The sequence below is a fragment of the Arthrobacter sp. ISL-95 genome (assembly GCF_018613695.1).
In the GTDB taxonomy this organism is placed as follows: Bacteria; Actinomycetota; Actinomycetes; order Actinomycetales; family Micrococcaceae; genus Arthrobacter.
Genome location: NZ_JAGGPR010000008.1, coordinates 57672 through 149844, shown reverse-complemented (window position 1 = coordinate 149844; position 92173 = coordinate 57672). Strand labels below are relative to the sequence as shown.

The window sequence follows — 92173 nt, the reverse complement described above, 5'->3', positions numbered from 1 at the left end:
GGGATGTGAGAGATGGTTCGGTTCAAGGGGGTGGGATGTGAGAGACGGTTCGGCTCAAGAGCGTGGGATGTGAGAGATGGTCAGGTGTCGCGGGTCAGGATCCACGTGTTGGTGCCGTCCTGGCGCTCGAAAGTCATTGTGGTCACCAGGGCCTCGATGAGTGCCAACCCGCGCCCGGACTCCGCGTCCGAATCCGGCATTGAAGCCTGCATGTCGTTGGCGAACGGTTCACGGGCGTTGAACGCACTGACCCGCGCAATCAAGCGGGTGGGACGGACGCTGATGTCGACGGCGATCTCCACGGGCTTTTCCGCCACAGGAAGCGCATGCTGCACGATGTTGGCGGCAGCCTCGATCACGGCCGTAGCGAAGGTCATCCGGTCCATGTCCGGCACGAAGGAGGCGTCGTCCCATAGGGCGTCCAGCTCGTTGTGGATGGCTTGGATGGCTTCCTCGTTGGACGGCCCATGAAAGCCACGGCGGGCGATGACCTCAGTCATCGCCGAAGGCCGCTTCGGCGGTGGGGTACGCCGTGAGTACCCTGTCCATGTTGGTCAGTTCCAGAACCATCTTGACCTGTGGCTGAACGCCGGCGATCCGGAGATCACCGCCTGCCTGACGTGCGGCTTTGAGGCAGCCGATGAGTGCGCCGAGTCCGGAGGAATCCATGAAGTCGGTTTCTGACAGGTTCACCACAACCCGGCTGGAGCCACCGGCTACAACCTCATTCACTACTTCGCGCAGTTTGGGCGCGGCCACCATGTTCAGCCGGCCCACGCTCTTCACCTCCGCGTAGGAGTCGTTGACCTCATAGCTAAACTGCATCTGCATTCCTCTCCTCGGGGCGCTCCGGCCCAACAACTTCAGGCACGAAACCCTTGTACAAAACTGCCTTGACCAGAACGCTCAGGACTACGAGGTCGAACGCAACCCATGCCACGTTCACCAGTGTGCCCAAGGGCTCGGACATTCCGGCAAGAAGCCGGGTGAGACCAACCACCAGCGCAATGGCAAGCAGCACCGCCACAATGATCTGGGGACGGATCAGGCTCCAACTGGGCCCACCGCTCTGACGGGCCTTGGGGGTGACCGCGAACCCGAGGGGACGTCCGAACCAAACGTTCCGTGCCGCCGTCGTGCACGCCTTGATCCAGGTGGGAAACAGCGCGAGGCTGTACTGCTGCCCGCGCCAGGTGGGTATGCCGTGCCCGGCCACCAGGAAGAGCAGTTGGTTCACCACCATGAACGGGATGAAACGGATGAAGAAGTCGACGCTGATGCTGTTCACCGGGAGGATGCCGAGCGTCAGGTAGATGATGGGCGCGGCGAAATAGATCACGGCAGCGAAGCCGCTGAGGTAGGTCCACATGGTGGAGAAGTACATGAGCCGCTGGCCCCACGTGAGGCTTCGTTGGACCAGCGGGTTCTCGCGGAGGAGGACCTGCATGGTGCCTTGGGCCCAGCGGAGGCGCTGGGTCAGCATGGTTTTGACGTCCTCCGGGGCCAGCCCGTAGGCGAGGATTTCGTGGTGATACACGCTCTTCCAACCCAGCCCGTGCAGGCGCATGGCGGTGGCCATGTCCTCCGTGACGGAGATGGTGGCCAGCGGCATGATCGGCTGGGCTTCGTCGGTGCGTTCCACTGAGATGGCGTCCAGGACCGCATGGACCGACTCGAGCGCGCCCAAGGGGGACCAGTCACGTCCGGACATACGGTCGACGGCGTCACTCGCCACAGTGGTGACACCGGACTCGCCGACGTGGGCGAGTTCCATGGCGGCGATCTCGTCGAGGTCGGATTGGAGTGCTGAGAAGTCGGCGGCCACAAGGGTGCGCACGGCGTCGTCCACCTTGCGGCGCACCCGGTACGTGATTTCGCTGAGGGATGCTCCGGTTTCGAGCTCCTTCTGGGCGGATTCCGTAGCGGCCTCCACCTCGTTGAGCATCTGCTCCACCAGCGGGTTCTCCGCCTCGGGTGACCGCCGGGCCTTCTTGATGGCGGTACGGGAGGCAGCCAGGGCTCGCCGGACACTCTTCTCGGTGGCTTTGACGTAGCCCACCAGGCCCAGCTGCATGAGGGCTTCCCGGCGGAGGATCGCGTTGGATCCGCAGAAGAACGCCGCGTTCCAGCCGTCCTTACCCTGCTGGATGGGGCCGTAGAACAGGGGAGCCTGGCTGCCGAGGGGATCGTCGGCAGGGACGTTGATGAAGTACTGCGGGGTTTGGACCAACGCCACTTTGTCGTCGTTGAAGTAGCCAAGCGTCTTGTCCAGGATGTCCGGCTCGGGGATCTGATCGGCGTCGAGAATCAACAGGTACTCGCCTGAGGTGACCATGAGCGCGTTGTTCAAGTTGCCGGCCTTGGCGTGCCGTGGCATGTCCGGAGTCCAGCCCGCGCCGCGCTTCACGTAGCCGATCGCGTTCGACTCGGCGAGTTCGCGCATCTCCGGGCGATCGCCGTCGTCGAGGATCCAGGTACTGTGCGGCCAGCGGATGTCCTTGGCGGCCAATGCCGTAGTCATTACCAGGTCAAAGGGCTCGTTGTAGGTGGTGATGAAAACGTCCACGGTGGCATCGGCCGGGGGTGGGGGCGGCGGTTTCCGGAATTTGATATTCCACACGGTCAGCCCGAAAAGCATCACGTCGATGAGGCTGTAGGTTTCGGCAATCACCAAGGGAACGGCAATCCACCACGCATCCCAGTTCAGCGAGGCCATCCAGCGCCACGCCACATAGTTGACGCCCAAAATGACCGTGAGAAGAACGATCAGCCGAGTCCAGAAACGCGTCACAAATCCCCCCCTTTTGCTGTTTACAGTCCTGCGTTTGGTTTTCGGCGTACGACGACGGCGGTCACGTCATCTTCAGCGGTTGACGCCGGTGCCAACTCGAGCAAGGCTGCACAGACATCGTCCGACGACGCGCCGTTACGCGCCGCTTTCTCGACGTTGCGTTGGAACTCTTCCAAGGAATTATGGGCGTCCAGCACGCCGTCGCTGACGATCACCAGGGAATCGCCGGGCTCCAGCTTCAGCTCGGAAGCAGGCCACTGTTGCTCGTCCAGGATCCCAACGGGCGGGCCCGCAGAAACCAGCCTTCGCGCCACCCCCTCAGCAGGAACATGCAGCGCAAGCCCATGACCGGCGTCGATATAGCTGAGCCTTCCGGACGGAGCATCCAGCCGCGCGTGGAACATGGTGACGAAAGAGCCGGACTGGTCCAGGTCCGAGGTGATAGTGGCGCTGGCTGAGCCGAAAGCGGCGTCGATTTCAGGGGTGTCCGCAACTGAACGCATCACGGCGCGAACCGTTGCTGCGATGAGTGCAGCGCCCATTCCCTTGCCCATGGCATCGGCGAAGGTCAGGTGCATGCCGTCGCGGGTCTGGTACCAGTCGTAGAAGTCCCCGCCCACGCTGCGCGATGGACGGAAGGCTCCAGCGACGTCGTACCCGTTGAGGCGGACCGTTTCGCGCGGCAGGAGGCTCTGCTGCACCACTGCTGCGCGGGCGAGTTCATCGGTCTGGCCGGTGTCCTCGGCGGGCGCGGCAGGTGTGCGGGCGCGGCGGAAAAGGGCGCGGATGCGGGCCTGGAGTTCCTTGGGGCTGAACGGCTTGTTGATGTAGTCGTCCGCGCCGGTGTCCAGGCCAGTCAGCCTGTCGATCTCATCGGCCCGGGCGGTGAGCATCAGGATGTACGCGTCCGAGAATTCTCGGACGCGGCGGCAGACTTCCATGCCATCGATGTCCGGAAGGTTGATGTCCAGCGTCACCAATTCGGCGTTGGTTCTACGGACAGCTTCGACGCCGGAGAGACCGTCAGGCGCTTCCGTCACCACAAAGTCGAGCTGCTCGAGGACGAGAACGAGGAGGCCGCGGATGTCAGCGTCATCTTCGACGACGACGGCGTGGCGTACGGGCGGGGAAGAGACCATGGCTCCATTAACTATTGCTGCTGGGTATTTGTCACGTTTAGTCACGACACATGAAACGCCCGCTCACTTTTAGGGAGCGGGCGTTACACGATTTGTTCAGTTATATGAGAGAGGGATTCGCTCAGGCACGTGTGATGTGAGAGAGGGATTCGCTCAAGCACGTGTGATGTGGAAGAGCGTTCGGCTCAAGCACGCGGGAAGTGCGAGAGGGTTAGACGCCCAGCTCTTCCTTGAGCGCCTGGACGTGGCCCTGCGCGGAAACCTGGTACTGGGTGAGCTTCACGGTGCCTTCGCCGTCGAGGACCACGGTGGAGCGAACCAGGCCTTCGACGATTTCGCCGTCAACCAGCTTCTCGCCCCAGGCGCCGTAAGCCAGGGCTACAGAGTGGTTTTCGTCGGAGAGCAGCGGGAAGGTCAGGGCGAATTCACCGGTGAACTTGGCGAGGGCCTCCGGGCCGTCCGGGGAGATCCCGATGACGTCGTAGCCCTTGCCCTGCAGGCTGGCGAGGTTGTCGCGGAAGTCGCAAGCCTCGGTGGTGCAGCCGGGGGTGGCTGCCTTCGGGTAGAAGTACACAATAACGTTGCGTCCGCGGTAATCGGACAGCGAGACCTTGGTGCCGTCGGCGTCGAGAAGCGCGAAATCAGGTGCTTGCGTTCCGACGAGGAGTTTCTGGGTCATGGCGATCCTTTACGTTTCACCGGCAAACAGCCGGCCTTCATTTCAAACAACAGCGGTCATACAAATTGCGGGGGCGTTGATCTTTTACAACAGCGAACTTAGATGCTGTATTCCGCAGGTCCTCGCACTGTGGCATAGGGCCCTGGCACGAACTGGTAGCCGCCACCACGGACGGTGGCGACGGTGTGTCGGGCGGAGCCTAGCTTCCGCCGCACCCTTCCAACATAAACGTCGATCGAACGAAATGCCGCGCCGGGGAGGTCAAATGACTCCAGGAAACGTTGCAATTCTTCACGACTGATGGCCCGTGAGCAGTTCACCACGAGGTAGCGCAGCAGCTTGTATTCCATGCCAGTAAAGGAAACCGGCTCACCGTCCAGCAGCACTACTTCAGCGGCGAGGTCCACCGCAAGTTGGCTGCGGCGGCTCGCCAACGTTACGGGCTCGACGGCGGTGCTATCGCCGGCTTCGGCGCTGTCGCCGCCGTCGGAACGGGCCGCTGAACGGGCCTCCGCGAGGGCATCGGCGAGCGTTAAAGTCACGCTCCTTGTGCCTGTCTGCGACGCGTTGGTACCGGCGTCGGCGGCTTCCTGCGGAGTGCCGCCCCAGGAAGTGTCGCCGACGCCGGAGTGTTCTGCCCCGGTGGCGGGCCAGATGCGGACTTCCGCCTCCGGGGCAAGTTTCATGGCGCGGGCCAGCACAAGGCGTGCTGCCCGCTCCCAGATTTCAGGATCGATCTCGTCGCCCTCGGCCGGGTTGACCCAGAGCGCTAGCCCGTGTGCGGCCATACCTCGCGCGCTCAGGCCAGGCCGCCGCGCGGAGGACCCGTGTGCTGCGGGTCCTCGCGACGGTGGCGGCCCGTAGGCATTGACTGCCATGACGGTTGACCTAAACGTTGCCGCGGCGGAGCAGCTTGCCGCCGGGGTTCTGGCCGTCGATGGGGGTGCCGCGCAGGTAGGTTTTGCGGACGACGCCGGCCAGGGGACGGCCGTCGTATGGGGTGATCGGGTTCTTGTGCTTGAGCTTGCTGACGTCCACAACGAAGGCTTCGTCGGCGGCGAAGATGGAGAAGTCGGCGTCGTAGCCAAGGGCGAGCTGGCCTTTGTTGTGCAGGCGGGCCAGGGCCGCGGGCTTCTCAGCCATCCAGGAGACCACCTGTTCCAGCGGGATGCCGCGGTGGCGGGCTTCGGTCCAGATCAGGGACAGGCCCAGTTGGAGCGAGGAAACGCCGCCCCAAGCTACTGCGAAGTCGCCGTTTTCCAAGTCCTTGAGGTCCAGTGTGGAGGGGGAGTGGTCCGAGACGATGCAGTCGATGGTGCCGTCCTGCAGGCCCTTCCAGAGGAGCTCACGGTTGGAGGCTTCGCGGATGGGCGGGCAGCACTTGTACGCCGTGGCGCCGTCGGGGATTTCTTCGGCCATGAGCGTCAGGTAGTGCGGGCACGTCTCAACGGTGAGGTGGACGCCGTCGCGCTTTGCTGAGGCGATCATCGGCAGCGCGTCGGAGGAGGAGAGGTGCAGGATGTGGGCGCGGGCGCCTGTCCAGCGGGCACGTTCGATGACCTCGGCGATTGCCTTGTTCTCGGCACCGCGGGGGCGGGATGCGAGGAAGGTCTCGTAGTGGTCGCCGCCGGGGTGCGGGGCACGGTCAATAGCGTGGGAGTCTTCGGCGTGCACGATCATGAGGGAGTCGAAGGACTTGAGTTCCTTCATGTCCTCTTCCATCTCGTCCGCGTCCAGGTGCGGGAACTCGTCCACGCCGGAGTGCAGGAGGAAGCACTTGAAGCCGAATACGCCTTCGTCGTGCAGCGGGCGGAGGTCGCTCTTGTTGCCCGGGATGGCACCGCCCCAGAATCCGACGTCCACGAACGCCTGGTCCTTGGCGACTACGCGCTTCTGTTCCAGGCCGTCCACGGTGGTGGTGGGCGGGATGGAGTTCAGCGGCATGTCGATGATGGTGGTCACGCCACCGGCAGCTGCGGCGCGGGTGGCGGAGGCGAAGCCTTCCCACTCGGTGCGGCCGGGCTCGTTGACGTGGACGTGGGTGTCCACCAGGCCGGGGATGAGGGTTTCGTCGTCTGCGAGTTCAATGACCTCGTTGCCCGTGAGGCCGTTGCCCAAGGGTTCGATTGCGACGATGATGCCGTCGCGGATGCCAACTTCGCGTGCTGCGATGCCGGCGGTGGTCAGGATGCGCTGGCCCCGGATAACGAGGTCATAGGCGCCGATTGCTTCAGACATTGAGGTACTCCTTGTTTTCGGTCCGTTCTGCCAGGTACACGCCTATGTGCCTACCTAATTGTTCAAGCAACGGACCTGCTTCAGCGATACATTTTTGGACATCTTTTTCCAGATCGGTCAGTGCATGGACCGTATGGAAGCCGGCATCCGTGAGTTGTTCACGGCTCAGGGTACTCCGGCCGCACACTGCGATCACGGGAACCCCGTTCCTTTGTGCTGCGCGGGAGACGCCCATAGGAGTCTTGCCGAGCAGGCTTTGTTCGTCCAAGCTGCCTTCTCCGGTGATCACCAGATCGGCGCCCTTCAGCCGTTCTTCCAGCTCAGTGAATTCAAGCACGACGTCGATACCCGGCCGCCGCTCTGCCTTCAGGGCCGCGATGGCAATGTAGCCAACGCCGCCTGCTGCTCCAGCGCCTTCTGCCTTGGCGGCGTACTTGGCGTGCTGGCCGGTTGTTGCTGCGAGCACGTCCACGAAGTGGCTCAGTGCCGCATCGAGCGAGGTGACGTCGTCCGGCGTCGCGCCCTTTTGCGGACCGAAGATGGCTGGGGCTCCGCTAGCCCCCAAAAGGGGATTGTCGACGTCGGACGCCAACACGAACTCCGTAGCTTCGACGCGGACGTCGAAGTTAGAGAAGTCGATGCTGTTCAGCTGTGCCAAGGCGGCACCGCCGCCGGGGAGCTCGTTGCCGTTCTCATCCAAGAAGACGGCGCCGAGGCCCTGGAGGACTCCTGCGCCGGCGTCGGTGTTGGCGCTGCCGCCCACACCCAGGATGATCTTGCGGCAGCCGAGGTCCAGCGCGGCACGGATGAGTTCGCCCGTTCCGATGCTGGTTGCGGTTTTTGCCGTCTCTGACGTGGGGCCGTCGGGGAGGAGGGCGAGACCGGAAGCTGCCGCCATTTCGATGACAGCTTCCTGGTCCCGCACCGCGAAGTCGGCCTTCACTGGCTCGCCGAGCGGGCCGGTGACGGTGGTGGTCCGGCGGGTGAAGCCGGAGCCGATGGCGGCGTCGATAGTTCCTTCGCCGCCGTCGGCCACCGGAATGCGTGTTGCCTCAAAGCCCTTGGAACCGAACCCCGCCTGCAGGCCTGTTGCCAGGTGCTTGGCGACGTCGGGCGCGGACAGCGAGCCCTTGAATTTGTCCGGGGCGATGACAACACGCATTCCGGTGCCTCCCTTCTTTTACTGTTACTTACGCTTTGGTCAGGATCGCGGTCGGAGCGTCCGCGACGGTTTCTGCCAACTCTTCGAACTCGTTCACGCCGTTGATCTCAACGCCCATGGAGATGTTGGTGATCTTTTCCAGGATCACTTCAACCACCACGGGAACCTTGAACTCGCCCATCAGTGCCTTGGCCTTGTCGAAAGCGGCAGGCAGATCGTTCGGGTCCTCAACGCGGATGGCCTTGACGCCCAAGCCCTCGGCAACCTTGATGTGGTCAACGCCGTAGCCGTTGGTCTCCGGGCTGTTGATGTTCTCGAACGCCAGGGAAACGTTCTGTTCCATGTTGAAGCCGCGCTGTGACTGACGGATCAGGCCCAAGTAGCTGTTGTTCACCACAACGTGGATGTACGGCAGGTTGAACTGTGCGCCAACGGCCAGTTCCTCGATCATGAACTGGAAGTCGTAGTCACCGGACAGGGCAACAACGGTGGCGTCCGGGGTTCCCCTCACTACACCGAGAGCGGCCGGAGCGGTCCAACCCAGCGGGCCGGCCTGGCCTGCGTTGATCCACTTGCGGGCACCGAACACGTGCAGCATCTGTGCGCCGGCGATCTGCGAGAGACCAATGGTGGACACGTAGGTGGTGTCGCGGCCGAAGGCCTTGTTCATCTCCTGGTACACGCGCTGCGGCTTGATGGGCACGTTGTCGAAGTTGGTCTTGCGGTGCAGGGAGCCCTTGCGCTCCTGGCACTCGGCAACCCAGCCCGAGTAGTCCGGCAGGGTCTTTGCAGCCTGGCGTTCGCGAGCCAGCTCCAACAGACCGTCCAGCGCCGCACCGGCGTCGGACGCAATGCCCAAGTCTGGCGAGAAAACGCGACCGATCTGCGTCGGCTCGATGTCGATGTGGACGAACTTACGTCCGGCCGTGTAGGTGTCCAGGCCGCCGGTGTGGCGGTTGGCCCAACGGTTGCCGATACCGATCACGAAGTCGCTCTGCAGGAACGTCTCGTTGCCGTAGCGGTGCGAGGTCTGCAGGCCAACCATGCCGGCCATCAGCTGGTGGTCGTCCGGGATGGTGCCCCAGCCCATCAGCGTGGGGATCACGGGAACGTTCAGGATCTCGGCCAGCTCAACCAGCTGAGCCGAAGCGCCGGCGTTGATGATGCCGCCACCGGCAACGATCAGCGGGTGCTGGGCCGAGGTCAGCATGTCCAGAGCCTTTTCCAGCTGCTTGCGGGAAGCCTTGGGCTTCTCCACCGGCAGGGGCTCGTAGGTGTCGATGTCGAATTCGATCTCGGTCATCTGCACGTCGATGGGCAGGTCCAGCAGGACCGGGCCCGGACGACCCGAACGCATCAACTGGAACGCCTTCTGGAAAGCGCCGGGAACCTGGCCCGGCTCCAGGATGGTCATGGCCATCTTGGTAACCGGCTTGGCGATGGACTCGATGTCCACAGCCTGGAAGTCTTCCTTGTGCAGCTTGGCAACGGGTGCCTGGCCGGTGATGCAGAGCATGGGGATCGAGTCAGCCCATGCAGCGTACAGGCCGGTGATCATGTCCGTGCCAGCGGGGCCCGACGTGCCGACGCAGATGCCAATGTTGCCATCAGCTGCGCGGCTGTAACCGTCAGCCATGTGGCTGGCGCCTTCAACATGGCGGGCCAGCGTGTGGCGGATGCCGCCGTGGGCACGCATTGCTGAGTAGAAGGGGTTGATCGCTGCGCCGGGCAGACCGAAAGCTTCGGTTGCGCCTTCCTTTTCCAGGATGGCTACGGCCGCATCAACGGTGCGCATCTTTGCCATGGTGTACTCCTTGTTTTTTGCCCTTTCGGGCGAAGTCTGTGGTGTTTTTGGGTGTGGTGAGGGAGCCGCCGTCGTATAAGTACGACGGCGGGTTCCCTGCTTTTTGTTGCTTTGCCGGCTTTTGCCGGGGTGCTTACTTCCGGCCGCTGAGCTGGAGGACCTGCTTGAAGAGGCCCGAGTGGTCGAGGCCGCCGTCGCCCTGGTTGACGGTTGCGGCGACGAGCTGGGCGACGACTGCGCCGAGCGGGACAGCGACGTTGGCTTCGCGGGCTGCGGAGGTGACGATGCCGAGGTCCTTGTGGTGGAGGGCCAGTCGGAAGCCGGGGTCGAAGTTGCGGTCGAGCATCTTCTGACCCTTCTGCTCGAGGACCTTAGAGCCGGCCAAGCCGCCGCCGAGGACCTTCAGTGCTGCGTCGGTGTCTACGCCGTAGGCCTCAAGGAAGGCGATGGCCTCGCCGAGGACCTGGATGTTGACGGCCACAATCAGCTGGTTGGCTGCCTTGACGGTCTGGCCGGAGCCGGACGGGCCGACGTGGACGATGGTTTTGCCCACTGCGTTGAGGACGTCCTGTGCTGCGTCGAAGTCTGCCTTTTCGCCGCCGACCATGATGGACAGGACGGCGTCGATGGCGCCCTGCTCACCACCGGATACGGGAGCGTCGAGCGGGCGGATGCCGGCCGCTACTGCGTCCTCCGAGAGGCGCTTGGCGACGTCCGGGCGGATGCTGGATGCGTCGATCCACAAGGTGCCCTTCTTCGCGTTGGCGAAGACGCCGTCCTTGCCGCTGACGACACCCTCAACATCGGGGGAGTCCGGGACCATGGTGATGACGACGTCGGCGTCCTTGACAGCGTCCGCGATGCTCGTGGCACCCTGGCCGCCCTCGGAGACGAGCTTGTCGATCTTGTCCTGGCTGCGGTTGAAACCGGTGACCGTGTGGCCGGCCTTGACGAGGTTGATGGCCATGGGGAGGCCCATGATTCCGAGGCCGATGACTGCAACGTTGCTCATTGTGGTTCTCTTTCTGAAAGTCTGTTTTAGCTCAGGTGTGCTGTTTGGTGAGTCAGCCGCTGTGGCGGGTGCCGCCGTCGTAATTAGTTGGCGTTGGCGGGCTGGCGGATGGCCCAGCTGAAGGCCGATTCCTGCGGTTCCTTGTACTCAAGGCCGATGTAGCCGTCGTAGCCGAGTTCGCGGCTGCGGGCGATCCATTCACCGAGGGGGAGGGTGCCGGTTCCGGGAGCGCCGCGGCCGGGGTTGTCGGCGATCTGGATGTGGCCGAAGTCCTTGGCGTGGTTCTCGATGACGGATTCGACGTCGTCGCCGTTGACTGCCAGGTGGTAGAAGTCGGCAAGGAGCTTGATGTTCTGTGCGCCGGATTCGGCCTTGACGCGGGCGATGACCTTGAGTGCGTCTTCGGCGGTGAGGAGCGGGTACTTGGGTGCGCCGCTGACCGGTTCGAGGAGGACGGTGCCGCCAATGCGGGCCACGCCTTCCGCCGCTGCGGCGAGGTTCTTGACGGCGAGTTCGTCCTGCTCTTCAGGGGTGAACTCGTCCTGACGGTTGCCGTAGAGGGCGTTGAAGGCCTTGCAGCCCAGGCGCTCACCGATGCCGGCTACGACGTCGATGTTGTCCTTGAACTCGGAGCAACGTCCCTTCCAGGAAACCAGGCCGCGATCGCCGCCGGGCATGTGGCCAGCGTTGAAGTTCAGGCCTGTGAGCTGAACGCCGGCGTCCGTGATGGCTGTTTCAAACTCGTTGATTTGTGCGTCCGTGGGGACGGAGGTGTCGAAGGGCCACCAGAACTCGACGGCGTCAAAACCGGCTGCCTTCGCGGCGGCGGGGCGCTCGAGCAGGGGCAGCTCCGTCAAGAGGATGGAGCAGTTCACTGTGTACGTCATCGTAGGTCCTTCCGAGGAGGGGCTTTGATCTATCTTCCGTGCTTGGCTGCTGCCTTGGTGCTTGGCACTAGTTTCCGCTCTGTGGAATTTAGATTCTGCTTTATGAAAAGTTTAGGGAAGGAGGGGGTGGGAGTCAAGGGGGTGACGAGACTCATGAATAGTGCTTGCGAAACGGGGTGCATGCCTCATTTGAGAAACGCTCGCTAAATCACGGACCGCTACGGGCACGGCGGTGACGATGAGGGATGGACCTGTCGTTGGGTAACTCGTAGGGAAATCACGAGGAAGTACGCAGCCGATTACGCGAGGTCGTCGAAGAACGCCAAGGGGTTGGTTCTGGACGAACTCGTGGTGAACTCGACACCAAAAGGCTGGCACCGGCTGTGAAGGTGCAGTTGATGCAGGTCTCCGGGGGCACGATTGATCGGCTGCTCAAACCCACCAAAGACGCAGGCAAACCCAGAGGGCTCTCCGCGACGAAGGCCGGGCCGCTGCTGGGTAATTCGATCACGGTCCGTAAGGCCGGAGACGAGCACGAACAGGTCCCCGGCTTCGTCGAGGCGGACCTGGTCGTCCATTGCGGTCCCACCCTGGCCGGGGAATTCGCGCGAACCCTGACCGCTACGGACGTGTTCACGGGCTGGACCGAGAACGTCGCGGTCCGAAACGGGGCACACGGCTGGGTACTCGCGGCCATGGATGAGGGCGTGGTGCGACTGCCGTTTCCTTTGGTGGGGCTCGACACCGACAACGGCGGGGATTTCATCAACTACGCCATGATCGAGTGGGCCGGGAAGAAGGAGATCTACTTCACCCGTGCACGGCCCTATAAGTCCAACGACAACGACCACGTCGAGCAGAAAAACGGTGACGTCGTGCGCCGGCATGCCTTCCACTACCGGTACGACACAGCAGCCGAACTGAAGCTCCTCAACGCCCTCTACGCCTTGGTCCGGGTCCGTCTCAACCTCTTCACCGCGACCACCAAAGCCATCGGCTGGCGCTCAAACAAACACGGCAAAAAGACCCGGATCTATGACAAACCATGGACCCCCTACCTCCGCGTCATCGGCTCCGGAATTCTCACCGAGGTCAAAGCGACCGAACTCGCCGACCTCATGGAGACCACCAGCCCGGCCGAACTCAGCCGCAGCATCACCCGAATCCAAACCCAGCTCATCGCCCTTGCAGCCGCGAAAACACAAGCCCTGGAAGCCTCAATCGCGCGAGCAGAAATAACTGAGGCACGCACTACACTCACGCGAGCATGCTTGACATGAGTCATCACGGGGGGGGTATGGAAGCGGGGGCGGGACGTCAGCCTGGAAAGAGATGGGGCCTCGCGGTGAGCCGATATAAAGGCTCAGCTCAAGTCTTTTCCACAGGTTGGGTAATAGTCAACCCCACACGTAGACGAGGGGTCCACGCTGATAGGCTCAACAGCATGAGTGATGTTGCACCTGACGGGATCGACGTTGATTTGCCGCAAACCGATGTGAGCACAGTCAGATTCCCACAGATCGAGAAGATCGAAGCAACCGAAGTTTTGGGTGAATATGACTACTCGTTCGAATTCAGGGGAGCCGAAGACGACGCGATATCTGAGCGCGTTCGAGTCATCTACGCTCAGAACGGAAGCGGGAAGACAAATCTGCTTCGTGCTATTTATCATATACTGACGCCAGAAGTCGACAGCTTGCAGTCACTTATCGATATCCCGATGAAGTCGCTTCAGGTCACATTTCGATCTGGCGTTTGCATCCGCATGGATCGGTCTGATTGGCGCGATGGGTCATTTGGCCTGGAAGTCACAGTCCCTCCGGAAGGATACGAGGGAATGGCAAAGCCGTGCAGGCTGGCCGTGGATCCCGGTGACTTCGGCTCTAGAATGTACAAGCGCGTCCTGGCAAAGAGGGCCGACTACGAAGACTATCTCAATAACCTGCAGCTCGTGCAGAGTCACACCATTTTTGTGGGGGACGACCGCTCGGTGCAATCCGCTGTGCCAATATTTGAGCAACAAGAGTCCTTTGTAAAGTCATTTAGAGAGTATGACCGAATCGCTACGCGCTCTGCGGTAATCGCCAGTGCCCACACCTTAGAAGTGCAAGAATCACTCAAACGAATCGAAGAGATCTTCAGTCGAATGGCATTTGCGAATATCTCGATGGATGCAGGTCAAGGGGGTGGGGCCTATGCAGAGATCACGCGCCACGTTCTTCAAGGTAAGAAGCAAGGGCCGTTAGCGGCGGAAGCAAGGGCTCAACTTCTAAGGAAAATTAATCACATTCTCTTGCGGGGACTGAGCTTTGAAAAGTATGGCTTGATTAATCTGAAACAGGTGAAGCGTATTCGCCTAGAGATTAATGATACGCGGTCGAATAATACCAAACTGAAGAGTCTTCATGCGGTCATTGATCCTTACCTTACAAATCTAGTTGATCAAATGGATGCTCTTGAAAAGACGAAAGGTGTCATTGATACCTTTGTAACATCTGTTAACAGCTTTCTCGACAGAAAAAGCATGTCATTCCAAACATTATCAGGAATTACACTGAGGAATAAGAAGAATGAGATTCTTAGTCCTGAAAAGCTTTCCAGTGGTGAGAAGCATCTACTCTTGTTGTTGAGTAATGCGGTTATTGCAAGTAGAATCGGCTGCTTATTCATCATTGATGAACCTGAGTTGTCATTGGGAATTGAATGGCAGAGAAAGCTTATAGGAGAGTTGCTCAGGTGTTCAGCTGGGAGTTCGGTGCAATTTCTAATTGCATCGCACTCCGTGCAGATTATGACGGACATAAATGAGGTCGTTAGTCCCCGTGCCATCTACTAGCAGCAACAGCGGAAAACCGAGGCTGGAGGTGTCAGAGCTTGCAAGGGAGGTGACACTCACTCGCAGTAAATACCTCATTGTCGAGGGCCACTCGGATCGACGCTTCTACAGCGAATGGATTCGCACGGTCGATGTTCGCTGGGAGGAATCCTACCAAGAACCCTACATCTTGGCTGTCAGTGACATTGACGTCCCAGACGATGTCCTATTGTCGCGGAAGGTAGCAGTTGGACACCGCAGCCGTGTTCTTCATCTCTCCGAAACGCTGAGTGACTTTCCCGAGCGCGTTCGTTGCGTTGCAGATCTCGATTGCGGCGAGTACCGCGAGCAGTTTGCTTCCAGAGTCCTTCTATGGACAGATTTCCCTGCACTTGAGAGCTACGGGTTCAACCCCAGCGTTCTCGACGTTCTTAATCGCAACATCTTGTCCGACAAGCTCCCACCGGGAACAGCGTTGGTTGAGATGTTGAAAGACGCGTTCGCCGATCTTTACCTGGTTCGAATGCAGAACCCACATATGACAAGCCCATCCGTCAACAAGGGCGTGCTCAAAGCTGGCCCAGACTATGCAGGATACGACGTTAGAAAAGCGGTGTCTCCTGACGTTGCCACAAGAGTAGATGACTACACACCGCCTACATACTCGGATCCTCGTGAAGTCGTCTACGGCCATGATTTGGCCCTACTGCTGCTGAGTGTTTATGGAAACCTAATAAGAAATCAGTGTGGAATCCGGGATGAGAAAGCTTTAGAAAACTGCATACGGGCGGCGATTCTTATAGAAGGTTCATATGTTCGGCTCCCATTGTTCAAGAGCCTAGCTGCTTGGATTCTGACGAATGGCAAACTTTAGATCTTATGACTAGAATTCCGGTCATGCCCCTTGAATTCCAGTTAATTCACCGATCAGCAGTTGCGGTGAGCCAGAAACTTATGGCATAAAGTTTACGGGTCGTCCCAAGCTGCACATGTGAAAACAAGCAAGTTATTCCATTCATGATTCGCTGGTCTATGTTGCCTGTAGGTCGCGATTTAAGCTTAGGCTCGCCCGGACTCAAACTTCTTTCTCGAACGCAGCTACTAGTTTCGGGTCCTGAAAAACTGCAACTTTTTGGAACTCGGATTTGTTCCAAGAGCCAACGATGGAACCGATCACGACGATGCCTGAAGCTTCTTCCGGCTCCAGCGGGTAGCTCTGGGTGTTCGCAAACCGACGAATTACAGCCAGGATATCGTTGTTGATGAGAGCATCCAGTAGATCTTGAACGGTCATAATCCCGCATCTGACTAGGATTTTCGCAAACTTGAAGCCGTCCTCAATGGGTAGGGGCAGGCCATCAGGTCCCAATGCCTTCATCTCAGGACGTCTTACCCTAAGAGCGGCCAATACCTGAATTGTGCTCAGTGAATCGTCCAAGTCTTGCCCTGACAGATACCTTACTGACTTGTCAAGAACTAGTTGGACAGTCGCGGTCTCTATCCCGGAGAACTCACGATCAACGAGTTCAAGCGTACCGGCTAAAGCATCAAAGCGTCGTGCTAAGCCGGGGGGAATTCCCTCGCCAACTTTATATCGTAATGAGTGCTCGATCTCAGCCCATGCATGCGCAATGACGCTTCGAACTTGAATTTCTACAAAAGTCTTTCTTAGTATTGTCGACACTGGTTCTAGGCCCGAGGATGAAGCCTTTATAACAAGGTGATTGCTCCTATAACCAACTTGACGCAGAATCAACTTAGACGTCTTGTCAGAGGATCGGCCCTCATCGACGCTAAATCTACTACGAATCTTCTTGGCAACCTCACCTACGGAGTGGTCAAACAGCGTGATGATTCGAACACCAATAAGATCATCAAATTGTTGACCAGGGCGCCCGTAACCTCTGCGTTCGACCTTTTCGGCAACTGAATCGGGTTCCTTTGCCCGAGCTTCAATAAGATGAATATTTAGGGCCGATCCCCGCAGTGCATCTTCGATCTGCGACTTGACTTCCGCTGCGGCCAGTTCGTAGTCGCTGAAGTTCGTCCGGTAGGCGGCAAGCCAGCGCTCGGAAAGCTTGCCCATATCACCCTCTATTTAGTATGACGTGCTTAAGCTCGTCGATTCTGGCACGTCGAGGCCTAATATTGTCTGTTTGCCGACTCTGCGCAACGAAGTACCGCGACGCACGAGGTGTTCGCTCATCTTCGGAAGCGGCTAGCTCTTCGTTGAAATCCGAAATGCGCTGACCAAGAATTGCCGTGGGAGGTAACTGTTCCTCTTCTGATTGCAGTTCGTTCATGGCGCCAATCAAGGCATATATATTGGCAGGGCGGCGAAGAAGTGATTTTTTAAGATCGGGGAGAGCTGCTTGGATCTCATTGAGGACCGAGGCCAGCTGCGTCTCTAGTTCCGGACCTTGAGGGAAATCATGACGGAACGAGTCGTAGTAGAGGTCCACGGACTCTTTCTTATCTTGTGGGCCTTCGCTCAGAAGAATAAGAAGTTCAGCAACAAGCTCATCGTTTTTCATCCGATTGGCCGCTTGCCGCGTCACAATGCCGTTGTCGGTCCAGAAAGGCCATTTACCTATGGACTCAACTAATCGTTTGAATGCTCCGTCTTCAGTCGCATGTCGAAGCTCCTGCGGATTGAGTGCTACGACGTATCGATTCATTCGCTTGAACATATCGCGGATATGGCTTGAGCTATATCCCACTAGCTCCTGAATTACAAAGTCATAGGAAAGAATTTGCAAACGATGTTCGTCATCAAGGTTCTTCCACCGCTTGCGATACCACGGACTGCTAGGGTCGGATTCCGTGAGCGCAAATCTATTTTCGAGATATTGAAAAACAGCATTAAGGCGTTGTTGCCCATCCACTACGGTGTACTCAACACGCCTCGTCTGTGCACTGATCCCTTTTTGGAAATATAGGACTGGAATGGGATTGTCCGTCAGGATTGTGTCAATTAGAAAAGACTTGGCCGGTCGCGGCCAGATGGCATTGCGCTGGAACTCGGCACTTATCTGCAACTGACCGTCATCGTATAACTGCTTTAGTAGACCGATGTCCTTGGTAGTTGTGGCAAATCGTCCGCTCATGCAATCCTCACTTGACCATTGTTGCTGTCTTTGTAAAATTCTATAACCCAGGACCATGTAGATCTGTGTTCCAGCGGGGCTCAATGTTGATGATAACCGATAGAAGGTATATGCCCGAGTTGCGGGCTCAGTTTTTCGGCTCTTAGGGTCTGTCAGGTTCAAGGCAGCTGCTTTTCGGTCTAACGGTGTTGGATGGTCTAAGGCGTGGAGGGCGGAGTGGCAGCTCGGCTGGCCGTGAGGGGAAGGTGCATCCGATCCGGGCGCAACGCGCCAAGGACAGGCGAAAACACTTACTGCTATTCGAACCCCAGACTGGGCAGGTGTGGCGTATCAACCCATCGTCGAGGTCGCCGTCGCAAATTCTCAATCGCCGTCTGTGCCAGCATCGTGCGTTGTTTTTATTCTTCAGGTGTTTGGGACGCGGATATACAGGGCTCCGCAACAAGATATCCGACTTGTCGCTGGCGGAACTGGTATTGACCACAGCACCTCGATTGCTTCAGTCTCCTCGACTCCTCTGCCATTTGCCCGCGGTCCAGGATTCGGCCCTTGTGCAGCAGTGGCAAGGAGCCGGCATCGAGCGCTTTGCACACTGCTGCGGCGATCGTGGAACAACGTCATCTAAGTGCTAGTTCACGTGAGTAGCCGCGAGCTGTCTCCCTTACTCACCGATTCCCTTGCGTCATCAGTACTGCCTTTGACTAGCCAGCTATGCTGAGGAACGCCGGTGGGCACGGTAGGGACGTGGCGGCAAGGACCATCGTCACTGCTCGCGGAAGGACAAACGAATGGCTCGGCCAACAGTGCAGGACGTCGCCAGAACGGCGGGTGTTTCCGTGGGCACTGTGTCGCGCGTCTTGAACGGGAGCCCGGCTGTCAGCGAGGCGGCCAAGGAGAAAGTCAACGCCGCCATCCGTCAACTCAGCTACCGCCCTCTTGCTTCGGCGCGGGACCTTCGCCGGGACAGGACAATGCGCGTCCTCGCTCTGGCCAAGAACCTGGACTCTCTGGTGATCAGTGAAGTCTTTCGAGGAGTCGGCGACGCTGCCGCAGACTCGGGCTACGTCAGCCTGATTGCAGCGACCGACGGAGACTTGGACCGCGAGCAGCAGCTCGTGGACATGCTGCGGAACGGCTCCGTGGACGGTCTGGTGATCTTTTCGCCAACGATGCCCGACGACGACGTCAACACAGTCGCGGAGCAAATGAGTGTGGTCCAGGTCTGCGAAATTGTCGACGCCGAGGCTGCATTTGGAGTGTCCATCGATGACCACCAGGCGGCCTACGACATCACCAACCACCTGATCAACACCGGCGCCAAGAAGCTGGCCATGCTCGCCCACAGGGGTGCCCGCTCGGGCCGGTTGCGAGAAGAAGGCTTCCGCCAGGCACTGACGGAGTCGGGCTTGGAACAAGACCAGATCCTCTTGGGGGAGGGAAACTTCGGCTTCCACTCGGGTCGTACCCTCGCTAAGAAGCTCCTCAAAGCAAAAGACCTTCCAGACGCAGTATTCTGCGGGACCGACATCGTCGCAGCCGGGTGCGTCCGGGAACTCACCGACGCGGGCCTAAAGGTCCCCGAAGACATCGCCGTAGCGGGCTTCGATGACTCGGCGCAGGCGGAAATGTGCGTGCCGGAACTGACCACCGTGCGGCAGCCGGCCTACGAAATGGGCCGAGTCGCCTTCGCGGAGCTCCTTGAACGGATGACAGTTCCGGGCGAACACCGCCGCGGCCGGACCTTCCTCCCGCACGAACTCGTCATCCGGGACTCCACCAAATAAAGAGGGTTGACAGCCCTTAGCGGTCCCTGTCACACTACTTTGGAATCGATTCCACGGCCGCAAGGCCGATTCTTTACAGCACATTTGGAATCGATTCCACGGATCACAAGCACCAACGGCAAAGAAGCCACCCTCAGAACGCGGGACAGCACAAACGCGCGCTGAACTCCACCCGCCCACAGACCCCAAAGGAGCCACTTGTGGACTTGAATCGACCTGCTCTCCCGCTCCAGGACAAAGCCACAACACGAAAAGCCCTTGCCGCGACAGCTATAGCCGCAGCCCTCCTGCTCAGCGCGTGCGGCGGGGGAGCAGCACCCCAAGGTGCCGAGCAAGCGGCAGCTGCCGATCCGTCGTCGGGCGCTAACGCCAGCGGTGCCGTGAACATCTGCGGCGTCAAGGACGCGAGCGGCATCTATAAGGGCACGGCGGAGGCGTTCACGAAGGCGAACGGCAAGGTCACGGCCAAGTACACGGAGATCGGCGCCACCACCGATGAAGCCCGCACGCAGATTGTGCAGCGGCTCGAGGGCAAGTCCACGGAGTGCGACCTTTTCGTCACGGACGTCATCTGGACCTCCGAGTTCGCCTCCCAAGGCTGGCTGCTCGATCAGACCAAGCTGGTGGAAGCCAACAAGGACCGGCTCATTCCCTCCACTGTGGAAACCACCAAGTACCAGGACAAGTACTGGGCCTCGCCGTTCTTCACCAACGCCGGATTGATCTACTACCAGAAGGACAAGGTAGCCAAGCCCGAGACCTGGCAGCAGCTTTACGCGGAAGCAGCCAAGGCTCCCGGCAACGGATACGTCTACCAGGGCAAGCAGTACGAGGGCCTCACGGTGAACTTCCTCGAAATGCTCTACAGCGCAGGCGGCGAAGTGCTCAACGAACAGGGCGACGTCACAATCGACTCCAAGGAAACCCGCGACGTCCTCAACTTCATGAGCGACGGCCTCAAGAACGACTCAGCCGACCGCGCCGTCCTCACCTACAACGAAGACCCCGCCCGCCTCGCCTACGAGTCCGGCGACTTCGGATACCAGCGCAACTGGCCACACGTGTACCGCCTGCTCAACGCGACACCGCTGGCGTCCAGCTTCGCAGTCGCGCCGCTGCCCGCATGGGAAGGCGGCAAGGCCTCCGGCGTGCTCGGCGGCTGGAACTTGGCGATCTCTGCCCACTCCACCAACCAGGCCGGGGCTGTCGCGTTCATCGACTTCGCCACCACCCCGGACTGGCAGAAGCACGTGGCCATGGACTACTCGCAGGCCCCGGTGAACGAGGCCGCCTACTCGGATCCGGCGGTGCTGCAGAAGATGCCGTTCGCCACGGAACTGCTGGGCTCCGTGAAGGGTGCCAAGCCGCGCCCGATCTCCCCGGTCTACCCGCAGATCTCGCAGGCGATCTACAAAAACGTCTACGCCGTCCTCTCCGGCACCGCCTCCACCGAAGAAGCCGTGCAGAAGATGGCCGAGGAAATCACCACCGCTAAGGCGAGCTTCTAAATCATGGCCACCAAGACAATGGCACCAAGCCGCGTCAGCGGCCGCGACCGCGCCGAACGGAGGCTCGCGCTCCGCATGACCGCCCCGTCGCTGGTCATCATGGCGCTGGTTGCGGCGGTCCCCATCGGCTACGCGATCTGGCTTTCGCTGAACCAGTACAGCGTCCGCACTGCAGGCCTGTCCCGTTTCGTCGGGCTGGAAAACTACATCACCGCCCTGAGCAGCTCCGAATGGTGGGCGGCCTTCGGCCAGACGTTCCTCTTCGCAGGCCTGTCAGTCTCGCTGGAGTTGGTGCTCGGCACGGCCATGGCGCTCCTGCTCAACCTCGCGTTCAAAGGCCGCGCCGTCCTGCGCACCGTGGTTCTGCTGCCGTACGCGATCATCACCGTGGTCAGCGCCATCACCTGGCAAACGATGTTCCAGCCCAACATGGGCCTGGTCACCAACGTCCTCTCCACGCTGGGGCTGCCGGGCGGCGACGTCGTCTGGCTGGGTGAGCACGGCTACGCGATGGCCGTAATCGTCATGGCCGACGTCTGGAAGACCACACCGTTCGCGGCGCTCATCATCCTTGCCGGTCTGCAGGTCATCTCCGCCGAAACCTACGAGGCCGCAGAACTCGACGGCGCAAGCAAATGGCAGACCTTCGTGAACATCACCCTGCCGCTGCTGCGACCGGCGATCGTCCTCGCCGCGATCTTCCGCACCATGGATGCCCTCCGCGTCTTCGACCTGCCGTTCGTCCTCACCCGCGGCGCCAATGGCACCGAATCCATGTCCATGCTCGCCTACACGCAACTGCGCGAAAACCGGTTGGTGGGTGAAGGATCTGCGCTGTCCATCCTGACCTTCCTCACCGTCATGGTGGTCTCGGTCATCTACGTCCGCTTCGCCGGCGGCAACATCCGCGACGTCGCGAAGGAGGAACAATGAGCACACTGACTGCAGAACGCCCGACGGCGGCACTCGCCACGCGTTCGAAGGCACCGAAGCGTCGCTTGCGTGGGGAATCGAAACTCCATCCCTTGGTATGGGTGTTCGTGGTGGCCGTCATGGCTTTCTCGCTCATTCCGTTCTACTGGCTGGTCAACACCTCGCTCAAGAAAGGTGCCAGCCTGTCCAATGGCGAGCTCTTCCCGAGCCAGCCAACCTTGGAGAACTATCTGGTGGTCTTCCAGAACCCCGAGTTCCTCCTGGCCTTGCGCAACTCGGTGATTATCGCCGTCGTAACTACAACAGTGGCGCTGGTCTTCGCGTCCTTCGCCGCCTATGCGCTGGCCAGGCTCAAGATGCGCCGGAAGGCGATGATCCTGACGCTCATCCTGTCGGTCACCACGTTCCCGGCCATCGCCATCGCGGCCCCGATGTTCTCCATCTGGCGCGAAATCGGCCTGTACGACACATTGCTGGGCCTCATCATTCCGAAGCTGACGTTCGCGTTGCCGCTGGCGATCTACACGCTGACGTCGTTCTTCAAGGAGATCCCGCGTGAGCTCGAGGAATCCGCGTACATGGACGGCGCCACACCGTTTGTCGCGTTCCGCAAGGTCATCCTGCCCCTGGCAGTCCCAGGCCTGGCCACGACAGCGATCCTGGTGTTTATCTCGGTCTGGAACGAATTCCTCCTGGCCGTCACGCTGACCACCTCGCCGGAGTCCCGCCCTGTCCCGGTGGCAATCGCGTTCTTCAGCGGAACCAGTGAGTTCGACCAACCCCTCGGCACCATCAGCGCCGCGTCGGTGATCATCACGGTCCCGCTGGTCATCCTTGTACTCGTGTGCCAGAAGCGCATCGTTTCGGGCATGACGGCCGGCGCGGTCAAAGGCTAAGCCGTTTTCAAACCATTCAGAACCACACACTTACGACAACCAAGAAAGAACAGGAACAAAGTGAGCATTCAGCAGCAGGCCTCGTCCGCAACCCTCAAGGTGGGAGTTGTGGGCATCGGTTGGGCCGGCCAGCAGCACCTCAAGGTGTACAGCAACATCGACGGCGTCGAGATTGTCGCCGTCGCCGGCATGGAAGAAGACCTTCTTGCTCAGCTGAAGGAGGAATACAGCATTCCCCACGCGTTCGCCCGTTGGGAAGACATGATCGAGCTCGAAGGCCTCGACGCCGTCAGCGTCGCCGTGCCGACGTTCCTGCACGCGCCCATCGCCATTGCGTCGCTCGAGCGGGGACTGCACGTGCTGAGCGAAAAGCCGTTGGCGCGCAACGCCGTCGAAGGTCAACAGATGGTGGATGCCGCGCGTAAGGCTGGCCGCGTGCTGGACGTTGCATTCAACCACCGCCGTCGAGGCGACATCCAGGCGCTCAAGGAAGTGATCGACGCCGGCACGCTGGGTCGCCCGTACTACGCCAAGGCATCCTGGCTCCGACGCCAAGGCATTCCGATGCTGGGCAGCTGGTTCACCAACCCGGAGCTCGCCGGAGGTGGTCCGCTGGCTGACATCGGCGTGCACGTGCTGGACTACGCCCTGCACTTGCTTGGGGAACCGAAGGTCCTGGCGGTCTCGGCCTCCACCCACTCTGAACTCGGACCGCGCGGCCTCGGCGGCAACGCCCGCTATACAGCATCGAACTCCAGTCATAAGTTTGAAGTGGAAGACTTCGCATCGGCGTTCATCCGGTTGGAAGGCGGCGGTACCTTGATCCTGGAAGCGGGATGGGCAACCTACCGCGACGAGCGGGACTTGATGGACTTCACCGTTTACGGGACCGACGGCGGAGCGGACTTGCGCTCGGTCGGCGCCTCCGAGAACCCGGTAGCGGATGTGCACGTCTTCACCGAGAAGGACGGCGAGAACGCCGACTTCGAAGTGGTGGCCGAACCCGGGCGAGCCCACCAGGCCGTCGTCGACGATTTCATTGCCGCCGTGCGCGGTGGCGAGACCGTGTGGGGAAGCCACGACGGTTCCCTTGCCCTCAGCCGAGCCCTGGTCCTCGATGCTTGCTACAAATCCGCCCTCGAACAACGTGAAGTGGTGCTCTGAAATGTCTGAACAGAAATTGAAGGTGGTCGTCTGGAACGAGGCCCTCCACGAGGCCCGCAACGAGCCCGCAACTATCGGCGAGATGTACCCGGAAGGGATCCACGGCGCCATTGCTGCCGGTTTGCGCGGCTTCTACCCGGACTCGGAAATCTCGACGGCCACGCTGGCCGACCCCGAGCACGGACTTTCCGAGGAAGTTCTTGCTCAGACCGATGTGCTGCTCTGGTGGGGGCATATTGCGCACGAAGAAGTCGCTGATGAGGTGGTTGAGCGCGTGCAGCGCCACGTCCTCGGCGGAATGGGCCTGGTGGTGCTGCACTCCGGGCACTTCGCCAAGATCTTCACCCGATTGTTGGGCACCACGTGCTCGCTGAAGTGGCGCAACGAGGGCGAACGGGAACTCGTATGGACGGTCAAGCCTTCGCACCCGATCGCAGCTGGCATTGAAAGCCCCATCGTCATTCCGCAGCAGGAAATGTACGGCGAACTGTTCGACATTCCAGAACCCGATGACCTGATCTTCATCAGCTCATTTACCGGGGGAGAGGTGTTCCGCTCCGGTGTGACGTTCTCGCGCGGCAAGGGTCGGATCTTCTACTTCAGTCCCGGCGACCAGGAATACCCGGTGTACCACCAGCCGCAGATCCAGAAGGTCATCGCCAACGGGGTTGGCTGGGTGGCGCAGCCTGGTGTGTTCCGGGAGGCGCCCGAGGTCTCAAACCCGGCCCGGGGCTGGTTCGAGGAAGCGTAGGGCGGAGGCGCTCTCACCTATGGTGCCTGCTGCGATGGCTGCCTGACAGATCAGCGTAAACACCCAAGGGCGCCGGTAGCCGGCCGGGTTAAGCTTTAGGCTCGCTGATATGGGCAGTCAGCATCAGTTGTCGTACCGCTCTCTCCTGTCTCGCCATAGATAGCGGTCTAGAATAAGAGCGACAATCATCACTCCTAGCCCGATTCCGAATGCGGTCAGCGCACCACAAATCGGCCAGAGCACAGCGAATGGAACGAAACCTGCTAGGAATGTAATTATACGGCGCATCCGGAGGGTCACTTTCATGAAATGACGCTACCACGGCACTCTGGCCGCGGTAGCGTCTCGGCTGGACTGGTTTAACTCGTTACGACGCTGTTGATGAATGCGTATAGTAATCCGCCTGCGATCATGCAATCGAAGGGCCGACTTGTGCACCATTTATTGAGGTCTAATTCGCTCCGAGGCGGCTGATCCGCGATTAATTGCACTATATTGACGGACCCCACGTTATAGCCGTCCCTATAGCCGGTAAGTGTGCCGCTACAAGCGTAAGGATCTTGGCTGTTCCAAACTGTCGTTCCCCAACTGCTTGCGCAAAAGTAATCGACGCCCCCGGTGGCGTTGGCTGGTGCAGTGGCTAGCGGGGTTAGGACTGCGCTGATCGCCATGGCGGACCCCAAAAGCGCCCTCCGCAGTTTTACGTGCCTCTTCGACGGAGCAGTGGTCGGGCCTTTGCTTAGTACATCTGACTGCATGATTCCCCAGATCTGGAATGGTCTAAAAGTCCATTCCTCCTTGTTGATTCAAGGCCAAGTTACCTTGATGCGTCGAACCTAAATGAGATTTGACTTTGAGCTACAACGCGGCGGGAGGTACCTTTCGTTGATGGTTAGCGGGGGGGGGGGGAATCCGGAGATCGAAGCAGCATCCGCCGAGCACTCGTGGTGTTTGCAGTGTTGGCAGTTCTAAGAAGAGGGCCTGCGCATGCATATGAAATCACGCGGCAGTTGCGTGCATCGCACGAACTTCTTGCGTGTGAGAGTGACCTATACGCAATCATGAATCGATTGGGCCGCCAAGGATTGGTCGATCATAAGTGGGAGCTGTCACCTACCGGCCCGCCGCGAAAGTGTTATCAATTGACAAATGAGGGATTTGAAGCCTTGGAGCACAGGCACGCAACTTGGAGAGAGCTCCGAAAGTCTTTGCTGGAACTTTTGGAGACGGGCTCGTCGAGTATTTCGGGGCCAAATTCTCGTCGCGCAGTACCCAAATGGAGGACGGAATAATTTTCAGATGGCACCTAAAGGGGGGGCTGAGGTGCTACCCATGCCCACCCGCCCCCAACCCCGCTCCTACAGCCGCCACGAACGCGTCTGTCTCCGCTGATCTCCTACTCTTCAACCACAGCGCCGACGTCCGCCAAGCCATCGGATCACCAACCAGCGGCCGCCACACAATCCCCGAAGGCAACGGTGTCCACGGCTCCTCATTGAAGTGCACCCCGCGCCCGGCCATGATCAGCCCGTGCGTGAAGTGCTGATTCCTTGCGTGCACAATCGCCGCTGGCAGGTACCCGGCATCCCGGCACGTTTGAAGGAACGAGTCGTACAACGTAGGGGCCATGTGGCGCGGGAAGATGATCAGCGGGCTCCCGGCAAGGTCGCCCAGCCGCACAGAGGAAGCAGAAGCCAGCGGATGCGCAGCATTCATCACCACACCAAGCGCCCGCGAAAACAACGGCCCCGACTCGAAACCCACGCTACTCAAAGGGTGACGGACTACCGCAACGTCCAGTTCGCCGTCGCGCAGTCGCTCAACCTGTTCAACGGTGGTGAGCTCGTGCAGATTGAGCAGAACGTCAGGGGCAAGGGAGCTAAACGAAGAAACCATCGTGGACAAGGCAACCGGGTTTGTATCCGGAGGAACCGCCACCTGCAGGATCCCCGAAGCACCCGGCCGGATCCGCCGCATCGACTCCTGCGCCATGGCCACGTGATCCAGCACCCCACGCGCGTGCTCCAGCAGCAAAGCCCCGGCTTCGGACAGCTCCACGCCGGTGCGCCGACGATGAAACAGCAGGACGCCGAGCTCTTTTTCCAAGTCCTTGATGCGCTGTGAGAGTGGCGGCTGGGCCATGTGTAAACGCTGTGCCGCGCGCCCGAAATGCAGTTCCTCGGAGAGCACCACGAAGTACTTGAGATGGTGAAGGTCCATCGCGGAACCATATCAGTTTGGTATCAAGACGAGTAGATATTGATGTTAGACGGGTCACATTCGCTGATGGTCAGATGGGAATCAAGAAGCCCCAACGAGCCAAAGGAAACTCCCCAATGTCCCAGGACGTCCTCTTCGAACAGACCGGCCCCACCGCCATCATCACCCTCAACCGCCCGGACAAGCTCAACGCCTGGACCGAGGCCATGCGCAGCGAACTCATCGACTACTTGGAAGGCCTCAAGGGCAACGACGAAGTCCGCACGGTCATCCTCACCGGCAGCGGCCGCGCGTTCTGCGCCGGACAGGACCTGGCCGAGACCGCCTCCATGAACCCCGAGGATCACGAGTCCGCGGAGGCCTGGATCGACGGCTTCGACCGCCTCTACCGCGCCGTCCGCAACCTGGACCAGATCACCATCGCCGCAGTCAACGGCGTCGCCGCCGGCTCCGGCTTCCAGTACTCGCTCCTCGCGGACCTCCGCGTCGGCGATTCCAAAGTCCGCATGGGCCAGCCCGAAGTCCTCTCCGGCATCCCCAGCATCACCGGCATCTGGGCCATGTGGAGCATCCTCGGCAAGTCCAAGACCTCCCAGTTTGTCCTCACCGGCGAGCTGGTGGACGCTGCCGAAGCTCAGCGTCTGGGCCTCCTAAACTACTTGGCGGACGACGGCGGCGTGCTGGCTTACGCCAAGGACCTCGCCGCTCGTTTGAGCCTCCTTCCCCCGGGTGCAGTCCGCCTTACCAAGAACCGCCTGCGCAGCCTCGAAGACGACGACCTCAGCGATGCCATGGCAGAAGCCAAGCGCGTGCACCGCGAGGCCTACGGCACCGGCGAACCGCAGCGCGAGATGGCCCGTTTCCTCGCCGGCCGCCGCTGAGCCGCGAAGCAACAGGAGCAGGAGGCAAACCATGACAACCACAGCAACCCAAGACCGCTACACCGAGCTGCGGAACAGCCACCGCTGGGAGGTGCCGGAGTTCTACAACATGGCCGTGGACGTCGCCGACCGGCACCCAAGGGACAAACGGGCACTCATTCTGGAGTCCGCCGTCGAAGGTCAACGTGAGGTGAGCTGGGGCGAAATCCAGGACCGCTCCCGGCAGATCGCAGCGACGCTCCAAAAGGCCGGCATTAAGAAGGGCGATCGCGTCGCCGTCCTGCTGCCGCAGCGTTCCGACACCCCGGCCGCCTACCTCGGCGTGCTCCGGACCGGCGCCATCCTGGTCACCATGTCCTTGCTCTGGGCCGCGGAGCCCATCCGTTTCCGGCTGGAGGACAGCGGCGCGTCGGTGATCATCGCCGAGGAGTCAGCGAAGCACCTCTTCGGGGACTACGAGGGCACGTTCATCGACATCGACGGCCCGGCCATCAAAGAAGCGCCCACGGCCTTCCAGGATGTCGAAACCAAAGCCGACGACCCCGCCCTCATCTTCTACACCTCCGGGACTACCGGCCGGGCGAAAGGAATCGTCCACGCCCACCGGACCCTCCTTGGCCACAACGAGTTCGAGTACTGCCACCAGCTCGGCGACGGGGATGTCTTCTATGGCGCGGGGGACTGGGCGTGGTCGTTGGCCAAGCTCATGGGTCCGCTCCGGCTCGGTGCCACGCACCTGGTTTTCCGTCCCAACGGCGGCTTCGACCCCGCAGCCCTGCTGGACAGCATGAGCCGCCACCGCGTCACCAGCGCGCTGGTCAACCCGACGTTCCTGCGGAAGATGCGCGAAGACGTGCCCGACGCCGGTGCTCGCTTTCCGCTGTCCCTCCGGACGGTTTGCTCGTCCAATGAGCCGCTAACGCCGGACCTGATCACGTGGTTCGAGGGGCAGTACGGGGTGACGCTGCTGGATTACTACGGTTCCACGGAGTCTTACCCGCTGCTGGGAAACTACCCGGACGTGCCCGTGAAGCCCGGCTCGATGGGTCGTCCACTTCCTGGATGGGAAGTCCGCTTGCTGGACGAAAACGAGCAGGAAGTGGCCGCAGGGGAGACCGGTGAGGTCTGCCTCCGCGCGCGATCCAACCCGCAATTCCCCTTGGGATACTGGAACATGCCGGAGGCCTCCGCCACTGCATTCGGGGGCGGTTGGTACCACACCAAGGACCAGGCCTACGCGGACGATGACGGCTACTTCTGGTTCCTGGGGAGGACCGACGACGTCATCAAAACCTCAGGCTACCGAGTTGGACCCTATGAGCTGGAGGCAGTCATCCGCGAACTCGATCCCGTGCGGGACGTGTCCGTCACCGGCGTGCCCGACGAGCTCCGCGGCCAGTCCATCAAGGCTTGGATCGAACTGATGCCCGGTCACACTGGGGGAGCGGAACTGAGCGAAACCATCGTGGCGCACGTGAAGGAGAACTTCTCCCGCTTCGCGTATCCGCGATTCATTGAATACGTCACCGCGCTGCCGAAGTCGGCCACCGGTAAAGTCCAGCGGGCCCAGCTCCGCGAACTTCCCCACGTTGTAGCCTCTCCCCGCCTCGAAGGACAACAATCATGAATACGATGACCGAGAAAGTTGCTGACACTGAGTCTTCCCCCCGGCGCAGCCTCAAGCGCGTCGCCGCGGCAGCCGCCGTCGGAAATTTCGTGGAATGGTTCGACTCCGCGGCTTACGCGGTCATGTCCGTCACCATCGCGAAGCTCTTCTTCCCGGATTACTCCACGACGGCGTCACTTCTGGCCGTGTGGGCGATCTTCGCCGGCGGCTTCATCGCCAGGCCGCTCGGGGCAGCTTTCTTTGGGCGCTACGGTGACCGGATTGGGCGCAACAAGATGCTCGGCCTCTGTGTGGTGATCATGAGCGCCGCGACATTCTGCATCGGTATCCTGCCGACGTTCGCGGTGATAGGAGTGTGGGCTCCGATTCTCTTGTTCGTGTTCCGGGCAGTTCAGGGCTTCACTACTGGTGGTGAGTACACGGGATCCTCGGCCTTCATCGTGGAGTACGCACCGGAAGGCAAGCGGGCTACGTACGCCAGCATTATCCCGGCCACTGTTGGCCTGGCTTCGGTTGCCGGTGCGTTGCTGGGTGTGGCGATCACTTCTACGTTGAGCACTGCTGATTTGCAGGCTTGGGGCTGGCGGATTCCGTTCCTGCTCGCAGCTCCCCTGGGCTTGATTGGGCTGTACATCCGTTCCAGGGTTGATGACACTCCGGTGTTCCGTGCTCTCGAGAACACCGGTGAGGTGGCCAAGCGGCCTCTGGGGGATGCCATCCGGATGTGCTCGCGACAGATTTTCACGCTCTTTGGATACAGCATCACCAACGCGATCGCTTACTACCTGATGAGTAGCTACATGATCGCGTACATGACCTCGAGCCTTGGCTACTCTTCGGCTGAATCGATGATCACGAGTGTTATCACGATGCTGGTGTACACGGCAGTCTGCCCGCTGGCCGCTCGTGCCAGTGACCGGTACGGCCGCAAACGGATGCTGCTGGTGGCCTGTGTTGGCTTCGTGGTGATGACCATCCCGGCGTTCTCCATCATGCCGCTGGGTCTCGGCTTCGCGATCCTGGGGACCAGTGTTCTGGGTGCCTTGGTGGCCGTGATTGGGACCTCGAACGTGCCGGCTTTGGTGGAGATGTTCCCTTCTTCGGTCCGGGCATCCGGATCAGCTATTGGGTACACGCTGGCCTACGTACTGTTCGGTGGAACAGCTCCGTTTGTGGCTACCGGCTTGGTAGCTGGGTTTGGGACACCGTTGGCTCCGGCCTTCTACCTGATGGGCATGGCTCTGGTGTCCGCAGTAGTTGTAGTCCTGTTCTTCCGGGAGACAAAGGATCTGTCGCTGTCGCGGACCACGGTTCTGTAGAGGCGTTTGCTTGAAAGAGGTTGGATAGGGCGCAGGTCAGAGCCCAGTCCAACCTCTTTCTTATGCCCGCTGAATCCGCTTTTCATACAATCGATGGATGAATGACTAGCTTGAGCCGTGACTGTGCCGTAGGGTCCTTGGATGGGGAAAATATTACGCCGCGCGTACGTAGTGCTCGCAGTCTCTATCGCGGGTGCTTCAGCCACCAGCAGCTGTGCCATTCCGGGAGAAATACCCCCGGCATCGACAGCTATCGCCGAACCGGGCAGTCCTACACCTACACGGCTGTGCCGTCTTGTCGAAGGCGTCCCTGCGGCCAAAGAGGACTGTGTCGTAGCGGATCCCGAGGCGGCTATGGCAGTCAATGAGCTCTACCGCCAGCGAAGAGCTTTGACCCCGGACATGCAGAATCATCTCGCTTTCTATCTTGACCCGGCGCGCAGAGCACTTGATGCGCTCAGCGAGCCGCCCACTGCGAAGGTGGTAGTTGAACAGTTCGAGCTAGTTGGGCTGCCACGAGACTCGGTGCAGACGGATGACAATGGGAACGGCGTGCGCTTCGGGGTGGCCTCTCCACAAGGTGGATGCCTGTTCGGATTCGTGGCCCTCGACGGCCAAGTGGACATCTCTACAGGCGGAAGCATCATGGACGGCGGATGCTTGGACATGGTGGGCCATTGAGCGCCATCGCATGGCTAAACGCCACGCTTCCCAGCACCTAGGACACCCCCAAACACCACCTAGTTGCCCCAGATTGACCCCTAATTTCGGCCAAATCACCACCTAGTTTCGGCTTTCCGCCCTGTGGCGCACCAACCCGCCCATAGTGTCCTTCTCAGAACGTAGCCCCGGATTAAATGCGGGGCCGCTGGAGTAGACAACTATTGGGGTTGGGGAATTGAAGCTGAGTCAGCAACAGAGCATTGCCGCCGCTGTGGATCAGTGGATCACGGGGATACCCGGACGGATACCGGGCCACGTCATTTTTGTTGAGAATCCCGAACATGCCGATTACGCGAAGACGCTTGCCGGTGAGGGCTCTACGGTCTTGGTTCTGAACGGGGACAAAGCCGACGAGGGCATTATCCCGGTATCGGGGTCCTTTGATGCCGCCGGGGAAGAGCTCCTGGTGGACGGCACCCTCAGCTTGGAAATCCAAGACTATGTGGCCATCCCTTTCGTGAACCTCGTGGGTGTGACGGTAGTCAGGATTACCACCGAGGAAGACTGGCAGGCCTTTTTCGACGACGCAGAAGAAGCCATCCGTTCCGGCTACTTTGTCCAGCAACTCACTGAAGTCAACGCTGTTTTGGCGGAGCGACGGCTGTTAAGCAGGGCCTCAGAGGACAACCTGCTGCTGACGCGGCTTCACATCGCGTGGGATGGCTCCGTAAGGACCGGGCCCTACGGAACCAAAATCGGCAAGGTAGGCGATTCGCTGACTGACATCAGAGTCCGGGCCGTTTCCTTGAGGCCGGAGTCCGCGGTGGCCGCGGTCTATTACCCCTGGGACATTCAGGACTCCCTCGAGGCCAAGCCCTGGATCCCGCGGTACCTTGCCGCACTGGATGCTTGGAAGTTCGTCCCTCGAGAAGACAGGGCCAACACAAGCCTGGTCGGATTCGGCATCAGCCTATACGGCGCCACCCTCAACGATGGCCTGCCGCCCGCGGATTTTCCCTTTATCCTCAAGAAGGCAACGGATCACACCCTGCTGGACACTAAAACAGGCCGGCTCTTCAAGATCGGTACTGACGCCGCCGCCATTATTGAGGCCGTCTCCAATATGAGGGACATCAAGGCTGCCGCCAGGGTGTTGGCACCCGCCCTCAAGGTTTCAGCTGGTGTGGCTGAAGGTGCGGCCAGAGCGGTGGTCACACACTTTGAGCAACTCGGTATCGACATCATCGGCACGCACTGATGAGCGTTGTGCCGGTACTTCCAACGCCACGAACACAACGGCCACTCTGGGTTCCGCTGGTTACTCAGCACGGCTTCGATGAGGCGAGCTACACAGCAGTCAGCGCCGACGGCGTCCACGTCACCTTTGAGGACGGCCGGCAACGGATCTGCGCAAAGAGTGGTCTGTGGAACACGAACCTCGGCTATGGGAACCAACAGATAGCTGCGGCTATTGCCAAGGAACTCCACACCGCCTCCTACCTTCCCCTTTTCCGCGCATCCCACGGGAAAGCCGTCGAGGCTGCAGGAGTTCTTCTGAGTCTGCCCGCCCACGACTTCCAACGAGTGGTGTTCTCCACCTCCGGCGGCGCAGCCAATGACGCGGTGATGAAGCTCGCCCGTCACTACTCCGTCTTGAACGGGCAGCCCGAGCGGAAGCTCATCGTGGGACTGAGCGGCAGCTACCACGGGCTGACATATGGAAGCCAAGCCCTCAGCGGCGATGAACTGGGGCAGGCGGTGTACGGCGTGGACCAGCGGAATATCCGCCACATCAGATTCGACGACGACGGCGTGGAACTGACCCGGCTAATGCAAAGGGAAGGCCACAGAATTGCTGCGGTCATTATGGAACCTGTTCTGGGTTCAGGCGCGGAATCGGTGCCCGACGCTTTCGTCGAGGAGGTCATCAAGCACCGGGACCAGCACGGCTTCCTTCTGGTCGCGGACGAGGTTGCCACCGGCTTCGGCAGGGTGAACGGCTGGTTCGCCTCCGATTCGTGGTCCCAGCAGCCAGACATCATCGTCACGTCCAAAGGCCTAACGAACGGCACCAGCGCATGCGCCGCACTCCTGGTGGCCGACCGTGTAACTCAACGCTTCGACACAACGGAGTCCATCTTCGTTCATGGAGAAACCCAAGCCGGAACCCCGGCAACGTGTGCCGCCATCCTCAGCACCATCGCTGAAATGAAGCGATTGGACCACCACACCCTGAGCAAGCAGGTGGCGGAGGGCCTCAACAAGCTCATGGAGGAACTTCAACGCACCCCCGGCGTAGGGAACTCAACCGGCCGCGGCTGCATGCGTGGACTGAAGCTTCACTCCAAAAACGGTATGCCGCTCTCTTCTGAAGGCGTCGCAGCGGTGGTGCAGAGCATCCACCAAGCCGGCGCCATGGTGCAGCCAGGGCCTGGACGGATCCAGCTGCTGCCGGCACTCACCTACACCGAGGAGAACTTCGCAGAACTCCAGGCCGCGATGGAAACCGGTCTGGCGTCGGCCCAACGGGACGGAGTTTTCGAATGATTGTTGATCACGGATTGAGGACGCGGTGCATCATTACCGACGACGGGATGGTACCCAAGTACGTCGGCGGCCTCACCCGCGGCAAAACGGGCCTGGTAGTGGATCAGGACCTCGGAGTACACCGCGACAAACTCCTTGCAGGTGACCTCAAAGGATCTGCTGTCCTGGAACTGAGCGCGGCGCCGGTCACGGTGGAAACGCTGAGAAAAGTAGGCAGCTTCCTCCGCGAGAACGGGCTTCAGACCGTTGTGGGACTCGGTGGCGGCTCTATCCTGGACGCTGTAAAGCTCGCTGTGCTCTTCACTGCTGACCCTGCTCTGACGATCTTTGCGGAGCGCCACGCCAGGCGCTCCGGTCTGCTGGTGCTGCCGCCGATCACGAACCCCAAAGCTCGTCCGAAGACCATTCTCATGCCGTCTACCGTGGGAACCGGCGCTGAAGTTAGCGCTGTAGCGTGCCTGGACACCGCCGTCGGACGCCGGCTGATTGCCTCGCGCAACTTGGCGGGTGATGTTGCAGTGCTCGACGCCGGGCACCTCGCCACCCTGCCTCAGTGTCTGGTTTTTGAAGGCCTGCTTGAAGCTCTCCTGAGGGTGGCAGGGACCATGGTGGGCAGCCAGCACAGCATCTTCGACGACGACGGCCATGTCCTCATCCAACGGATCGTCCGGTTGGGAGAGCGCCTGATGCTGCACGACGCGCCGGAGCTCCGGTTGACCGCGGCCCGCCTCAGCATGGAGACGCACACGGGATGGGCCCTCATAGGGCGCAATCCTTACGGGGCGAGGCACTGGTACCTCGCGAACGAACTCGCTTACGTGACGGGGACGCGAAAAATGACGGCAACAGCCTCAGTGATCGGTCCCATCTGGGAGGAAATCGCCCATGGTGCCGCAGCTTGGGGAGACCACGGGCGTCTCCGACAGCTGTGGTCCATGGTCACCGAGGTAGTCCCTGATCTGGACCCTGAACCGGCTCCAGGCATCAACGATCTGATGCGGCGTTGGGGCATCTCCGGAATCGAGACCATCGGCGAGGCAACGCTGCTCCGAACCACGGAAGCCGCCATCCGGAATTGGGGCGGAGCGCTCCCCATGCTTCGCGGCATTGACGCTGTGCAGATTCACCACGTCCTCACCGCTGCGGCAAGAGGACACCACGTCTTGTCAGGCCCCAAGGGCGATCTACGAGCAGGCAAGAGGGAGGAGGTGAGTACATGAACAGCACAGCACTCAAGGCTTTGGACCTCAACATCCAAGAGCTGGAGGCTATGGACGTTCCGGACGACTGGGACGAACGGATCAAGGGTGTCACTGCAGGACTGGCATTGGTGGGCATCGCGGTGGCCATCACCTGATCGCACCACTTAACAAAGGCAAAACATGCACGGAGGGGAGGTGAAAACAAATGCAAAATCAGCTCAACATCTCCATCCAGGAAATCGAATCGATGGATACCCCGGACTTCAACAACTGGTTCATAGGTGTGTCACAGGGAGTTGCCATCGGCTTGATAGCCGTCAGCATCACCTAAGACCTGAGCTCCGCCCGCATCCAGAGCCCAAGAAAGGAGGAGCCAATGATCGCAACCTCGAACCTGCAGCTGACCATCGAAGAGCTGGAGAACCTCGACACCCCGGACGATACACCGTGGTACATCCGCGTTGGTGACGTCATCATCATCGCCGGCGTCGTCGTCGGCCTCGCCGCTACCTAAGCCAGTGCACGCGGGTGGTGCCATGTTCCGCCGCCACCCGCGTGTAACGCCGGACCACCATCCAAACCGGAGAACACGAGCTGATGAATACCGCACCAGATAAGACCGCCGACGCCATTTTGCGGATCCTTGGACATATGGATCCGCCTGAGGATTTATACAGTGTTTCGGGATCGCGCCTTTATGACCAGATCACGGCCAAGGACCTCACCGAGCTCCCTGAGATCCTGGCCGCCGTACGCAAGACCTCCGGGCCCATCTTGGAACTTGCGGCAGGATCCGGGCGGATCACGCGACCGCTCCTTACCCTGGGCCGTCCACTGACCGCCGTCGATTCGTCACCGGAAATGCTGGCAATGCTGAAAGAGAAGGCCGCTACTAAAGCCTTCAATCCCCGCCGCGTGCAGCTTGAGTTAGTGGAGGCGGACATGTCGCGCTTTGAGGCCGACGGCGGTTTCGGTTGCGTGGTTCTCGGTGCCAGTTCCATCACGCTCCTCGATCCGGCCGGCCGCTGGGAGCTGTTCCGCAGAGTGCGCGATTGCTTGACGCCGGACGGACAGTTCCTGTTGACGGTCCTGAATGCGGACAACCACCACGCCCCGGTAAGCGACAGCGGCCGCTGTACGGTTTCGGCACTTGGTGAAGATTCGTTTCTGATCACTGCGGAAGGCCGGGACCCTGCCAACGGAGCGCGTCACGTAACCATGATCGATGTCAGCTTCGGCGTAGACGGGACATACCGATCTTCCGCATATGCAAGCGACGTCGCCTTTCTGAGCAACACCCTCCTTGAGGAGGAGATCGCTGCCGAAGGACTAAGCATCCTTGAACGCAGGCCGGTGCGGATAGCGTCGCCGAGCCCTGGTTTGAACGACGTGGAGCTATGGGTTTGCGGCAAATGAGCGTAGATGCCGTACGAACGCTCCACCCTTCATTGGGACTGGTGTCTGAAGCATCCATTTACGTACCCAACGAGGTGGGCCTGTGGCGAACCGTGGGGCGATTAGCCAATAGCGCACCGGGTGCTCGCCTTGCTTCCGCAGTGGGCGCTTTCGACGTCACGAAGCGGGCGTCGTTGACGAGAGGGGCAGGCGAAGCGGTTGAGCGATTCGCCTTGGTTCCCGTACCTGAAGATTCCGAGCATTTGCTTGCCGGGAATGGAAGCCTCGGCACGAAAATCGACTTTGTCGGCGCCGGCCTAGGTCACGCGTCCGCCCTCGCCTGTGACCTCCCTTGGTATCGTGCCACTGATCTGCTGACTGGAGAGCCCACGCTGGTGCCAGCCCCTGTTGTGGACTACACCCCTGGAAGTGGACCGTTGAACTCTTGGGATGACCATTTTGATCCCTCGCCCAACGGTGCGGCGTCCGGACCGTCGGAAGCCTTCGCCCAGGGCGCGGGTGTCGCAGAGGTCATGGAACGGGATGCCTTTCTCAGCGCATGGCGCCACAGGATTTCCCTGGAAAGGTTCGACCCTGAAAGCATGCCCGTAGCTGTGCGTCAGGCACCGGAGGCCAGAGGACTGAGCCTGCTCCTTGTTGCTGCCCGGGCAGTCGGCGTGGAGTCCACCCTTGCCTTCATTCCAAGCGGCAACAGTCCGTTGGTAACCGCAGTGTGCATCATTACTGAGGACAATGGATCCGCTGAATTTGGCGCTGTGGGACTTAAGACAGCCTCGGACCCCGTCAATGCCTTAAGAGGAGCGCTTCAGGAAGGCCTGCAAATCCGGGAGCTCTTCCTCACCCGCGCACAGTCTGCCAGCCCGGTTACCGCGGTGGCGGACACACCAGTGACCGACGATGATTCCCGCGCTGACTTCTGGACAACTGCGCCGGCGATCGCTGAGTTGCGGCAGTGGGTTGCATCCTTCAAAGCGTCCTGTTTTCCGGGAAACCGCCCACTACATGATGTGAGGACTTTGGCGCAGTATTTGGCCGAACGAAACATCCGCTCTCACTGGGTCAGCCTCACTCACAGGCTTCCCTTGGCGATCCAAGAGCTAGGTTGGGTGGCCGGCAAGGCCATCTGCCCGGGGGCCGTTCCTTTGACCATGGACGAGACCAAGGAATTGTTCGTCATTCCGGGCTGCCCTTCGACTCCGCATCCCTTGATATGAGCAGGTTGGGAAGGACAGCCCAAAGCGAGCTCGAGTGGCCGGTTCAGCTTGCGCCGTCTGCTTCCATCGACGTGCCGCTGCAGGAAGGCGGGCCGTGGATAGTGGCCATCAACGGTGTGCCGAAAGCGCGGGTCTCGTCCGACGTCGCCGGTGTCTTGAAAGCAGTGGACGGCAACATGCACCCGGCCCAGGTCGCCCAGCTGATGGGACCAGTCTGGACGCCTGCGGACGTTGAAGGGATTGTGCGCCAGCTGGCACATACGGGAATTTTCGACCCCGGCGCCAGGCCAACTGAGGCTCGACGGGTCCAGTTCAGGCCGCCCTTCACCGTGCAGTTCACTCTGTTCAATCCGGCACGGCTGTTGGAGACGTTCCGCCCCATAGTCGCAACCATGATGAGACCCCGTGGGGCCATCGCGGCCTTGTTGCTTCTGCTCAGTGGACTGATCGGTGCGTTATTGGCGGGGCCGAGTATGTGGCGTGTCCTCTCAATGCCGCTTCCCTTGGAGGCCTACCTATATGTTGTGGCAGCGATGTTCGTGTCCACGTTGCTGCACGAACTGGGCCATGGCATGGCGCTCACATACTTTGGCGGTACCCCGCGGCGGATCGGCATCATGCTGTTCTACCTGTCTCCTGCGTTCTTCTGCGACGTCACCGATGGGTGGCGATTGAGTTCCGGGAAGCAGCGGGTGCTCGTTGCCCTTGCTGGTCCATTGGTGCACGTTGCCTTGGGGAGTATTGCCATGACGGTGCAGGTGTTTCTTCCGGAGTCATCAGTGAAGGACGCAGCTGTTCTCTACGGGATGATTTGCTACGCCGTGGCGGTGCTGAACCTCTTTCCGTTCATCAAATTGGACGGCTACGTAGCCTTGATGTCCGCCGTAGACATTCCCCATCTCCGGAAGAAATCGATCGATGCGTTGGCAGACGTCGTCAGCTCACGCGTTCTGGGGTCCCGGCGCGCTTCACCAAGCAAAGGTGTTCTGCCTTGGTTCGGTCTAGCGAGCTTCTTATCAGGCATGGCCTTCATGGTAATCGGCTACCAAAGAATCGTGCCGATCTTCCTGCAGCTTGGCTACGCTGGGCACCTTGTTGTGTTCGGTGTTCTTGGCCTGTTGCTTGTGATGGCCGCCAAGAGTGTCTTTCGGTTTTTCCGTGGTGCAACCCGGAATGGAAGCCCGGCGTGGAGGCAGATCCTCGTTGTCGGCGTAGGGGTCTTGGCTGTCGGGGCGCTTATGGCGCTCGTTCCAGTAAGGCCCGTAACCGTAGCCGGCTATACCTATGCAGACGGCGACTTGCTGGTGGTGGCCCCGCTGCAAGGCTCCGGCAAGGCGTTCGTACCCGGTGATCGTGTCACTCTGCAATCGCAGGGAATGATCATCCACGAAAACCTGGGCCGGGCCACCATCGGTGCCCCGCCGCCGTCGAACTCCATGGCAGCCCTGGACACCCTTGCACCCGTCGCCCTGGCCGGCAACACCCTGCCGGTACTTGCCTATCCAAGCGAGTTGGAATCAGGGATGAACTTGTCTTCCTCCGGACGGGCCGAAGTGACAAGCCAACAGGAGATGAGCTTGGGGGAGTGGCTATGGGATGCGGCCGTGAACTCGCCGCTATGGCCGGGCCAATCCGGGCAAACCACCGAATCCACGAGAGGGCACTCATGACAATCCACGCCAGCTTCGAGGCGTTCAGTAAGAAGAGGGGCGCGCGGTTCGCTGTTGAGGACCTGACCTTCGACGTTCGGGCCGGACGTGTGGTGGGACTGATTGGTCCCAACGGCGCCGGAAAAAGCACCGCGCTCGCAGGGCTGACCGGTCTTTTGGAAGCAACGTCCGGGCGTGCAACCGTCTTCGGCCGTGACTACCGGACACTGCACAGACCCGCCACCAAAGTTGGCGTGAACCTGGACGGCATGGATGTGGAGCCCGGACTGACGGGACGCCGGCAGCTGCACATCTGCCAGCTGGCAGCGGGGGCTGATAGGGGGAATGTAGAGCGCGTGCTTGAGTTGGTGGATCTCGCATCGGAGGGAAACAAGAAGGTACGGGACTACTCGCTGGGCATGCGCCAACGTCTGGGAATTGCTTCTGCTTTGGTGGGCAGCCCGGAACTGCTGGTCCTTGATGAGCCCGCCAATGGCCTGGACCCTGAGGGTATCCAGTGGCTGCGGAGGTTCCTCCGGGAATTCGCCGCGTCCGGAGGGAGCGCTCTTGTCTCAAGCCATCAGCTCATGGAGTTGGAACAGGTTGCGGACGAAGTGGTGATTCTCAAGCAACGGACTCTGTTCCGAGGCACGCTCAAAGAGGCCAAGGCCCTCGGTGGAGGCAGCCTGGAATCCGCGTACTTCAAGATACTGGAGGGCTCCCGATGAATGGCGCCGCAGTCAGTATCATGGCGGGTGGGCTACGCTCAGAGCTCCTCCGGTATGTCAGTGGTTATTCAGTTCTCGGCATCCTGGCATTCACCGCACTGATCCCTTGGTTTGTTGCTAATTTTCTGGGTTGGCCAAGTAATTCGGAAGGCTTATCGGCGGCGGAAAACGTCCAGGCATTTTGGGCCCTTTCAGCGAGCATTGCGCCCGTGGCTACGTTTGCAGGAAGCTATTTGGTCACCCGGGAGTCCTATTACGGAACCCTGCGGCGCAGTGTGGTGATGTCAGGGCTGAAGCAGGTGCTGATATCCAAGTACCTGGCCGCAGCGATCGTTGGTCTTTCCACGGCCATTACCGGAATAGTGCTGTGGGGCGTGAGCATGACGTTTTCGCTGCCCCTTGATGTCCTGGACAAACTGTTGGCCGCCGAGTCATGGAACCAGATGTCTGGCGTAGTGCTTGCCACCATCATGGGTTCCTTGTGGGGTTGTTCGCTGGGTTGGATCATCCGGCATTACTACGCCACCACCATACTCACCTTACTGATTCCGCTGGCCCTCGAAGTGCCGCTCCTGGGAAGCGCACCTGAAATAGCGCGCTGGCTTCCTTCTGGGGCTTTGGCGGGAATTGCGTCCCTGCCATTTGATGGTCTTCTGGACTCGTTGCCAGCCTTTCTTGTATCGCTTGGCTGGGTCCTCGCGGCAGCTTTCTGTTCAGTGCGGCTTCTCAGAGGAAAGGAGTCCTAGATGGTTCATATGGTGCCCGCTTTCCTCTCTGATATGAGGCGGCCTTGGTTGTGGCTGGTGTCAGCCATCTGCGCCCTGCTGGTGCTGGGACTCGTGGGCATACTCATTGGCATGGCCATGCTTGAACCCCAAATGCCGTCTGGGATTGACCGCGTTCTCCTGCAAGCAGGGATGTCACTCATGCTTACGGCAGCTGCGGTGGCGGGATCCTTCTCCTTCACATCGGACTATCGGGCGGGGTGCTTCACACGCCGGGTGCTGCTGTTCCAACGGGGACCGGCGTTCGCTGCCCGGGTAGCCACTACTACGTCCACGGCCCTCCTGGTTGGAGCGACCGTAGGCGTCCTGTTCGGTGTGTCCGGAGAACTCGTGACCGGTGCCTGGGGAGTCACACTTCAAACAGTCCTGGCCTTCGCCTGTACGGCGGCCATGGGGTCGCTGTGGGGCTTTGCTATCGGATCCCTCATACGCGGCCACATGGTGAGCCTCTTCGTTGTGCCTCTGAGCTTGGTACTTCCGGGGCTCCTGGCCAGTAGGTTGGGCCAGGCCGAAAAGTTCCTCTTCCCTGTCTTGGCCGCTGACTGGGCTGATCAAATAGCTGTCCACATACCAGCATCCGGTTCTTTTGTAGGAGCCGCAATCTGGCTTGTAGTAGTTATAGCGGTTGCTTACGGGGTGTTCCTGAATCGGGATCTGGCCTGACATTTCATCTACTTCAATTAAGGAATTCGCAATGAACCGCAGTCCGTTGGTTTGGCTCTTTTTGGCACTGATTCTCGGCGCCTATGCTGTGTCCATTTTCGTCTCCACTTCAGATCAACCTTGGTGGTCCACGCTTTCCGGAATCGTCATCGCGGCTGCATCCCTGGTGGCGCTGTGGAGGTTCAGCCGGGAGGTAAAGAAGGACCGCCGACCCTGAGCAGTTCGCTACTGAGCTACCCGTTACCTGCCGGGCTTGCTCGGTTTCACTACCATCGCAGAACCTCCGCCACGGCGTTCAGGCTCCGCGGCCGCAGTCAGCGATCCGTCCTTGTTGAACTCAATGGCGGTTGCGGCGCCGATCTCGGCAGCCGAAGTAAAGGCGTCACCAGCCGGAACCAGATCATGTCCAAGCGACTCCAAGGCAGGACCGTAGGCATCGATGAACGCAGGCTCGGAGCTGACCGTGGCACCGTTTCGCGGAGAAGTACGTGGCGCAGCAAGGGCCTCGGAGACTGTCATTCCCAAGTCCACGCGGTTCAGGATGGTCTGCAGCACCGTCGTGATGATGGTTGAACCGCCAGGGGAGCCCAGTGCCAGGAACGGCTTCTGGTCCTTCAGGATGATGGTGGGCGACATTGAGGACCGCGGCCGCTTGTTCGGTTCGATCCGGTTGGGATCCTTGGGGTCATAGACGGTGCTGAAGTCAGTCAGCTCGTTGTTGAGCAGGAACCCTCGGCCCGGAACGACGATTCCTGAACCGCCTGTCTGCTCAATTGTCAGCGTGTATTCCACAACGTTGCCCCACTTGTCGGCGACCGTCATGTTGGTGGTGGAGATGTTTTCTGTATCCGTTTCATTGGCGAGGGGCGCCGCGGCAGCCGGGCACGCGCCGTCGTACGTCTCTACATTGCCGGGGGCTACAGGCTTGGGCGCGGCTGCCAGTGGATCAATCTCGCAGGAGCGTTCCTTGGCAAAGACATCATCCAGCACTGCCTTGGTAGGGACATTTACGAAAGCAGGATCGCCAACGTATGCACCACGATCCGCGAATGCCAGCGAGCTGGCCTCGATGTAATGGTGCAGGGCATCCACTGGTTTCATGCCTTTGAGGTCGTAGTTCTCCAGGATGTTCAGCGACTCACCCACTGTGGTGCCGCCACTGCTGGAAGGAGCCATGCCGTAGACCTCATAGCCGCGGTACTCAACCTTGGTTGGGTCTTGGTCCACCACCTTATAGTTGGCCAGATCCTGGGTGGTCATGAAACCGACGGGGACGGGAAGCTTGGTTGTGGCGGTCTTCGGCGGAGCCTGCACTGTGTTGACGATTTCCTCGGCAAGTGGGCCGCCGTAGAAGGCGTCCGTGCCTTCTTTGGCGAGTTGCCTATAGGTCGCCGCGAGGTCGTGGTTCTTGAAAACACTTCCGACGGCGGGCGCGTCACCGCCGGGAAGGAACAGGTCCTGTGTGGAGGTGAACGCGTCGAAGCGGAGCTTGTTGTCCAACGTTTGTTGCCGGAAGGTCTCGTCCACAACAAAACCACGGTTTGCCACCTTGATAGCCGGCTTCAGGGCCTCACCGAGGTCCAGAGTTCCCCAGCGTTCCAGCGCCCGCTCCCATGTTGCGGGAGAGCCGGGTACGCCCACGGAAACGCCACTGGTCACGAGTTCCGGCGTGAAGTTATAGGGCTTTCCCTCGGGGTCTGCGGGATTAATGAAGGCGTCGGTCGGCATGCCCGCGGGCGCGGTTTCGCGGCCGTCGATGGTCCCAACCTGCTTGGTCTTCGCGTCATAGAAAACGAAGTAGCCACCGCCACCGATGCCTGCACTGTAGGGCTCGGTGACTCCCAGGGTTGCTGCTGCGGCGACGGCGGCGTCGGCAGCATTGCCACCCTTTCTTAGGACTTCGATAGCGGCTGCGGAAGCTTCGGGATCCACGGTGCTCACGGCGCCGCCATATCCGCTGGCCGTGGCTGTCTTGTCTGTTTCGCGCGGGTCTGCGAAGGCCGGGCTGGCCATCGCGCCGCTCGTCGCGGTCAGCGCCAAGGCTGCCGTGACCGCGGCCAGTTGACGTCTCACATGTGTCATGGTGTCTCCCAGAGTTGTTCCAGACGATGATGTGGGTGGACGGTCCGGTCACCCTATCGCGGGGTTCGGTGGGGAACAACGGTTGATTCTTGACGCAGAATCGGTATTCAGGCCGTGTCTGGGCCTCTCCGTGCAGCGATGATCCGGACCCCCAGGCCAACCAGCCCGACGGCCAAGGCCAACAACACCGTGGGCACAGCGCCGCCGTCGGGACCTAGGGCTGCTGTCAAAACTTGCCTGCCCATCAGCAACATTTCAGGAATGTCGCCAGCGATCACCCGCGTCCCCAGAACTGACTGGACGGCAGTAAAAACGGCAGGAATGACCCACAGGAGTGCAAGGTTCACGACCCAAATTGCCATGCGGCCCAGCGGCTTCACCCCACACCAAGCCAAGGCACAACCGACAATGATCGCAGGGATCCAGTGGGCAATGATTGAGACCTCGATCGGCACATTGCTGTGCCCCACCGCCCCAACCACCCATTCAACGGCCCAGGACGTAAATGGGACCGCCATAAGTCCGCATCCAAGGGTTGTTGCCACAGTGGACCTTGAAGAAATCAGCAAGAGAGCCACGACCGCGGCGAGGATGGAGCCAATGACGCCAGCCAACAGTCCTGCACGGTAGTACTCAGCCAGGGTTCCGTCCATCAAACCTTGGTCGAGAAGCGAGAATGATTGCACGGTGGCAGTTATGTGGACCACGAGTAGTCCGAGGACAGCGCACCACGTAGTGAGTCGCCGTCGGACCGGAGCCCAGATGCGTACAGCCAGCCCGGCCGTTGCGCCACCCGTCGTGAGGAGGGCAACGATGGTGAGCACTTCATACTGACTCAGTGGCAGGAGCGCCAAGGGCATCTGGTCCGGCATGACCTGCGTAGCCCACAGGTTCTGAAGCGGCAGCTTCGCGCCTGAAATCCACCAAGGGGCGAGGCCGAGTGCCCCGGCAAGGACGCCGATCACTATTGCCAGGACGGCGTTGCTGCCCGCGCCACGTGGACGCCTTTCCGCTTCGCGCTGTTGCTCTGTCGCCGGCACGGCATGACTCACGGAAGCTCCTTGGATAAGGCTGGGACGGGAGTCACCAGAATACTTCATCGAATGGACTAATTGGAGAGGTTTTCCTGTTGCGTGCGGGCCGCCACCACTAACTTTGGTGGTTGTCGGATCACGACGCGGCTTGAAGGCGGCGTGTCGGTTGGGATTGGGGATCAATGTAGGTGGTGGCCGCACGCCTGCGGATCAAACAACCAACCGCAGCGGCCGCTGCCCCAACTGGATGGTGATCTCCTGCCCCCATGACGCCGTCAGCCGGTCATCTTCCATGCCATCGCCGAACACCACCAGCTGATCGGAAGCCACGGTAACCCGCAGGACTTCGCCGGAGTCCAGGACGCCTTCAGTCAGTGTGGCGCCGGTGACGGGGGAGGGCCACGCTTCGCGGACGAACCACGCGAGCCGCGGATCGGTGGGTGCCGGCGAGGCACGCCCGCCGCGCTCCAAGGCGATGGAGGCGCACCAGCCGGTGGCGCCTGTACCGGTGGAAACGATAAGGCCCGACGACGATTGCCGCTCGGTTTGTCCGCCGGGCTGGGTGAAACTGGGCGCGGTGACGGTGTACTTCGCCGACTGGTGTGAGGCGTGCCCGACGAAGACTTCGTTGAGCGCGGAAAGCTGCTGACCGTCGTCGAGCGTTGCCGTCACGGTGGTGAGGTCTTGGCAGCGAAGGCGGGCAACGTCGCCGGCACCCAGGAGAGCTGCAGCCGCCGCCGGAGTATGCCGGACAAGGACGCCGGGGTTGGCGCCCGGCTCCGGGTCGATGCCGATCACCGGTTGGCCGTTCAGATACTTGGCAACGTTCGCCACCAACCCGTCCTGCCCCACCACGGCAATGATGTCCTCGGCCGTGAGTAGGAAGCGGCTGAGGTCCGCGCGTTCCACTTCTGCCTGCCGCCAATCGGAAGGTACTGCCGCCCTAATGGTTGCGAGTGCGGAAGTGAGTCGATCGTGACGGTCCTGCACGTCCTGGATGCTGCGGCCACGGGTGCGGAGGAAAAATTCGGCCTGGCCCCGGGTGGCATGCCGGTCCAGGAGTTCCTGGAGTTCGGTTCGCCGGTGGACGATGACGATGCGCGGGGTTGCCATGATGGGTCCTTACTTGGTGGCTTCAACAGTAACGGCCGGTTCCTTGAACAGCCCGGCCAGTGCTCCGCTGAGCAGGTCCGGGGTGATGGTGAGGTTCCCGATGTTCGGCAAGCTGCCGGCTGCATCTTTGAGTGCCAAGGCGAGGAGTGTGGCTTGCTCCATGCTGCGGTAGACCTCCATGGTGGCGGCTTCGCGGGCTGCAGCTGCTTCGCCGACCAGTCGGATCTGGTTGGCCTCGGCTGCTGCACCAATACCCTGTCGTTCAGCTGAACCCTGCGCCTCGATGAGTCCTGCCGCAGCTTTCTCTTCAGCTGCGCGGCGGGCGTTCGCGCCTTCCTGTGCCACCAGGTTTTCACGGCGGACGGCCAGTTCGATTTGGCTCGCCATCTCGTTCTCGGAAATGGTGCGTTCACGTTCGACGGCGACTGCCCGCCTCTCGTACACAGCCCGGTCCGCTTCGGCTTGGAGCTGCTCGCGAACCGGAGTCTGCAGTGCGCGTTCAACATCGGATTCGGGCCGCACAGCGAGGACCTGCACGCCGAGGATCTCAATGCCGGTGGACTGCAGCCTGGCGTCGGCCCGCAACGCTTCGGTGAGGACCAGTCGGAGTTGGCTCACCCCGCGTTCCAGTGCTTCGGCCAGAGTGGTGGTGGCGATCTGGTCGATCGCGTGGCTTTGGCACAGCTGGCCGATGATCGTGGACACCTGCTCGCGTCCGGTTGCCGGGGCCTTGCCCGCATTCTGCAGTCCGAAGTCGAGGCGGGTAGAGACAGCCACGGGATCAATGAAGCGGTACGTCACGTTGGCCTGAACGCTGACGTCCTGGTGGTCGCGGGTGATGGCGTGGAAGAGGGTGGGCAGTTCCTGATCATCCACGGGAACCTCGCTGAGGACGGAGTTCGCGGGGCGGAAGAAGAACGCCTGTCCAACTCCTTGGTGCTTGACTGCGCCTTTCTGCAGGTGGACGACGTAACCGGTGGGGCTGCCGAGGAAGTGGCTGACCCAGGGGTAGCGCTTGATGATGGCCATGATGTTCTCGCTTTCACTTGTTGTCGTCAGCTTGACGATAACTCAACAGTAGGGGCGATCCATCTTTATTGTCAATATGACGATAACTCTCTACGATTGATGCATGCCTGCATCCCATCCGGCGCCCGAGCGCTTCCCGGTGACGGTCGACGTCGTGGCCCTCACCGTTCGCGAAGGCGAGCTGAACGTCCTGCTCATCACCCGACTCATCGAGCCCTTCCGCGGCAAGCTCGCACTTCCCGGCGGCTTCGTCCTCGTGGGCGAGGAATTGCTTGAGGCGGCGGGCCGGGAGCTCGCGGAGGAAACCGGCGTCGAGAATCTCCCGGGACATCTGGAGCAGTTGGGGAGTTATGGCCCGAAGGGGCGCGATCCCCGCGGCGACGTCCTCACTGTGGCGCACCTGCTGCTCGCGCCGGACTTTCCGGTGCTGTCGGCGGGCAGCGACGCTGAACAGGCCGCTTGGTACCCGGTGCGGGAAGTCCTTGGCGGGACGCTTGAGCTGGCCTTCGACCACGCGCGCATCCTCGACGACGCCCTGGAACGGGCAAAGTCCAAGCTCGAATACTCACCCTTGGGTGCCGCATTCTGCGACGAGGAATTTACCATCGCCCAGCTCCGCGCCGTGTACGAAGCGGTGTGGGGTACGCGCCTGGACCCGCGGAACTTCCACCGAAAAGCGACGGGGACGCCCGGTTTCCTGGAAGAAGTCGGACGGATGACAACGGGCGACGCCGGACGGCCGGCTGCGCTGTTCAGGCTAGCCCCCGAGGCGCGTCCGACGCCGGGCCAACCCACGCGGGCGGTCCTGAACCCGCCGCTGATGCGCCCACGCGATTAATGTACCTGCGTAACCAACGAGCTGACTCAGCCCGGGGAGAGCAAACGCTTTATTGAGGGCTCACTAGGACGCTAGCTGTCCCTCAGTTGGATGAGAGCGCAGGTTCCTTGTTGGCGGAGGTGATGGCCCGGTTCAGCTGTGCCAGTAGGTTTTCAGGTTTACCGTTGGCGTCCACCTTAACAAAGTCGGGATATTCAGGCAGAGAACGGTACGCATCCCGGAATGCCCCCAGATCGGCCACTGTCTCCTGGTCCGTGCCACGTGCCATGACCCGCTCGTGGGCAACGGCGGGGTCCGTGTCGAAGTGAACGTGCAGGTCAGCTGCGGGGAGTTGCTCCAGTAGCCACGGAAGCAGCTTGCCGCGGCCCAACCCGGTGGTCCGGCGCAACGCCAGCTGGCAGTGGAGGTGGCGATCCATCACCACCAAGCCATCAAAGTGCCTGGCCCGTGCATGGTTCACCAGCACATTGAACAATCGAACGCCGGTTTCAATGACGTCCGTAACGCGTGGTCCCAACTTCCACCCATACCGCGCCGAAAGGATGGACATCCTCCGGCGGGCAGCGTGATTACTGAGCAGCAGGGCGCTTCGTCCTTCAGCGCGAGCCGAATCGACCAAGGCGCGGGCCGCCGTCGTTTTCCCTGAGCCGTCAATTCCCGTCAGAACAATGAGCATGAGCCCTCCCTTCGTCTTGTGTACAAACTCGTTCCATGTACAACGCAGGGAGGCCGCCACTTGTGCCGGCTGAGGTGCAGATCACACCTGCGTGGGCTTAGTCCGCAGGCCGCCAGGTGAACTGAGGCCGTTGGCGGTTCAGGAATGCGCGGATGCCGATCCCCATGTCCGAACTCTCCGGCATGGCCGACCACGCGTCCGCCCACTCCTGGTCAATGTCTGCCAGACCATAACCGGGGGTCCCGGGCAGGTCAATCAGTCGCTTCATCGAATGCATGGAGAACCGGGAGCGGCTCCGCAACGTGCTGACAAGCGCTGCGCACTTCTCCTCAAAGGATTCGGAAGGCACGACGTCGGCCACCAGCCCGAGCGACCGGGCCTCGGTTGCGCTGAACGTCAGTCCGGTAAGGAGAATGTACTTCGCATTGGCATGTCCCACGAGCCGGACGAGCCGTTCGATGCCCGGGCGGGGGTAGATGATCCCAATCTTGGCCGGGGTCAGCCCAATCACTGCGCGTTCGTTGGCGATGATGAAGTCACAAGCGGAGGCGATCTGCCAGCCACCGCCCATGCAGGCACCATCCACGAAAGCGACGGAGGGTTTGGACAGGGAAGCGATGGCAGAATCGGCCCCACTGAGATGATCCACGGAGGTGCCGTCCGGTTGGGGATCCACCAGCACCGAAGCGAGTTCACTGATGGAAGCCCCGGCGCAGAACGTGTCCCCGGCACCCTTCAGCACCACCACGGCAACATTCGGATCGGCGTCCAGGCGCGGCATCAGTTCCTGGATCTCCAAGCACATGGAGCGTGTCAGCGCGTTTCGCTGCGCCGGATTGTAGATCTCCACAGTGGCCACGCCATCGGCAATGGCGGCGGAGATGCGGCCGATACTGGAGCGCGCTACGTCGGAAACCGTGGTCATCGCTGTGCTCCGATCTTTGATGGCCCGCACACAATGCGGCCTTCGCGCTCAAGCCGTGTGACGTCGTCGTGAGTCATTCCAAACTCCATCAGTACATCCGCGGTGTGCTGACCCAGCAGCGGAGGGGGTGTGAGGATTTCGCTGGCCTCGCCATCCAAGCTGAGCGGGCCGCGGAGCAGGGGGAGCTCGGAGCCGTCCAAGCGCTCGCGGTGCTGCACCAGGCCCAAGGCGACAACTTGCTCCGAAGCGAGGGCCTGCGTGTAGTCATATATGGGGCCACAGGGGATTCCTGCCCGGCTGATCAACGGAACCCAATCGGCGGCGGACTTGGCGGCAAGGGCAGTTTCAATGAGCTCCGACAACTGATCCCTGTTGGCCGATCGGTCCGCTCCCGTGATGAACCTGGGATCCTCCACGGCGAAGGGAACGCCCAGCAAGCCGCAGAACGCCCGCCATTGTTTGTCACTTCCCACAGCAATATTGATGGACTCCGTGGCCGTGGCGAACATGCCGTACGGGGCGATCACAGGGTGGTTGTTGCCCTGCGGGGTGGGTGCCTCGCCGAGGCTCAGCGCCTTCTGTCCTTGGAACGCGGAGAGATTCAGGGCGGTCTCCAAAAGCGAAGTGGACACCCGGCTGGGGCGCTCGCCGTTCCGGGTTCCCAGGAGGGAGGCAACGATTCCAAACGCGCAGATCATTCCCGAGGTGATGTCCACGATCGGCACGCCCACCCGGTAGGCCGAGCCTGGTCCAGGACCGGTCACTGACATCAGCCCGGACATTCCCTGGATGACTTGATCCAAGCCGGCGTCGTCCTTAAGGGGACCGGTGTTGCCGAATCCGGTGACGGATCCCACCACGAGCCCAGGGTTCAACTCGTCCAACCGGGCAGGAGTGAAACCCATTTTCTCCAGCGTGCCGGGCTTGAAGTTTTCCACCAGGACGTCTGCTGCGGCGATCAGGCTGGAGAGGATTTCGCGTCCCTCGTCGGAGTAGAAATCGATGCACACGGACGCTTTGTTGCGGTTGACGGAGTCGAAGTAAAGGCTATGGCCGTCCTGGAACGGGGGCCATTGGCGGGCCGTGTCACCCCCGTTCACGCTTTCCACTTTGATGATTTTCGCGCCCATATCGGCTAGGAGTGCGGTGCAGTAGGGGCCAGCGAGGGCTCGGCTGAGGTCGATCACGGTTATTCCGCGGAGTGGTTTGAGCATGGTGGGCACCTTTCGGGCGTTGAAGAGGCAAGAAGCGGGAGCGGCAACGCCCGTTCTGCGCTCAAAATGTCGCTGGTTCACTAGATGAACCGTTGGTTCATTTTGGGAAGTCGCCTGTAATGTAGGGCACTGAGGGAAGTCGGTCAAGCGGGAGTGTGGATGAGTACGCAGAGCGTGGTCACAGCGATTCGTGTGTTGGAGGCGGTCTCGGACAACCAGCCGGCGGGCTTGTCTGAGCTGAGCCGCGAGGTGGATGTACCCAAGGCGACGGTTCTGCGCATGCTCAGGACGCTGGGGGAACTGGGGTGGGTGGCACAGTCCGAGGCTCAGGCCGGAAAGTGGGTCCTGACCAACCACGCATTTGCTGTTGCAAGCCGGGGAAGCAGCGGTTCGGTCATCCGTGACGCCGCCATGGGCCCACTGAACGCGTTGCAGTTGGACACCACCGAGACCGTTCACTTGGCTGTGCCGGACCGCGGCTACATGCTGATCATTGAGCGCCTGGATACCCCGCACGTGCTGCGGGCGTTCCTGCCCCTGGGTTCGCGGCTTCCCATGCACGCTTCCTCCACGGGAATGGCCTATCTTTCGGCAGCCGACGAGGCTTTCGTGGATGACTATCTTGCCGGACCGCTCGAAGCGCTGACTCCCCAGACCGTAGTAGACCCTGCCCGGCTTCAGGCGATGATCGCAGACACCAGGGCCAGGGGATACTCCATCAATGAGCAAGGCCTCAGTACGGGAATCACCTCAATTGGTGTTCCCTTGCTGGGCTCGGGCGGTGTCGCGGCAGGTTCAATCTCCATTTCCGGGCCGTCAAGCAGAATCGTGCCCGCTAAGTATCAGGAGTACGGCGAGGCAGCGGCGGGGACCGCTTTGGAGATCAGCCGGGCTCTGGGAGCGTTCTCCACAAAGGGGTACTAAGTTTCCTGTCCAGCTACTTCGTTCCGGCGTAATGCACGCCTATCATGATGCTATGTACGTACCCCTCACGGGCCAAGGGTCCGTTTGAACTAATTCCGTGGGGGTACGTAAGCGATATAGGGGAGAAATTCCCTGATCGGTGCCCGTTGGCATGGGTGGCGCTTCAGAAATGGAGTACCAGCGGACGCCTTCCTGAATAGACAACAGTTATTGAAAGGGATGCGTAGCTCAATGAACACACTATTAATAATCGCCGGTGTAATCGCGATCATCTTGCTCCTGGTAGGCGGATTCAATCAGGCTCTCAGCTTCCTGCTGTGGGTGGGAATCATCCTGCTGGTGCTGGCCCTGATTGGCTGGGTAGTGGGCCGAGGCCGGTCGCGCGTATGACAACAGACCCAAGCGAGGTTGCCGGTTTTACCCAGGTTCGCGATGGGACTACCACGCCCGGTCATCCCATTCCAAGGGACCCTGGAATGCCCGATTCAAGTAGCCAGGTGCCTGTAGGTGATGCATCGTCGGAAAGTCCGGACGACGCCGTCGATGCCGGTCCCAGCGAATCGGCCAGTCCGCCTGGACCGGCAGAAGAAAAGGACGAGGAGACCGCGGACTCGCGTGGTCTGACTACCGAAACCAATCCCACGGATTGATCGGCACCAGCGCGGCCGCGAACAGGAGATATCCAGTCCGCGGCCGCGCTCTCTTGGCAAACCATGATCCAAGGTTTGCCCGCTAATTGCCGGATTGTCTTTAGCGTTTGGGAAATGAATGCGAATCGGTTCAATCATCGGGTTGTTCGTGGTGGTGTGGCTCATTATCGGAGCCATTGCTGCCGGTCAGCGGGGATACTTTACTGCTCCCCCTGCGCAGTGTTCACAGTTCGCCACCATTGCGTTGAATATTGTGGCCGGCCCGCTGAATTACACGGGCATGGATCCTCAAGGTGGCTGTGAGATCCCGCAACCGTCATGAGTAAATCCTCGCGAAGCCTGGCCGTTGTCCTTGCTTTGTTGGCGGTGATCGCAGGCTTGGTCAGCGGATGTTCGCCGCGCCCCTCGGCGGACACTTTGGAAGGACCCGCCAAGGAGGTTTCTTCCGCGGTGCGCGCTGCCAGCCTTGCGGTGGACCTCAGGATGACGGACAGCACGACGGCGTCAGCGGCATCCACCGCGGCCGATGACATGCTCGGCGAGGTGGAAGCCGCCACGGACAAGATCCACGGATTCGACGCACCCACGCAAGAAGAACGCACACTGCGGAATGACGTGCTTGCGTCCTTTTCCGCCATTTCCCGCGCGCTCCTTCACGCCCGTGATGTCCTGACGGCGTCTTCCGGGGAGCCTGCGGCCTCCAGCGATGGGCAGGCCAGGTTGGCTACAGTGCAGGCAGAGCTGCGAACGGCCACAGACCAACTGGACTCCCTCATGACCAAGGCCGGCATTCAGTGAAACGGCTCCTCGGTGTTGCACTGGGCATCCTGACCGCGATCGGGGGCTTTGTTGACATCGGGGACCTGGTGACAAATGCCGTGGTGGGCTCACGGTTCGGGTTGTCGCTGGCATGGGTGGTGGTGATCGGCGTCCTAGGTATCTGCCTCTTCGCCAATATGTCGGGCCGGGTAGCAGCAGTGTCGGGCCGGGCTACTTTCGAGGTGATCCGTGAGCGGATGGGACCACGAGCCGGACTGGCCAACCTGGGTGCGTCCTTCCTGATCAACCTCATGACAGTCACAGCAGAAATAGGCGGCATCGCCTTGGCCCTCCAACTGGCCAGCGGCGTGTCCTATATGCTCTGGGTTCCCTTCGCACTGCTGGCAGTGTGGCTGGTGATCTGGCGCGTGAAGTTCAGCATCATGGAAAACGTCACCGGGCTCGTAGGCCTGTCCTTGGTTGTCTTTGCCGTTGCACTCTTCCTGTTGAAGCCGGATTGGGGTGCCTTGGCGGGCCAAGCGTTCACTCCATCTGTCTCTGGCGAGGAGAGTGTCGGCGCCTATTGGTATTACGCGATCGCACTGTTCGGAGCTGCCATGACGCCATATGAGGTGTTTTTCTTTTCCTCGGGTGCGGTTGAAGAAGGCTGGAAGGTCAAGGATCTGGTCCAGTCACGGATCAACGTCCTCATGGGTTTCCCGCTGGGAGGTTTCCTGTCCATCGCGATCGCCGCTTGCGCCGCCGTCGTGCTTCTGCCGGCTGGCATCAGCGTCACCACACTGTCGGAAGTGGTGCTACCCGTGGCGCAGGCAGGCGGCCAGCTTGCGCTGGCTGTCCTGATCTTGGGCATCGTGGCGGCGACCTTCGGGGCGGCCTTGGAAACCACTCTTTCCAGCGGCTACACCTTGGCCCAGTTTTTCGGATGGCCGTGGGGCAAGTTCCGCCGCCCTGCGGCCGCTTCCCGATTCCATGTGGCCATGATGGTGGTTTTGTTGGCCGGTGTGGCCGTTCTGGCAACGGGAGTCGATCCCATCCTGGTAACCGAGTACTCCGTGGTCTTCTCAGCCATAGCCCTGCCGCTGACCTATTTGCCCATCCTGATTGTTGCGAACGATCCCCAGTACATGGGAAAGCACGTGAACGGCCGGGCTGTAAATGTTGCGGGTCTGGTGTACTTGGTCATCATCCTGGTTGCCTCGCTCGCCGCCATTCCCCTCATGATTGCCACGGGAGCTGGCGCATGAGCAAAGCCAAGCGCATCCATCCACTCAAGATCCGGCCAGCCCCGCGGCCGGCGGGTCTGGTGCTTGATGCCCAGTTGCACTTATTGGACCGGCAGATGTTGGACGTCGACGGCGTCCCCGTCAGCACGGTGGATGACGTCGAGTTGAGCGGTCCCGAACCTGATGAGCGGATTCCCGAAGGCGCCGAGGCGCCAGTCATTTCGGCGTTGCTGACCGGGCCGGTGTTGGGGACGCGCATCTTTGGCGGCAGGCCGCCGTCGAGCAGGTTGATCCGCATTCCATGGAGCGTGGTGGCCGGAGTGGACACCGTGGTGAAGTTGGGAGTACGTTCCGACTCGCTTGATGCCTCATGGGTGGAACGCTGGTTGCGTCACCATGTCATCCCGCGGATTCCGGGAGGTCGTCATGATCCTCACTGACGTGCTGGGCAGTGATGTGGTGGACAACAGTGGGCAGCGGCTCGGGGAGGTCTCGGATGTCCGCTTCGCGGTGGATGCTTCACCGGGCCAGCTCCTGAGTAAGGCGAGGATGGTGGGAATCGTTGTAAGCCCCCGCACGGCTTCGTCTTTTCTGGGGTACGAACGTCGCGGGATAACGCAGCCTTGGCCGGTGGCCCAGCTGCTTCGCTGGCGGCACAGGGGATCGTTTCTGGTGTTATGGGAGGACATCGCAGTTATAGGTCCGCGGGAAGTGGTGCTGCGTCCGGGGTTCACAGCCTACGAGTCCACGCTGGCATTCTAGACCCCGAATGGCCTTTTACTAAGTTTGCTGACTATTATCGTCAAAGGCATGGACATGCCACCAAGGAGCCTTATAGGTTCGAAGTGTTCCATTAACACGTTCCACCGCTCAGGGAAAGGACAGTTCACATGGACAAGCAGAATGCCACACCGGAAGAGGAAGTGGGAGGCTACGGCACTCCTACCGCGGAGCAGGAAGCCGGCGGAGGCCAGGCACAGCCCCGCGTGGAAGAAGACATCGATGAGGCCTCCCTCGGAGAGGGCACTGGCGCGCCAAACCTCAGCCACCTGAATCCGGAGGATTCAGATAGTGCGGGTGAGCCCGGTGCGGGCCGATTCGGCGGGACCGAAGAGCAGGCCCACGCCGAGCAGTCCTCGCTGCCTGACGGCAATGACGATAGCCTGCCGGACGGCAGCGGCAACGACCTCCCCCAGGAAGAGTCCCCCAACGACGATGACGAAGAAAGTTTCGACGCCGGCTAAGAGCTTTGGCTGGCGCGCTTTAGACAGGCGCGCCACTGGTTAAGCAGCCAGCTGGCTGGCGCGCCACCAGCAGTACAGCATGAGCACCCGAGACGCGATCGAAGGAGCAACCTATGGCTACGGTCAATAAGTCAATCGAAGTAGATGTCCCCGTATCTGTCGCCTACAACCAGTGGACACAGTTCGAGACCTTCCCCCAGTTCATGAATGGAGTGGAGGCCGTAGAACAGATTGACGAAACGGGCCTTCACTTTTCAACCAACGTGGGCGGGGTGAAGCGCGAGTACAACGCGCAGATCATCGAGCAGGTCCCGGACTCCTTGGTGAGTTGGGCCAGCGTGGATGGTCCCCGCAACGGAGGCACCGTGAGCTTCGAACCCCTGGACGCCGGGCGGACGCGGGTGAACGTTGAGATCGTGTGGGAACCCGAAGGCTTCGCTGAAAAGGCGGGCTCAGCCCTTGGCGCGGACAGCCTGAGGGTTGGCGCAGATCTGGACAAGTTCAAGAAGTTCATCGAAGCTCAGGGCCATGAAACGGGTTCTTGGCGCGGCACGGTGTCCGGGGGAGATGTTGATGACACGGGTGAGACTTTTGGCAGTGGAGTAGCAACAGCCGAGTTCCCGCCGGCGGATCCGGACCTCTCCGCACCTGCGGCGGACGTTTCCGCGCCCGCGGCCAATGAAGGGCCGGCAGAACCGCCGCAGCCCCGCGCACCAGGCCTCTAGCTGGGGTTCTCTGGCGTGAGGCCTTGAACTGACTCACACTGGAGATATAAGCAATGGAGTAGCTCCAACGAGGGCCGGCCACTGAAAAGGGCCGGCCCTCGCGGCACCCCCGAAAGATAGGAGTTCCGCGGCCATGGCACCCCTCGGCACTGTGGAAGTTGAACAGAAATTCGACGCCGATGCGTCCACCCAACTACCGGCCCTGGAACAGTTGGAGGGCATCGGAAAAGTGGGTGAACCGGCGAGCCACAGCCTTGAAGCCATTTACTTTGATACACGGCACCTGGCCCTCGGCGCCCGCGGGATTACGCTCCGCCGCCGCACCGGTGGGCCGGACGCCGGTTGGCACCTGAAGCTCCCGCACAGTGCGGGAAGGAGAACGGAGATCCAAGCACCCTTGGGTTCTGCGGACACTGTCCCTGTTGAACTCATGGACCGCGTGATCGCCTACACCCGGGGCCATGCAGTGGCTGCCGTCGCGACGCTGAACACGGAACGTACCAGCTACTCCTTGTACGGCAACGACGGTCGCCGGGTGGCCGATTTCGTGGATGATCACGTTCGCGCCCGGTCAATGCTCGGCGAACCGCGCGAGCTGACCTGGCGGGAGTGGGAGGTGGAGTTGGCTGCGCCCGATGAAGCAGACGATGCGGACGACGCCATGCTGAGTTCATTAACCAAGCAACTCTCGGATGCCGGAGCAAAGCCGAGCGAGCGCACCTCCAAGCTGGCTACAGCATTGGGCGATGCATGGCCCGCTTCGAAACGGACGGAGCGTGAAGAGCCCAGCGGCGACGGGCCAGCAGCGGTTCCCGTGCTCCATTATGTGGACGAGCAAGTGGCCGAGATGCTCCTCCAGGACTCTCACGTACGCCTTGCCCGTGACGATTCAGTCCATCAAATGAGGTCCCAAATCCGCCGGATCCGGGCCGTGCTGCACGGTTATAGGGCGCTTTTCGAACCGGACGCTGTGAAGGATCTGGAACGGGAGCTGAAATCGTTGGCCAAGACCCTGGGCCGGTACCGGGATGTGGAGGTCTTGCACGAACGGCTCAAGGTCAGCCTTGATGAACTGCCGGGGAAGCTGGTCCTGGGTCAGCTCGGGGACGAGCTGGAAGAACGTATGACCCTGAGGGCCACTAATGCGATGGCAGCCGTGAGGAACCGATTGAACAGCCCCCGCTACTTCACGTTGCTGGACAACCTGGAGACCTTCCTTGAGGACCCACCGCTAACATCAAAGGGTTCCGCGGAGGCAAAGAAGAGCACCGCAAAGCTCGTCAACAAAGCCGGCAAAAGGCTCTGCAAACGACACGACGCAGCGGTGGGTGCCGCCGTCGGGCCTGAACGTGACAAGGCATTCCACGAAGTCCGGAAGGCCGCCAAAAAGCTACGCTTTGCCGCAGCGGCGGTGGAAGCCATTCACGGCAAACGTGCGGTGAAACTGGGGGATGCCGCCCACAGGATTCAATCGATCCTCGGCGACCACCAGGACAGCGTCATGGCCCGCGCAGAACTGCTGAAGCTGGGTTCCGCGCCAGGCATCAGCAACGGTGCTTTCACGTATGGAGTGCTCCATGCGATGGAACGCACCGCCGCTGACGCGACGCTGGAAAAGTACCTCCGGAAGGGCAATAAGGCGCGGAAGCTTCGCCTTAAGAAATAGGGATCTACTTCTTGAGGAACGCCAGCAGGGCCTCGTTGATCTCTGCGCCGTGAGTCCAGAGCAGGCCGTGCGGTGCGCCGTCGATCTCCAAGTATTCGGCGCTGGGCAAGGCGTCCTTGAATCGCCGTCCAGTGGCGTCGATCGGCAGGATGTTGTCAGCCGTGCCGTGAACAATCAGTGCCGGGACGTCAATCTTGGGAATGTCGGCACGGAAGTCCGTCAGCCACGTGGGCTGGGCGGCTATGGAGGCGAAAGCACCGGACTTGCTGGCGAGGTTCCAGCTGGCGTCCACGGATTCCTGGCTGAGACGCTCGGTGCCAAGGAAGGTGTCGGTGTTGTAGAAGTTCTTGAAGAATTCGGTGAAGAAGGCGTACCGGTCCGCCTTCACGGACGCGGCGAGGCCATCGAAGACGTCCTGCGGGACGCCGTCGGGATTGTCGTCGGTTTTCAGCATGAAAGGCTCCAACGAACCGAGGAACACGGCCTTGGCAACGCGGGCCGAACCGTAAGTGCTGATGTAACGCGCAGCTTCACCGGTACCCATGGAGAAGCCCACCAAGACGGCATCGTTTAGGTCCAGCGTGTCCAGCACGGTCTTCAAGTCAGCGGCGAACGTGTCGTAGTCGTAGCCCTCAGTGGGCTGGCTGGACTTGCCGAACCCGCGGCGATCGTAGGTGATGACACGGTATCCGGCGTCGAGCAGTGCGGCAGTCTGCTTCTCCCAGGAGGACCCATCCAAGGGGTAGCCGTGAATCAGGACCACTGCCTGGCCGGTCCCGTGGTCCTCGTAGTAAAGCTCGATCTCAGTGCTGTTTTCGTTTCCGACGGTAATGTAAGCCAAAACTCAAGTCCCTTCGATGCGGTTCAACACGAACGTTTCCAGCCTACTGTCCGGGGCAGACACCCGCCCGGTTCTACAGATTGGTCATCCGCTCGCCCGCTTCGTTATAGCGGCCGCCCTCCACAGTGATCTTCGACGCGGCTGCCTCAATCTCGTGCAGCTCAGCAGGTGAAAGTTCGACGTCGGCTGCGGCCAGGTTTTCTTCGAGGCGGTGCAGTTTCCGAGTTCCGGGAATCGGCACGATCCACGGCTTTTGTGCCAGCAACCATGCCAAGGCGATTTGGCCCGGCGTCGCGCCTTTTCGTTCAGCGATTCCGGCGAGCAGGTCCACTACGGCCTGGTTGTTCTGCATGGCCTCCGGGGTGAATCGGGGGATGGTGCTGCGGATATCGTTGCCGGATTCGAAGCTGGTGGAAGCGTTGATGGTGCCGGTCAGGAAGCCTTTGCCCAGTGGGCTGAAGGGAACAAAGCCGATTCCAAGTTCTTCGCAGACGCCCAGGACTTCTTCCTCCGGACGACGCCACCACAGCGAGTACTCACTTTGGACGGCAGCCACAGGGAGGACCGCATGGGCTCGCCGGATGGTCCCTGCGGCTGCCTCGGACAGGCCGAAGTGCTTCACCTTTCCAGCTTCGACGAGGTCCTTGACGGCACCTGTCACGTCCTCGATGGGGACGTCCGGGTCAACGCGGTGCTGGTAGTAAAGGTCCAGAGAGTCAACCCCCAGCCGCTTCAGTGATCCTTCGACTACTTCCTTGATGACCTCGGGACGGCTGGTGACTTTGCCGCTTGGCTTCCGCGCTGCGGGGTCAATGTCCCAGCCGAACTTGGTGGCAATGACTACCTGGTCCTTGAACGGGGCAAGAGCTTCGCCGACGAGTTCCTCATTGGCATAGGGTCCGTAGATCTCGGCTGTGTCAAAGAAGGTCACACCCCGCTCAACGCCCGTGCGGATGAGCGAGATCATGTCCTCACGGTCCGGCCGTTCGCTGTAACCGCCGGTCATGCTCATGCATCCCATGCCAAGAGCGGAAACCTCCAGGCCGCCGGTGCCGAGTGTGCGCTTTTCCATGGTTGTTCTCCTATGCTTTGCGGGCAGATGGCTACTTCGACGTTATGGGGCCACGGCAGGCCGAGGGAGTCCCTGACATTACCCCTCACGTCCCTCTAGTTGCCCACAGCAACCAGACGTAAACTGGCCTTCGGTTCACAACGCTTTGGCTCGGAGACCCCATGCTGTGGAAGGTTCTTGTTCGTTTCCTGCGGCCGCATCAGCGGCTGCTGATCGCCGTCGTCGTCTTCCAACTGGCGCAGTCCATCGCCTCCCTGTACCTTCCCACGCTGAACGCCGACATCATCGATAACGGTGTTGCCGCCGGCGATACGGACTACATCCTGCGCATAGGCGGGCTCATGCTGCTCATTACTTTGCTGCAGATCGCGTGCGCTGTGGTGGCCGTGTACTTCGGCGCGAAGGCCGCCATGGGGATGGGCCGTGACCTCCGCGACGCGATTTTCAGCAGGGTGGGGGAATTCTCCGAGCAGGAGGTCACCAGGTTCGGGGCGCCGTCCCTCATCACCCGCTCCACCAACGACGTTCAGCAGGTCCAGCAGCTGGTCCTCATGTCCTGCACGCTCATGGTCGCGGCTCCCATGCTGAGCATCGGCGGGGTCATCATGGCAGTGCGGCAGGACGCGCAACTATCCTGGCTGATTGCGGTATGCGTGCCGGTGCTGCTGGTGGCGGTCGGGCTGATTGTCACGCGCATGGTGCCGCTCTTCCGCAAGATGCAGGTCCGGATCGACGCCGTGAACCGGGTCCTCCGAGAGCAGCTCACCGGTATCCGCGTGGTGCGGGCGTTCGTCCGGGAGGACATGGAAGCCGCCCGTTTCGCGAAAGCGAACGACGACGTCACTGACGTTGCGCTCCGAGCCGGCAGGCTGATGGCGCTCATGTTCCCTGCGGTCATGTTGGTCATGAACGTTTCCTCCGTGGCGGTGATCTGGTTCGGGTCCTTCAGGATTGAGGACGGCTCCATGCAGGTGGGCACCCTGATCGCGTTCCTGAGCTACCTCATGCAGATTCTCATGTCGGTCATGATGGCCACGTTCATGGCCGTGATGATTCCGCGCGCATCCGTTTCCGCCGACCGGATCGGCGAGGTCCTGGAGACCGAATCCAGTGTCCAGCCGCCGTCCAACCCTGTCACGGGCGGCGTCCGCCGTGGCGAACTGGAAATGCGCGACGTCGGATTCGCCTACCCGGGTGCCGAGCAGCCGGTGCTGAGCGGGCTTTCGTTTACCGCCCGGGCGGGGGAGACCACCGCGATCATCGGCAGTACGGGCGCCGGTAAAACCACGCTCGTCAACCTCATGCCCCGGCTGTTCGACGCCACGTCCGGGTCAGTTCTGATGGACGGCGTAGACGTCCGTGAGCTGCACCCGGACCTGCTCTGGGGTCATATAGGTCTGGTGCCGCAGCGGCCGTACCTGTTCTCCGGGACGGTGCGCAGCAACCTTCACTACGGCAAGCCGGACGCCACTGAGGACGAGCTGTGGCAGGCGCTGTCAGTGGCCCAAGCCCGGGACTTTGTGGAGGAAATGGAGGGCGGGCTGGATGCGGTCATTTCGCAAGGCGGCACCAACGTTTCGGGCGGCCAGCGGCAACGGCTCGCGATTGCCCGGGCGCTGGTGAAGCAGCCGGAGCTCTACATCTTCGACGACTCCTTCTCGTCCCTGGACACCGCCACCGATGCCCGTCTCCGGCAGGCTCTCAAACGCCACACCAACAGCGCCACGCTGGTGATCGTTGCCCAGCGCGTCTCAAGCATCGCGGACGCGGACCAGATATTAGTGCTCGACGACCGCAGGATCGTTGGGCGCGGAACTCACGATGAGTTGCTGGAGACATCCGAAACGTACAGGGAAATCGTGTCCTCCCAGCTCGCGGCGGAGGAGGCGGCATGAGCGCAGTGTCAGCCGGTCCCCGTGGTCCTCAGCGGCCAGCCATGGGTCCCGGCCGCGGTGGTCCTTTTGCCGGGATGAACATTCCTGCCGAGAAAGCTTCCAACTTCTCGGGCTCAGCGCGGCGGTTGTTGGGAACCTTGCGGCCGGAGCGGTTCTGGCTGACGCTGGTGCTGATTTTCGCCGTGGTGAGTGTTGCCCTGTCCGTCATCGGGCCGAGGCTGCTTGGCGAAGGCACCAACCTGATCTTCGCCGGCGTCGTCTCAAAGCAGCTTCCCGCCGGCGCCTCCAAAGCCGGGGTGATCGCCGGTCTGCGCGCCTCAGGCGAGAACAGCAAGGCCGACATGCTGAGCGCCATGAGCCTCACGCCCGGCGTCGGAATCGACTTCACCGCGCTGGCCTCTGTACTGCTGTGGGCATTGGCCCTGTATGTCCTGGCCTCAGCGTTCGGTTGGATGCAGGCGTACGTGCTCAACGGCGTCGTGCAGCGGACCGTTTACCGCCTCCGCGAGCGGATCGAAGCGAAAATCCACCGCCTGCCCCTCCGCTATTTCGACTCCATCCAACGCGGCGAGCTGCTCAGCAGGGTGACCAATGACGTGGACAACATCTCCCAAAGCCTGCAGCAATCCATCAGCCAAGTGGTCTCGTCCCTGCTGACGGTGCTGGGTGTGCTGGTGATGATGTTCCTACTCTCGCCACTGCTGGCCCTGATTGCCTTGGTGACCATTCCCTTGACGCTGGGAACCACGCTGCTGATCGCCAAACGATCCCAGAAAATGTTCGTGGCGCAGTGGAAAAACACGGGGGAGCTCAATGGCCAGATTGAGGAAACTTACACCGGGCACGCTTTGGTGAAGGTTTTTGGGCGGCAGAACGAGGTTCAGGAAAAGTTCCGCGCGAAGAACGGCGAGCTGTATCAGGCGAGTTTCGGGGCACAGTTCGTGAGCGGCCTGATCATGCCGGCCATGACTTTCATAGGGAACCTGGTGTATGTGGGAATCGCCGTGGTGGGTGGTCTGCAGGTGGCCTCCGGTTCCATGCAGCTGGGCGATGTCCAGGCCTTCATCCAGTACTCACGGCAGTTCACCATGCCCTTGGCTCAGCTGGGGTCCATGGCCAACATGCTGCAATCCGGCGTAGCCTCGGCGGAACGGGTGTTCGATCTCTTGGATGAGGACGAAGAGTCCATTGAGCCTGCACCTGTTCCCCAGTCCGGTCCGGCGCGCGGCCGTCTTGTGTTTGAGAACGTGTCCTTCCGCTACTCGCCGGACAAGTCGCTCATCACGGACCTCAGTTTGGTAGCTGAACCGGGGCAGAGCATTGCCATTGTGGGGCCGACAGGAGCAGGCAAGACCACCTTGGTGAACCTCATGATGCGGTTCTACGAGCTGGACTCCGGACGCATAACGCTCGACGGCGTGGACATCGCCTCGCTCTCACGGCAGGAACTTCGGTCCCGCATGGGCATGGTCCTCCAGGACACTTGGCTCTTCGGCGGGACCATCCGTGACAACATCGCTTACGGTCGCCCCACGGCTTCCGAGGCCGAGATCATGGAGGCGGCGCAGGCCACCTACGTGGATCGGTTCGTGAAGTCGCTGCCCGAGGGGTATGACACCTTACTGGACGACGAAGGCGGCAACGTCTCGGCGGGCGAGAAGCAGCTGCTCACTATAGCCAGGGCCTTCCTGTCCCGTCCCTCGGTGCTGATCCTTGATGAAGCCACCAGCTCAGTGGACACTCGAACCGAAGTGTTGGTCCAGAACGCCATGAATGCCCTGCGCTCGGACCGGACCAGCTTCGTCATCGCCCACCGGTTGTCCACCATCCGGGACGCCGATCTCATCTTGGTGATGGAGGCCGGGCAGATTGTGGAGCAGGGGACGCACTCGGAGCTCCTGGCAACGGGTGGGGCTTACTCGCGGCTGTACGAGGCACAGTTCGCGGCGCCTGCGGCTTTTGAGCCCTAGATTTATTGTGGGCAGTCTTCCGTTGTCCGTCACTGTGAGTTGTTAGGACTTGAAGACCATCACAACCATTTCCGATCTCATTGAGCTCAGCCCCGAAGCCCGCCGGGTTCTCGACTGCTTGCGCGTTGCGGGCGGCCGTCCACTGATTGTTGGCGGTTCGGTCCGGGACGCGTTGCTCTCCCGTGCCCGCGGTGTGATGGTGGATTCGAAGGACATCGATATTGAGGTCTGTGGGCTGACCACTGCTCAGGTGGCGGCTGCATTGCCTGGTCACGTCATGGAAGTGGGGCAGCATTTCGGGATCGTCTCCGCAACCGTGGGTGGCCAAGTCTTCGATGTGTCCCTACCTCGCCAGGGGTCCGAGACCGAGGCTTTTGCCCGCCGGGATTTCACCATCAACGCCATGGGCTGGGATGACAGCAGCGGGGAAGTCGTGGACCCGTTTGGGGGACAACGTGACCTGACCGCGGGCCTACTCCGCCACACCAGCACATCGTTTGGTGATGACCCGCTGAGAGTGCTGCGGGCCATGCAGTTCAGTGGTCGTTTTGGGTTTGAACTAGTCCCGGCGACAGCGCGGCTGTGCCGCACCCTGGCCCCAGCTTTTGCGGACCTGCCCAAGGCCCGGATCTGGGGTGAGTTCTACAAGTTGGCCTCCAAAGGCACTTTCATCTCCAAGGCATTGGAGACACTGTTCATTTCCGGCTGGGAGGAACACTTCCCCGAGTTGGCTGCCACCAGGGGAGTCCCGCAGGATCCGGAATGGCACCCCGAGGGCGACGTGAGCGTACACCTCGGATTGGCGGGGGACCAAGCAGCCCGCATCGCCCGGCGTGATCGGCTGGATGCCCACGAAACAGCAACCTTGGTTCTGGCTGCCGTTACTCACGACCTTGGCAAAGCAGTATCCACCATCATTGACGCGAACGGCAGGATTACCTCCAACGGACACAACATAACCGGGGTGGGGCCCGCGCTGACTTTCCTGCGCCGGATCGGAGCACCCGGCCGTTACGAAGACAAAATCCTGCCGCTGATCCGGGAGCACATGTGCCACTCACCGGAAGGGCACCAGGGAATTATCAGTGACTCGGCGGTCCGCAGGCTGATTCGGCGCTTGGATCACGCCAATGGCGGACCTTCACTGGAGGACTGGGCGCGGCTGGTGGAGGCCGACAAAGCAGGCCGCGGGGTCGGGGCCCGGCAGGGCGTCAATCACCTGCCGACCTGGCTCTCCAAGGCCGAGCGGCTAGGCAAAGAGAGGATCATGGGCACCACTTTGCTGAAAGGTTCCGCGTTGGCTGCGACGGACATTCCGCGTGGACGGCTGTGGCAGTTCGTGATTGAGCAGAGTCGAGACGCGCAGGACGACGGTCTGTTCAGCGACCAGGAAGGTGCAGCGGCGTGGCTTCATGCCAACAAGGGCGCCGTTGTAACCGAGGCAGTGAGACGGCTGGACGAATTCGAGGCTGAAGCGGAGCAGAAGCTGTAGCTTCTGGCCCATCTTCCGACGCCGGTCCGCCGGTCTGCAACTAGCTTGGGTTGATTTCGCGGTGCTGCCGGCTCAAAGAAGGGCTGGAAGGGAGGGCTCTAGTCGCGACGCCGGGCCACAGCGTATGAAGGTTCCCGTAGGCGCCTGGTCCAGCCATACGTCCCAGCTGTTGGAAGAGGATTGAGTACCGGATCAAATCGTTCGGAAGTGTCGCTCCCATGAGCGTCCGCAAGGGTGAGCGTCAACGTTCCAAACCTGGTCCATGGTCCCAAGGGACTGGCGAAATGGAGTTCGAGGGTCCACTCATGCTGTCCGAGATGAGAGCTAAAGGATCGGGGCTCGGCCGGCAACTGGGCCGGTCCATCGATTGTCCGTGCGGCTATCAACACCGGGCCACTCTCTGATTTGTAGGGCATCATCGTGGAGAAAACTGCTGACGCGGCGTCCCGTCGGAGCTTGAGGATAAAGCGTCCAAGTCCTGTAGGTCCGGTGGTCGCGAGGAGCATGTCGCACATTTTTCCCTGCTCTGTGAAGCGCACGGCCAGGCCGATGATGTCCGGGAAAGAGCCCGGCAGTCCTAGGGAGCGCGAGAGCCGCGCGTCCACCGGATTGGTCCCGGCAGTGTCCAGCCAGGGGATTCCCGAAGCCCGGGGCGGCAGCCCGTCTCTCTCAAGGACTCCTACAAGATGAACCCCTTCCGGGTGGTTGGGCCTATCGGGGCGAACCACTTTGATGGCCTGGAACACCGCAGCGAAAACTGCGCCCGCGAAGGCTTGGACGCTGTTGCTCAATCTCTTCACAGATTTACCCTATGCGGACAACCCGCCGAAAGACAGGCTCCTTATAAGTCGAGTGTGAAGTCACGGCAATCGCGATGGCCGGAGCACGTTGGCGTTCCCGGCCTTGGTGGGATCGAGCGGAACCGGACTGACCAACACTGCCGGCCCACGATGCAGCAAGCCCCCGGCAACCACCTGGCATCGGATGCCACCACGCCCGCGCATTGCTTTGTGGGCGCCTGGAGCAAGCATTTCGTCCATCCAAGCGCAGGGGTGGGCCGGACGTCCCGCCTTCAATCGCACCTCGTCACCACCGGACTCAATTGTGAATTCATGGCCAAGCAAGGGAGCCAGCTCTACTCCCCGAAGGGTGACGTTCCGCCGGGTCAGCAGCGGATCGAAGGGCCCGGCGCCGAGCTCAACTGCGATGGACTCGAGAGCCTCCACTGCGAACAATGTCACCGCGGCATCCATGTGTGCGGCCTTGCCGAAGAACCTGTCGCCAACAATGCCTTTGCCAGCCACTAATTCCACTTGTTCGGCGTCGGTGGTGGGGACGTCTGCCGCCCCTTCACGCGCGCGGCCAAAGTAGGCGTGGGCCGGCGACACCAAAAGGTGCAGCACCTCGACGTCGTACCTGTAGGAAGGTGTCATGCCTCAACGCTAGCCCCGGCTCGCGAAGTTAGCAGTAACTATTGCCGGTCAAAGTAAAGGGTGCTTTACTTTCAGCATGAGTAAAGCTTCCTTTACATCGAGGCGGGCTCCCGCCCACCACTACGTCTTGGCGATCATCCTCGCTGCCATCCTGACGATTGTGGTTTCCGTGCTGGTAGGAGCAACAAATCCGAATGACTTCTGGCTTGCTGCGTCGATCGGCGCACTGTGCGCCGCCTATCCGGCGATGTCGCTCGGGGCCAAGGTCTTCGTATCCAATCACACCGTCACCCTTGACGCTCATGGCGAGCAGAGTGTGGAGTTGCAGTGGATGCGTCAAGCGGGTGCCGGGGCGTTTCTGGACGTCCTGGTTGTCATTGTGGTGGCGTCGCTGGTGCTGGCAATCGGGCGTTTGGAAGTCGACGCACTTCCGATCCTTCTCGGCCTTGTTGCGTTGAGCGCGGTTGACGCCGGGCTGCGATACGTAGCCGTTCGCCACCGCGCACTGAAGTAAAGACGCCACTGAAGTGAAGAACAACCTCGCGGAGCGTCGTTCCGGACGCAGCTGGACGCAGGCAGACCTGGCGGCCGCAGTCGGCGTTTCCCGGCAGACAATCATTTCCATCGAACGGGAGAAGTTTGATCCTTCGCTGCCGTTGGCGTTCCTCATTGCGCGCACATTCGACTGCGCCATCGAGGATATTTTCACCCCTGAGTGACGCGTTGTGTTCCACGCCGCAGCGCTTTGAGCGCCGTCCGGATACGGTGGCACGGTGAACTTTGCTGAGGCTGCCGACGGCACCGAACTCGCCTGGACGTCGGAAGGCGAAGGCGAGCCAATGCTGTTGATCGCCGGACAGGCAACATCCATGGACGGTTGGGGTCCGACGGCGGAGCTTCTGTCCCGCTATTACCGGGTCATCCGCTTCGATCACCGGGGGATCGGGCGGAGTGGGAAGGGCGAAGCGGGCCGCTACACCACACAATTCCTCGCTCAAGACGCTGTAGCTGTTCTTGAAGCCGCCGGAGTGGATTTGGCACACGTGTACGGTCACTCGATGGGCGGACGGATCGGCCAGTGGTTGGCCATCGACTACCCGCAGAAAGTCTGCACCCTGATCCTCGCAGCCACGAGTGGCGGGAGACGGCCGGAGCCGGGAACGCAGCCGGATAAAGCAGCCCTGGATAGCTTGGTCAGTGGTGATGTGTCCCGGCTTGAACCGCTCTTCTTCGACGCCGAATGGGCACGGAACAACCCCGAAGCAACGCACGCCTTCTTCAACTCCCGGGCGTCGGCGTGGGCCAAAGCACGGCACTTCAAGGCCAGCCGCGAGCACGACGCCTGGAATGATCTCGGCTCCATCCAAGCCCCCACGCTGATCCTCCACGGCACTGAAGATGCGTTGACGCCCTTGCCTAATGCGCTCCTCCTGCGCGAGTACATTCGTGGCTCGGTGCTGGTGCGTGTGCCCGGAGCGGGGCACGGGCTGCACTTGGACCATCCTGAGACGGTTGGATGGATCCGCCAATTCATCGCCCGGAAGAGCAGCTAACGCGCGGGAACCTGTAACACCTCGAGTGCGCCCAGCAGGTACGGCAGCGGATCCGGTTCCGAGCCAGTAGCCCACTGCATCCAGGCCTCAAAGGTCGTGGCGAGGTAGGCGGCGCTCAGGTAGCGTGCCGCCGAATCGGAAAGGCCGCCCTCGACGAGAAACGCCAGGGCCCTTTCGCGTTGCGATGCCAAGGATTCGTAGCTCCGGCTGGTCAGTTCGGGGTGCTCGGCAATCAAGCGGAGTCTGCCGCGGGTGACGGACAGGTCCGGGATGGCAGCAACCCCGGCGATCGCTGCCTCACGCAACCCGGCCAGCACGCCGCCGTCGGACTTTCCTGGCTGGTGAAAGGAGCCGAAGGCGAGCGTTGATGCCTCCACGACCGGCTCGCTCCCGCCCCACACGAGGTCGGCTTTGCTGGCGAAATAGCGGTAGAGGCTCTTGCGCCCGATTCCGGCGGCCCGTGCGATGTCCTCCATGGAGGTGTTCTCGTAGCCGTGCTCAGCGAAGAGGCCCAGGGCCAGTCCGGCCACGGCGTCGGGGTCAATGGTGGCGGGTCGGCCGCTGGCACGCGGGGGTCTGGCATCTTCCGAGGTCATTCCTCCAGTATTCACTCTTACATAATGACACAGAGTGTCATAAGCTGGGTGAACCACTCGGCAATCTTCGGAAGGACATCATGGGCAACGACGCTTCATGGCAGGAGGCCACTACCTCCGGCCGTTTCGCTGGCAAGACCATCATCGTGACGGGCGCGGCCTCGGGTATCGGGCAGGCTACCGCTTTACGGATTGCGAAGGAGGGTGGCAAAGTCATTGCGGCAGACATCAGCAAGGAGCGGCTGGACGCTCTTGTGGAGGAGAATGCCGGCCTTGACCTAATTCCGGTGGCTGGTGACATTTCCACGGAAGAAACGGTGGCCGCTGTCCTGGCGGCTGCGAACGGACGCGTGGACGCCCTGGCCAACGTTGCCGGCATCATGGACAACTTTGCGCCCATTCACGAGGTTGACGACGAGCTCTGGGAGCGCGTTTTCCGCATCAACGTCACGGCGCTTATGCGGCTGACCCGCGCAGTGGTGCCGCTCATGCTGGAGGCCGGATCCGGATCAGTAGTCAACGTCGCTTCGGAAGCTGGCCTGCGTGGTTCGGCTGCCGGTGCTGCTTACACGGCGTCCAAGCATGCGGTGGTTGGCCTGACCAAGAATTCTGCCGTGATGTACGGGCCCAAGGGTCTTCGGTTCAATGCGGTGGCACCCGGTCCCACCATCACCAACATCGTGGCTAATTGGGGATCACAACTCGCTGCCGAACGACTCGGGCCCCTGATGCAGGCAACAGTTCCCACTCCCGCAACCGCAGCGCAATTGGCTGCGTCCATTACCTTCTTGCTCAGCGACGACGGCACCAACGTCAACGGTGCTGTTCTTGCGTCCGACGGCGGCTGGTCGGCCTTATAGGGTTTTCTCACCAACGTGCCGGACCAGGGCATCGACGATTGCCAGTTGTCCTTTGACGAGCTTGGTCCGGGCCACGGTTTCCTCAAACCACCGGGCGTCGTCGATCTCCGGGAAATCCTTGATGGCACCCGAGCCCTTTGGCCATTCCATGGGAAAGGTGTTACTAACAATCTCTTGAGGCTGAAAGTCACTGGCTTCTGCTGTGAAGGCAGTGATCAGCTTGCCGGAGGGCTGCCTAAAAGCACCCAATAGTTGGTAGTCTGCCGCCGGTGGTGGAGTGCCTATTTCTTCAGTGAATTCCCGTTGCGCGGCAACTAAGGCGTCCTCGTCCTCAGGGAATTCTCCCTTGGGTATGGACCAGGCGTGTTCGTCTTTGCGGGCCCAAAAGGGTCCGCCCATGTGGGCTATCCAAAGCTCCAATTGACCGGCCGTGTTTCGCCGGTGAAGGAGGATGCCGGCGCTGCGAATGGTGATGTGCCCTCCCGGGTTTTGGTGTTGCGCTTTAAATTCTTGAACACGTCAAGGCTACTCGTGGAGTTGGCACCGTTATCCAATTGATGTTGTCTTGACGATTTTGCCTGTCCATTTCCCTTCCCGCTGGACCTTGGCTACTTGATAATCGAGGACGGGCGTTTCTCGGGGGTGGAACGCCGTTGCGGTCACCGGCATCAGCCGTTGACGGGGTCTGGGCGCATCAGCAGGAGGAAACAGCTATGGCATTATCAGTGAGGCTCCTTCCACACGGGGGAAGAAAAGCAATGGGTTTGGCCGTCATCGCAGCGGTGGGTTTATCGATGTTCACCGGAGTCGGCCCATCACATGCGGCGGATACCACGCCCATGGTTGAGGACCCTGGCCCGGTGGGCAGCTTTGCCTGGAAAGGTTTCAACTGGCAGAAGCGCTTCTGGGGCGGGGCGCCCATGTTTAACGCGAGTTGGGATGCCAATAATGTCAGCAATCCGGATGCCGACGGGTACGTCAAGCTGTCCATCAGCAACCCCACGGGCTCAGCTCCTAAGGGAGCTGAATTCCAGTCCACGCGTGAAGGTTTCGGGTATGGAACTTACAGCACCACCGTGGAAAAAGACGTCAGCGCCCTTCAGAAGGAAGTGGTGTGGGGCTGCCTGTTCACGTATGACCCCAACGCGGAGCCGGGCTATACCGAAATTGACCTTTGTGAAGCCTCGGCTTGGGGCGGGGGTGCCGCGTACGGTGAAAATTGGCCGGTGACCCAAGGTCATGGATATTGGTTTGACGCCACGTTGCCGCCGGGACAGGGAAACAACACTGTCACCTTTGACGTCACCAATGCTCCGATCCTTACCCACAGGATGGTGTGGGAGCCGGGCAAGCTGACTTTCGAGACGTTCGCAGGTGAGGGCTTCGACGGAACTCTCCTGAAGCGAACTGTCCTGGAGGGCTCTACTGTCCCGCTTCCGGCCAAGGAGCAAATTCACTTCAACCTTTGGGTGACGGGCGGTGGTGGCGGGGATGCTGCGCATGTTGCTCCTGAAACTGTGACCATGCGGGACTTTTCCTTCGTTCCCGCAAATCAGGGGCAGCTCACAGCACCAACGCCCACCACTTCAGGCACGGCCGCTGTTGGCTCAACGCTTACCGCAGCTCCGGGGACCTGGACCACAGGAACTGCCCTGAGCTACCAGTGGTTCCGGAATGGCACAGCAATTTCCGGCGCAACCGCTGCCACCCGGGTCCTCGCCGCTGCGGACCAGGGCGCTACCTTGACGGTCCGTGTGACGGGAACCAAGGCAGGTTACGCCACGGCTACACGGGAATCCGCTCCCACCACAACAGTGGTGGCGGGGACTTTGGTGGCCCCAACCCCCACCATCACGGGAACGCTCGCAGTGGGTTCAACGCTGACAGCCAACGCTGGGACGTGGACGTCCGGGACCACCTTGACGTATCAGTGGTACCGGTCCGGTGTGGCAATTGCCGGTGCTACAGCCAAGAGTTACAGGCTGGTGAGCGCTGACCAAGCTGACGCCATGAGTGTGAGGGTTACCGGTACCAAGGCCGGCTACACCACGATGGCCAAATACTCGGCCAGCACGGCACTGGTTCCGTAGGCAGTAGCACGGATGCACCAAACCCGCAGTTGTGTCGCGCTGGAGGTAGCGACACAACTGCGGGCACGGCGACTGGATTAGCCCTTCTGGCCTAGCCCTTCTGTGCCCGGACCGGCACGATCCTCTTGATGGCGAGGCCGAGTGCCAGCATGGCAAAGGCTGCCAGTGCGAACCAGAAGAGGTCCCCTGCTCCGGAATATGCGAGTGTTCCGGAACTCACTCCGGCGGCTGCTGCCCCTGTCACTGGGGCTACTGGGTTGTTGTACATGAGTCGGTTACCAAACTTTCTTTCTGTTGAATGCTGCATCCAGGTAGGCCTTGGCGTGAACAGCTTGGAGGAAGATATCGATGACGGTTTCGTACATGGTTGCGGCCAGGAGCATGTACCTCCAGCCCCGGAAACGCACAGTAACTATGCGTTCCAGGATGAAAATGCCGGTGACAATAATCCAGAAAGGCTGAAGGTTCAAGCCCATCCCGGACATCAACGCGAACAGGAGGGAACCGAAGTAGGCCAGTGTCACTACGACGCCCAGTATGGAAAGGAACTGGCGTCCCCAGTAAGGCCTGGTTACTTTGGTCCATCCGTATTGCACGCAGTTCTCCACCGCGCCGCGCTTCCACCGGAGCCGCTGAGACCACAGTTCACGCCACGTTGGCATGACCTCGGTGACCAGCGTGCAATTTGACGGAGAGGCGATGCGGTAGCCCAGAGTCAACAGGGCAAAGGAGAGTTCGTTGTCTTCGGTCAGGACCGAGGTGTCGTAGACGCCGCCCTTGCCGTTACCGGGAGGGAGAGTGCCCTTCAACCGGGCGGCCACGACGTCGCGCAGCGTCTTGACGCGGAAAAGGGCCGCGGTGCCGGTCACTACCAGGCACTTGCCATGGAGTCGCTTTACGTCCCGTGCGTAGCGGGCGTATTCGTTGCGCTGCAGGTGACCCACAAAACCGCCGCCAGGGCCGCCGCTGAACACTCCGCCAACGGCGCCAAGCAATTCGTCGGCCAGCAGGTTTCCGGTGGCGTTCTCTATGAAGTCGAGGGCCAGCTGCGAGTCGGCATCCTGAACCAGGACCAGGTCCTCGGGGTCGGCATCAGGAAGGAGCTCGCTGAGGGCGAAGTTCAACGCGCCGGCTTTCTTGTCCTTGTTGCCCGCCGTGCGGATAACCTCGGCACCCTGAGCCATTGCAAGCTCTTCAGTATCGTCGGTGCAGTTATCTGCAACCACGATGATGCGGTCCGGGCGGTGGGTCTGGTTGTTCAAGGAGTGAAGCGTCTCGGTGATGCCGGCGGACTCGTTGTGTGCTGGTACCAGAACGGTGACTACCCCGCCCGCCGCCCGGTGGGATCGGCGCCGCCTGGAAGCTGTGTCCGGTGCGTTTGCCGGGGCCGATGCAGCTGTGGTGGCCGTTGTTTCCGTAAGCATTGTGATCCCTCCGTTCGTGCGTTGCAGCGTTGTCTCACTTAGAGTTCCAACGCGAACGCAAGATCTGGGGAGGAAAACCATCAAGGAAGTCTCAAGGTTTGCGCAGGACTTTCTGAATGGCGTCACGAACCGGGTGGAAGGACCACTGGCGCCAAATAATCTCGGGTGAAACCCGGGCTTGTTCGAATCACGAGCCGTACAACGCCGGGGAGGCCAGACAACTGCGGGAGGCGCTTAAACGCAAGAGGACGACGTCGGGGGCGTCCCGGCGTCGTCCTCTTGCGTGGTGCTTGAGCTGCTTAGCGGTTCAGGCTGACCGTGAAGGTCTTGGGACCGCTGAGGGTTACCGCGATTCCGCAATTTTCGGCGGCAGCGCGGTGTGAGAGGGATTCAATGGCGGCATCGATAGTGTGGTCGATTGCCGACTTGTCCCAGATTTTCAGCGTGATGGAGTCAGTATGTGTCGTCATTGTCAGTACTTTCACTCAGGCCGTTAACAGCCCCAAGCTTCTTCGCAGGGGCCGCATCCTCGTCGGTGAGGATTGCTGATTCAGCTTGTATGGGAACGAATTCCCTCCTTCATGGTTCATGGTGCCCACCACCGTTGACAAGCCATTCCGGCCAAGTGTGACCGATTACACGTTGCTCATTACTCTGTGTAACCAGTGCTGACGCTGAGCTCGCGCCACCGGTCCACCTCGGCACGCTGGGCTTCCTCCACGGCGTCGAAAGCCTTGGCAGCGTCTTCACCGAGCAGGAGGAAACCGGGAGTTTCGGAAGCTTCGACCGCCGTGATGATCGCTGCCGCAGCCTTGTCCGGATCGCCCTGCTGCGTGCCATGGACGGTGTCGTGCTCCTTGCGGCGCTTACCGGCGGTGTCAGCGTAATCGGCGATTGCTTCGGCCGACTGCGTCAGCGACCGGCCTGCAAAGTCCGTGCGGAAACCACCCGGTTCCACCACGGTCACAGAGATTCCCAGAGGTTGGAGTTCCTTCTGCAGAGAGCCTGACAAGCCCTCAAGCGCGGCCTTGGACGCCGAGTAATAACCCGAGCCCGGAGGACAGATGCGGGCGCCGATCGAGGAAATGTTCACGATCGCGCCGGAGCGCCGGGAACGCATGCCGGGGAGGACTGCTTTGATCATTGCCACCGGGCCGAAAACGTTGGTGTCGAACAGCGTCCGAACGTCGGCGTCGTCGCCTTCTTCGATCGCGGCGCGATAACCGTAGCCGGCGTTGTTGACCAGGACGTCCACGGCCCCAAAACGTTGCTCTGCTTGCAGCACCGCGGCGTCCACTTGCGACTGCTCGGTGACATCGAGCGCCACAGCGAGGGCCGTCGTCGGAAATTCCGTGGCCAGGTCCTGGAGCGTTGAGGTGTCGCGGGCGGTGACGACGGCGTTATGGCCTCGTGCGAGGACGGCCTGGGCCAGCGCGCGGCCGAGTCCGGTGGAGCAGCCTGTAATGAGCCAGGTAGTCATGATGTTCCTTTTCGTAGGGGACCATTCCAAGGGAACGCTACTCCTTGGGCGTGAGGGAGTGCCCGGTTTTCGGGGTACTGGCAGTGCCTCCCTGGCTGGAGGGGTGGAGCGGGTGGAGCCGGCCGCCCAGGGTGGTCAAGCCTACGGCATCGGGCGCGCGCTGGTTCCTGACCCTCTTTGAATTCCGGAGACGCCCGTTTCAACCTTTTGGGTTTACTTTCCGCGCTTCGGCTGCCAAAGAAGGTCAGGATGCCACGCTAAATGAGAGTTAGTGCTGTCCCGGCAGCAAGCCGCTCTGTGGCGGTATGAAGCCCGGTCCGCGGTCCTCGTCTTGCTTCCGTTCGGCGGCACTGCGGGTGTCACTCTCGGCGGTTTCGTCGGAGTCACCGTCCACATCAGCCAGTCCGTTGGTCTGATCAAACGGATGGGTGACGGGATCCACGATCGGCGTCGAATCCGAGGTGGCAGGGCCAGGCGTCCCGGTGGCGGCAGTGGCTCCCGTAGCCGTGCCAGAGGTGCTGGCAGTGGCCCGCTCCGTGGTCTCGTCGCCGGTCTCCGGTGCCTGCTTTTCGATGTATTCCTTGAACTTCTTCAAGTCTGACTCAGCCTGCCTTTCAACAATGTGCAACTTGTCGCCCAGGAACTCGAGGACGCCATGCGGTTCGTATTCCAAGGACAGGTGCAAGGACGTCTGGCTGGGGCCGGCTTCCTTGAAATCAACCCAGCCGGCATTCTTTGCACCCTCTACGGCTGCCCACGCCACTGCCCGGTTCACGTCCTGCTGAACAATTTTGGCTTCCCAGCGGCGATGGACGCCTGCAATTTCGGCCACCCATTCCAGCCGGTCTTCGCTGAGCCGTGTCACACGCTCGACTCCGCCCATGAAGTGCGGAAACTCCTCGAACTTGGTCCACTGCCTGTAGGCCGTACTGACTGGAACGTTGACCATGATTGTTTTGTTCACTTTCGTGGTCACGGCTTCCTCCTCCTACTCGATATTGATCAGCATACTTACATTATCGAGCTTCTTGAGAGGTTAATACAGGCCTTGAACGAATGAAGCTAGGAGATCACCTTGCCGTTCTGAATCAGGTACTCAAGATGTTCGGAAATGTCCGCCAGTACGGATATATCCGCCACGGGGTCGGCTCCGAGGACCAGCATGTCGGCATCAGCGCCCGGTGAGATCACGCCAAGTTCACCTTCGCGCTCAAGCAGCAGGGCCGCCGTCGTGGTGGCGGAGCGGATGGCGTCAATGGCCGGCTGAACCTTACCGAGCAGCCTGAACTGCTCGTTCTGGTGGCGGTGCATGCCGCCCAGGAGGTCCGAGCCGAAAGCCATCTTCACGCCGGCCTGGTGGGCGCGGCCGATCGCTTCGAGTCCGCTGGTGAGCACTGAATCCACCTTGGCCCACATTTCCTCCGTGAGCCCGAACTCCTTGCCCTCCTCCTTCAGTGCCCAGTAGGTGACAAGCGTGGGGACCAGAAACGCGTCCTTTTCCAAGAACAGCCTCAGGCTTTCATCGTCCAGGAGGTTGCCGTGTTCGATCGAGCGGACACCGGCTTCCAAAGCGCGGTTGATGGCGCGGGCAGTATAGGCGTGGGCGGCAACGTAGCGGTTGGCGGCCTGGGCCTCTTCCACCGCGGCGCGCATCTCCTCCATGGAGTACTGGGTGGAGTCGATCCGGTCAGTGGGGGAGGAGACGCCGCCGGATGCCATGATCTTGATGTGGTGGGCGCCCTTGCGGATCTCGTCGCGGGCGGCGGCGCGGACCGCATCCACACCATCTGCTACGCGCCCGATCCCGCAGCAACCCCGGCCGTTGGGGTCGTGGTCCTCGCCGGGAAGGCGCATATCGCCGTGGCCGCCGGTCTGGCTCAGCGCGTGTCCGCAGAAGTGGATCTTCGGACCTTCAAGCAGACCTTCTTGCTGCGCCATGGCCAGCCCAAAGTCGGCGCCGGAAAGATCACGAACGGTTGTGAAGCCGCGGCGCAGCATCTGTCCCATGATCCGGGCCGTTTGCGCGTAAACGTAGGACGCCGGCGTGTAGGTCAGTGAACGGAAATCCGCACTGGACGCCACCACGTGGACGTGTGCATCGATCAGGCCCGGAATGACGAACTTGCCGGTGCCGTCGATGATTCGCGCGCCGGAAGGCGCCTCGGTATTCGCTCCGACGCTGCTGATCTTTCCATCAACGCTCACGACGTCGGCAGTGGAGTAGGCGCCCGACTCAACGTCCAGGACGCTTGCGTTGCGGATGACCAAGGGGGTGGTTTCTGGGGTGGTGCTCACGTTAGATGGTGTCCTTCCCTGGGACGTCGGGGCCGGTGGCTTCGAGGGCTTCGGCTTCGGTGGGGTGGGCTTCAAAGGCCTGAACCAGGCTGGCCTTGTGGGCGTTGATGACGTCGACGGCGGTTTCCACACTCTGCTGCGTGTACTTGCCTTCCGCGTCCAAGAGGGCAAGGACGCCCACAACGTTGTTTTCCTGATCCAGGACGGGCACGTTGATGACGGCGCCACAGCCCAGCTGCTGGATGAGTTCGGAGTCCGCAAAGACTTCCCGGAGCGCTTCCAGATCGGCGGCGAGGAAGGGCTTTTTGTCCTCGATAACCGTCCCCAGCCAGCCCGGGGAAATCTCCACTGTCTTCTCGCCACCTACCGGATACTCAGCGGGGTGGCTGGTGAAGAGCCGCTTGAGGCTGGAGCGTTGCGGAATCCACTGCAGTGCGGTGAACAGTATGACTCCAGGTTCCTGCTGCATTGCCTCAAGCGTTTGCTGGAAAACTTCGTCTGTCTTCACGGTGTTCACTTGCTTCCTGCCGCGGCGGGGTCATGTTCGGCGCGGGCGTTGATGTCCTCCAAGGACTTGCCTGCCGTGGAAGCTCCGAAGATCACCACACCCAGCACGCCGATGGTCAGAACCACGGTGGTCATGGTGAACACACCGCCAAAACCGAGGGAGGAGGCGAAGATACCGATGATGGACGGCGCCAGGATGCTGCCGATGCGGCCCACTGCGCTGGCAAGGCCAACACCCGTGGCGCGCATCCAGGTGGGGAAGAGCTCCGGCGTGTAGGCGTAGACGCCGGCGTAGGTGCCATTCAGGAAGAAGGACAATGTTGCAGCGGCCACCAGAATCATTCCGGAATCGTTGGATTGGCTCAGCCAGAAAGCGCTGATGGCCGATCCCGCCAGGTACAGGGCAATGGTGTTCTTGCGGTCAATGCGGTCACACAACCAGGCCGCCGAGAAGTAGCCGGGGATCTGCGCGAGATAAATGAGGATCGAGAACTCGAAGCTCTTGGTGATGGTGATGCCGCGGCCCACAAGGAGCGTGGGAATCCAGGAGAAGAAGCCGTAGTAGGAGAAGGTGATCACAAACCAGATCAACCAGATCACTGCGGTGCGGCGTCGCATGGCCTTGGACCACATGAACTTCAAGGCGTTCCAGACGCTGATCTTCTGCTCGTGCTTGGTGATCTCTTCCTCGGCAGGCTGCAAGGGGGCCAGAGGCTTGCCGGTAGCTTTCACTACGCTCTGCTCAAAGCGGTCCACTACTTCGGTTGCCTCCGCAATGCGGCCTTGGCTGATGAGGAAGCGCGGGGATTCGGGCAGGCTGCGACGCCACCAGAGAAGGAGCAGGATGGGAATTGCGGTGAGGACCTGCGCCCAGCGCCAGCCGTCCTCGCCCAGCGGAACAACGAACCGGCCGATCAGTGCCGCGGCCACGAAGCCAAAGGAGAAGAATCCGGCCAGGGTTCCAATGAACCAGCCTCGGCGTTTCGGGGGAATGAACTCGGAGAGGAAGGGGGCGATGATCACGCTTTCAGCGCCTGCGCCCAAACCTGCAAAGATCCGTGCAATCAAGAAGATTTCGAAGTTAGGGGCCATGGCCGCGACTATCGACATCAGGCAGTAGAAGGCCAGAGCCCAGAGCATGACCTTTTTTCGGCCGAAGCGGTCGCCCATCCAGCCGGACAGGATTGCGCCGAAGAAGAAGCCGAACGGGGCCGCCGAGCCCACCAAGCCGAGGCTTGCGGTGCTGAGGCCCCAAAGTTCCTGGATGCGCGGGAGCAGGAATGCCACTACTGCCCCGTCCATACCGTCGAATGAGTAGCCGAGGCCTCCGATGAGGAGAAGCTTGTAGTGTGGTCGACTGAGAGCCAGACGATCCAGGCGTGCTGTGAGAGACATGGGGATTCCTGCCAAGTGGGCCAAGTTGTACATTTTTAGGAATATGCACGGGTCTGTGCAGAAGCGATGTATCGAAGTTACGGCCAAAGTGTGAGGTAGGTCAATAGGTGGAAGAAGATTTCGACTCGTCAACGTTGACCGAGTGGCTGGATAGTCGTGTCCAAGGGCGGAAGCTCGCGGCCCGTCAATTGCAGGTGATTGGCATCCTCCGATCCCAGCCCCGGCTTGCTTCCTACGGCTCCGTCAGCGACATCGCCGCAGTGGCCGCCTCGAACGCCTCCACCGTGACCAGAACCGCGCAAACGCTGGGGTTCAAAGGGTGGGCGGACTTCCAATTTGAGCTGCGTTCGCGGTTCCTGGCGTCGCTGAGCGCAGTGGAGGTTGCGGCCGAACACAACGGCCACATCAGCAGTCCTGCACAGGCAGCGGTGTCCACTGACCGGGCGAATCTGGCGCATTTCGAGCGCACCTTAGACGCCCACACTCTCCATGATATTGCGAAGGCGATCGCAGGTGCACGGCAGACTTTCATCGTCGCAGCAGGCAGTTATGCCATCCCCGGCAAGGCCCTGGAGCACAACGCGATCATCGCCGGCTACAACGTCCGGCTCCTCGACGCCGACGTCGCAGCCCTTACTAATGCCATTGCACGGCTCGGTGCAGAGGACCTCGTTATTGCCATCAGTCTCTGGCGGGTCTACGACAGCACCATGCGGGCCGTGGACATCGCCCACAATCTGGGCACGCCGATCGTTTCCATCACTGACAGCGCGGGATCGCCTGTGGCAGTGCACGCAGACCACAGGATTGTGGTGCCCACCGAGGGGGCCGGATTCTTCCCGTCCCTGACAGGTGCCGTGGCCGCAGTCCAGGCGATCGCCGTCGAGCTTGCCTCTTTGGACCGTGAGCGCTCCAACCAGAACATCGCGGCTTCAGAGCGGACTTGGGACCAGATGCGCATCATGCATCCCCGTTCGAGCTCTTAGCTTAGAAGCATTGACTCTGCTCGTTCGGCGGGGATATCGTACAACCAAATGGTTGTAGATCAGCTCCGCACACATCTCTCTGACGCCGAAACCGACCGGATCTTCCAGGCTTTGGCCGATGCCACGCGCAGGGACATCGTGGCCCGGGTGACGGCGGGGGAGTACTCGGTCTCCGGGCTTGCTGCGCTCTACACCATGAGTTTCGCGGCCGTGCAAAAGCATGTTGCGGTCCTGGAACGGGCCTCCCTGGTGACCAAGGAGAAGCGTGGGAGGGAGCAGATAGTGCGGGGGAACCATGAAGGACTACAGAAAGCCCGCCATCTGCTGGATCAATTCGAAATGATCTGGCGGCAACGCGCCGACCGGATTGCGGACATACTCGCCGAAGATGATGAAAGGGATCTGCCATGACTGTTGTCAGCGTAAACAAAGACGTTGAGGCCCTGCGCTTCAGCATTGTTTCCGAATTCGATGCCGACGTGAAGCGCGTCTGGAGGATCTGGGAAGACCCCCGGCAGCTTGAGCGCTGGTGGGGACCGCCCACCTGGCCGGCCACTTTCGAGACGCACGAATTCACCGTTGGTGGGAAGGCCGCCTACTACATGACCGGACCGGACGGCACCAAGGCACGAGGTTGGTGGAAGTTCACCGCCATCAACTCCCCGGACCACCTGGAGTTCGACGACGGCTTCGCGGACGAACAGGGAGAACCCGTGGACGATCTCGGCGTTACCCACGCCACCGTGAAGCTCGAGCCCCTGGAAAACTGCACCCGGATGACCATCACCTCCACCTTCGACTCCGAAGAACAAATGCAGAAGATGGCCGAAATGGGCATGGAAGAACGAATGCGGGAAGCGATCGAGCAGATCGATGCCGTGCTTGCCAACGCCTGAGCATTGAACCAAAAGCAAAAAGAAGACGACGACGGCGGGTGCCTCCCGTCGTCGTCGGCGTATGGTTAAGACCCGGTTGCCTCTCGAAACGGACCAGTGTCATGGCGCGATTGATCATCATGGGTCCTCCGGGTTCCGGAAAAGGCACGCAGGCGGAGCACATCGCGCGGCATTTTGGGATCCCCGCTATTTCTACCGGTGAGCTGTTCCGCACTCACGTTGGCGACAAGACGGAGCTCGGGGCTGAAGCCAGCGGGTACATGGATCGCGGCGATTTTGTGCCGGATCACGTCACCACGGCCATGCTGAGGGCGCGGCTTGAAGAAGCAGACGCAGCGGACGGCTTCCTGTTGGACGGCTACCCGCGGACGGTCATACAGATCGGCGCCCTGGACGAGATGCTGGCCGACCGTCAACAGACTTTGGAAGTAGTCCTTGAGCTGACAGCACCGGACGACGAGTTGCTGGCCCGAATACTCCGCCGGGCGCAGGAACAAGGACGCGCCGACGACACCGAACCCGCGATCCAGCGGAGGCTTGAGCTGTACCGGGACGAGACGCAACCAGTGCTGACCGCATACTCGCACCGCGGGATTCTGCTCAGCATTGACGGATCGGGCCAGCCGGAAACGATCACGAAGGCTGCCATAGCCGCCCTGGAGGGGTCGCTGGCGGGCTAGCCACTGGCGGCCACTTGCCGGTTAGCCGCCAGCTGTAGCCGGGAGCTCCGCTGCGAGGGAGCGTAGATACGAGGCGAATCCTTCCGGGGCACGGGAGTGTGTACGCCCCGAGGTCACAACGCGAATGGAATCCGTGGCTGTGACGGTGAAGCCCCGGCGGCGGAGCCGTTCCACCAGGACGCGGTCCTCATGGGCGCGCAGGCTGGGGAAACCGCCGGCACTGATGTATGCAGAGGCCCGGGTTCCCAGGTTCGCGCCGTAGATGTGCTGGTGGTCCTCCCGGAATGGATGGAGTTCCATCCACCGACGATGGATGGCCGGGTCCATGTCCGCTGGATCGGGTTCCACTGACCCAAGAAGGGCGTCCGCTCCGGCGTTGGCCAGTTCCACTTGCCGCGTCAGCCAGTGCCGGGGAACAGCGGAATCGGCGTCCGTTGTGGCCAGCCAGATGCCGGCAGCAGCATCATCAGCTGGCAGGCTTTCCAAGGCTGTGCGGAAACCATAGTCACGACTGGCTCCTGTGCTTCGCAGCTTCACGTTGACCACGCTGAAGCGGGCATCGCCGGAGGTATGCGCAGCAACAATCTCCGCTGATCGGTCGGTGCAATGATCCAAGACCACCACGATCCTGGCCTCCACGTCCCGCCGTTCACAGTGGAGCGCATCCGCGGAGGACTTCAATGCCGCCAGCGCTCTGCCGATGTGTTGGTCCTCGTTGTGAGCGGGCATCACCACTGCCACGCTCCTTATCTCCAGCGGCCCGGGCATGGTTATGCTGTCCGGTCCGGAGCGACGAGGATCTCCAGCATGAAGTCCTTCTCGCGGTAGAGCCCCTGCGTTGGCCACCCGAGCTGGTTGCGAGCCATCGCATGAACCGCTTCCGCGTCCAGTTGCCAGCCCGAGATCGGGTGACGCCAATGGCACAAAGCAAAGGTGCCGCCCGGTCGGGTGGACGCTTCAATCCGTTCCAGGAGTTCGGCGAGTTCATCCGGCGAAAGGTAGTAGCCCGTCTCTGACAACACCACAAGATCGAAAGTGCCCTGAGGCCACTCACCGGGCATGGTCAGGTGTTGGGCCTCCGCCGAGGGGAACCGTGAGAGCCGCTCAGTTGCCTGGGCAAGGGCTGCGCTGCTGGCGTCCACGCCAAGGAACTGCTGGCAGCGTTGGGCGAGTTCCACGCTGAGGGTGCCGATGGAGCACCCGAGTTCCAGCCCGGATTCGTAGAATTCCTCCGGGAGAGCGGCCAAGGTCAATGCTCTTTTGCGGCGTTCGTACCAGCTGGTGGTGTAACTCCAAGGATCGTCTTCCCTTGAGTGGACCTCGTCGAAGATCCGCTCTGCGTCCGCGGCGCTGTTGCTCCCGGCCTCGGACGGATGCCAGGCAAAGGTTTCCCACGGCCTACGGAAGTGCTCAAGGAAACTGTCTGACAGGAGTGTCTCATCGCCGGGACGGTCAGAGAGCGCCTCCGTTTGGGAGGTGTGGACGCCCATTGCCTTGGTTTTGGCACGCTGATCCTGGTCGGTCAACGGCACCCGCACCCAGGACTCCCACGTTGTGTCATCAGTTCCTGCCCACAACCAGTACCAGATGGGGTATTCCAGCAGACCATGGCCGCCCTGCGCTGCGACTTCAGCGGCGACGCTGCCAAGGGTGTCGTGGTCCGTGTGCCCATCCTGGCGGTAGGGGGCCACGATCGTGACGGTCTCTGACGGCTTTCCGGATGTGGCAATCGTTGCCCGGAGGGTCTCTGCGATGCTCTCCCTGTGGGCCGCAAGTTGCCCATCGGGAAGTTCCAGAAACCGCCACGTGGCGTCGGGAGCCAGCCCGGACACTGCCGTGTCGAACTCCGTGAGCCTGACAGCGGCAAGCTGTTCCGGCGTCGTGGTTTGCGAGTCCGGATGCGATGCCTCGCCCGCACTGCATAGCAAAACCTCCGCCGCCGCTCCGCTGGCATGAAGTTTTGCCAGGAAGCCGCCTGCACCGAGTGTTTCGTCGTCCGGGTGGGCGGCGAGCACTATGAACCTCATGCCCGCGAGCTCTTCTGCGCTCAGGGGCAGTTCGGGCAAGGCGGCAACTCCGCTGGCAGCCCATTCCGACTCCGATGTGCCGGTATCCGTGTGCGAGAAAGCTACCATCTGCGGTCCCCCTTCAGAACCAGGGCGCCCAACTGCGCATCGTCCCGCATGGCGTGGTGCTGCCTGATGTACAGCGACAGGTCCGCCATGCGCTTGCCATACTCTTCGTCGAAAGCCAAGGGGCCGGGGCCCAGGTTCTGCGTCACCAGAGTCTGGATACGCTCGACGGCGGCGGCAACGGTTCCGCGGATGCGCAGGGCTTCGGGCCAGGGGCTTGGGCTGTCAGGATCTGAGCCTCCCAACTCGCCGGCGTCGATGCGTTCCGCCGTCTGGGCGAGGTAACTCGTGGTCGTGGCAAGGATACGGTCGATCTCGCCCAGGGAAGCCAGTGCGATCTGGTCCGGTTCGCGCCCATTAGCTGCGGCCTCGGTGAGTGCTTTCGCATAATCGCGAGCCACGGCCACCGCGCCGCCCAACCAACAGGCAGCCACACCCATGCCGCCCCAAGCGAAACCCGGGCGCTTGAAATACCAGCTTCCTTGGTTGACGGGCCGCGCATCCACTTGGTCGAAGTGGACGGTTCCGCTGGGGATTTCCTGTAGTCCGCGGCTGGTCCACGCCGGTGTTTCACAGGAGACGCCGGGATCCTTCAGATTCACGGCGAAAGCGGCCCTGCTGTTGTCCTCGGTGTGAGCGGTGATCACGGCGCCGTCCAGCTGCGCGGCCAGTGAGCACCATGGCTTGGATCCATTGAGGACGACGCTGCCGTCAGCGGTGCGCTTGGCCTCGAGCTTCATTCCCGGGCCTTCCGCCGCGAAGACTCCCCATGCTCCTTGGTGTTCGCCGCCAACACCGGCTTCGACTCCGGCTTGGGCGAGGATCGCGAGAGCATCCAGGTGTGGTTCGAGTACGCGCCCGGCAGCTACGTCCACCGCCGTCACGGAGGCCAACAGCTCCCAAAGCTTGGCGGTATTTCCCTCGCTTGGCTTAGGGGCCGTCCGTCCGATGTCCTCGGCAATTGTCAGCAATGCCGGCACGTCGCCCACAGCGGCCCGCACTTTTTCGAGCACGGGTTCCAGTGCTTGCAGCTGCACGGGCTCGGAGCTGATGCGGACGGGCTGGGCTTCGGTGTCGCTCATGAGACCCAGCCTATTCTAAGGCGCCTTAGGATCCTGCCATCCGCGCAAAGCAAACGACGGCGGGAGGTTCCCGCCGTCGGTAACTTCATGTGATCCGGGTCCCAATGTTTCATCAGAGCAGCCAAAACTCCGGACCTCCAACGCCCGCACCCCCTGCGAAAGTTCCCATTGGTCCCAACATGAAGCCGCATCTTCACAGCTTTGTCACGCTTGTCACATCTTGTTGTCATTAACGGTGACAGGTTCCGTAGCTTGGAAGGGTCAGCAGTCCGAGCTAGGAGAACCAATGCCGCAACCCAACCAATCCGCCACAGTTCCCACCGACTCGCACAGCCCGCCAGGAAAGAAGCCATCCTTCCTGAGCAACCTCGGGGCGGACCTTCCGGCATCGCTCGTCGTCTTCCTTGTAGCCCTCCCGCTTTCCCTGGGTATTGCCGCAGCCTCAGGTGCTCCGATCATGGCCGGTCTCATTGCCGCAGCCGTCGGCGGCATCGTGGCAGGCAGTCTGGGCGGCTCCCCACTGCAGGTGAGCGGCCCCGCCGCCGGACTGACCGTCGTCGTTGCCGGTCTTGTAGATGAGTTCGGCTGGCAGGTGACGTGCGCCATCACCGCTGCTGCCGGCGTCGTGCAGCTACTCATGGGTGTCAGCCGAATTGGCCGGGCAGCGCTGGCGGTTTCGCCGGTGGTGGTCAAGGCCATGCTCGCAGGCATTGGGATCACCATCATCCTGCAGCAACTCCATGTGCTTCTCGGCGGTCAAGCTGCTGGGTCCGCCATCGAAAACCTCACAGGCCTTCCCGCCGCCATCACCAACGTAGAGCTGCACTCGGCGCTGCTGGGACTCGCCGTCGTCGCGATTCTTTTGACGTGGAAGTTCCTCCCGGCCGCGGTGCGGAAAATCCCCGGGCCGCTTGCCGCCGTCGTCGCGGTGACGGCTCTGTCCGTCGCGGTTGCGCCAAGCGTGGAGCGCATCAGCTTCAGCGGCTCCATCTTCGACGCTATCGCACTTCCCAGCCTGCCCGAGGGTAACTGGCGCGCGGCTGCCATGGCCATCATCACGGTGGCCCTGATCGCGAGCATCGAATCGCTCCTGTCAGCCGTCGCCGTGGACAAGATGGGCGGCTCGCGGACCAATCTCAACCGGGAACTGGTGGGCCAAGGTTCCGCGAACGTCGTCTCCGGCATGCTGGGGGGCCTCCCCGTCACCGGTGTGATTGTCCGCAGCGCAACCAACGTTGAAGCCGGAGCGAAGAGTCGCAATTCCGCAATCCTGCACGGCATGTGGGTCCTGGTGTTTTCGGCCCTCTTCGCCGGACTCATCCAACTGATTCCGCTGGCCGTGCTCGCCGGACTCCTGCTGGTGATCGGCGCCAAACTCATCAAAGTTGCGGACATCCGCACCAGCCTCCGCACCGGCGACCTCCTCGTCTACAGCGTCACCTTGGTCTGCGTGGTGGTCCTCAACCTCCTTGAAGGCGTCATCATTGGCCTGGCACTCGCCGCCCTCTGCGTGCTGTGGCGTGTGCTCCGGGCACAGATCCAAGCGCACGCCCCCTCCGCTGGAGCGCTGCCATGGCGCGTCACCATCGCCGGCTCGTGCAGCTTCTTCGCGCTGCCCCGGCTCAACCGGGTCCTCCATTCCGTGCCCGAAGGCCAAGACGTCGTAGTTGAACTCAACGCCGATTACCTTGACCACGCCTTCCGCGAAGCCTTGGTCGCCTGGCAAAAGCAGCAGCGCAACACCGGCGCGTCGGTGATCCTCGAAGAACACGGCACCACGGCATTCAGCGACGCCGAGGACAACACCCCACAGCGCCAAGACCCGCGCGAGTTCCCGCTGCCGCCCCGCACGTCCTGGTTGCCTTCCGGAGCCACCCCAGCGGACGACGACGGCGGGCGGCTGCCGCTACGGTCAATCCTCCTTGGGATCGACAAGTACCACCGGCGGCACGCGGACAAGGTCCGTCCCCTTGTTCAAGATCTCACCGAAGGACAGAACCCGGACACGCTCTTTGTTGCCTGTGTTGACTCCAGGGTCAATCCCAACCTGATCACCAGCAGCGGACCGGGCGACCTCCTCACACTCCGGAACATTGGCAATGTGGTGTGCAATGACGGCAGAGATGCCTCGATCGACTCTGCACTGTCCTTCGCCGTCAAGGGATTGTCCGTGGACTCGATCGTGATCTGTGGACACTCCAACTGCGGCGCGATGAAAGCGGTTATTGCCGATGCCGAAGGGGCTGCCCCTGACATGGGCAGCGGCTTCGATGCATGGCTGGAGCACGCCCGGCCGAGTTACTCTGCCCTGTTGGCCGGCCACCCTGTGGCACTTGCTGCTGCGGCTGAGGGCTACAGTCGACTCGACCAATTGAGCATGGTGAACGTGGCCCTTCAACTCCGGAAGCTGGAAGAACACCCGGTCACCGGACCTGCCCTGGCATCCGGTCACGTGCAGGCCACCGGCTTGTTCTATGACATTTGCACGGCACGGGTTGTCTTGGTGACCCCGGTGGGCATTGAGCAACTGGATCCGAGCATGGCGGTTCGCGCGTAGTTCCTTAGGGTGCGCCGGACCGCCGGACCGCCACCACCCACTTTGAGCTGCATCCAGCCCCGGCACGCTCCTCATGGCGGCGTGTCGGGGCTGCTGCAATTTCAGAGTGGGTGGTGGAGGTACAGGTGCCCGCTGGTTTCAAACGACGAGCGCCGGGTACGGGGATTAACCAGGGCAACGTGCGTAATACTGGATTCAGAAACCACAATTTCCGGCAGGCGAGGGCTGCCATGTGAGGAGGTGGCGGGGACGTGAACACCGAGAACAACCCCTTCAGGCGGAAGCTCGAGCGGGGCGCCGAACTGCGGGCGGTGCGGTCCTGGGGCGGGAACGCCGAGGAAGACGCAGAGCTCGAGGCCGCGGATGCCGAAGAACGCGAGAAACGCCGCAAAGTAGACGACGCAGCGCGGGTTGAATACCTCATCCGGAACGCCCAGAAACAAGGCAAATTCGACAACCTCAAGTACGCCGGCAAGCCAATCCCCGATCTTGGGGAGCACTATGACCCCGACTGGTGGGTCAAAGGGCTCATTCAGCGCGAACGGCTCAGCGGGATCGGACCGCCCGCCATTTTGCTGCGAATTGAGGACTCGGAGCTCGACGCCAAGTTGGACCAGCAGTACACCGAGAAACAGGTCTGGGACATCCTGGAAGATTTTAACAAACGCGTGGTCGAAGCCCGGCGGCAACTACAGGGCGGCCCTCCCGTGATCACCAAGCTCCGTGAGGTGGAGGCGGAGGTGGAAAGGTGGCGGGAGCGTAGGGACACGGCAGCCCCACCGGATTCGGAACCCGCACGAGAAGCTCACCGGACATGGTGGCAGCGCCTCTGGAACGGCTCCGGATGACCCAACCGAGTCGCAGTTAAGGGCGTTTTCAGCGCGCTCAGAACGGCCTCAACTGGTACCTACTTGGGCGGGGACGGCAGAAAACAGCAGCCGACGGCGAAACTCGCGTTCCGCCGTCGGCTGCTGTTTTGCGGGTGGGGCCTTTAGGCGAAGCTGTCTTCCTTGGCCTCCGGGGCAGCTGGAGTCGGCTTCCGAGCGATCAGGGCCGAGAGGTGAGCCTGCTGCTGGCGGAAGTGGCCGTGGGCGGTGAGGCCGAATTCGTAGGCGGACTCGGCGTGCTGGGTGAGGTCCACTCCGGTGACTTCGTGCTCCAGGGGAACCCGGAATCCGATGGTCTTGTGAATGATCCGGCCGATCACCAGCGTGCCCAAACCGGACAGCGCGATGGTGATCAGCACGGCAACTGTCTGTGCGATGAGCTGCTGCGGGCCGCCACCGTACAGAAGGCCTCCAGCGGTGCCCGCGGTGGGGAAGGCGATGAAACCCAACGAGAGCGTGCCGATGACGCCGGCGCCGAAGTGGACGCCCACTACGTCCAGGGAGTCGTCGAAGCCGAACTTGTACTTCAGGTCAACGAAAACCGCGCACGCGGCACCGGCAACCAGGCCAAGGCCGAGGGCAGCGAGGGGGCTGATGTTGGCGCAAGAAGGTGTGATGGCAACCAGACCGGCCACCACGCCGGACGCTGCACCCAGCGATGTCGGGTGACCGTGACGGACTTTTTCCACAACGAGCCAGCTGAGCATTGCCGCCGCGGGTGTGACCAAGGTGTTGATCCAGATGAGCCCTGCTTGCTCGGGAGTGGTTGCTGCGCCGCCGTTGAATCCGAACCAGCCAAACCAGAGAATGGCTGCGCCGATCATGATGAACGGGACGTTGTGCGGGCGGTGGTTGGGGTCCTTGGCGAATCCGTGACGCTTTCCCACGATCAATGCGAGGACGAAAGCGGCGGTTCCGGAACTGACTTCAACCACTGCCCCACCGGCGAAGTCGATGACTTGGCCGAAGATTTGGGTAATGGCACCCCCGGCGCTCATGAGCCCACCGCCCCAGATCATGTAGGCGAGCGGGCAGTACACCACGGTGATCCAGATCGGTACGAACAGTGCCCACGCGCCGAACTTGGCGCGGTCGGCAATAGCTCCGCTGATCAGGGCCACAGTGATGATGGCGAAGGTGGCTGCGAAGCCGGCCTTGATGAGATCGGGCGACCCGATCAGATCCTGCAGGCCGAAGTGCGCAAAGGGGTTGCCGAACAGGCCGAGGAAGCCGTCGCCGGTGGTCATCGAGTAGCCCCAGAGGATCCACACCACACCGACGATGCCGGCTGAGATGAAGCTCATCATGATCATGTTGAGCGCTGCCTTGGCGCGGGTCATGCCACCGTAAAACAGGCCGAGGCCGGGGGTCATGAACAGCACCATTGCCGCCGACAACATCATCCAGACGTGTTGCGCAGAGATCTCCACCTGCGTTCCCTTCTCATTGAGTCCAACCCCCCGATCAATATTCGGTGAGCTATGTTTCCGACTCAGAAGAGCTAAGTTGCAGGTAAGTTACAGAAATCCCCCGTGCGTGAAGATCACGTCACTACCATGTTTCGGGAATGTTAACGGCGCTTCTCACGGGGCCCGGCGGGGTAGCCTCCCCGGCGGCTGGCGATGATGATTACCAGGGCGATCGCGGTGGGCAGGGCCGCAGCCAAGGGCACTAATTGTGCACCCACCGAGGTAAGAGCGAAAGCTCCATAGACAGCCCCGACGGCGATGCCCAGCTGGATGGTCACCACGGTGAGACCGTTGGCAGCATCCTTGTGCTCACCGCCGGCACGGAGAATCGCGGCCTGGTTGTAGATGCCCACCGCGCCGAACGCGATGCCCCACAGCGTCATCAACCCGAACGCGCCCACCCAGGTGCCGCCAAGTGCGGGCAGCAGAGCGAACGCCAGAGTCAAGAGTCCGACGGCGGCAATCACCGAGGTGCGCGGGCGGGAGTCAGCGGTCATACCGGCAATCCAGATACCCACCAGGCTGGCAATTCCCACCACGGACAGCGAGATGCTGGTGGCGGATTCCGGCAGTCCGGAGGCGAGCAGGAACGGCGCTACGTAGGTGAACAGCGTGAAATGGGCCAGCAACAAGAGAGGCCACGCGATGGCGATGGCGACGACGCCGGGCAGCTTCATGGCTGCCCGGAGGGAGGGAGTCTCCTGGCTGGCTTGGTCATGGGCGCCGGGGAGGAGCCAGAACGCCAGAACCGCCAGCAGGACACCTACTCCAGCCAGGACCAGGAACGAGGCACGCCAGGTCATGAGGGAACCCATCAACGTTCCAATGGGAGCGCCAACGGCCAACGCGATGCTGTTGCCGCTGAAGACCACAGCCATGGCCTTGCCCACGGAATGAGCGGGAACGATGCGGGCAACATACGGTGCCATGCTGGACCACAGCATGCCGTGCGCGATGCCGCCAAGGAGTCGCGCCCCGATCGCCCAGCCCAATGTAGGGCTCAAGGCCAGGAGGACGTTGCTGAGCGCAAATGCCAGCACGGTGGCGATCAGCAGAGTTTTGCGGGGAACCCGTCCGGCAAGGAACCTGGAGAGCGGCAGGGCGGTAAAGACGATGATCGCAGCATAGACCGCAGTCAGCGAACCGACAGCGGATTCGTCCACTCCCAAATCACGGCTGATTTGGGGGAGCAGGCCAGAGGGCAGGAGCTCGGTGGTCACTGCCGTGAAGCCGGCTGCAGCCAGTACCAACAGTCCGCCCCACGGGATCTTCTTCGGTTGCTGCGTTTCTGCACGCGACGCCTTGGAAGATGGCGTACCGACGATCACGGGGTCCTGCTTCAAAGATGGCTCCTCTGGAATGAGTCATGAGTTATTTCATGGGGTTCCTACAACGTTATGCAGCCACGGCGATGCGAGGGAGTCTCTGTCAGAAACCCCCTCCGGTTAGCAACACACTTTGTCGGTCAGCCATTCCTCGCGCAGACTGGGCCTGTGAAGCCCTTTCTCTTGCTGGCCACCCGCGCCGAAGACGCCGCAACCGATGACGAGTACCAGGCCTACCTCAGGTACTGCGGCCTGAAACCGGAAGAATTGGTCCGTATCCGGCTGGAATCCGGGCCTTTGCCGCCCCTTGAGCTGTCCGATTATTCCGGTGTGATCGTCGGCGGCAGCCCCTATACCTCCAGTGATCCTGTGGAGGAGAAGAGCGCAGACCAGATCCGGGTTGAGACGGAACTCTCATCGCTGCTGGACCTAATCGTGGCCGAGGACTTCCCTTTCCTGGGTGCCTGCTACGGCGTCGGGACGTTGGGCGTGCATCAGGGCGCCGTCATTGATCGTCGTTTTGGTGAAGCAGTAGGGCCGACTGAGATCACCCTGACCGCCGAGGGAGAACTCGATCCCATGCTTCGGGGCGTCCCGCACTCCTTCGAAGCCTTCGTTGGGCATAAGGAAGCGTGCAGCGAACTTCCCGAGCATGCCGTGTTGTTGGCCAGTTCAGCTGCATGCCCGGTGCACATGTTCCGCATCAAGAACAATCTCTACGCCACGCAGTTCCACCCCGAACTGGACGCCGACGGCCTGATCACCCGCATCAACATCTACAAGAACTCCGGCTACTTCCCGCCCCACGCAGCCGATGAACTCATTGAAACAGCACGCCGATCTTCCGTGACCGAACCAATGCGGGTGCTCAGGAACTTCACCGAGCGCTACGCCCGCTAAACCATCTTTGTTTTGTGGGGCCTGCTTTGCGCGCTTCGACCAAGGAATAGCGCGCAAAGCGGGCCTCGCACCGCAAACGCTCGACGGCGGTAGTCGCCGTCGAGCGTTAGTGTCCCCAAGGTGCGGCTACGTGAGCCGGGCCGCCAGGTCCTCCCCAACAGCGAAGGCACGCGTGATCGCCGAGCCGAGTGTGGCCCCGCCGCCGGGGTAGTTATTGCGGAACACCCCGGCTGAGACGTTGCCCGCAGCGTATAGCCACGGGATGGGTGATTGCCGGTGGTCGAGCACCCGGCCTTTGAAGTCCGTTGCCAAACCGCCCGACGTCCCCAGCACTCCGGCATGGATGGGAACCGCATAGAACGGCGCTGCAAGCAAAGGCGCCAAGCAGGGGTTGGGCGTGTTGCCGGCGTCGCCCAGGAAACGGTCCTGCGGAGTGGCGCCGCGTCGGAATTCTGTGTCCACCCCGTGGGCAGCGTCCTCGTTGAACCGGGCAACCGTAGCGTCCAGACCGGCAGGGTTGATGCCCACTTCCATCGCCAACAATTCGAGGCTCGGCGCGGACACCATCCATTCGGCGGGCTCACCCGGAGTGGAACCCGCCACGGAGTACGTGGCTAAGTAATTCGAGTCGAAAACCAGCCACGCCGGG

At 61.3% G+C, this 92173-nt stretch carries 95 protein-coding genes (1 of these 95 running past the window's edge); 54 read left to right on the top strand and 41 right to left on the bottom strand.

Translation table 11 applies throughout. The features are described 5' to 3' along the window. Positions 1–80 precede the first annotated feature (80 nt). The 11 genes from J7I86_RS12815 to J7I86_RS12765 form a co-directional block, all read right to left on the bottom strand. The gene (locus J7I86_RS12815) at positions 81–500 is read right to left on the bottom strand and encodes an ATP-binding protein (protein ID WP_214820390.1); all 420 of its coding nucleotides are present in this window, start codon (positions 498–500) and stop codon (positions 81–83) included. Then, positions 493–825 (bottom strand): STAS domain-containing protein, encoded by a 333-nt coding sequence (locus J7I86_RS12810; RefSeq protein WP_214820723.1) that lies wholly within the window; start codon positions 823–825, stop codon positions 493–495. Before J7I86_RS12810 ends, J7I86_RS12815 begins: the two co-directional genes overlap by 8 nt. Beyond that, positions 815–2791, bottom strand: coding sequence for a glycosyltransferase family 2 protein (locus J7I86_RS12805; RefSeq protein ID WP_214820389.1), 1977 nt, complete (start codon positions 2789–2791; stop codon positions 815–817). The genes J7I86_RS12810 and J7I86_RS12805 overlap by 11 nt, the downstream gene beginning before the upstream one ends. A gap of 20 nt (positions 2792–2811) precedes the next feature. Continuing rightward, the gene (locus tag J7I86_RS12800) at positions 2812–3930 is read right to left on the bottom strand and encodes a PP2C family protein-serine/threonine phosphatase (RefSeq protein WP_214820387.1); all 1119 of its coding nucleotides are present in this window, start codon (positions 3928–3930) and stop codon (positions 2812–2814) included. A gap of 211 nt (positions 3931–4141) precedes the next feature. Next, entirely contained in the window at positions 4142–4609 is a 468-nt protein-coding gene (bcp, locus tag J7I86_RS12795) for a thioredoxin-dependent thiol peroxidase (RefSeq protein WP_214820385.1), read from the bottom strand. Between the two features lie 98 nt (positions 4610–4707). Beyond that, positions 4708–5487 carry a winged helix-turn-helix domain-containing protein gene (locus tag J7I86_RS12790; protein WP_214820384.1) on the bottom strand — a complete coding sequence of 260 codons (780 nt, stop codon included), beginning with the start codon at positions 5485–5487 and terminating at the stop codon, positions 4708–4710. A gap of 10 nt (positions 5488–5497) precedes the next feature. Next, positions 5498–6847 carry an allantoinase AllB gene (gene allB, locus J7I86_RS12785; protein WP_214820383.1) on the bottom strand — a complete coding sequence of 450 codons (1350 nt, stop codon included), beginning with the start codon at positions 6845–6847 and terminating at the stop codon, positions 5498–5500. After that, positions 6840–8009 (bottom strand): glycerate kinase, encoded by a 1170-nt coding sequence (locus tag J7I86_RS12780; RefSeq protein WP_214820381.1) that lies wholly within the window; start codon positions 8007–8009, stop codon positions 6840–6842. The genes allB and J7I86_RS12780 overlap by 8 nt, the downstream gene beginning before the upstream one ends. Positions 8010–8037: 28 nt before the next feature. Further along, positions 8038–9813, bottom strand: a complete 1776-nt coding sequence (gcl, locus tag J7I86_RS12775) for a glyoxylate carboligase (RefSeq protein ID WP_214820379.1) — start codon at positions 9811–9813, stop codon at positions 8038–8040. A 133-nt stretch (positions 9814–9946) separates the two neighbouring features. Next, on the bottom strand, positions 9947–10909 hold the full coding sequence (locus J7I86_RS12770) for a 2-hydroxy-3-oxopropionate reductase (protein ID WP_309476732.1): 963 nt from the start codon (positions 10907–10909) through the stop codon (positions 9947–9949). Continuing rightward, complete coding sequence (locus tag J7I86_RS12765) at positions 10909–11712, bottom strand: hydroxypyruvate isomerase family protein (RefSeq protein WP_214820375.1); 804 nt, start codon at positions 11710–11712, stop codon at positions 10909–10911. The genes J7I86_RS12770 and J7I86_RS12765 overlap by 1 nt, the downstream gene beginning before the upstream one ends. 398 nt (positions 11713–12110) lie before the next feature. Here J7I86_RS12765 and J7I86_RS12760 point away from each other — a divergent pair, with 398 nt between their 5' ends. The 3 genes from J7I86_RS12760 to J7I86_RS12750 all read left to right on the top strand — a co-directional run bounded on the left by J7I86_RS12760 (position 12111) and on the right by J7I86_RS12750 (position 15401). Further along, the gene (locus J7I86_RS12760) at positions 12111–12992 is read left to right on the top strand and encodes a DDE-type integrase/transposase/recombinase (protein ID WP_214820373.1); all 882 of its coding nucleotides are present in this window, start codon (positions 12111–12113) and stop codon (positions 12990–12992) included. 164 nt (positions 12993–13156) lie between these two features. Further along, positions 13157–14548, top strand: a complete 1392-nt coding sequence (locus J7I86_RS12755; RefSeq protein ID WP_214820371.1) for an AAA family ATPase — start codon at positions 13157–13159, stop codon at positions 14546–14548. 28 nt (positions 14549–14576) lie between these two features. Further along, a complete protein-coding gene (locus tag J7I86_RS12750) occupies positions 14577–15401 on the top strand; it encodes a hypothetical protein (protein WP_214820369.1) in 825 nt (274 codons plus the stop codon). A gap of 201 nt (positions 15402–15602) precedes the next feature. Here J7I86_RS12750 and J7I86_RS12745 read toward each other — a convergent pair whose 3' ends face one another. Together J7I86_RS12745 and J7I86_RS12740 are read right to left on the bottom strand one after the other, a co-directional pair. Continuing rightward, complete coding sequence (locus tag J7I86_RS12745; RefSeq protein WP_214820367.1) at positions 15603–16613, bottom strand: GTP pyrophosphokinase family protein; 1011 nt, start codon at positions 16611–16613, stop codon at positions 15603–15605. Position 16614: 1 nt separating this feature from the next. Beyond that, positions 16615–17634: a DUF262 domain-containing protein gene (locus J7I86_RS12740; protein WP_214820365.1), complete on the bottom strand. Its 1020-nt coding sequence runs from the start codon at positions 17632–17634 to the stop codon at positions 16615–16617. 788 nt (positions 17635–18422) lie between these two features. Between J7I86_RS12740 and J7I86_RS12735 the strand changes: the two genes are divergently transcribed. From J7I86_RS12735 to J7I86_RS23300, 7 genes are all read left to right on the top strand, one after another. Continuing rightward, complete coding sequence (locus tag J7I86_RS12735) at positions 18423–19418, top strand: LacI family DNA-binding transcriptional regulator (RefSeq protein ID WP_214820363.1); 996 nt, start codon at positions 18423–18425, stop codon at positions 19416–19418. Between the two features lie 200 nt (positions 19419–19618). Then, on the top strand, positions 19619–20926 hold the full coding sequence (locus J7I86_RS12730) for an ABC transporter substrate-binding protein (protein WP_214820361.1): 1308 nt from the start codon (positions 19619–19621) through the stop codon (positions 20924–20926). Positions 20927–20929: 3 nt separating this feature from the next. Next, complete coding sequence (locus J7I86_RS12725) at positions 20930–21859, top strand: carbohydrate ABC transporter permease (RefSeq protein WP_214820359.1); 930 nt, start codon at positions 20930–20932, stop codon at positions 21857–21859. Further along, positions 21856–22755: a carbohydrate ABC transporter permease gene (locus J7I86_RS12720; protein ID WP_214820357.1), complete on the top strand. Its 900-nt coding sequence runs from the start codon at positions 21856–21858 to the stop codon at positions 22753–22755. The genes J7I86_RS12725 and J7I86_RS12720 overlap by 4 nt, the downstream gene beginning before the upstream one ends. Before the next feature lie 60 nt (positions 22756–22815). Continuing rightward, positions 22816–23919 carry a Gfo/Idh/MocA family protein gene (locus tag J7I86_RS12715; protein WP_214820355.1) on the top strand — a complete coding sequence of 368 codons (1104 nt, stop codon included), beginning with the start codon at positions 22816–22818 and terminating at the stop codon, positions 23917–23919. A gap of 1 nt (position 23920) precedes the next feature. Further along, positions 23921–24670, top strand: coding sequence for a ThuA domain-containing protein (locus J7I86_RS12710; protein ID WP_214820353.1), 750 nt, complete (start codon positions 23921–23923; stop codon positions 24668–24670). A 944-nt stretch (positions 24671–25614) separates the two neighbouring features. Further along, complete coding sequence (locus J7I86_RS23300; protein WP_214820351.1) at positions 25615–25962, top strand: PadR family transcriptional regulator; 348 nt, start codon at positions 25615–25617, stop codon at positions 25960–25962. Between the two features lie 34 nt (positions 25963–25996). Here the strand turns inward: J7I86_RS23300 and J7I86_RS12700 are convergent, their stop codons facing one another. Continuing rightward, positions 25997–26890 (bottom strand): LysR substrate-binding domain-containing protein, encoded by an 894-nt coding sequence (locus J7I86_RS12700; protein WP_214820350.1) that lies wholly within the window; start codon positions 26888–26890, stop codon positions 25997–25999. Positions 26891–27006: 116 nt separating this feature from the next. Between J7I86_RS12700 and J7I86_RS12695 the strand changes: the two genes are divergently transcribed. From J7I86_RS12695 to J7I86_RS12620, 17 genes are all read left to right on the top strand, one after another. Beyond that, complete coding sequence (locus tag J7I86_RS12695) at positions 27007–27771, top strand: enoyl-CoA hydratase/isomerase family protein (protein WP_159705968.1); 765 nt, start codon at positions 27007–27009, stop codon at positions 27769–27771. Positions 27772–27802: 31 nt separating this feature from the next. Beyond that, positions 27803–29398, top strand: coding sequence for an acyl-CoA synthetase (locus J7I86_RS12690; protein WP_214820349.1), 1596 nt, complete (start codon positions 27803–27805; stop codon positions 29396–29398). Beyond that, positions 29395–30717: an MFS transporter gene (locus J7I86_RS12685; protein ID WP_214820348.1), complete on the top strand. Its 1323-nt coding sequence runs from the start codon at positions 29395–29397 to the stop codon at positions 30715–30717. The genes J7I86_RS12690 and J7I86_RS12685 overlap by 4 nt, the downstream gene beginning before the upstream one ends. 141 nt (positions 30718–30858) lie before the next feature. Further along, entirely contained in the window at positions 30859–31398 is a 540-nt protein-coding gene (locus tag J7I86_RS12680) for a hypothetical protein (RefSeq protein ID WP_214820347.1), read from the top strand. A gap of 217 nt (positions 31399–31615) precedes the next feature. Next, complete coding sequence (mpaB, locus tag J7I86_RS12675; RefSeq protein ID WP_214820346.1) at positions 31616–32638, top strand: daptide biosynthesis RiPP recognition protein; 1023 nt, start codon at positions 31616–31618, stop codon at positions 32636–32638. After that, on the top strand, positions 32638–33927 hold the full coding sequence (gene mpaD / locus J7I86_RS12670; protein ID WP_214820345.1) for a daptide-type RiPP biosynthesis aminotransferase: 1290 nt from the start codon (positions 32638–32640) through the stop codon (positions 33925–33927). Before mpaB ends, mpaD begins: the two co-directional genes overlap by 1 nt. Continuing rightward, complete coding sequence (gene mpaC / locus J7I86_RS12665; protein ID WP_214820343.1) at positions 33924–35147, top strand: daptide-type RiPP biosynthesis dehydogenase; 1224 nt, start codon at positions 33924–33926, stop codon at positions 35145–35147. The genes mpaD and mpaC overlap by 4 nt, the downstream gene beginning before the upstream one ends. Then, positions 35144–35284 (top strand): daptide-type RiPP, encoded by a 141-nt coding sequence (locus J7I86_RS12660; protein ID WP_214820341.1) that lies wholly within the window; start codon positions 35144–35146, stop codon positions 35282–35284. Before mpaC ends, J7I86_RS12660 begins: the two co-directional genes overlap by 4 nt. 50 nt (positions 35285–35334) lie before the next feature. Then, positions 35335–35460: a daptide-type RiPP gene (locus J7I86_RS22870; protein WP_272941661.1), complete on the top strand. Its 126-nt coding sequence runs from the start codon at positions 35335–35337 to the stop codon at positions 35458–35460. A gap of 45 nt (positions 35461–35505) precedes the next feature. Further along, positions 35506–35643 carry a daptide-type RiPP gene (locus J7I86_RS12655; RefSeq protein ID WP_159705956.1) on the top strand — a complete coding sequence of 46 codons (138 nt, stop codon included), beginning with the start codon at positions 35506–35508 and terminating at the stop codon, positions 35641–35643. 83 nt (positions 35644–35726) lie between these two features. Then, entirely contained in the window at positions 35727–36545 is an 819-nt protein-coding gene (gene mpaM / locus J7I86_RS12650; protein WP_214820339.1) for a daptide-type RiPP biosynthesis methyltransferase, read from the top strand. After that, positions 36542–37759, top strand: coding sequence for a YcaO-like family protein (locus J7I86_RS12645; RefSeq protein WP_214820337.1), 1218 nt, complete (start codon positions 36542–36544; stop codon positions 37757–37759). The genes mpaM and J7I86_RS12645 overlap by 4 nt, the downstream gene beginning before the upstream one ends. Beyond that, the gene (mpaP, locus tag J7I86_RS12640; RefSeq protein ID WP_214820335.1) at positions 37756–39429 is read left to right on the top strand and encodes a daptide biosynthesis intramembrane metalloprotease; all 1674 of its coding nucleotides are present in this window, start codon (positions 37756–37758) and stop codon (positions 39427–39429) included. Before J7I86_RS12645 ends, mpaP begins: the two co-directional genes overlap by 4 nt. After that, on the top strand, positions 39426–40136 hold the full coding sequence (locus J7I86_RS12635; RefSeq protein WP_214820333.1) for an ABC transporter ATP-binding protein: 711 nt from the start codon (positions 39426–39428) through the stop codon (positions 40134–40136). The genes mpaP and J7I86_RS12635 overlap by 4 nt, the downstream gene beginning before the upstream one ends. A 209-nt stretch (positions 40137–40345) precedes the next feature. Next, on the top strand, positions 40346–40882 hold the full coding sequence (locus tag J7I86_RS12630; RefSeq protein WP_286179725.1) for a hypothetical protein: 537 nt from the start codon (positions 40346–40348) through the stop codon (positions 40880–40882). Next, on the top strand, positions 40883–41584 hold the full coding sequence (locus J7I86_RS12625; RefSeq protein WP_214820331.1) for a hypothetical protein: 702 nt from the start codon (positions 40883–40885) through the stop codon (positions 41582–41584). A 31-nt stretch (positions 41585–41615) separates the two neighbouring features. Continuing rightward, positions 41616–41801 carry a hypothetical protein gene (locus J7I86_RS12620; protein WP_214820329.1) on the top strand — a complete coding sequence of 62 codons (186 nt, stop codon included), beginning with the start codon at positions 41616–41618 and terminating at the stop codon, positions 41799–41801. A gap of 23 nt (positions 41802–41824) precedes the next feature. Here J7I86_RS12620 and ggt read toward each other — a convergent pair whose 3' ends face one another. The 4 genes from ggt to J7I86_RS12600 form a co-directional block, all read right to left on the bottom strand. Then, positions 41825–43666 (bottom strand): gamma-glutamyltransferase, encoded by a 1842-nt coding sequence (gene ggt / locus J7I86_RS12615; protein WP_214820327.1) that lies wholly within the window; start codon positions 43664–43666, stop codon positions 41825–41827. A 107-nt stretch (positions 43667–43773) separates the two neighbouring features. Then, positions 43774–44718: a hypothetical protein gene (locus J7I86_RS12610; protein ID WP_309476728.1), complete on the bottom strand. Its 945-nt coding sequence runs from the start codon at positions 44716–44718 to the stop codon at positions 43774–43776. Between the two features lie 192 nt (positions 44719–44910). Continuing rightward, positions 44911–45813: a hypothetical protein gene (locus tag J7I86_RS12605; protein ID WP_214820325.1), complete on the bottom strand. Its 903-nt coding sequence runs from the start codon at positions 45811–45813 to the stop codon at positions 44911–44913. Between the two features lie 9 nt (positions 45814–45822). Then, entirely contained in the window at positions 45823–46842 is a 1020-nt protein-coding gene (locus J7I86_RS12600) for an SPFH domain-containing protein (protein ID WP_214820323.1), read from the bottom strand. Positions 46843–46945: 103 nt separating this feature from the next. Between J7I86_RS12600 and J7I86_RS12595 the strand changes: the two genes are divergently transcribed. After that, positions 46946–47680, top strand: coding sequence for an NUDIX domain-containing protein (locus tag J7I86_RS12595; protein WP_214820321.1), 735 nt, complete (start codon positions 46946–46948; stop codon positions 47678–47680). An 82-nt stretch (positions 47681–47762) separates the two neighbouring features. On the opposite strand, the gene J7I86_RS12590 is transcribed toward J7I86_RS12595, so the two are convergent. From J7I86_RS12590 to J7I86_RS12580, 3 genes are all read right to left on the bottom strand, one after another. Beyond that, positions 47763–48356, bottom strand: coding sequence for an AAA family ATPase (locus tag J7I86_RS12590; protein WP_214820319.1), 594 nt, complete (start codon positions 48354–48356; stop codon positions 47763–47765). A gap of 97 nt (positions 48357–48453) precedes the next feature. Further along, complete coding sequence (locus J7I86_RS12585; RefSeq protein ID WP_214820317.1) at positions 48454–49281, bottom strand: enoyl-CoA hydratase/isomerase family protein; 828 nt, start codon at positions 49279–49281, stop codon at positions 48454–48456. Further along, entirely contained in the window at positions 49278–50495 is a 1218-nt protein-coding gene (locus J7I86_RS12580; RefSeq protein ID WP_214820315.1) for a CaiB/BaiF CoA-transferase family protein, read from the bottom strand. Before J7I86_RS12580 ends, J7I86_RS12585 begins: the two co-directional genes overlap by 4 nt. A gap of 159 nt (positions 50496–50654) precedes the next feature. Here J7I86_RS12580 and J7I86_RS12575 point away from each other — a divergent pair, with 159 nt between their 5' ends. The 11 genes from J7I86_RS12575 (at position 50655) to J7I86_RS12525 (ending at position 57707) form a co-directional block, all read left to right on the top strand. Next, positions 50655–51419 (top strand): IclR family transcriptional regulator, encoded by a 765-nt coding sequence (locus tag J7I86_RS12575; protein WP_214820313.1) that lies wholly within the window; start codon positions 50655–50657, stop codon positions 51417–51419. 231 nt (positions 51420–51650) lie between these two features. Further along, positions 51651–51809, top strand: a complete 159-nt coding sequence (locus J7I86_RS12570; RefSeq protein ID WP_018778776.1) for a hypothetical protein — start codon at positions 51651–51653, stop codon at positions 51807–51809. A gap of 86 nt (positions 51810–51895) precedes the next feature. Beyond that, positions 51896–52069: a hypothetical protein gene (locus tag J7I86_RS12565; protein ID WP_214820311.1), complete on the top strand. Its 174-nt coding sequence runs from the start codon at positions 51896–51898 to the stop codon at positions 52067–52069. Between the two features lie 118 nt (positions 52070–52187). After that, positions 52188–52391 (top strand): hypothetical protein, encoded by a 204-nt coding sequence (locus J7I86_RS12560; protein ID WP_286179723.1) that lies wholly within the window; start codon positions 52188–52190, stop codon positions 52389–52391. Further along, the gene (locus J7I86_RS12555) at positions 52388–52867 is read left to right on the top strand and encodes a hypothetical protein (protein WP_214820309.1); all 480 of its coding nucleotides are present in this window, start codon (positions 52388–52390) and stop codon (positions 52865–52867) included. The genes J7I86_RS12560 and J7I86_RS12555 overlap by 4 nt, the downstream gene beginning before the upstream one ends. Next, positions 52864–54093 (top strand): NRAMP family divalent metal transporter, encoded by a 1230-nt coding sequence (locus tag J7I86_RS12550; RefSeq protein ID WP_214820307.1) that lies wholly within the window; start codon positions 52864–52866, stop codon positions 54091–54093. The genes J7I86_RS12555 and J7I86_RS12550 overlap by 4 nt, the downstream gene beginning before the upstream one ends. Beyond that, a complete protein-coding gene (locus tag J7I86_RS12545; RefSeq protein WP_214820304.1) occupies positions 54090–54512 on the top strand; it encodes a hypothetical protein in 423 nt (140 codons plus the stop codon). Before J7I86_RS12550 ends, J7I86_RS12545 begins: the two co-directional genes overlap by 4 nt. Next, positions 54499–54834, top strand: coding sequence for a PRC-barrel domain-containing protein (locus J7I86_RS12540; RefSeq protein ID WP_214820302.1), 336 nt, complete (start codon positions 54499–54501; stop codon positions 54832–54834). The genes J7I86_RS12545 and J7I86_RS12540 overlap by 14 nt, the downstream gene beginning before the upstream one ends. A 128-nt stretch (positions 54835–54962) precedes the next feature. Then, positions 54963–55316, top strand: coding sequence for a hypothetical protein (locus J7I86_RS12535; protein WP_214820300.1), 354 nt, complete (start codon positions 54963–54965; stop codon positions 55314–55316). 113 nt (positions 55317–55429) lie between these two features. Next, positions 55430–56041, top strand: a complete 612-nt coding sequence (locus J7I86_RS12530; RefSeq protein WP_214820298.1) for an SRPBCC family protein — start codon at positions 55430–55432, stop codon at positions 56039–56041. Between the two features lie 133 nt (positions 56042–56174). Then, a complete protein-coding gene (locus tag J7I86_RS12525; protein ID WP_214820297.1) occupies positions 56175–57707 on the top strand; it encodes a CYTH and CHAD domain-containing protein in 1533 nt (510 codons plus the stop codon). Positions 57708–57711: 4 nt separating this feature from the next. Here J7I86_RS12525 and J7I86_RS12520 read toward each other — a convergent pair whose 3' ends face one another. Together J7I86_RS12520 and J7I86_RS12515 are read right to left on the bottom strand one after the other, a co-directional pair. After that, on the bottom strand, positions 57712–58548 hold the full coding sequence (locus J7I86_RS12520) for an alpha/beta fold hydrolase (protein ID WP_214820295.1): 837 nt from the start codon (positions 58546–58548) through the stop codon (positions 57712–57714). A 73-nt stretch (positions 58549–58621) separates the two neighbouring features. After that, on the bottom strand, positions 58622–59620 hold the full coding sequence (locus J7I86_RS12515) for an aldo/keto reductase (protein ID WP_214820293.1): 999 nt from the start codon (positions 59618–59620) through the stop codon (positions 58622–58624). A 161-nt stretch (positions 59621–59781) separates the two neighbouring features. On the opposite strand from J7I86_RS12515, the gene J7I86_RS12510 reads away from it, so the two are divergent. From J7I86_RS12510 to J7I86_RS12500, 3 genes are read left to right on the top strand one after another with little or no spacing between them, the layout of a single operon-like run. After that, positions 59782–61515, top strand: coding sequence for an ABC transporter ATP-binding protein (locus tag J7I86_RS12510; RefSeq protein ID WP_214820291.1), 1734 nt, complete (start codon positions 59782–59784; stop codon positions 61513–61515). Beyond that, a complete protein-coding gene (locus J7I86_RS12505; protein ID WP_286179722.1) occupies positions 61512–63485 on the top strand; it encodes an ABC transporter ATP-binding protein in 1974 nt (657 codons plus the stop codon). Before J7I86_RS12510 ends, J7I86_RS12505 begins: the two co-directional genes overlap by 4 nt. 49 nt (positions 63486–63534) lie before the next feature. Next, positions 63535–64977: a CCA tRNA nucleotidyltransferase gene (locus J7I86_RS12500; protein WP_214820289.1), complete on the top strand. Its 1443-nt coding sequence runs from the start codon at positions 63535–63537 to the stop codon at positions 64975–64977. Positions 64978–65075: 98 nt separating this feature from the next. Here the strand turns inward: J7I86_RS12500 and J7I86_RS12495 are convergent, their stop codons facing one another. Both J7I86_RS12495 and J7I86_RS12490 read right to left on the bottom strand, forming a co-directional pair. Then, positions 65076–65777 (bottom strand): hypothetical protein, encoded by a 702-nt coding sequence (locus J7I86_RS12495; protein ID WP_214820287.1) that lies wholly within the window; start codon positions 65775–65777, stop codon positions 65076–65078. A 60-nt stretch (positions 65778–65837) separates the two neighbouring features. Then, positions 65838–66410 (bottom strand): MOSC domain-containing protein, encoded by a 573-nt coding sequence (locus J7I86_RS12490; RefSeq protein ID WP_214820285.1) that lies wholly within the window; start codon positions 66408–66410, stop codon positions 65838–65840. Between the two features lie 76 nt (positions 66411–66486). On the opposite strand from J7I86_RS12490, the gene J7I86_RS12485 reads away from it, so the two are divergent. The 3 genes from J7I86_RS12485 to J7I86_RS12475 are packed head-to-tail and all read left to right on the top strand — an operon-like array spanning position 66487 to position 67963. After that, on the top strand, positions 66487–66924 hold the full coding sequence (locus J7I86_RS12485; RefSeq protein WP_214820283.1) for a hypothetical protein: 438 nt from the start codon (positions 66487–66489) through the stop codon (positions 66922–66924). 13 nt (positions 66925–66937) lie between these two features. Continuing rightward, entirely contained in the window at positions 66938–67129 is a 192-nt protein-coding gene (locus J7I86_RS12480) for a helix-turn-helix transcriptional regulator (RefSeq protein WP_214820281.1), read from the top strand. Positions 67130–67183: 54 nt separating this feature from the next. After that, positions 67184–67963: an alpha/beta fold hydrolase gene (locus J7I86_RS12475; protein WP_214820279.1), complete on the top strand. Its 780-nt coding sequence runs from the start codon at positions 67184–67186 to the stop codon at positions 67961–67963. On the opposite strand, the gene J7I86_RS12470 is transcribed toward J7I86_RS12475, so the two are convergent. Next, positions 67960–68559: a TetR family transcriptional regulator gene (locus J7I86_RS12470; protein ID WP_214820277.1), complete on the bottom strand. Its 600-nt coding sequence runs from the start codon at positions 68557–68559 to the stop codon at positions 67960–67962. The genes J7I86_RS12475 and J7I86_RS12470 overlap by 4 nt on opposite strands. 80 nt (positions 68560–68639) lie before the next feature. Here J7I86_RS12470 and J7I86_RS12465 point away from each other — a divergent pair, with 80 nt between their 5' ends. Then, entirely contained in the window at positions 68640–69419 is a 780-nt protein-coding gene (locus J7I86_RS12465) for an SDR family NAD(P)-dependent oxidoreductase (protein WP_214820275.1), read from the top strand. On the opposite strand, the gene J7I86_RS12460 is transcribed toward J7I86_RS12465, so the two are convergent. Next, positions 69414–69893, bottom strand: coding sequence for an NUDIX domain-containing protein (locus tag J7I86_RS12460; RefSeq protein WP_214820718.1), 480 nt, complete (start codon positions 69891–69893; stop codon positions 69414–69416). The two genes, J7I86_RS12465 and J7I86_RS12460, sit on opposite strands and share 6 nt — an antisense overlap. Positions 69894–70177: 284 nt before the next feature. Between J7I86_RS12460 and J7I86_RS12455 the strand changes: the two genes are divergently transcribed. Continuing rightward, entirely contained in the window at positions 70178–71509 is a 1332-nt protein-coding gene (locus J7I86_RS12455) for a hypothetical protein (RefSeq protein ID WP_286179720.1), read from the top strand. Positions 71510–71600: 91 nt separating this feature from the next. Here J7I86_RS12455 and J7I86_RS12450 read toward each other — a convergent pair whose 3' ends face one another. The 8 genes from J7I86_RS12450 to J7I86_RS12415 form a co-directional block, all read right to left on the bottom strand. Continuing rightward, a complete protein-coding gene (locus tag J7I86_RS12450; protein ID WP_214820273.1) occupies positions 71601–71777 on the bottom strand; it encodes a hypothetical protein in 177 nt (58 codons plus the stop codon). 7 nt (positions 71778–71784) lie between these two features. Beyond that, on the bottom strand, positions 71785–72933 hold the full coding sequence (locus J7I86_RS12445; protein ID WP_214820271.1) for a glycosyltransferase family 2 protein: 1149 nt from the start codon (positions 72931–72933) through the stop codon (positions 71785–71787). A gap of 299 nt (positions 72934–73232) precedes the next feature. Continuing rightward, entirely contained in the window at positions 73233–73403 is a 171-nt protein-coding gene (locus J7I86_RS12440; protein WP_178994140.1) for a hypothetical protein, read from the bottom strand. A gap of 179 nt (positions 73404–73582) precedes the next feature. Beyond that, the gene (locus J7I86_RS12435) at positions 73583–74413 is read right to left on the bottom strand and encodes an oxidoreductase (RefSeq protein ID WP_214820269.1); all 831 of its coding nucleotides are present in this window, start codon (positions 74411–74413) and stop codon (positions 73583–73585) included. A gap of 268 nt (positions 74414–74681) precedes the next feature. Beyond that, positions 74682–75389 carry an SRPBCC family protein gene (locus tag J7I86_RS12430; RefSeq protein WP_214820267.1) on the bottom strand — a complete coding sequence of 236 codons (708 nt, stop codon included), beginning with the start codon at positions 75387–75389 and terminating at the stop codon, positions 74682–74684. 86 nt (positions 75390–75475) lie between these two features. Continuing rightward, entirely contained in the window at positions 75476–76708 is a 1233-nt protein-coding gene (locus J7I86_RS12425) for an amidohydrolase family protein (RefSeq protein WP_214820265.1), read from the bottom strand. 1 nt (position 76709) lies between these two features. Next, entirely contained in the window at positions 76710–77225 is a 516-nt protein-coding gene (locus J7I86_RS12420) for a GAF domain-containing protein (protein ID WP_214820263.1), read from the bottom strand. Then, entirely contained in the window at positions 77222–78610 is a 1389-nt protein-coding gene (locus J7I86_RS12415; RefSeq protein ID WP_214820261.1) for an MFS transporter, read from the bottom strand. Before J7I86_RS12415 ends, J7I86_RS12420 begins: the two co-directional genes overlap by 4 nt. Before the next feature lie 107 nt (positions 78611–78717). On the opposite strand from J7I86_RS12415, the gene J7I86_RS12410 reads away from it, so the two are divergent. The 4 genes from J7I86_RS12410 (at position 78718) to J7I86_RS12395 (ending at position 81172) form a co-directional block, all read left to right on the top strand. Then, positions 78718–79596 carry a MurR/RpiR family transcriptional regulator gene (locus J7I86_RS12410; RefSeq protein ID WP_214820259.1) on the top strand — a complete coding sequence of 293 codons (879 nt, stop codon included), beginning with the start codon at positions 78718–78720 and terminating at the stop codon, positions 79594–79596. 48 nt (positions 79597–79644) lie between these two features. Beyond that, positions 79645–80007 (top strand): metalloregulator ArsR/SmtB family transcription factor, encoded by a 363-nt coding sequence (locus J7I86_RS12405; protein WP_214820257.1) that lies wholly within the window; start codon positions 79645–79647, stop codon positions 80005–80007. Continuing rightward, entirely contained in the window at positions 80004–80492 is a 489-nt protein-coding gene (locus J7I86_RS12400; RefSeq protein WP_214820255.1) for an SRPBCC domain-containing protein, read from the top strand. The genes J7I86_RS12405 and J7I86_RS12400 overlap by 4 nt, the downstream gene beginning before the upstream one ends. A 101-nt stretch (positions 80493–80593) precedes the next feature. Next, positions 80594–81172 (top strand): adenylate kinase, encoded by a 579-nt coding sequence (locus tag J7I86_RS12395; RefSeq protein WP_214820253.1) that lies wholly within the window; start codon positions 80594–80596, stop codon positions 81170–81172. 21 nt (positions 81173–81193) lie between these two features. Here the strand turns inward: J7I86_RS12395 and J7I86_RS12390 are convergent, their stop codons facing one another. From J7I86_RS12390 to J7I86_RS12380, 3 genes are read right to left on the bottom strand one after another with little or no spacing between them, the layout of a single operon-like run. Next, a complete protein-coding gene (locus tag J7I86_RS12390; RefSeq protein WP_214820251.1) occupies positions 81194–81940 on the bottom strand; it encodes a glycosyltransferase family 2 protein in 747 nt (248 codons plus the stop codon). 2 nt (positions 81941–81942) lie between these two features. Continuing rightward, positions 81943–83307, bottom strand: coding sequence for a bifunctional PIG-L family deacetylase/class I SAM-dependent methyltransferase (locus J7I86_RS12385; protein WP_214820249.1), 1365 nt, complete (start codon positions 83305–83307; stop codon positions 81943–81945). Beyond that, a complete protein-coding gene (locus J7I86_RS12380; protein WP_214820246.1) occupies positions 83301–84386 on the bottom strand; it encodes an acyl-CoA dehydrogenase family protein in 1086 nt (361 codons plus the stop codon). Before J7I86_RS12380 ends, J7I86_RS12385 begins: the two co-directional genes overlap by 7 nt. Positions 84387–84672: 286 nt before the next feature. Between J7I86_RS12380 and J7I86_RS12375 the strand changes: the two genes are divergently transcribed. Both J7I86_RS12375 and J7I86_RS12370 read left to right on the top strand, forming a co-directional pair. Further along, a complete protein-coding gene (locus J7I86_RS12375) occupies positions 84673–86943 on the top strand; it encodes a bifunctional SulP family inorganic anion transporter/carbonic anhydrase (RefSeq protein ID WP_214820244.1) in 2271 nt (756 codons plus the stop codon). Between the two features lie 251 nt (positions 86944–87194). After that, positions 87195–87791 carry a DUF1992 domain-containing protein gene (locus J7I86_RS12370; RefSeq protein WP_214820242.1) on the top strand — a complete coding sequence of 199 codons (597 nt, stop codon included), beginning with the start codon at positions 87195–87197 and terminating at the stop codon, positions 87789–87791. Between the two features lie 143 nt (positions 87792–87934). Here J7I86_RS12370 and J7I86_RS12365 read toward each other — a convergent pair whose 3' ends face one another. Continuing rightward, a complete protein-coding gene (locus J7I86_RS12365; protein ID WP_214820240.1) occupies positions 87935–89260 on the bottom strand; it encodes an ammonium transporter in 1326 nt (441 codons plus the stop codon). A 140-nt stretch (positions 89261–89400) separates the two neighbouring features. Next, positions 89401–90627 (bottom strand): MFS transporter, encoded by a 1227-nt coding sequence (locus J7I86_RS12360; RefSeq protein ID WP_214820714.1) that lies wholly within the window; start codon positions 90625–90627, stop codon positions 89401–89403. 165 nt (positions 90628–90792) lie between these two features. Between J7I86_RS12360 and J7I86_RS12355 the strand changes: the two genes are divergently transcribed. Further along, a complete protein-coding gene (locus J7I86_RS12355) occupies positions 90793–91524 on the top strand; it encodes a glutamine amidotransferase (protein WP_214820239.1) in 732 nt (243 codons plus the stop codon). A gap of 126 nt (positions 91525–91650) precedes the next feature. On the opposite strand, the gene J7I86_RS12350 is transcribed toward J7I86_RS12355, so the two are convergent. Continuing rightward, on the bottom strand, positions 91651–92173 hold the end of the coding sequence (locus tag J7I86_RS12350) for an FAD-dependent oxidoreductase (protein ID WP_214820236.1). 1103 nt of this gene lie beyond the right edge of the window; 523 of the gene's 1626 nt are visible here — the last part of the coding sequence; its start codon lies beyond the right edge, outside the window; it ends in the stop codon at positions 91651–91653.

Coding starts and splice junctions, on each gene's coding strand:
- J7I86_RS12390 (WP_214820251.1), bottom strand. CDS start 81,940: ATGCCCGGGCCGCTGGAGATAAGGAGCGTGGCAGTGGTGATGCCCGCT.
- J7I86_RS12590 (WP_214820319.1), bottom strand. CDS start 48,356: ATGCTCATTGTTCTGACGGGAATTGACGGCTCAGGGAAAACGACGGCG.
- J7I86_RS12765 (WP_214820375.1), bottom strand. CDS start 11,712: ATGACGTACACAGTGAACTGCTCCATCCTCTTGACGGAGCTGCCCCTG.
- J7I86_RS12375 (WP_214820244.1), top strand. CDS start 84,673: ATGCCGCAACCCAACCAATCCGCCACAGTTCCCACCGACTCGCACAGC.
- mpaP (WP_214820335.1), top strand. CDS start 37,756: ATGAGCAGGTTGGGAAGGACAGCCCAAAGCGAGCTCGAGTGGCCGGTT.
- J7I86_RS12445 (WP_214820271.1), bottom strand. CDS start 72,933: ATGCTTACGGAAACAACGGCCACCACAGCTGCATCGGCCCCGGCAAAC.
- J7I86_RS12570 (WP_018778776.1), top strand. CDS start 51,651: ATGAACACACTATTAATAATCGCCGGTGTAATCGCGATCATCTTGCTC.
- J7I86_RS12685 (WP_214820348.1), top strand. CDS start 29,395: ATGAATACGATGACCGAGAAAGTTGCTGACACTGAGTCTTCCCCCCGG.
- mpaM (WP_214820339.1), top strand. CDS start 35,727: ATGAATACCGCACCAGATAAGACCGCCGACGCCATTTTGCGGATCCTT.
- J7I86_RS12725 (WP_214820359.1), top strand. CDS start 20,930: ATGGCCACCAAGACAATGGCACCAAGCCGCGTCAGCGGCCGCGACCGC.
- J7I86_RS12565 (WP_214820311.1), top strand. CDS start 51,896: ATGCCCGATTCAAGTAGCCAGGTGCCTGTAGGTGATGCATCGTCGGAA.
- J7I86_RS12790 (WP_214820384.1), bottom strand. CDS start 5,487: ATGGCAGTCAATGCCTACGGGCCGCCACCGTCGCGAGGACCCGCAGCA.
- J7I86_RS12620 (WP_214820329.1), top strand. CDS start 41,616: ATGAACCGCAGTCCGTTGGTTTGGCTCTTTTTGGCACTGATTCTCGGC.
- J7I86_RS12380 (WP_214820246.1), bottom strand. CDS start 84,386: ATGAGCGACACCGAAGCCCAGCCCGTCCGCATCAGCTCCGAGCCCGTG.
- J7I86_RS12605 (WP_214820325.1), bottom strand. CDS start 45,813: ATGGCAACCCCGCGCATCGTCATCGTCCACCGGCGAACCGAACTCCAG.
- ggt (WP_214820327.1), bottom strand. CDS start 43,666: ATGACACATGTGAGACGTCAACTGGCCGCGGTCACGGCAGCCTTGGCG.
- J7I86_RS12465 (WP_214820275.1), top strand. CDS start 68,640: ATGGGCAACGACGCTTCATGGCAGGAGGCCACTACCTCCGGCCGTTTC.
- J7I86_RS12660 (WP_214820341.1), top strand. CDS start 35,144: ATGAACAGCACAGCACTCAAGGCTTTGGACCTCAACATCCAAGAGCTG.
- J7I86_RS12720 (WP_214820357.1), top strand. CDS start 21,856: ATGAGCACACTGACTGCAGAACGCCCGACGGCGGCACTCGCCACGCGT.
- J7I86_RS12440 (WP_178994140.1), bottom strand. CDS start 73,403: ATGACGACACATACTGACTCCATCACGCTGAAAATCTGGGACAAGTCG.
- J7I86_RS12455 (WP_286179720.1), top strand. CDS start 70,178: ATGGGTTTGGCCGTCATCGCAGCGGTGGGTTTATCGATGTTCACCGGA.
- gcl (WP_214820379.1), bottom strand. CDS start 9,813: ATGGCAAAGATGCGCACCGTTGATGCGGCCGTAGCCATCCTGGAAAAG.
- J7I86_RS12530 (WP_214820298.1), top strand. CDS start 55,430: ATGGCTACGGTCAATAAGTCAATCGAAGTAGATGTCCCCGTATCTGTC.
- J7I86_RS12800 (WP_214820387.1), bottom strand. CDS start 3,930: ATGGTCTCTTCCCCGCCCGTACGCCACGCCGTCGTCGTCGAAGATGAC.
- J7I86_RS12415 (WP_214820261.1), bottom strand. CDS start 78,610: ATGTCTCTCACAGCACGCCTGGATCGTCTGGCTCTCAGTCGACCACAC.
- J7I86_RS12525 (WP_214820297.1), top strand. CDS start 56,175: ATGGCACCCCTCGGCACTGTGGAAGTTGAACAGAAATTCGACGCCGAT.
- J7I86_RS12635 (WP_214820333.1), top strand. CDS start 39,426: ATGACAATCCACGCCAGCTTCGAGGCGTTCAGTAAGAAGAGGGGCGCG.
- J7I86_RS12515 (WP_214820293.1), bottom strand. CDS start 59,620: ATGGAAAAGCGCACACTCGGCACCGGCGGCCTGGAGGTTTCCGCTCTT.
- J7I86_RS12600 (WP_214820323.1), bottom strand. CDS start 46,842: ATGGCCATCATCAAGCGCTACCCCTGGGTCAGCCACTTCCTCGGCAGC.
- mpaC (WP_214820343.1), top strand. CDS start 33,924: ATGATTGTTGATCACGGATTGAGGACGCGGTGCATCATTACCGACGAC.
- J7I86_RS12400 (WP_214820255.1), top strand. CDS start 80,004: ATGACTGTTGTCAGCGTAAACAAAGACGTTGAGGCCCTGCGCTTCAGC.
- J7I86_RS12735 (WP_214820363.1), top strand. CDS start 18,423: ATGGCTCGGCCAACAGTGCAGGACGTCGCCAGAACGGCGGGTGTTTCC.
- J7I86_RS12680 (WP_214820347.1), top strand. CDS start 30,859: ATGGGGAAAATATTACGCCGCGCGTACGTAGTGCTCGCAGTCTCTATC.
- J7I86_RS12540 (WP_214820302.1), top strand. CDS start 54,499: ATGATCCTCACTGACGTGCTGGGCAGTGATGTGGTGGACAACAGTGGG.
- J7I86_RS12450 (WP_214820273.1), bottom strand. CDS start 71,777: ATGTACAACAACCCAGTAGCCCCAGTGACAGGGGCAGCAGCCGCCGGA.
- J7I86_RS12690 (WP_214820349.1), top strand. CDS start 27,803: ATGACAACCACAGCAACCCAAGACCGCTACACCGAGCTGCGGAACAGC.
- J7I86_RS12625 (WP_214820331.1), top strand. CDS start 40,883: ATGGTTCATATGGTGCCCGCTTTCCTCTCTGATATGAGGCGGCCTTGG.
- J7I86_RS12755 (WP_214820371.1), top strand. CDS start 13,157: ATGAGTGATGTTGCACCTGACGGGATCGACGTTGATTTGCCGCAAACC.
- J7I86_RS12435 (WP_214820269.1), bottom strand. CDS start 74,413: ATGACTACCTGGCTCATTACAGGCTGCTCCACCGGACTCGGCCGCGCG.
- J7I86_RS12815 (WP_214820390.1), bottom strand. CDS start 500: ATGACTGAGGTCATCGCCCGCCGTGGCTTTCATGGGCCGTCCAACGAG.
- J7I86_RS12710 (WP_214820353.1), top strand. CDS start 23,921: ATGTCTGAACAGAAATTGAAGGTGGTCGTCTGGAACGAGGCCCTCCAC.
- J7I86_RS12745 (WP_214820367.1), bottom strand. CDS start 16,613: ATGGGCAAGCTTTCCGAGCGCTGGCTTGCCGCCTACCGGACGAACTTC.
- J7I86_RS12585 (WP_214820317.1), bottom strand. CDS start 49,281: ATGACCACGGTTTCCGACGTAGCGCGCTCCAGTATCGGCCGCATCTCC.
- J7I86_RS12740 (WP_214820365.1), bottom strand. CDS start 17,634: ATGAGCGGACGATTTGCCACAACTACCAAGGACATCGGTCTACTAAAG.
- J7I86_RS12760 (WP_214820373.1), top strand. CDS start 12,111: ATGCAGGTCTCCGGGGGCACGATTGATCGGCTGCTCAAACCCACCAAA.
- J7I86_RS12385 (WP_214820249.1), bottom strand. CDS start 83,307: ATGGTAGCTTTCTCGCACACGGATACCGGCACATCGGAGTCGGAATGG.
- J7I86_RS12490 (WP_214820285.1), bottom strand. CDS start 66,410: ATGACACCTTCCTACAGGTACGACGTCGAGGTGCTGCACCTTTTGGTG.
- J7I86_RS12655 (WP_159705956.1), top strand. CDS start 35,506: ATGATCGCAACCTCGAACCTGCAGCTGACCATCGAAGAGCTGGAGAAC.
- J7I86_RS12485 (WP_214820283.1), top strand. CDS start 66,487: ATGAGTAAAGCTTCCTTTACATCGAGGCGGGCTCCCGCCCACCACTAC.
- J7I86_RS22870 (WP_272941661.1), top strand. CDS start 35,335: ATGCAAAATCAGCTCAACATCTCCATCCAGGAAATCGAATCGATGGAT.
- J7I86_RS12645 (WP_214820337.1), top strand. CDS start 36,542: ATGAGCGTAGATGCCGTACGAACGCTCCACCCTTCATTGGGACTGGTG.
- J7I86_RS12595 (WP_214820321.1), top strand. CDS start 46,946: ATGCCTGCATCCCATCCGGCGCCCGAGCGCTTCCCGGTGACGGTCGAC.
- J7I86_RS12810 (WP_214820723.1), bottom strand. CDS start 825: ATGCAGTTTAGCTATGAGGTCAACGACTCCTACGCGGAGGTGAAGAGC.
- J7I86_RS12545 (WP_214820304.1), top strand. CDS start 54,090: ATGAGCAAAGCCAAGCGCATCCATCCACTCAAGATCCGGCCAGCCCCG.
- J7I86_RS12580 (WP_214820315.1), bottom strand. CDS start 50,495: ATGCTCAAACCACTCCGCGGAATAACCGTGATCGACCTCAGCCGAGCC.
- J7I86_RS12560 (WP_286179723.1), top strand. CDS start 52,188: ATGCGAATCGGTTCAATCATCGGGTTGTTCGTGGTGGTGTGGCTCATT.
- J7I86_RS12470 (WP_214820277.1), bottom strand. CDS start 68,559: ATGACCTCGGAAGATGCCAGACCCCCGCGTGCCAGCGGCCGACCCGCC.
- J7I86_RS12575 (WP_214820313.1), top strand. CDS start 50,655: ATGAGTACGCAGAGCGTGGTCACAGCGATTCGTGTGTTGGAGGCGGTC.
- bcp (WP_214820385.1), bottom strand. CDS start 4,609: ATGACCCAGAAACTCCTCGTCGGAACGCAAGCACCTGATTTCGCGCTT.
- mpaD (WP_214820345.1), top strand. CDS start 32,638: ATGAGCGTTGTGCCGGTACTTCCAACGCCACGAACACAACGGCCACTC.
- J7I86_RS12510 (WP_214820291.1), top strand. CDS start 59,782: ATGCTGTGGAAGGTTCTTGTTCGTTTCCTGCGGCCGCATCAGCGGCTG.
- J7I86_RS12555 (WP_214820309.1), top strand. CDS start 52,388: ATGAGTAAATCCTCGCGAAGCCTGGCCGTTGTCCTTGCTTTGTTGGCG.
- allB (WP_214820383.1), bottom strand. CDS start 6,847: ATGTCTGAAGCAATCGGCGCCTATGACCTCGTTATCCGGGGCCAGCGC.
- J7I86_RS12695 (WP_159705968.1), top strand. CDS start 27,007: ATGTCCCAGGACGTCCTCTTCGAACAGACCGGCCCCACCGCCATCATC.
- J7I86_RS12505 (WP_286179722.1), top strand. CDS start 61,512: ATGAGCGCAGTGTCAGCCGGTCCCCGTGGTCCTCAGCGGCCAGCCATG.
- J7I86_RS12535 (WP_214820300.1), top strand. CDS start 54,963: ATGGACAAGCAGAATGCCACACCGGAAGAGGAAGTGGGAGGCTACGGC.
- J7I86_RS12700 (WP_214820350.1), bottom strand. CDS start 26,890: ATGGACCTTCACCATCTCAAGTACTTCGTGGTGCTCTCCGAGGAACTG.
- J7I86_RS12405 (WP_214820257.1), top strand. CDS start 79,645: ATGGTTGTAGATCAGCTCCGCACACATCTCTCTGACGCCGAAACCGAC.
- J7I86_RS12395 (WP_214820253.1), top strand. CDS start 80,594: ATGGCGCGATTGATCATCATGGGTCCTCCGGGTTCCGGAAAAGGCACG.
- J7I86_RS12780 (WP_214820381.1), bottom strand. CDS start 8,009: ATGCGTGTTGTCATCGCCCCGGACAAATTCAAGGGCTCGCTGTCCGCG.